Source organism: Shewanella sp. AS16 (genome assembly GCF_021412365.1).
Lineage (GTDB): Bacteria > Pseudomonadota > Gammaproteobacteria > Enterobacterales > Shewanellaceae > Shewanella > Shewanella salipaludis.
The window spans coordinates 1-91,741 of record NZ_JAKCLK010000011.1 but is presented as its reverse complement, the minus strand read 5'-3'; the positions used below and the strand labels follow the sequence as shown (position 1 = coordinate 91,741).

The 91,741-nt window shown below is 57.5% G+C and carries 80 protein-coding genes, 1 rRNA gene and 1 pseudogene; 29 read left to right on the top strand and 53 right to left on the bottom strand.

Annotation, left to right across the window (positions count from 1 at the left end):
* Positions 1 to 113 (top strand): 5S ribosomal RNA (gene rrf / locus LZP73_RS17565); the annotation flags it as partial.
* A gap of 673 nt (positions 114 to 786) precedes the next feature.
* Here rrf and LZP73_RS17560 read toward each other — a convergent pair.
* Positions 787 to 2,151 (bottom strand): ATP-binding protein, encoded by a 1,365-nt coding sequence (locus tag LZP73_RS17560; RefSeq protein WP_234236254.1) that lies wholly within the window; start codon positions 2,149 to 2,151, stop codon positions 787 to 789.
* The gene (locus tag LZP73_RS17555) at positions 2,151 to 2,837 is read right to left on the bottom strand and encodes a response regulator (RefSeq protein ID WP_234236250.1); all 687 of its coding nucleotides are present in this window, start codon (positions 2,835 to 2,837) and stop codon (positions 2,151 to 2,153) included. Before LZP73_RS17555 ends, LZP73_RS17560 begins: the two co-directional genes overlap by 1 nt.
* 263 nt (positions 2,838 to 3,100) lie before the next feature.
* On the opposite strand from LZP73_RS17555, the gene LZP73_RS17550 reads away from it, so the two are divergent.
* The 3 genes and pseudogenes from LZP73_RS17550 to LZP73_RS17540 form a co-directional block, all read left to right on the top strand.
* Positions 3,101 to 3,571, top strand: coding sequence for a Spy/CpxP family protein refolding chaperone (locus LZP73_RS17550; protein WP_234236249.1), 471 nt, complete (start codon positions 3,101 to 3,103; stop codon positions 3,569 to 3,571).
* A 47-nt stretch (positions 3,572 to 3,618) separates the two neighbouring features.
* On the top strand, positions 3,619 to 4,488 hold the full coding sequence (gene fieF / locus LZP73_RS17545) for a cation efflux pump FieF (protein WP_234236248.1): 870 nt from the start codon (positions 3,619 to 3,621) through the stop codon (positions 4,486 to 4,488).
* A gap of 184 nt (positions 4,489 to 4,672) precedes the next feature.
* Positions 4,673 to 5,170 (top strand): annotated as a pseudogene (locus LZP73_RS17540) (porin family protein); the annotation flags it as partial.
* A gap of 142 nt (positions 5,171 to 5,312) precedes the next feature.
* Here LZP73_RS17540 and glnG read toward each other — a convergent pair.
* The 11 genes from glnG to LZP73_RS17485 all read right to left on the bottom strand — a co-directional run bounded on the left by glnG (position 5,313) and on the right by LZP73_RS17485 (position 16,192).
* Positions 5,313 to 6,728, bottom strand: a complete 1,416-nt coding sequence (gene glnG, locus LZP73_RS17535; protein WP_234236246.1) for a nitrogen regulation protein NR(I) — start codon at positions 6,726 to 6,728, stop codon at positions 5,313 to 5,315.
* 39 nt (positions 6,729 to 6,767) lie between these two features.
* Complete coding sequence (gene glnL / locus LZP73_RS17530) at positions 6,768 to 7,814, bottom strand: nitrogen regulation protein NR(II) (RefSeq protein WP_234236245.1); 1,047 nt, start codon at positions 7,812 to 7,814, stop codon at positions 6,768 to 6,770.
* Between the two features lie 124 nt (positions 7,815 to 7,938).
* Positions 7,939 to 8,487, bottom strand: coding sequence for a DUF4124 domain-containing protein (locus tag LZP73_RS17525; RefSeq protein WP_234236244.1), 549 nt, complete (start codon positions 8,485 to 8,487; stop codon positions 7,939 to 7,941).
* A 112-nt stretch (positions 8,488 to 8,599) separates the two neighbouring features.
* Positions 8,600 to 9,226 (bottom strand): glutathione S-transferase family protein, encoded by a 627-nt coding sequence (locus LZP73_RS17520; protein ID WP_234236243.1) that lies wholly within the window; start codon positions 9,224 to 9,226, stop codon positions 8,600 to 8,602.
* 61 nt (positions 9,227 to 9,287) lie between these two features.
* Positions 9,288 to 9,974 carry a type 1 glutamine amidotransferase domain-containing protein gene (locus LZP73_RS17515; protein ID WP_267960232.1) on the bottom strand — a complete coding sequence of 229 codons (687 nt, stop codon included), beginning with the start codon at positions 9,972 to 9,974 and terminating at the stop codon, positions 9,288 to 9,290.
* A gap of 103 nt (positions 9,975 to 10,077) precedes the next feature.
* Positions 10,078 to 11,235, bottom strand: a complete 1,158-nt coding sequence (locus LZP73_RS17510; RefSeq protein ID WP_234236242.1) for an iron-containing alcohol dehydrogenase — start codon at positions 11,233 to 11,235, stop codon at positions 10,078 to 10,080.
* 109 nt (positions 11,236 to 11,344) lie between these two features.
* Positions 11,345 to 11,947, bottom strand: coding sequence for a TetR/AcrR family transcriptional regulator (locus LZP73_RS17505; protein WP_234236241.1), 603 nt, complete (start codon positions 11,945 to 11,947; stop codon positions 11,345 to 11,347).
* Between the two features lie 110 nt (positions 11,948 to 12,057).
* Positions 12,058 to 12,369: a pyrimidine/purine nucleoside phosphorylase gene (gene ppnP / locus LZP73_RS17500; protein ID WP_234236240.1), complete on the bottom strand. Its 312-nt coding sequence runs from the start codon at positions 12,367 to 12,369 to the stop codon at positions 12,058 to 12,060.
* Positions 12,370 to 12,443: 74 nt separating this feature from the next.
* Positions 12,444 to 14,558, bottom strand: a complete 2,115-nt coding sequence (gene ovoA / locus LZP73_RS17495; protein ID WP_234236239.1) for a 5-histidylcysteine sulfoxide synthase — start codon at positions 14,556 to 14,558, stop codon at positions 12,444 to 12,446.
* A 208-nt stretch (positions 14,559 to 14,766) separates the two neighbouring features.
* Positions 14,767 to 15,651 carry a DMT family transporter gene (locus LZP73_RS17490; RefSeq protein WP_234236238.1) on the bottom strand — a complete coding sequence of 295 codons (885 nt, stop codon included), beginning with the start codon at positions 15,649 to 15,651 and terminating at the stop codon, positions 14,767 to 14,769.
* Between the two features lie 82 nt (positions 15,652 to 15,733).
* Positions 15,734 to 16,192, bottom strand: coding sequence for an Lrp/AsnC family transcriptional regulator (locus LZP73_RS17485; RefSeq protein WP_234236237.1), 459 nt, complete (start codon positions 16,190 to 16,192; stop codon positions 15,734 to 15,736).
* A 224-nt stretch (positions 16,193 to 16,416) separates the two neighbouring features.
* Between LZP73_RS17485 and LZP73_RS17480 the strand changes: the two genes are divergently transcribed.
* Positions 16,417 to 17,595 carry a PrnB family protein gene (locus tag LZP73_RS17480; RefSeq protein WP_234236236.1) on the top strand — a complete coding sequence of 393 codons (1,179 nt, stop codon included), beginning with the start codon at positions 16,417 to 16,419 and terminating at the stop codon, positions 17,593 to 17,595.
* Positions 17,592 to 18,725, top strand: coding sequence for an aminotransferase class V-fold PLP-dependent enzyme (locus LZP73_RS17475; RefSeq protein ID WP_234236235.1), 1,134 nt, complete (start codon positions 17,592 to 17,594; stop codon positions 18,723 to 18,725). The genes LZP73_RS17480 and LZP73_RS17475 overlap by 4 nt, the downstream gene beginning before the upstream one ends.
* 52 nt (positions 18,726 to 18,777) lie before the next feature.
* On the opposite strand, the gene LZP73_RS17470 is transcribed toward LZP73_RS17475, so the two are convergent.
* Together LZP73_RS17470 and LZP73_RS17465 are read right to left on the bottom strand one after the other, a co-directional pair.
* Entirely contained in the window at positions 18,778 to 20,196 is a 1,419-nt protein-coding gene (locus LZP73_RS17470; protein WP_234236234.1) for an FAD-binding oxidoreductase, read from the bottom strand.
* Positions 20,197 to 20,267: 71 nt separating this feature from the next.
* Positions 20,268 to 21,476 carry a dicarboxylate/amino acid:cation symporter gene (locus LZP73_RS17465; RefSeq protein WP_234236233.1) on the bottom strand — a complete coding sequence of 403 codons (1,209 nt, stop codon included), beginning with the start codon at positions 21,474 to 21,476 and terminating at the stop codon, positions 20,268 to 20,270.
* A gap of 342 nt (positions 21,477 to 21,818) precedes the next feature.
* On the opposite strand from LZP73_RS17465, the gene LZP73_RS17460 reads away from it, so the two are divergent.
* Entirely contained in the window at positions 21,819 to 22,292 is a 474-nt protein-coding gene (locus tag LZP73_RS17460) for a DUF1203 domain-containing protein (protein WP_234236232.1), read from the top strand.
* Positions 22,293 to 22,380: 88 nt separating this feature from the next.
* Here the strand turns inward: LZP73_RS17460 and glnA are convergent, their stop codons facing one another.
* On the bottom strand, positions 22,381 to 23,790 hold the full coding sequence (gene glnA / locus LZP73_RS17455; protein ID WP_234236231.1) for a glutamate--ammonia ligase: 1,410 nt from the start codon (positions 23,788 to 23,790) through the stop codon (positions 22,381 to 22,383).
* Between the two features lie 746 nt (positions 23,791 to 24,536).
* On the opposite strand from glnA, the gene typA reads away from it, so the two are divergent.
* From typA to LZP73_RS17415, 8 genes are all read left to right on the top strand, one after another.
* Positions 24,537 to 26,348, top strand: coding sequence for a translational GTPase TypA (typA, locus tag LZP73_RS17450; protein WP_234236230.1), 1,812 nt, complete (start codon positions 24,537 to 24,539; stop codon positions 26,346 to 26,348).
* 1,058 nt (positions 26,349 to 27,406) lie between these two features.
* A complete protein-coding gene (locus LZP73_RS17445; protein WP_234236229.1) occupies positions 27,407 to 27,841 on the top strand; it encodes a hypothetical protein in 435 nt (144 codons plus the stop codon).
* A gap of 186 nt (positions 27,842 to 28,027) precedes the next feature.
* A complete protein-coding gene (locus LZP73_RS17440; RefSeq protein ID WP_234236228.1) occupies positions 28,028 to 29,623 on the top strand; it encodes a DUF6622 family protein in 1,596 nt (531 codons plus the stop codon).
* A 238-nt stretch (positions 29,624 to 29,861) separates the two neighbouring features.
* Positions 29,862 to 30,488, top strand: coding sequence for a hypothetical protein (locus tag LZP73_RS17435; RefSeq protein WP_234236227.1), 627 nt, complete (start codon positions 29,862 to 29,864; stop codon positions 30,486 to 30,488).
* A gap of 101 nt (positions 30,489 to 30,589) precedes the next feature.
* Positions 30,590 to 31,108, top strand: a complete 519-nt coding sequence (locus LZP73_RS17430) for a YdeI/OmpD-associated family protein (RefSeq protein WP_234236226.1) — start codon at positions 30,590 to 30,592, stop codon at positions 31,106 to 31,108.
* Positions 31,109 to 31,305: 197 nt separating this feature from the next.
* Positions 31,306 to 31,827 carry a type II secretion system protein gene (locus tag LZP73_RS21450; RefSeq protein ID WP_326490363.1) on the top strand — a complete coding sequence of 174 codons (522 nt, stop codon included), beginning with the start codon at positions 31,306 to 31,308 and terminating at the stop codon, positions 31,825 to 31,827.
* A 284-nt stretch (positions 31,828 to 32,111) separates the two neighbouring features.
* The gene (gene fusA, locus LZP73_RS17420) at positions 32,112 to 34,172 is read left to right on the top strand and encodes an elongation factor G (protein ID WP_234236225.1); all 2,061 of its coding nucleotides are present in this window, start codon (positions 32,112 to 32,114) and stop codon (positions 34,170 to 34,172) included.
* A gap of 142 nt (positions 34,173 to 34,314) precedes the next feature.
* Positions 34,315 to 35,253: a DMT family transporter gene (locus LZP73_RS17415; protein ID WP_234236224.1), complete on the top strand. Its 939-nt coding sequence runs from the start codon at positions 34,315 to 34,317 to the stop codon at positions 35,251 to 35,253.
* Positions 35,254 to 35,266: 13 nt separating this feature from the next.
* Here the strand turns inward: LZP73_RS17415 and LZP73_RS17410 are convergent, their stop codons facing one another.
* Complete coding sequence (locus LZP73_RS17410; protein WP_234236223.1) at positions 35,267 to 35,914, bottom strand: DUF2959 domain-containing protein; 648 nt, start codon at positions 35,912 to 35,914, stop codon at positions 35,267 to 35,269.
* Positions 35,915 to 35,973: 59 nt separating this feature from the next.
* A complete protein-coding gene (locus tag LZP73_RS17405; RefSeq protein WP_234236222.1) occupies positions 35,974 to 36,201 on the bottom strand; it encodes a hypothetical protein in 228 nt (75 codons plus the stop codon).
* 89 nt (positions 36,202 to 36,290) lie between these two features.
* Here LZP73_RS17405 and LZP73_RS17400 point away from each other — a divergent pair, with 89 nt between their 5' ends.
* From LZP73_RS17400 to LZP73_RS17380, 5 genes are all read left to right on the top strand, one after another.
* Positions 36,291 to 37,169, top strand: coding sequence for a virulence factor BrkB family protein (locus LZP73_RS17400; RefSeq protein WP_234236221.1), 879 nt, complete (start codon positions 36,291 to 36,293; stop codon positions 37,167 to 37,169).
* A gap of 39 nt (positions 37,170 to 37,208) precedes the next feature.
* Positions 37,209 to 38,147 carry an alpha/beta fold hydrolase gene (locus tag LZP73_RS17395; RefSeq protein ID WP_234236220.1) on the top strand — a complete coding sequence of 313 codons (939 nt, stop codon included), beginning with the start codon at positions 37,209 to 37,211 and terminating at the stop codon, positions 38,145 to 38,147.
* A gap of 22 nt (positions 38,148 to 38,169) precedes the next feature.
* On the top strand, positions 38,170 to 38,607 hold the full coding sequence (gene dtd / locus LZP73_RS17390; protein ID WP_234236219.1) for a D-aminoacyl-tRNA deacylase: 438 nt from the start codon (positions 38,170 to 38,172) through the stop codon (positions 38,605 to 38,607).
* A 36-nt stretch (positions 38,608 to 38,643) separates the two neighbouring features.
* The gene (locus LZP73_RS17385) at positions 38,644 to 39,111 is read left to right on the top strand and encodes a thioesterase domain-containing protein (RefSeq protein ID WP_442800758.1); all 468 of its coding nucleotides are present in this window, start codon (positions 38,644 to 38,646) and stop codon (positions 39,109 to 39,111) included.
* A 137-nt stretch (positions 39,112 to 39,248) separates the two neighbouring features.
* The gene (locus LZP73_RS17380; RefSeq protein ID WP_234236218.1) at positions 39,249 to 39,842 is read left to right on the top strand and encodes an FMN-dependent NADH-azoreductase; all 594 of its coding nucleotides are present in this window, start codon (positions 39,249 to 39,251) and stop codon (positions 39,840 to 39,842) included.
* Positions 39,843 to 39,909: 67 nt separating this feature from the next.
* Here LZP73_RS17380 and LZP73_RS17375 read toward each other — a convergent pair whose 3' ends face one another.
* The 23 genes from LZP73_RS17375 to LZP73_RS17265 form a co-directional block, all read right to left on the bottom strand.
* Positions 39,910 to 40,389 carry a GNAT family N-acetyltransferase gene (locus tag LZP73_RS17375; RefSeq protein WP_234236217.1) on the bottom strand — a complete coding sequence of 160 codons (480 nt, stop codon included), beginning with the start codon at positions 40,387 to 40,389 and terminating at the stop codon, positions 39,910 to 39,912.
* 274 nt (positions 40,390 to 40,663) lie between these two features.
* On the bottom strand, positions 40,664 to 41,407 hold the full coding sequence (locus LZP73_RS17370) for a hypothetical protein (protein ID WP_234236216.1): 744 nt from the start codon (positions 41,405 to 41,407) through the stop codon (positions 40,664 to 40,666).
* Between the two features lie 31 nt (positions 41,408 to 41,438).
* Positions 41,439 to 42,677: a beta-ketoacyl-ACP synthase gene (locus tag LZP73_RS17365; RefSeq protein ID WP_234236215.1), complete on the bottom strand. Its 1,239-nt coding sequence runs from the start codon at positions 42,675 to 42,677 to the stop codon at positions 41,439 to 41,441.
* 87 nt (positions 42,678 to 42,764) lie between these two features.
* Complete coding sequence (locus tag LZP73_RS17360) at positions 42,765 to 43,490, bottom strand: 3-ketoacyl-ACP reductase FabG2 (protein WP_234236214.1); 726 nt, start codon at positions 43,488 to 43,490, stop codon at positions 42,765 to 42,767.
* A 79-nt stretch (positions 43,491 to 43,569) separates the two neighbouring features.
* Positions 43,570 to 44,079 carry a hotdog family protein gene (locus LZP73_RS17355; RefSeq protein WP_234236213.1) on the bottom strand — a complete coding sequence of 170 codons (510 nt, stop codon included), beginning with the start codon at positions 44,077 to 44,079 and terminating at the stop codon, positions 43,570 to 43,572.
* Positions 44,072 to 45,265 carry a beta-ketoacyl-[acyl-carrier-protein] synthase family protein gene (locus LZP73_RS17350; RefSeq protein ID WP_234236212.1) on the bottom strand — a complete coding sequence of 398 codons (1,194 nt, stop codon included), beginning with the start codon at positions 45,263 to 45,265 and terminating at the stop codon, positions 44,072 to 44,074. The genes LZP73_RS17355 and LZP73_RS17350 overlap by 8 nt, the downstream gene beginning before the upstream one ends.
* Before the next feature lie 38 nt (positions 45,266 to 45,303).
* Positions 45,304 to 45,993 (bottom strand): DUF3261 domain-containing protein, encoded by a 690-nt coding sequence (locus LZP73_RS17345; RefSeq protein WP_234236211.1) that lies wholly within the window; start codon positions 45,991 to 45,993, stop codon positions 45,304 to 45,306.
* On the bottom strand, positions 45,990 to 47,276 hold the full coding sequence (locus LZP73_RS17340; protein ID WP_234236210.1) for an NAD(P)/FAD-dependent oxidoreductase: 1,287 nt from the start codon (positions 47,274 to 47,276) through the stop codon (positions 45,990 to 45,992). Before LZP73_RS17340 ends, LZP73_RS17345 begins: the two co-directional genes overlap by 4 nt.
* Complete coding sequence (locus LZP73_RS17335; RefSeq protein WP_234236209.1) at positions 47,264 to 49,738, bottom strand: MMPL family transporter; 2,475 nt, start codon at positions 49,736 to 49,738, stop codon at positions 47,264 to 47,266. The genes LZP73_RS17340 and LZP73_RS17335 overlap by 13 nt, the downstream gene beginning before the upstream one ends.
* Positions 49,735 to 50,541 carry an outer membrane lipoprotein carrier protein LolA gene (locus tag LZP73_RS17330; RefSeq protein WP_234236208.1) on the bottom strand — a complete coding sequence of 269 codons (807 nt, stop codon included), beginning with the start codon at positions 50,539 to 50,541 and terminating at the stop codon, positions 49,735 to 49,737. The genes LZP73_RS17335 and LZP73_RS17330 overlap by 4 nt, the downstream gene beginning before the upstream one ends.
* 10 nt (positions 50,542 to 50,551) lie before the next feature.
* On the bottom strand, positions 50,552 to 50,989 hold the full coding sequence (locus LZP73_RS17325; protein ID WP_234236207.1) for an acyl-CoA thioesterase: 438 nt from the start codon (positions 50,987 to 50,989) through the stop codon (positions 50,552 to 50,554).
* Positions 50,986 to 52,542 (bottom strand): HAL/PAL/TAL family ammonia-lyase, encoded by a 1,557-nt coding sequence (locus tag LZP73_RS17320; protein WP_234236206.1) that lies wholly within the window; start codon positions 52,540 to 52,542, stop codon positions 50,986 to 50,988. The genes LZP73_RS17325 and LZP73_RS17320 overlap by 4 nt, the downstream gene beginning before the upstream one ends.
* The gene (locus LZP73_RS17315) at positions 52,543 to 54,312 is read right to left on the bottom strand and encodes a glycosyltransferase family 2 protein (protein ID WP_234236251.1); all 1,770 of its coding nucleotides are present in this window, start codon (positions 54,310 to 54,312) and stop codon (positions 52,543 to 52,545) included. It lies immediately after the preceding gene.
* Positions 54,312 to 54,692 (bottom strand): ApeI family dehydratase, encoded by a 381-nt coding sequence (locus LZP73_RS17310; RefSeq protein WP_234236205.1) that lies wholly within the window; start codon positions 54,690 to 54,692, stop codon positions 54,312 to 54,314. The genes LZP73_RS17315 and LZP73_RS17310 overlap by 1 nt, the downstream gene beginning before the upstream one ends.
* Positions 54,685 to 56,049 (bottom strand): AMP-binding protein, encoded by a 1,365-nt coding sequence (locus LZP73_RS17305; protein ID WP_234236204.1) that lies wholly within the window; start codon positions 56,047 to 56,049, stop codon positions 54,685 to 54,687. The genes LZP73_RS17310 and LZP73_RS17305 overlap by 8 nt, the downstream gene beginning before the upstream one ends.
* On the bottom strand, positions 56,046 to 56,594 hold the full coding sequence (locus LZP73_RS17300; protein ID WP_234236203.1) for a hypothetical protein: 549 nt from the start codon (positions 56,592 to 56,594) through the stop codon (positions 56,046 to 56,048). Before LZP73_RS17300 ends, LZP73_RS17305 begins: the two co-directional genes overlap by 4 nt.
* Positions 56,594 to 56,842, bottom strand: coding sequence for an acyl carrier protein (locus LZP73_RS17295; protein WP_169565039.1), 249 nt, complete (start codon positions 56,840 to 56,842; stop codon positions 56,594 to 56,596). The genes LZP73_RS17300 and LZP73_RS17295 overlap by 1 nt, the downstream gene beginning before the upstream one ends.
* A 2-nt stretch (positions 56,843 to 56,844) precedes the next feature.
* A complete protein-coding gene (locus tag LZP73_RS17290; protein WP_169565040.1) occupies positions 56,845 to 57,105 on the bottom strand; it encodes a phosphopantetheine-binding protein in 261 nt (86 codons plus the stop codon).
* Positions 57,092 to 57,898: a lysophospholipid acyltransferase family protein gene (locus LZP73_RS17285; RefSeq protein ID WP_234236202.1), complete on the bottom strand. Its 807-nt coding sequence runs from the start codon at positions 57,896 to 57,898 to the stop codon at positions 57,092 to 57,094. The genes LZP73_RS17290 and LZP73_RS17285 overlap by 14 nt, the downstream gene beginning before the upstream one ends.
* Positions 57,891 to 58,628, bottom strand: coding sequence for a beta-ketoacyl synthase chain length factor (locus LZP73_RS17280; RefSeq protein WP_234236201.1), 738 nt, complete (start codon positions 58,626 to 58,628; stop codon positions 57,891 to 57,893). Before LZP73_RS17280 ends, LZP73_RS17285 begins: the two co-directional genes overlap by 8 nt.
* A 281-nt stretch (positions 58,629 to 58,909) precedes the next feature.
* On the bottom strand, positions 58,910 to 59,773 hold the full coding sequence (locus LZP73_RS17275) for a DUF3014 domain-containing protein (protein WP_234236200.1): 864 nt from the start codon (positions 59,771 to 59,773) through the stop codon (positions 58,910 to 58,912).
* Between the two features lie 205 nt (positions 59,774 to 59,978).
* Entirely contained in the window at positions 59,979 to 62,054 is a 2,076-nt protein-coding gene (gene recG / locus LZP73_RS17270; protein WP_234236199.1) for an ATP-dependent DNA helicase RecG, read from the bottom strand.
* A 134-nt stretch (positions 62,055 to 62,188) separates the two neighbouring features.
* A complete protein-coding gene (locus LZP73_RS17265) occupies positions 62,189 to 63,862 on the bottom strand; it encodes an AMP-binding protein (RefSeq protein WP_234236198.1) in 1,674 nt (557 codons plus the stop codon).
* A gap of 287 nt (positions 63,863 to 64,149) precedes the next feature.
* On the opposite strand from LZP73_RS17265, the gene LZP73_RS17260 reads away from it, so the two are divergent.
* Positions 64,150 to 66,579 (top strand): cadherin-like domain-containing protein, encoded by a 2,430-nt coding sequence (locus LZP73_RS17260; protein ID WP_234236197.1) that lies wholly within the window; start codon positions 64,150 to 64,152, stop codon positions 66,577 to 66,579.
* 90 nt (positions 66,580 to 66,669) lie between these two features.
* Here LZP73_RS17260 and LZP73_RS17255 read toward each other — a convergent pair whose 3' ends face one another.
* From LZP73_RS17255 to gmk, 8 genes are all read right to left on the bottom strand, one after another.
* The gene (locus tag LZP73_RS17255) at positions 66,670 to 66,780 is read right to left on the bottom strand and encodes a hypothetical protein (protein WP_442800757.1); all 111 of its coding nucleotides are present in this window, start codon (positions 66,778 to 66,780) and stop codon (positions 66,670 to 66,672) included.
* A gap of 40 nt (positions 66,781 to 66,820) precedes the next feature.
* Positions 66,821 to 66,940, bottom strand: coding sequence for a hypothetical protein (locus LZP73_RS17250; protein ID WP_442800756.1), 120 nt, complete (start codon positions 66,938 to 66,940; stop codon positions 66,821 to 66,823).
* A gap of 39 nt (positions 66,941 to 66,979) precedes the next feature.
* Positions 66,980 to 67,099 (bottom strand): hypothetical protein, encoded by a 120-nt coding sequence (locus LZP73_RS17245; RefSeq protein WP_442800755.1) that lies wholly within the window; start codon positions 67,097 to 67,099, stop codon positions 66,980 to 66,982.
* Between the two features lie 52 nt (positions 67,100 to 67,151).
* On the bottom strand, positions 67,152 to 67,847 hold the full coding sequence (gene trmH / locus LZP73_RS17240) for a tRNA (guanosine(18)-2'-O)-methyltransferase TrmH (RefSeq protein WP_234236196.1): 696 nt from the start codon (positions 67,845 to 67,847) through the stop codon (positions 67,152 to 67,154).
* A gap of 76 nt (positions 67,848 to 67,923) precedes the next feature.
* Positions 67,924 to 68,307, bottom strand: coding sequence for a RidA family protein (locus tag LZP73_RS17235; RefSeq protein WP_234236195.1), 384 nt, complete (start codon positions 68,305 to 68,307; stop codon positions 67,924 to 67,926).
* Between the two features lie 54 nt (positions 68,308 to 68,361).
* The gene (gene spoT, locus LZP73_RS17230) at positions 68,362 to 70,467 is read right to left on the bottom strand and encodes a bifunctional GTP diphosphokinase/guanosine-3',5'-bis pyrophosphate 3'-pyrophosphohydrolase (RefSeq protein ID WP_234236194.1); all 2,106 of its coding nucleotides are present in this window, start codon (positions 70,465 to 70,467) and stop codon (positions 68,362 to 68,364) included.
* Between the two features lie 30 nt (positions 70,468 to 70,497).
* Positions 70,498 to 70,776 carry a DNA-directed RNA polymerase subunit omega gene (gene rpoZ, locus LZP73_RS17225; protein ID WP_102531199.1) on the bottom strand — a complete coding sequence of 93 codons (279 nt, stop codon included), beginning with the start codon at positions 70,774 to 70,776 and terminating at the stop codon, positions 70,498 to 70,500.
* Positions 70,777 to 70,837: 61 nt separating this feature from the next.
* A complete protein-coding gene (gene gmk / locus LZP73_RS17220) occupies positions 70,838 to 71,461 on the bottom strand; it encodes a guanylate kinase (RefSeq protein WP_234236193.1) in 624 nt (207 codons plus the stop codon).
* Between the two features lie 287 nt (positions 71,462 to 71,748).
* On the opposite strand from gmk, the gene LZP73_RS17215 reads away from it, so the two are divergent.
* The 3 genes from LZP73_RS17215 to LZP73_RS17205 all read left to right on the top strand — a co-directional run bounded on the left by LZP73_RS17215 (position 71,749) and on the right by LZP73_RS17205 (position 75,919).
* Complete coding sequence (locus tag LZP73_RS17215; RefSeq protein WP_234236192.1) at positions 71,749 to 73,023, top strand: hypothetical protein; 1,275 nt, start codon at positions 71,749 to 71,751, stop codon at positions 73,021 to 73,023.
* 290 nt (positions 73,024 to 73,313) lie between these two features.
* Positions 73,314 to 74,381: a phosphotransferase enzyme family protein gene (locus tag LZP73_RS17210; protein WP_234236191.1), complete on the top strand. Its 1,068-nt coding sequence runs from the start codon at positions 73,314 to 73,316 to the stop codon at positions 74,379 to 74,381.
* 119 nt (positions 74,382 to 74,500) lie between these two features.
* Complete coding sequence (locus tag LZP73_RS17205; protein WP_234236190.1) at positions 74,501 to 75,919, top strand: MFS transporter; 1,419 nt, start codon at positions 74,501 to 74,503, stop codon at positions 75,917 to 75,919.
* 20 nt (positions 75,920 to 75,939) lie between these two features.
* Here the strand turns inward: LZP73_RS17205 and LZP73_RS17200 are convergent, their stop codons facing one another.
* The 4 genes from LZP73_RS17200 to LZP73_RS17185 form a co-directional block, all read right to left on the bottom strand.
* Positions 75,940 to 76,701: a sulfotransferase family protein gene (locus LZP73_RS17200; RefSeq protein ID WP_442800759.1), complete on the bottom strand. Its 762-nt coding sequence runs from the start codon at positions 76,699 to 76,701 to the stop codon at positions 75,940 to 75,942.
* A gap of 138 nt (positions 76,702 to 76,839) precedes the next feature.
* A complete protein-coding gene (locus LZP73_RS17195; protein WP_234236188.1) occupies positions 76,840 to 77,079 on the bottom strand; it encodes an ester cyclase in 240 nt (79 codons plus the stop codon).
* 246 nt (positions 77,080 to 77,325) lie between these two features.
* Positions 77,326 to 78,222 (bottom strand): LysR family transcriptional regulator, encoded by an 897-nt coding sequence (locus LZP73_RS17190; protein ID WP_234236187.1) that lies wholly within the window; start codon positions 78,220 to 78,222, stop codon positions 77,326 to 77,328.
* A gap of 121 nt (positions 78,223 to 78,343) precedes the next feature.
* Entirely contained in the window at positions 78,344 to 79,123 is a 780-nt protein-coding gene (locus tag LZP73_RS17185) for an HNH endonuclease (RefSeq protein WP_234236186.1), read from the bottom strand.
* Positions 79,124 to 79,371: 248 nt separating this feature from the next.
* On the opposite strand from LZP73_RS17185, the gene LZP73_RS17180 reads away from it, so the two are divergent.
* From LZP73_RS17180 to LZP73_RS17160, 5 genes are all read left to right on the top strand, one after another.
* Positions 79,372 to 82,041: a YHYH protein gene (locus tag LZP73_RS17180; RefSeq protein WP_234236185.1), complete on the top strand. Its 2,670-nt coding sequence runs from the start codon at positions 79,372 to 79,374 to the stop codon at positions 82,039 to 82,041.
* Positions 82,042 to 82,070: 29 nt separating this feature from the next.
* Positions 82,071 to 82,724: a hypothetical protein gene (locus LZP73_RS17175; RefSeq protein WP_234236184.1), complete on the top strand. Its 654-nt coding sequence runs from the start codon at positions 82,071 to 82,073 to the stop codon at positions 82,722 to 82,724.
* 246 nt (positions 82,725 to 82,970) lie between these two features.
* A complete protein-coding gene (locus LZP73_RS17170; RefSeq protein ID WP_234236183.1) occupies positions 82,971 to 83,639 on the top strand; it encodes a response regulator in 669 nt (222 codons plus the stop codon).
* 177 nt (positions 83,640 to 83,816) lie between these two features.
* Positions 83,817 to 85,163 carry a sensor histidine kinase gene (locus LZP73_RS17165; RefSeq protein WP_234236182.1) on the top strand — a complete coding sequence of 449 codons (1,347 nt, stop codon included), beginning with the start codon at positions 83,817 to 83,819 and terminating at the stop codon, positions 85,161 to 85,163.
* Between the two features lie 97 nt (positions 85,164 to 85,260).
* Positions 85,261 to 91,741 (top strand): thrombospondin type 3 repeat-containing protein (locus LZP73_RS17160; RefSeq protein WP_234236181.1); only part of this gene is annotated, 6,481 nt, incomplete at its 3' end.

Below are 91,741 nucleotides of genomic sequence, written 5' to 3'. Positions count from 1 at the left end.
GGAAACCATAGCATTGTGGCACCACCTGATCCCATCCCGAACTCAGAAGTGAAACGCAATCGCGCCGATGGTAGTGTGGGGTCTCCCCATGTGAGAGTAGGTCATTTCCAGGCGCCTAATTTTCTCGTAAGAGAAGCGATAAATCCCCAGCACACTGTGTTGGGGATTTTTTCGTTTAACGGCTTATGAAATGCCCACTCGAACATGGGGAAGATAAAAGGTCCGAACGCAGAGAGCTTGGCTCGAAGCTGGCCATGACAGGCGCCTAATTGCTCGTAAGAGCTCGTAAGAGAGTGAAGAAGCCACTTGAATAAGGTGGCTTTTTTGCGTTTGGACTCGAGTGATATTTTGGGTGTCCGGCGCGAACTTATCCGTATTGCTATGCGCATTGCTATTAAGTGACGTTGCCACTCAGGCAGGCAGGCATGAATGCCTGCTCCCTATGTAGGTCGATAAATGCTCCTTCTATATCGACACTTCCGCCATTCATGGCGGTCCCCCGGCTTCAAAGGCAAGCTTCTGCGCGCTACGAGTTAGCAATCTACTTAGTACCTTAAGCGCAACCTCTTGGCCCATTGCACTCGAGGTTTACCCCAAGCTGATTATTTCCAGGTGCATCCCTTATCCCATGACAAGAAAGCCACCCCAAAGGGGTGGCCTTCTTGTCATAACGGCTTATTGCCGGCTTTCTGCGCCTTAAGACTAGGCACTCGCTTCACAGAGCAGGTGTCTTAGGCGATATTCTCTATGAAGCATTATTAGGAGAAATTAGGGACGTGCTGTGAGCTATAAGGGCAACTCTATGCTGACCTTGAGTCCGTGAGGAGGGAGGTTTTCCGCCCAGATCTTGCCTCTGTGGGCTGTGATGGCGGCTTCGGTGATCGCCAGCCCTAGACCCCAGCCACCACTTTCTCTTTCCCTTGCCGAATCGGGTCGATAGAAAGGTTTAAAGATGGCAGCCAACTCGGTTTCATCTATTCCAGGACCATCGTCACAGATACAGATAAGCAGCTTATCCTTGAATGCCTTCGCTTCCAGTATTACCTCTGAATTGGCATAGCGGATGGCGTTACGCAGCAAGTTTTCTATCGCCCGGGAAAGGGGTTTGGGATAGTGAGCCAATTCCAGCTCTTCCGGGATGCTGATGTGTATGTGCTTAGCTTGTTGCTCGGCCTCAAATTCGGCATCGTCCAATACTTGGCTGAGCGACTCGGCCAAGCCAAGCTGTACTTTGGCCTCGCGACTGTTGAGTGTGACCCTGGACAGTTCCAGCAGCTCACCGATCAGCTTATCCAGTTGTTCGGCCTCATAGCCGATGCGTTCGTTTTCCGCCGTCTGTTGCCCCTTCTTGCGCGCCAGTGCCAGGGAGAGTTGCAAGCGTGTGAGTGGGGTCCTGAGTTCATGGGAGATATCGCCCATCAGTCTCTGCTGGCTGAGTACCATGGCCTGGATGGACTCTGCCATGCTGTTGAATGCATTGGCGAGCTGGCCTATTTCGTCGTTGCGGCCCGTGGTTTTCGAGTCGACTCTGCTATTGAGCTCACCCCGAGCCAGTGCGTCGGCGGTATTTTTCAGCGATGCCAATGGCTTACCTAAATGCCAGGCGAGCAGGCCGCAGAGGAAACCCGAGAGTAAGATGGCCATGCCAAGGGTTAACAGTTTGTTTTCAATGAAGAAGAAGAACCACGGCCGCGGATGGTGATCGGGCAGTCTTCCATAGAGCGCATAGGGGGTATCGTTAACTTTGAAATTGTAGGGGCCGAAGATGAGTTCATCGCGGAATTGATGGCTGATGGGGCGACTGGCCTCATCGGCCATCAAGAGGAAACTGCGCAGGCCCCGGGAGACTCTGTGGGTGTTCAGCACCTGGCCACGTTCATCGACCAAATACAAGCGCAGCGGCTTACCCTCAGCCGCTCTCTGGTGTTCCCAGCGGCGGAGAAATCCCGAGTCTATGAGGTTGGGCTCCTGCTGCAAACGTTCGGCTATATTGGCGAGCAGCCCTGCCAGTTGTGGCGGCAGTGGCGCCCTGTCATGGCTCTGTTGCAGCAAAGGCAATAGCCCAATCGAGGCGATGATCAAGGAACTGCATAGCCAGAAACCGAGTAACAGTTTGATGAAGAGTTTGTTTGGGGCTTTGATCGCACGCATCATGGGATCCAGATGTAGCCTTTACCACGTATGGTCTTGACCCTTGGGCGACCGTCGCTGCGCTCGGGGAGCTTCTTGCGGAGGTTGGAGAGGTGCATGTCCAGGCTGCGGTCGAAGGGCATAAGCTTCTTGCCAAGCACTTTCTCGCTGAGCAGATCTTTGGTGAGCAACTCGCCGGCCTGTGCCACCAAGGTGTACAGCAGGCTGAATTCGGTTCCCGTCAGCATGATCAGCTGTTCCTTGCAGTAGGCTTCTTGGCGGGCAGGATCCAGGCGTAGGTCACCGAATTGTTGCACTTGGTGTTGATGATTATCCTGCGTGGTCAGGGCGGCTCTGCGCAGGATGGCGCGAATGCGGGCGATAAGCTCCCTGTCGTTGAAGGGTTTGGGGAGGTAATCATCTGCGCCTATCTCCAGGCCGACGACCCTGTCTATCTCATCACCCCTGGCGGTTAACATGAGCACTGGGGTCTGTTTGTGTTGCCTGAGTGCTCTAAGCACTTCGAAGCCATTGAGCTTGGGCAGCATGACATCCAGGAGTATCAGATCCACATCCTGGCTAAGCGCCAGCTCCAGGCCCTGTTGCCCGTCGTGGGCCAGGAATAACTCGAATCCTTCCAGCTCCAGCAACTGGCCAAGGAGCTCCGCCAGACCCAGGTCGTCATCGATGAGTAAAATTCGGCTCATATTTTTCCTCTGTACGGCAAGCTATTAGGGGCAAACGCATAGGCTAACGCTGAGTATACCCGCTTTCTTGTCAATTGCGGTTTAGCTGTGTAAGTGAGTGTAAAGAAAGGCGAACTGTCGCAGGTTTACAATGATTTACCTTAATCCAACCCTCACTGACATTGAGAGGGCTAGACTGAACTGGCTCGAGTATGGCCGAGTGCTCAAGTGCAGCGCAACGGCCCGCTTTATAGTTGAATATCAGGAATAGAGAGGTGATTGCTATGAAAACATTATCCCCACTGAAAACGGGTCTGTTCGTACTCCTGGCTGGCTCTGCAATATTGGCAACCAGTGCCCAGGCTGAGCCTTGCCCCCATGAGCATCATGAGAGGGGGGAGATGGCCCACCATGATGGCATGCATGGTATGTTACGCGGCCTGGATTTGACCGAGGCGCAGAAATCAGAGGTCAAGAAGCTCTTCGAACAACACAAGGCCGCCAGGGAAGCGGAAGGTCAGCAGGGAGATCTCAGGGCTGCCCATAGGAATGAGATGTTGGCGTTGATCACTGCAACAAGTTTCGACGAGGCGCAGGCGCGGCAGCTGATATCGGCACAAGAAGCCAAACATGAGGCGCGGGAGATAGAGAGGATGAAGATGCAGAATGAAATATATCATCTGCTGACTTCGGAACAACAGGCGAAGTACAAGGAACATTTGGCGAAACCCAGAGGTAAAGAAGGTCGCCGTTAATCCCGGAAACTGTTATAAAAGGTCATGGTTTTCCGATACTTTCATCCATGACCGACACTTCTCAATATGATTTCTGGGTCAAGCTGGCCAGCCGGGCTTCGGTTGCGACGGCTACGACCCTGATCATCATCAAGCTCCTCGCCTGGCTTTGGTCAGGCTCGGCCAGCATGCTGGCCTCCTTGACGGATTCTTTCGCCGATGTGCTGGCCTCGATAGTCAATTTCATCGCCATTCGCTATGCCATAGTGCCCGCCGATCATGAGCATAGGTATGGCCATGGCAAGGCGGAACCTCTGGCATCCCTGGCGCAATCTGCCTTCATCTTAGGTTCGGCATTTCTCTTGCTATTCCATGGTGGCGAGCGCCTCTTCAACCCTGAGCCCATGGAGCATACCATGGCGGGGATCTTGGTATCGGGAATCGCGATGCTCCTGACCCTGGCCTTAGTGTTGTTGCAGAAACGTGCCTTAGCCGTGACCAACAGCAGCCTGATCGAGGCCGATGCGCTGCACTATAGATCGGATCTCTTCCTGAATGGGGCCGTGTTGTTGGCCCTGGTATTGGCCCAGTATGGCTGGTGGTGGGCCGACGGCTTGTTTGCCCTGTTTATTGCCTTATTCATAGGTCAGCAGGCGATCGATTTGGGCTATAGATCCATGCAGTCCCTGCTCGACAGAGAATTGGATGACAGTACCAGACAAGAGATAGTTACCTTGGCCAGGGAGGATGCCAGAGTGAGGGGATTACACGATCTGCGTACCCGCCAGTCGGGCAAGACCATCTTCATTCAATGTCACCTTGAGTTGGATGGTCGGCTCAGCCTGAACGAGGCCCACGCCATAGCCGAACAGACAGGCTTGAGGATCCAGGGGGCATTCGAACATGCCGAGGTCATCATCCACCAGGACCCTGTCTAGCCAAGGCGCCGCAGGGCTCGACGGAATACAAGCATTTCTCCATGTGGCGGCTTAGAGTTATGGTTCTTATTTTGCTAACTGAATCAAAACTGTACAGTCGAATTATATTCTGAAGTGGTCATTTACATCTCGACGGGAACCGAATAGGCTGCTCTGGGCATTATTCTATTACAAGGGACTGATAATGAAATGTTTAAGTATTGCTTCGTCGATATTGATTTTGACTTGTGGGATGGCTGCGGCTCACGCGGAAACAGACAAAACCGGCTTCTATGTCGGTGGTTCGCTTGGCCAGATGCAAGTGGAGTTGAATCATGGTGACTTCGATGAATCTGGCGTGGGTTTTGGGGTGTATGGTGGGTATCACTTCAATGAATGGTTCGGCTTGGAGAGTCATTTATTTGTGTCGGGTGATTTAGACGTGGGTAATGTTGGCGTCGCTGCCGCTTCCTGGACCTTTGCCCCTAAGCTCAGTTACCAGATTAACGATACTTTGTCAGTTTATGCCAAAGCTGGTGCCGCCCTTATGGCGGTTGTGTTTGATTCGGCTTTCTCAGATCAAGATTTCAGTGGTCAGGGCTGGACCTATGGTGTGGGCATCAATGCTGCCGTAACCGAGCACCTGAACCTACGCTTGGGTTACGATATCATCAAGGGTGATATGGATTCGAAGAAGGGGTGGAGAGTGAAAGATCTTGATACTGAGATATCCGCTGTCACCGCCGGTTTGCATTACCAGTTCTAAGGTATTGTATTACAGCTTGGATGAGTGCGGGGATAGCCGGGTTTGATACACCAAGACTATCCCTTTTCCTAGCTTGAATTCAGTCCATAGACAGCTCTTTCAGCTTACGGGTCAGGGTATTGCGGCCCCACCCCAAGCGTTTGGCGGCTTCCTGTTTATGTCCCTGGGTATGACGCAGCGCGGTTTCCAACAAGATACGCTCGAATGCAGGTTGCACTTGGGTCAGGAGATCGCTCTCACCTGCGGCCAGGCGTCTGTCTATCCAATCCTTTAGCGCACTCTGCCAGTCGTTATGGCTCAGGCCGTCGGCCGGGTGGCTTTCCAGGGGGGCCTTGAGCAGTTCGGGCGGCAGGTCCTGAGGCAAGATCTCCTGTCCCGAGGCCATCACGGTCAACCAACGGCAGGTGTTCTCCAGCTGACGCACGTTGCCGGGCCAGGGCAGCTGCGACAGCTTAAGCGCAGTTTCCTTGGTGAGTATCTTGGTTTCGACGCCAATTTCCTTGGCGGCACTGGCGAGGAAATGGGTCGCCAACTGGGGTATGTCTTCCCGGCGCTGGGATAGCGGCGGCAGGTGCACCCGGATCACATTGAGGCGATGAAAGAGATCTTCCCTGAATCCCCCTTTCTGCACCAGCAGCTCCAGATCCTGGTGGGTCGCGGCTATGATGCGCACATCGACCTGCACCGGGGAGTGGCCACCTATGCGATAGAACTGGCCATCGGCCAACACCCTCAGCAAGCGGGTTTGGACATCCAGGGGCATATCGCCGATTTCGTCGAGAAACAGAGTGCCGCCGTTGGCCTGCTCGAAGCGGCCCTGACGCACACTGGCGGCGCCGGTGAAGGCGCCTTTCTCGTGGCCGAAGAGCTCCGATTCTATGAGGTCCTTGGGAATGGCCGCCATGTTGAGGGCGATGAAGGGCTTGTCCTTGCGGGGGCTATGCTTATGCAGGGCCCCGGCGACCAGCTCCTTGCCCGTACCGGATTGACCGTTGATCAACACGCTGATGGAGGAGCGTGACAGGCGGCCTATGGCGCGGAACACTTCCTGCATCGCCGGGGCCTCGCCTATGATCTCCGGGGTCTTGACCTGAGTCTCGCTGATGGTGACCTGGGTCTGTTCCGTGGCATGGCTGAGGGCGCGCTCGACCAGGGCTATGGCTTCGTCTATGTCGAAGGGCTTGGGCAGGTATTCGAAGGCGCCGGCCTGATAGGCGCTGACGGCGCTGTCCAGATCCGAGTGGGCCGTCATTATGATGACGGGGATCTGGGGGTAATGCAGCTGCAGCCGCTCCAGCAGGCTCAGGCCATCTGTCCCCGGCATGCGTATATCCGAGATGATGACCTGGGGTCTGGAGAGCTCCAGCGCCTGCCAGAGGGACTCGGCGGCGGCGAAGCTGGCGGTGCTCAGTTTGGCGCCGTGTAGGGCCTTTTCCAGCACCCAGCGGATGGAGCTGTCGTCGTCGAGGATCCAGACTTGTTCACTGATACTCATGGTTTTTCCTCATCTTGATCTTGGCCGTCGGCGCTGAACTCATCTGGCGCTGTGAATAGGCAATGAAATAATAAATTCCGTGTGCCCAGGAGTGGAGACACAATCTATGCGGCCATTGTGTAACCTGGCGATGTTGTGGGCGATGGACAGCCCCAGACCCGATCCCTGTTCCTTGCTGGTGACCATGGGGTAAAACAGGGTATCTATGAGCTCAGGCGGGATCCCTGGGCCGTTATCTATGATGGACAATTCCAGCACCAGCTTATGCCTCTGGCTGCCTATGGTGACTTGGTGTTGGGTGCGGGTCTTGATCACTATTTCGCCGCCAGTGGGGCCGAGCGCCTGAATGGCATTCTGCACTATGTTGAGCAGCGCCTGCTGCAGCTGATCCGCATCCATCTCTATATCCGGGATCGAGGGGTCGTAATCCCGTCTGAGACGTATGTTGGTCGGCAAGGCCATTTCCACCAACTTGAGCACCTTCTGCACCACCTGATGTATGTTGTGCAGGCTATGTTGGGTCGGTCTCTGGGGGCCAAGCAGGCGATCCACCAAACTGCGCAGGCGATCCGCCTGTTCTATGATGAGGCTGGTAAATTCTTTCAGGCCAGGGTCGGTCAACTCCCTCGCCAGCAGCTGGGCGGCGCCGCGCAGACCGCCGAGCGGGTTCTTGATCTCATGGGCCAGATTACGCACCAGGAATTGTGCCGCCTGTTGCTGGGCATCCTGACTCAATTGCTGGTGGATCCTGCGCTGCTGATCGACCTGGCGCAACTCCAGCAGACTCAGGGTCTGCTCCTGTTCCAGGGGGATCAGGGTGAGATCGACCGTATGATGCTGGCCATCCAGGGTGATGAGCGTCGTGGTATTGACCGTCAGCCCCTGACCTGTCTGCACTGCGTCCATCAGGAGTTTAGCTTCGACCCCCAGCAGCTGATAGTGTTCCGCCAGGCTCTGTTCCGTGAGTTTATGGCTGCCCAGGCCCAGCAATTGCTCGGCAGCGGCGTTGACGAAACAAGGCCTGAGTTCCTTGTCTATGACAAGTACCGCGGTAACTAAGTGGTTGAGCAGGTTGTTTGTGTCCATCGGCCATTCCCGGAATAGAGTTGCACCAATATGGTGCACCAAAATGGTGCGTGCTGCAACTTAACTTCACCCGGGAGCGCATAGATACAAATAATTCTAGTAGACTGTATTTAAAGAATTAATATCAATTTTTCTTGATGCTGGGTAGCGCTCCTGGCTTGGCAAATTGTGCCGCCTGGTGAAGAAATATCTTTCTTGGGGAACTTGATGCAAGGACTTTGCCGTTTTGAGTCACTACTCTAACCTGCAACGAATGCGCGCCCCGATCTATATGCTTGAGGCTGAAGAGCGACTGCCGCTGCGGCTCGCCCTGCAGCTTGCCATCCATGAATAAGGCGAGCAGGTGCTGGCCGGCCAACTCGGGCGTGACCTCGACCCTGAGTTCGAAATCGCCATTGTTATTCCTTATGGTGGCCTCTTCGGCGGGAGAGGCTATGTTCAGTTGGTAATGGACTTCGTCTGGCATTGCCGTTGCGGATCGCCGACCCGTATCCTGGGCCCGAGGGGGCAGGGTTATGGCATTTTGCGTGTTTTCCTTCAATTCGAGCACCTGGGCGTTCGCCTTGGGCTCATCTGAATAATGTACCTTGCCATCCTTATCGACCCACTTATACACGGTCGCCTGCGCCAGGCAGGCGACTAACATCAAACCAAGGAATATCCGGGTGCGCATGCTAACTCTCTATCAGTCATGGAAGAATCTAACCAAGATTAGCCCCTTTGAAGATAAAAATCATGAGCTTTCTGTCCGGTTCGCGCGAGTGCGGCCACGGCGCGGTGGCCGCTTACAGGCTATTATCCAGCTCGGCTTCGAGCCGACTGGCCCTGATGAAGCCGGCATGCTGCTGCAGACGCTCGGCATAGGCCTGAATGTGGCTGAACTTACCCAGCTCCCCCTGGTTTGCCAATATCTCTACTATGAAAGACATCATGATGTCGGCACCGCTGAGGCGTTCCCCCACAAGATAGGTCTTACCTGCCAACATCTCGTTGAGATACCCCATGACCTTGGCGATTTCCATGGCGGCATAGCCTTCGAGGAAGTGGGTCTTGCAGCCATCCTTCTGCACAAACATTTGCAGCAGCAGGGGCAGTATCGCCGAGCTTTCGGCAAAGTGGATCCATTGCAGGTAACTGGCATAGTCGCTGCTGTCAGGGGCCGGAGCCAGCTTGTTGGCGGCATATTTGGCGATCAGGTATTCGGTAATGGCGCCGGATTCGGCAATCACGCGCCCCTCTATCTCTATCACGGGTGATTTACCCAGGGGATGTATCTGTTGCAGTTCCGGTGGCGCGAGAAAGGTCTGGCTGTCACGCTGGTAGCTTTTAATCTCATAGGCTTGCCCCAGCTCTTCCAGCAACCAGATGATGCGTTGCGAGCGGGATTTATTCAGATGGTGCAGGGTGATCATATCGGCTTCCTTGAAAAGTGCGCCGCCCATGGACGGCGCAGGCTTGAGTCTGTTGCTTGAGTTAGGGCTGGTCGGTGAGCTGAGCCATCATGGCCTCGGCCACCGCAGCCGATGAGGCCGGATTCTGACCCGTGATCAAATTGCCATCCTGAGCTATGAAGGGGCTCCAGTCATCACCTTTGAGATAGTTGCCGCCCTGCTCCTGCAGCATGTCTTCGACCAGGAAGGGGACTATGTCGGTCAGTTGCACGGCCGCTTCTTCCGAGTTGCTAAAGCCGGTGACCTTTCTGCCGCCGACCAGTGGCCGGCCATCGGCAGCCTGGGTGTGGCGCAACGCCGCCGGTGCGTGGCATACCAGGCCGACAGGTTTGCCCGCCAGGTGGAAGGCTTCGATCAGGGCGATGGAATCCGCGTCTTCGGCCAGATCCCAGAGGGGACCATGGCCGCCGGGATAAAACACTGCATCATAGTCCTTGGCCCGGACATGGCGCAACGTGAGGGTGTTGGCTAAGGCGGCCTGGGCTTGAGCATCCTCGGCAAAACGCCGGGTGGCAGAGGTTTGGAAATCCGGCTCGTCGCTCTTGGGATCCAGTGGCGGTTGGCCACCCAGTGGCGAGGCCAGGGTCACCTCATACCCCAGATCTTTGAATGCATAGTAGGGGGCGGCGAACTCTTCCAGCCAGAAACCGGTCTTAAGGCCGGTGTCGCCTAATTTATCGTGTGAAGTCAGTACCATGAGAATATTCATCTTGATTCCTTACTTGTGATTCATAGCCGTAGGCAGGTGCTTTAGCCGCTCGGCAAGCCGTTGGCTGCGGCTCGCCTAGCTCTCTGTTTCTAGGGCGAAAGCCTTACAGTGCCAGGGTCAGGATGTCGCGACTCATGGCGAGATCGACATCCTGATGTTCACCCAATGCCACCATGCCGTGGGCTTGCAGTTGCGCTATGACGGCATCCACAGCCTCGGCCCCTAAATTGTAGGCGGATAAATGTGTGGCTATGCCCATGGCTTCGAAGAAGTTACGGGTGTTATCGATCGCCGTAGCTATCTTGTCATCGTCGCTGCCGTCAGTGATATGCCAGACACGGCTGGCGTATTGCAGCAGTTTCTCGCGTTTCCTCGCCTTAGTGACCGTCAGCAGCGCAGGTAACACCAGGGCCAGGGTGCGCGCATGATCTATGTCGTAGAGTGCGGTCAGTTCATGGCCTATCATGTGGGTCGCCCAATCGTGGGGCACCCCTGTGCCCAGGGTGCCGTTGAGCGCCGTGGTCGCGACCCACATCAAGTTGGCGCGTATGTCGTAATCGCCAGGATTGCTCAATACCTGGGGGCCGAGCTCGATCAAGGTCTGCAGCAAACCTTCGGCAAACCTGTCCTGTACCGCGGCATTCACCGGGTAGGTGAGATACTGCTCTGTGATATGCACGAAGGCGTCGACCACCCCATTGGCCACTTGGCGCTCGGGCAGGGTGAAGGTCTTGGTCGGATCCAAAATGGAAAATTGCGGATAGACCAAGTCGTTACGAAATGGCAGTTTGGCCTTGAGCGCTTTGCGGGTGACGACGCTGGCATTGTTCATTTCACTGCCAGTGGCTGGCAGGGTCAGCACTGAGCCGAAGGGCATGGCCTGAGTGACGTTGGCGCCCCAGTTGAGCAAAATATCCCAGGGTTCGCCGTCGAACATGGCGGCGGCGGCAACGAATTTGGTGCCGTCGATGACGGAACCGCCGCCCACAGCCAGCAGGAAGTCGATCTGTTGCGCCTTGACCAGGGCAACCGCCTGCATCAGGGTCTCATAGCTTGGATTGGGCTCGATACCGCTAAACTCCAGCGATTCGCGTTGCCCCAGCGCCCGCTTGACTTCATCCAGGGTGCCCGTCTTCCGGGCGCTGCTGCCCCCGAGCAACACCAGGACCTTGGCGTCTTGCGGCACCAGTTTGTCGAGATCCTGGATCTTGCCTGCGCCGAAGCTGATGCGGGTGGGGTTGTAATAGTCAAAATTAAACATGTATGTACCTTCTCAATGCGTTGTACGGTCTAGTTAGTAGACCAGTCGTCTAGTTGTCGGTCGCGAAAATGCCGCGTCCGCTTGGGGGAGCCGGCGATGGATCTAAGGGTTAAGGCAGAGCGTTAAATTGCAACAGGGACCGAGTCGTGATGAGGGCGCGTTCCATCGCGGCAGGGCTATGGCCCAACTTATTCATCAGACTGGCACCCAACCACATGTGGTAGAGCATTTCGGCGCTCGATTGTGGCTCCTGAGCGGCGACCGAGCCGTCGCTTATGCCGGTTTCTATGCAGGCAGACAGGCGGCCGATGACGGCGGCGGACCCTTTCAACAGCGCCATCCGCATGGCTTCGGACAGGTCGGCGACTTCGGCACTGAGCTTTACCACCAAACATTTCTGCTCGACACAGGCGTCGGCTTGAATGCTCAACCAGTTCTGCCAGTAGCTCATCAACCTGTCATAACCGCTGAGCCGGCTATTGGCGAACAGGGCATCCAAATTCTCTTGGTATTGCTCGAAATAAGCCGTGATCAGGGCCTCGCCGAACTGTTCTTTCGACTTGAAGTAATGATAGAAGGATCCCTTGGGCACATCGGCCGCTTTCAGCAGTTGTGCTAATCCCATGCAGGTAAATCCCTTGGCAATGATAAGCTTATAGCCTATGTCCAGGATATGCTGACGGGTTGAGTGGGTCTGGGTCGCAGTTTTCATGTCGCTGAGTCTAATGTTAATTAGACCGGTCGTCTAGTGATTTGTTTGAAGGCGTTTTTGCTTGGTGCCTAGCTGACGTCAGGCGCTGGTATCAGCGCCTGACGCCTGAGTTACAGATAGCTACAGCAGTATTCGGCCACTGCGGCATTGCGGAGCTTGAAGCTCACGCCGGCAGCCAACTCAAATTGACTGCCGGCGGCAAACACCTGCCAATCCTGGGCATGAGGCAATAACACCTCGAAGCTGCCACTCATTACCTGCATTATCTCACCCTGGGAGGTGGCAAACTCATACTCACCCGGTAACACCACTCCCAGGGTCTGTTTGCTGCCATCGGCAAAGAAAATGTTGCGACTCGACACCTTGCCATCGAAATACAGATTGGCGCGCTTCGCCACCGATACCTGTTCAAATATATCCATGGTCACCTCAGTAAACAAAAAAGATGCAATGAATATATAGGCATATTTATTAGATATCTATGCTTTTCGTCAGGCTAACGTTTGCGCCAGATGCTCATCTCGGACACTGTGTGCTGGAACTTGCGTTTGGTCTCGCGGATCACGAAGGGGATCTCTTTCACCGCCACCAATTCAAACTGGCCTATCAGGCTCTCGGTCAGGCCGTCGAGGCTGGTGAAGTTCTCTCCCTTGCGCTTGACGCCGCCGAGCCACTTGTCTTTCGGGGTATATTCCTCCAGCCAGGTATAGGGCGAGGCTATGACCAGATAACCGCCGCGGTTGATCCTCCTGTGTATGTCGGTGAGAAACTCCAGGGGATCGGCCAGGCGGTCGATAAGATTAGAGGCATACACGAGATCGTAACCCGTATATTGCGGCTTGAGATTACAGGCGTCACCCTGGACGAAGTTCAGCTTATCGACCAAATGAGCGTAGCCCAAGGCCTCGAGACTGACGCTCTTGAATTCCTGCAAGTCACCTTCGGTGCGTATGGTGTAGCGCTTCTCGCCTTGCTCCGTCAGGGCGTAAGCCTGTTGGATGAAGCGGGCGGAAAAGTCTATGGCATCGACCCGGTCGAACACCTTGGCCAGCTCGAAGCTGGCGCGGCCGACCGAACAGCCTATGTCCAGCGCCTTGGCCGTGTGGCCGAGTTGAATTTCGTTCAGCGCCTGGGTGACGCCATTGACACAGAAATTGCCGACCCCGAAATATTCGGCGCCATAATGAAATTCCAGGTATTGGGAGATGAGTTCATCGGTTTCGTACACGTTTACCTCGGCCATTTGGGCAGGATCTTGTGGGGATTGCACATATCTGAAACCTGCATGTTGGTAGAAATGCCGTCTGAAGGCATAGCGTGAGGCGGCTATGGCCTCGTTCCCCGTAGAGATCCATGAACCTCCCTTGATGAGATTGTGTTTGCCATCGAAGGTGGGGGTGGAGAAATCATCATATAAGGGATGGACGGCGAAGCCGTTGAAGCCGTCTATTTGGCTCTCGGTCCATTGCCACACATTGCCGATCAGGTCGCAGAATTCCTGGTGCGCGAAGCGATTCACAGGGCAGGGGGAGGCGTAGTAGGCCAGGCAGATGTTGCCAGGTACTTCGCGCCAGCTGGGGGCATCGTCGGCAATCTTTTCCCGCAGCAGATACCATTCGGCTTCGGTGAGCAGGCGTATGGGGGCCTGGGCCTGTTCGGCCTTCCAGTTGCAAAAGGCCTTGGCTTCCAGTTGATTGACTTCCACCGGCCAGTTCAGTGGCAGGGGGATCTCTTGGGTCAGGTTGCGTTGCAGCCAGCGGCCATCCTGTCGGCGCCAGAATCTGGGCATGCTGGCTTGGGTGTAGGCCAGCCAGGCCAGGCCTTCCTCATTCCAGAAGCGCGGCTCTGCATAGCCACCCGCCTCGACGAAATTCAGGTATTCCTGGTTGGATACCAGGTATTTGGCCGCCTTGAAATCGGCCACCTTGAAGCGTTTATGGCCGTATTCGTTGTCCCAGCCATAGGTGTGATCGTCGGCGGACTTACCCAGGGTCATAGTCTTGCCCGGCACCGACAACAGGACATTGGCAGCGGCCGGACCTGTGTCTTGGCAGGCTTGCCACCCGGGATGCGGGCTCACATCCGCCAGAGGTAGCTGACGTATGATCACCGATGAGGTCTCAAGGTGAATGCGCTCGTGCTCTATCCCCATGAGTATCACCCAGGCAGGGCTGTGCTGGCTTATGGGCAGGGTCAGTGGCATCTGCTCTATGACGTCATTGACCAGGGCCCTGACCTGGCTGCGATATGTTCGGGTGGCGGCGACGCTTGGCCATTGGTAGTTGTTGGCATCGAGATCGTCCCAGGACATCTCGTCGACGCCTATGGCGAACATGGATTCGAAATTGTCGTCGATACGCTCGTCTATGTATTTGGCCAGTTTTAACTTGTTGATATAGAAGGTCGCTGTGTGGCCGAAATAGAAGATCAGCGGGTGACGCAGGGGTTCGGCCTTGAGGTAATAGGCGGCGTCATTGTTGATCAGCTCGAACAGTGACTCATACAGCTCCCAGGTTTGATTGAAATAGTCTTTCAATTCCTGGCGTTTAGCCGCTTCACTCTCCCCGGTAAGCAACAGAGTCTGGGTGACTGGGGTAGTTCCGGTATTCATCAGCAGGCTCCTTATCGACTGTCTTCAACTGGGCTGTCTCTCTCTTGCCGGGGACCCATGACAGGCGGCCGACCCGACTCCCTGTCTCGCCCCGGATAGCCTTAAAGTATCAGAATGCCGGGCAAATTAACAACAGGCAGCCCAGGGCACCGATGGCAAGAGCACTCCGAAATAACCCGGCGGCGGATCTGTTGGCTGTGCTGGTGATCTAGGCGCCGCTATCCCCCTTGGCAAGGGAAGTGCGCTTGGCTGTCAGGGCGTTGAACCAACGGCGGACCGGCAGTTTCATCAACAGCAAGGCGCTCAAGATCAAGGCTATGCCTGTCCATTGCTGCAGATCCAGGGACTCGCCCACCAGTATGACGCCGAGGGAGACGGCCACCATGGGGTTGGTCAGCGCCAACATGCCCATGATCTGTGGTCCCAGGCGCCGCAGTGACCAGAGCCAGGCCCAGTAGGCCACGGCCGTGTTGGCTATCGCCAGCCAGGCGATGGCGGGAAAGGCCGTGGCGGGCGGCAGTTGTGGCGGACCGGCCATGAACCAGGCCAGGGGGATCAACATGAGCCCGCCGAGGAATAGCTGCCAGGCCGTCAACGTCAGCAGGTCCCCCACGTCCCAGCGCTGCATCCAGCGGGAGGATTGGGCTATCAGCAAGGTGGCGAGCAGCACACAGGCAACGCCGAGGGGATCCAGGTTGGCCGAAGGATTGAGCAGCATGAGCACGCCGCTCAGTCCCAGCAGGCCGAGGGCCAGCCATTTGAGCCCGGGTCTTTGCCTGTCCAGCACCCAGGCCAGCAGGATGAACATCAGCGGCAGGGTGGCACCCAGGGTGCCGGCGACGGCCCCCGGCAGTCTGTAGGCGGCGATGAACAGCAGCGCGAAGAAGGCGCCTATGTTGCAAAATGCCAGCAGGACGATTTTGCGCCAAGGCAGGTGGGGCAGTTTCGGCCGCAACAACAGCAGCAGGATACCCGCAGGCAGCGCCCGCCAGACGGCGACCCAGAAGGGCGACATGTCCTTGAGGTAGAGGCTCACGAGTGCATAGGTGGTACCCCAGAATACCGGCGCTATCAGGGCGATCAGAAATGGCATAATATCTCTTAACTAAGTATCTTGATATGAAGATATATTAGAAGCCAACGGCGCCGATTGCAAGCCTGAATGTCAGCCAGGCTCAGATTTCCAGCGGCAAGGCGGTGCGGGAGAAGGTTTGTTTCAACACCACGGTCGATTCTATGCCGGCGATGCACTTGAGGCTGCCGAGGGATTTCTTGACGAAACTTTCATAGTCGAGCAGATCCCTGGCGACTATCTTCAGCAGATAGTCGTGGGCGCCGGTGATCACCGAGCATTCCATCACCTGCTCCAGTCCGTCCATGGCGCGCTCGAACAGCTCGGCCGAGCTGTCTGAATTCTCCGTCAGGCGAATGAAGGCATAGACTATGACATTGAGCCCCAACTTCTGTGGATCCAGCTGGGCGCTGTAGCCTGTGATCACCTTGTCCTGCTCCAGTTTTTTGACCCGCCTGAGACAGGGGGTATCGGACATATTCATGCCGCTGGCCAGCTCGGCCATGGTCATGCGGCCCCTGCGCTGCAACAGCGCCAATATGTTGAGATCTTTCTTATCCATGGTCTGCCCGCCCTTTGAGTTCTCCTTGGATCATACGCAATATTTTGGTGGTATCCGACATTAAAGTTTAATTTTGTGGTGATATGTTGCGTTTGATGGCTTTTGTGTGACGGATTTTGGTGAGATGCGTCTCCGGCGGCATGCTAGGCTAGAGGCATGGAAGCTCTGAGAGCCAGGCAAGCCTGAACCAGAGTGGCAGCAGAAACCTATCTAGGATAGAGAGCATGAAACCCGTAACCCAAAATACCCAAGCCTTCGATGACTGGCTGCGTGGCCGGTTCGTCGAACTCAACTCACGCCTGGAGAGCCTCTACCGGCAACAGGCGGATCGCGCCAACGTGGCCGGAATAGGCGAAACCGAGAAACAACAACTGGAAGAAGAGGGCAGGGTGCTGATCAAGGCCTTGCTGGAGGAGGGCAACACAGATCAGGGCTTCGACAGTGCCTTCGATCTGCTGGGCAATGTCGGCCTCTACATGGCTGCCTGTCGCCGTCACGAGATCACCGAGCCCTCGCGGGAAACCCGCTCGCCACTGGTGGAGGCCTCGGCGCTGGCGATGCACATAGGCGCTTCCATAGGCGTCACCCCGCGCTTCGCCACCGCCCATCTCACCACCCATAACCGGGCCCATAATGGCCTCTACAAGCGCTTCACCGACCTGCCGGCCGAGAAGCTGTTCGTGGATTACAACACCAAGGGCATACTGGCCTACAAGCGCGCCGCCGATGCCTTGCTCAAGATAGAACCTCTGGGGATTTCCCATCCCATCAGCCATGACCTGCTGCGGGTGGCCAAGCAGGCGCTGCAGGAGGTGATAGACTCCAACACCTATCTGTTCAACGCCCTGGATGCCGATGATTTCTTCTATTGTGTGCGGCCCTACTACAAGCCTTATCGAGTCGGCTCCGTGGTGTATCGCGGTGCCAACGCCGGCGACTTCGCAGGTATCAATGTGATAGATCTGCTGTTGGGGCTATGTGCCGCCAACGAACCTTCCTATTCGCAGATGCTGGTGGACAAGTTCCTCTACATGATGCCGGAAGATCAGCTGATCCTGCGCGACTGCATGCGCAGAACCAGCCTGATGGACGACTTCCTCGCCGCCGGCGAACAACGGGACCAGGACTGGTATAGACATAACCTGGCCCTGTTCCTCGAGGTGTGTGAACTCCATGGGCAGACGGCGATCCAGCATCATAATCAGCTGGTGGAGAAGTATATCGCCGAGCCGGCACAGAAGATGGAGCAGCAGCACCTGGACAAGGTCACCGCCAGCGGCCCGCCGCTGCAACTGCTGCTCGACAGCCTGGAGAAACTCAAGGACAGGCGGGCGGCGCTGCCGCGCAGCGACATACACACCCGCTATCATGATCTGCAGCAATTGAAGGCGACACTGGAATGAAGATGCTACAGCCACAGGAGCTCAAACAGGACTTCCACCTGGTCGAGGCCACTTACCTGCTGAACCATTCCGTGGGGCGGCCGCTTAAATCGACCCAGGAAGCCTTGCAACAGAGCTTCTTTGCCCCCTGGCAGGAATCGGGGCGCGAGCCTTGGGGGGCCTGGCTCGGCATCATAGATGATTTCCGCAACGCCCTGGCGCGCCTGTTCAATGGCCGCAGGGATGACTTCTGTCCGCAGGTCAACCTGTCGAGCGCCCTGACCAAGCTGGTGATGTCGCTGGAGCGTTTGCAGGGCGAGCACTGCGTGGTGCTGATGAGTGAGATCGACTTTCCCAGCATGGGATTCGCCCTCAAGAAGGCCCTGGCTGCCGGGTGTGAGCTGAGGTTCATTCCCAAGGCGCTGGACATCACGGATGTTAACGTCTGGGATGCGCACCTGAGTGCCGATGTGGATCTGGTGTTTATCAGCCACGCCTATTCCAATACCGGCCAACAGGCGCCGCTGGCTGAGATAGTGCCGCTGGCCAAGTCCCGCGGTTGTCTGACGCTGATAGATGTGGCCCAGTCGGCGGGCATAGTGCCGCTGGATCTCGCCGCCCTGGCGCCCGACTTCATGATAGGCTCCAGCGTCAAGTGGCTCTGTTCGGGTCCGGGGGCGGCTTACCTCTGGGTCAATCCCGGGCGTCTGGACGAGTGTCGTCCCAGAGATGTCGGCTGGTTCAGCCATGAAAACCCGTTCGAGTTCGATATCCACGGTTTTCGTTATCATCCCAGTGCCCTGAGGTTCTGGGGCGGCACCCCCTCTATCTTGCCCTATGCCATAGCGGCCAACGCCATAGGCTACTTTGCCGAGCTGGGTTCGCTCTCGCTGCGGGCCCACAATCAGGCGCTGATCGACCTGGTCGCGGCCGAACTGGATGAAGAGTTTGTCTCGCCGCGGGAGTCAGCGAGGCGCAGCGGCACCCTGATACTCGACCTGGGTGAACGCCAGGATAAGCTGCTGCAGGCGCTGCAGCAGGCCAACATCAGCGTCGATGCCCGCAGTCAGGGGATCAGGGTTTCACCCCATATCTATAACGACGAGGCGGATATGCGTGCCTTGCTGCGGGTGATCGCCGCCTGCCGCTAGCCCATGGACCATGCGCCTTGGCAGTATGCCGCCGCGGCGCATGGCCTGGAGGCTATTGGGGGGCGATATTCTGGTTCAGGCGGAAAAAGTTGTCCGGATCATACTTGGCTTTCACCGTCGCCAGTCGGGCCAAATTGCTGCCATAGGCGCCTTGTACCCTGTCTTCGTCTTCGCTGATGAAGTTGACGTACACCCCGCCGGTGGCGAAGGGCTTGGTGGCCTGATAAAACTCACGCGCCCATTCGACACAGACATCGTCCTGTTCTGTGTCATCCCAGCGGGTATGCACATTCATGATGAACTCCACGTCCCTGTGCGGATAGGCACATGCATCGGCGGCCACCCTGTTGGTGGCGCCGCCCATCTGGGCGAGGAAGATTTCCGACTGAGGGCTGGGCAACCTGGCGGCGTAATCCACCAGGGCGTCTATCAGGCCGTCCTCCAGTGAGGTGAAGTTGTGGGATTTCCAATAGTTGCGGGCCCCTGGGGTCAGCAGGGGATCGAAGGCCTGTTGAAACGCGCCGAAGGGATGTGGGGCAAATCCGTCGGCTATGGGAGTGCCGAATTTGCGCAGCTGCGCCAGCCACTTGTCGCCTTCCTTGAGATCGCCATTGTACAGTGCCGCCAGGATCAATACCTTGGTGCCATGGACCGCTTTGGGCAGGAAGGGCAAGGGCGGGGCATCGCGAAACACGGCCCAGACAGAGAGCGCATCCGGACAATTCCGGCAGAATTGCCGATAAGCCTGGAGTACGAATTTGGCCTGATCGAAGGGGTAGACAATCGCCCCGGACATGACTTCGGGACCGACCGGGTGCAGCTTGAACTTGAATGAGGTCACTATGCCGAAGTTGCCGCCGCCCCCCCGTATGGCCCAGAAGAGATCCGCATAGTGGTGGGCGCTGCAGCTCAGCCTTTCGCCGGCGGCGGTGACCACCTCGGCCGCCAGCAAGTTGTCTGCGGTTAAGCCCAGACTGCGACTGAGCCAGCCGAAGCCGCCGCCCAGGGTCAGGCCGGCGACGCCCGTGGTGGAGTTGATCCCCATGGGGACGGCCAGGCCATAGGCCTGGGTCTCGTGATCTACATCCCCCAGGGTGGCACCTGCGCCGGCGGTCACCTCCAATGCATCGGGATCCACCTGCACCGCCGTCATCAGACTGAGATCTATCAGCATGGCACCGTCGAACAGGGATTTGCCGGCGATATTGTGGCCCGCGCCCCTCACACTGGTGAGCAGCTTATGCTTCCTGGCGAATCTGACCGCCTGTATGACATCGGCCGTGCCCCGGCAGCGCACTATGACGGCGGGATGGCGATCGAACATGGCGTTCCAGATTTTCCGTACCTGGTGATAATCGTCTTCGCCCGGCAAGATCACCTGGCCGCGTATCCCCTGGCGCAGCGCATCCAACTCCGTCTTGTCGAGTTTCTTGGGTTTGTCGTCTAAGGTGTAAATCTGGAATTTTTCCATCGTCTGGCCCCTTCATCATTCTGGTTAGCATCTTTAAAGCTAGCCCATGGCAATGATAAAGCGAGCCGGGCTCACTTGGCCGCCCGCCCGTTCCAACCCTGCAGCCGGTCGATGATCTGGCTGGCGGTGAGATCGTGCACCACGTTGATCACGGTCGAGACCCCGTCCGTGATGGCGCCGAGCACCACCAATATGGGGATGGTTTCCAGCGGCAGCCCCAGAGTAGTGACGATGAAAATCTCCCCCAGGAAGGCGCCGCCCGGTACCCCGCCGATGACGAAGGCCGACAGCACAGAGATGAGCAGGGTGACCATGAACACATCGACGCCGAAGTCGAGCCCCAGCAAGGAATAGATGAAGACTATCTTCAGCGCAGTGATCATGGATGCGCCGCCCTTGTTGAGGTTGACCAGCAGCGGCAGGCTGATGTCGGCTATCTCTTCCTTGACTCCCATCTTGAGTGCTGTGCTCAGGGTCACAGGCAGGGTCGCCAGCGATGAACTCGTGCCCAATGCCGTGACCGCCGGCGCCAGCGCATGGCGCCAGAATACCCTGACCCCGGGATAGCCGCCGCCGAGCCAGGCATAGCAGGTCGACCCCAGGGTGAGGTACAGCAGGCTGGTGGCGAAGAATAAGCCTATGGCACGGGCGAAGGTGACCACGAGTTCAGGGTCCTGGCTGGCCATGGTCGAGGCGAAGTAGGCGCCCAGGCCCAGCGGGGCGACGAACATTATGATGGACACTATCTTCATGATGACAGTGTTGAGGCTGTCGAGCAGGGCCGAGACCTTTCTGCCGTCCTCACCCGACTGACCTATGGCGATACCACTGACGACGGACATGATGATCAGCGCCAGGATGTTGGATTTGGACAAGAGGCCGGAGAAGTCATTGGTGGTGAGCAGACCGACGAAGTCCATGTGGGCGGATCCCGTGTCCAGGGTCTGCTGGAGATCCAGGGTCACCCCCTGGGCAGGATCGAACACCAGTGCCAGGCCCACTATGGCAACGGCGGGAATGATGGCCATGCAGATGGAGACCGCCATGATGGACACCAGGATGGCGCCCAGCTTCTTCAGATCCGTCATCCGGGCGATGGAGGAGGTCACGCTCACCGCCACCAGAGGCACTATGATCATGAACAGCAGATTGAGGAAGATCTGTCCCACTGGCTTGAGCCAGAGCCCAGTCTCGGGTGACAGGCTGCCGATGAGGCCACCCAACAAGAGCGCGGTCAAGAGTATGAGTGAGTCTTTATAGGGTTGCAGTGTTTGCCACATAGGTAAGCGCCTATTGTTATTTTAATAAACCAAGATACCCAAATGACGGGTATTCATCATGCTGCATGGACCTCACCAAGCTAGCGAGTCGCGTGTAATAGCGCAAGAACTGGTTGGAAATAAAGAGTTTTAATCTATTAAATGATGCTGAGACGCTGATTGGTGCCGCCATGCCAACAGGCAGCGCCTTCATCGTCTCCGGCGAGTCCCAGGGTGGCTGGCTTGGAAAGTCTGCACATGGTCACAGAGGCAAGAATGTCTTTTGAGGTTAGAGTTCCGAAAGCGGCGAGTCGTGAGTTGTTGAATGACTATCATGGTATTTTTAGCCGATAGGGAATCAATATGAATACAAACTTTAGAATGAAGGCAATTGAGAAAAGGGCTTTTTCTGAGCTGATGAACCTGAGCGCTCAAGAGCTGGAGAAGCTCAATGCAAGCTGGGTGATTGCCGATGCCAAACCAGGCTTTCCTTGCAGGGTCTCTTTGCAAGAAGCTGAAATAGGGGAAAGAGTGTTATTGGTGCCTTTCAGGCATCATGATGTCAATTCGCCTTATCGAGCATCCGGTCCCATTTATGTTCGAGAACATGCCGAACAAGCCGAATTGGACGTGAATGAGATTCCCGAGATATTGACTGCAAGATTGCTGTCCATCAGGGCTTACAATCACCAGCACTCTATGGTGCACGCCGAGATTTTACAGGGGGCAGAATTAGCAAGCGGCATTCGTCAGCAGTTTTTAAAGGCTGAAGTCAGCTATATCCAAATCCACAATGCCAATCGTGGCTGCTTCAATTGCAGCGTGTATCGAGCTTAATACTTAGATGGACGGCAAGTGAGTGAGTCGCCAGTGTGGCATAAAAAAGCCCCGACGAGTCGGGGCTTAATCAAGCTGCGGCTAAAGATTACAGGCTGTAGTACATCTCAAACTCAAGCGGGTGAGTGGTGCGGGCCACGCGTTCGGCTTCGGCTGTTTTCAGCGCTATGTAAGACTCGATGAAGTCTTTGCTGAATACGCCGCCTTTCATCAGGAACTCATGGTCGGCCTGCAGGTTTTCCAGGGCGTTTTCCAGTGAGGTGGCAACCTGTGGGATCTCGGCCGCTTCTTCGGCCGGCAGATCATACAAGTCTTTGTCCATGGCTTCGCCCGGATGGATCTTGTTCTGGATACCGTCCAGACCCGCCATCAACAGCGCCGCGAAACCCAGGTATGGGTTGGCGTGCGGATCCGGGAAACGGGCTTCGATGCGACGACCCTTAGGGCTGGGTACCACAGGGATACGGATGGAAGCCGAGCGGTTACGGGCAGAGTAGGCCAGCATCACAGGGGCTTCGAAGTGTGGCACCAGACGCTTGTACGAGTTGGTGCTAGGGTTGGTGAAGGCGTTCAGTGCACGGGCGTGCTTGATGATACCGCCTATGTAGTACAGGGCGGTTTCACTCAGGCCGGCATACTTGTCACCGGCGAACAGGTTAACCCCGTCTTTGGACAGAGACTGATGCACGTGCATACCGCTGCCGTTGTCGCCAACGATAGGCTTGGGCATGAAGGTCGCCGTCTTGCCGTAGGCGTGGGCCATGTTATGCACCACGTACTTGAGAATTTGGATTTCGTCCGCTTTCTTGGTCAGGGTATTGAAGCGGGTGGCGATTTCGTTTTGACCCGCGGTGGCGACTTCATGGTGATGAGCTTCAACAACCTGACCCATTTCTTCCAGTACCAGACACATGGCGCTGCGCAGATCCTGTGAAGAGTCGACAGGCGCTACCGGGAAGTAACCGCCTTTGACCATGGGTCTGTGACCCGTGTTGCCGTCTTCATAGCTGGTGCCCGAATTCCAAGAGGCTTCCTTGGCATCCACTTTGACGAAACAGCCTGACATGTCGGCGCCGAAACGCACGTCGTCAAACAGGAAGAATTCAGGCTCGGGGCCGATCAGCACAGTGTCGGCGATGCCGGTGGAACGCAGGTATTCCTCGGCCTTCTTGGCGATGGAGCGGGGGTCACGATCGTAACCTGTCATGGTGCCTGGCTCGAGAATGTCGCAACGGATCAGCGCCGTGGTTTCTTCGGTGAAAGGATCCAGCACGAAGGTCGTTGGATCCGGCATCAGCACCATGTCTGATTCGTTGATGCCTTTCCAGCCTGTGATAGAAGAGCCGTCGAACATCTTGCCGTCTTCAAAGAAATCAGCATCCACCTGATGAGAAGGAATAGATACATGCTGCTCTTTACCTTTGGTATCGGTAAAGCGTAAATCAACAAACTTAACTTCTAATTCTTCGAGTTGCTGTAAAACTGATTCAACTGACATTCTCAAGCCTCCGGTAGGGTAAAGGGATGTCCCTTCTATATTCTGTTATCCGCACTCGGGTGAGCGGGTGCAAATTTGCTATACTTAAAGCGATAACTATGCCAACTATTTAATGCCTTGATTTTAAAGCAAGTAAAAAATACCAGCTCTTACACTCATAGGCTAATGCACCAGCATGGTGCATGTCTTGATTGTTTTTGGTGCAAGCGTCCAACTTGGGGCATCGGCTTCCGGGTCGGCGATTATCCCTGCCTGAAACCAGGACACTCATGCCGGCGCGTGCAGTATTACGCTAGCATAAGTCGCGGTTCCTGTAAGGTAGATTTATGCGGCATTTATTAGTGTCATATTAAGCGGCTATATTGGCTTGGGTGCCTCCACAGCTTGCTTGCCGACAAGCGAGCCGTTTACTGACATGCAGGTGCGCTTCTTGTGTCCGGCGATGTGCTCCGGCTGGGGATTTTCAGCTTAATGCCATGGCGGCGCCGGGTCTGTGAAACGGATGAGGGCAACATCTTGCCGTTTATCAAGGGACTCGGGTGGAGCGGGTGCGGCTTGCCCCCGTCGTTTAGGGCACCTTCCATGGTCGTGGGATGCAGCTTTTGGGCCCATGTTTTACAAGTGCTCAAAAATAATCCTGTGAGATATGCCGCCGCTGGAGTAGAATGGCACGCTTTTTATTATGGCAAAGGCCTCATGCCTGGCCTAATAACCCCTATTTTTGTTTGATGGTAAGAGGTTTATCCGTGCTAGAGAATTTACGTAACATCGCTATTATTGCACACGTCGACCATGGCAAGACGACCCTGGTAGATAAGTTGCTGGCGCAGTCAGGAACCCTTGCGACCCGAGGAGAAGCTACTGAGCGGGTGATGGATTCCAACGATCTTGAAAAGGAGCGTGGGATCACGATTCTGGCAAAGAACACTGCCATCAAGTGGAACGATTACCGTATCAACATAGTTGATACCCCAGGCCACGCCGACTTCGGTGGTGAAGTAGAGCGCGTTCTGTCTATGGTTGACTCAGTATTGTTGCTGGTCGATGCCGTTGACGGTCCAATGCCACAGACCCGCTTCGTGACCAAGAAAGCCTTCGCCCAGGGCCTGAAGCCAATCGTTGTCATCAACAAGATTGACCGTCCGGGTGCACGTCCTGATTGGGTTATCGACCAGGTATTCGATCTGTTCGACAACTTGGGTGCCACCGACGAACAGTTGGACTTCCCTATCGTTTATGCTTCGGCATTGAACGGTTTCGCGACGCTGGATCCTGAAGTCGTCAGCGAAGACATGACTCCTCTGTTCCAGACTATCGTCGAGAAAGTCTCTTCACCCGATGCCGACGCAGAGGGTGCTTTCCAGATGCAAGTTTCGCAGCTGGATTACAACTCCTATGTGGGTGTTATCGGTATAGGTCGCATCAAGCGCGGCAGCATCAAGACCAACCAACAAGTTACCGTCATAGGTGCCGATGGCAAGACGCGTAACGGCAAGATGGGCCAGGTCTTGGGCTACATGGGTCTGGAACGTCACGAAGTCGACGTCGCCAACGCCGGTGACATAGTCGCGATCACAGGTCTGGGCGAGCTGAAAATTTCCGACACCATCTGTGCCGTAGGTGCCGTCGAAGCCCTGCCTGCACTGTCTGTCGATGAGCCAACCCTGACCATGACCTTCCAGGTCAACACTTCTCCGTTCGCGGGTAAAGAAGGCAAGTATGTGACTTCACGTAACATACTTGAGCGTCTGCAACAGGAATTGGTCCACAACGTGGCCCTGCGTGTCGAAGAAACCGACAGCCCGGATCGTTTCCGCGTATCAGGCCGTGGTGAATTGCACTTGTCTATCCTGATCGAAAACATGCGTCGTGAAGGTTACGAACTGGCGGTATCCCGTCCTGAAGTTATCATCAAGACCATAGATGGCGAGAAGTGTGAGCCATTCGAAACTCTGACTGTCGATGTTGAAGAAGATCACCAAGGTACAGTTATCGAGAAGCTGGGTACCCGTAAGGCCGAAATGAAAGACATGCAGCTCGACGGCAAGGGCCGTGTGCGCATCGACTTCGTTATCCCAAGCCGTGGCTTGATCGGTTTCCAAACCGAGTTCCTGACGGCCACTTCAGGCACGGGTCTGCTGTACCACACATTCGATCACTACGGTCCGCACAAGGGTGGCGATATCGGTCAGCGTGCCAACGGCGTGTTGATCTCCAACGCCACAGGCAAGGCATTGACCTTCGCCCTGTTCGGTCTGCAGGATCGCGGTCGTCTGATGATCGGCCACGCAGCCGAAGTCTATGAAGGCCAGGTCATAGGTATCCACGCTCGCTCGAACGATCTGACAGTAAACTGTCTGAAAGGCAAACAGCTGACCAACATGCGCGCCTCAGGTACAGACGAAGCTCAGGTACTGACACCGCCAATCAACATGTCACTGGAGCAAGCGCTCGAGTTCATCGATGATGACGAGTTGGTTGAAGTGACGCCTAAGAACATCCGTGTTCGTAAGCGTCACCTGACCGAAAACGATCGTAAGCGTCATAACCGCGGTTAATGGCAGTTGCGACTGCTGCGACTGACCCGTCAGTCGCTCGGTCCCGGATCTAAGATTCGAACCTAAGCTTCGAATCTAGGTTCGAATAAGAAAGCCCCATACAGGCAACTGTGTGGGGCTTTTTGTTTGTCCGCCTTTGATGGCGCTGATGTTTGGCTATCATGCCAGAGGGTTGTGTAGCGAGCTTGGATATTTTCTGGGTGCTTCATTGGCGCTAATCTTTCCCGGCATAGCTGCAATGTTTGTGCTGCTCATTGCCTGCCGCAGGTGACGTGCAGGATGCACTCATGTCGCAATGACAGGGATGTCATGGAGCGACCTTTTGCATTGCTACACTAAATGATTGATCTTAATTATGCCCATCGCATGGTATCGCACGTAGGCACGCCATAAACTCATCCCTGAGGGCTCCACCGCGCCATCCCTGGCGCAGAGGGCCTGCTTAGCGATACCCTGCTCGCCCTATCAAGTGATCTACAGTTTGGCACAGCCATTTAGTGAGACGCAGGCTCTTGATCTCACAAGAAGCATCCGTGTAGGCTCGACGGCGACATCCGCTGACCAAGGAGGGTCGAATGTCACGCCATGGAGCGACCCTGTCGCATTGTTCTTATTACAGGGCAGTAGTGAAATGCCGGCTCTTGATCTCAAATGTCGTCATATACTCAAGCAGGGTTACGAGCTGCATTTTATGTTAAAGAGCAGAAACCCGGAGTCATGACAAGCCATCGCCTCCCGCGGGGGATGTGCAAGCACAGCTGTGACACGCCGCGAGCACATCCCTGTGGGCTCTGCGAAAACATCCCTGTTTTCGAAGGTCACAGCCATGCTTGCACTCGGGTTATATCCCTCTTCGATTTGACAATAGTGTTACAGAGGACATGCAGCAACAGGGCATTATCAACGGCGGCATTTGCAAGAATGCATGCGTGTTTAGCCTGAACGTATGGCACTAAACCGAACTTAATGCTTCCCACAACAGCAGCTTGTGATAACTTGGTTTGCATCGGACATAATGTGTATATGCGCACTATATAAAATATTAGGTGTATGAAGCTATGAGGTTCATAAGAAAACTTTTCGGTTTTAAAGAACGCAAACCCAAGCCAAGGCTTTTCCATGATTATTTTGGGTTGATCCAGTACAACGACGACTCTAAAGATTGGGAAACTGTAGAAAATGAAATTTACTATGGGGGAATCTCAGGGGGTGAAACAGGGCCATTAGATAAATCAGTAAAAGCCATTAGACATAAAATAGAAAATATCGATAAATATTGGGGTGTGTGTGAAAAAGACTTGCGCTTTATAGCTGAATCATATGATTCCATACCTAAAGGGATGCAAATAAATGAACTCTATAAAATTGCAGCCTTATGCCTATATAGCGATTACTGGGAAATTTGTTTCGAAACTTACGATAAGTATAAGTGGTTATATGTAGGAATGCAGTTCGAGGGAGATACGCTTGTATCAAATACAATTGACACCTAACTAATAATTGTAGCCGCCCGCAAGCTGACCGGGACCTCTGCTGCTACGCAGCTTCGGCCCTGAATTTGGCGTTAGCTATCACATGAAGCGAGCGTCGAGGGTCTTGGGCTCATATGTAACAAGGCCGCGTCGGCAAGGCGTGGCAATAGTCTGCTCGTGTTGGTGCTGTTGTATTAAGGACGATGAATGAAAAAAATGCTCTCGCTGCTGCTATTGAACCTGCTGCTGACTCCCCTGGTGTCGATTGCCGATGATTTTCCGGTTCATATGGAGGCGATGGATATGGGAGTGCTGACGACCGGTCGCCCGGGGAAAATCAACCTCTGGTATCCGCAGGGTCTAGAGCGCAGCAATAATTGTCTCGAACGCAAAACGCCCCTGTGCCTGGCCGATTCGGCCGTTACCCGTAAGGTGGTGGTGTTTTCCCATGGCGCCATGGGGTCGGCCCAGGAATATTCCTGGCTGGGCGAGAGTCTGGCGGCGGCCGGATATATTGTGGTTGGGGTGAATCATTACGGCGAGTCGCCAGTTTACGGGAAGGAGACTCAGGACTCGCGCAGTAGCGCGCTCACCTGGCAGCGACCCCAGGATATTTCGGCGCTGTTGGATCGCTTGGCGAACGCAAATATTTTCCAGAAGCCGGTGGATTGGAACAGGGTCATCGCCATAGGCCATTCTGCCGGTGGTCAGACGGTGGCCCTGCTGGCGGGGGCCAGATTTGATCTGCACCGACTCACCGAATACTGCAATTCAGCCAAGGCTCAGGCGGATCTTTCCTGCCATTACGGCCGCGACCGCGCCAGTGCGCCCGAAGCATTCATTGCTTTGTTCAATGCTGACTATCAGGACGCCCGCATAAGAAAACTCATTCTGTTAGACCCGGCGCTGGGTTCTGCCTTGCAACAGGATTCCCTGCGCGGCATGGCGCTGCCCAGTCTGATTGTGGGGGCAAGTCACAACGATTTCCTGCCTTGGGCGGCGCACGGTCAGCGCTATGCCGCTGCTATCCCCAACAGTCACACCATGTTACTCCAAGGTCAGGAGGGGCATTTCATTTTCCTGGACTCCTGCGAGCATAAAGTGAAGGTGATGGGGGTGGCGCTGTGTGCAGACAAACCCGGCGTAAACCGCAAGGCGGTGCAACAGAAGCTGATTCGGAAAATAGTGGATTTTGTACGCCTGGATAACGAGCCAGTCTCTGTGATGCAACATGCAAATGTTCTGCGGCACAGCCAAGCCACCTTCAGTCATGACAGCAGCTTGTCGCAAATTTTGCTCTACACCCCGCGCTGGGTTTTTGCTTTGTTGGCCATCCTCTGCGTGTTTGGATGGATGCAGACGCGTACCCGCCGCGTCTCGGTGGCGCTGGCGCTGTTTTTGCCCGCCGCCATGCTGGTGCTGTCCCTGACAGGTGTGTTGCGCTATTTTGGCTGGCATTGGCCTGCGCTGGCATGCTGGCTGTTGGGCATGAGTCTCCTGGCTGCACTGTGTCTTAAGTGGATGGGGGCGGGCATCGCCAGCTATGAGGCCGGCAGCCGTAGTTTGCTTATCAATGGCAGCTGGATGCCCATGCTGGTTATTCTGGCCATTTTCATAACGCGCTACGCCGTGGGTGTGGCCAACGCCATGTCGCTTGAAATAGCGCAGGCAGGGTATTTCCCCTGGGGAGTGAGCCTTCTTCTAGGCGCGTGGAGTGGATTCTTTTTGGCTCGTGGAGCTATTTTCTGGCGCACGAAGCAATTGGGCGAATCACCCCGCCGGCCTCTGCCAAGTGATATCTAACAACCAAGGATAGGCTGCTTCGATTTGGCACTAGTGTCACTGAGAAAATGCAGCAACAGGCATTAGCAACGTCGGCATCCGCAAATGCACATACACATGCGCGTTTAGCCGGAAGGTATGATGTTTGATTCGAATCTAATGCTTTACACAACAGCAGCTTGTGATAACTTGGTTTGCATTTGACAAAGGTACATCTGCGCCTGCGCGCGATTGAAATGTTAGCAGTACAAGGAAAATTATGAGTACGGTTGATTATTCTAAATACTCTGTCGAGGAGTTGCTTGACGTACAAGCCCACATATCTTCAGATTCGCCAAACTATCAGGCGCTAATGGCAGAGCTTGATGCTAGAAAAGAGAAAGTTGATGAGTTTGCTCAGCAACAAGAGCGGCAGGTATTTTCGATAGCAGAAAATAGAGTGAAAATTATCGGCTATTTCCAGCTGGCAGCTGCGGCAGTAATGCTAATCATGTTCATTCTGATAGTGATTGATGGTTCAGTGACCTATTTAAGCGCTTCAATAGCTATTGTTGCGATAGCATTGAACACAGTTGCCGGTTATACAGCAATAAAGGAAATGTATGACAAATATTGGATTTCGATACTAAATCAATTGATTCAAATTCCTGGATTGGCTATTGGCTCGGTTAAGGCTGTTTATTCAGGGTTAGGTGGCTTCTATCTTTACATAAACTGGACTCATGAAATTCAGCTTGGTTTTTCCGCATATTTTTCACCTGGATTTTCATTTTTTAAATACATGGGTAATTCACCAGATCAATATATCAGAATAGATATACTTGCCTTGGTTTTTTTAGGCGCACTATTAACTGTGAGTCAGGTTAAAGGTGCAGCTAACAAGTAAATGCATCCGGCGCCAAACGGCGGTACGGCCGATTAGGGCTTTAGTCGCACTTAGAACGGAGGGAACTGGATATGGTGCAACAAGAGACAAGATCGCAATTCATGGCTCGGCTGCTTCGCCCCAAGGCGGCAGACGGCAGCGGCTGGGCCTTCATAGTTCTGCCCCATGAGGCGAGTGCCAAATTGCCGCGGCGCGGGCGCATGACGGTATCGGCGGCGATTAACGGCCACAGCTTCGAGGCCTTGCTCGAGCCTGATGGACAGAAGAGTCACTGGCTGCGCATCGATGCCGCCCTGCTTGAAGTCTCAGCCGCCAGGATGGGGCATGAGGCAGAGTTCGAGATTGCGGCCTTGGCGCAGGAGCCTGAGCCGCAAGTGCCAGGCGATCTTGCCCTGGCGCTGCAGGCTGCACCCGAGTCCAGGGCGACCTGGGATGCCACCACGACCCTTGCCCGGGTCGATTGGATCCATTGGATCACGTCCGCCAAGCAGGCGAAGACGCGCACCAAGAGGATCCTGGATGCGTGCGACATGCTGGCCTCGGGCAAGAAGAGGGTTTGCTGTTTCGATCCTTCGGGTTTCTACAGCAAGGCTTTCTGTACGCCCGAAACCGCGGATTAGCAGAAGCAGAGGCACTGGCAGCGGCGGCCTTAGGCTATAGCCGCCTTCCCCAGATACAGCTGCCTGGCCATGAGTCGGGTGCCCGCTGAATTGCCATGGCCGGGATTTTTCAGTAGACTCGCGCCCGAACGGGTGGCAGAGACCTTTATCGCGTTTTTTTCACTGTAAGCAGCATAATCTAAGGCAAAGGAGCCAAGATGGAGGCAAGGTTCAACAAGGGCTTTACCCTGATCGAACTTGTGGTTGTCATCATAATACTGGGGATCCTGGCCGTGGTTGCCGTGCCCAAGTTTGTCAATCTCAGAGACGATGCCACCAGACAGGTGTTCGAAGCCGAGTTTGCCGCCTTCGAGAGTGGCGTCAAACTCTACCACACAGGCTGGTTGGTCAAGGGCCACAGCGAGGCGATCGATAACTTGAGCAGTTTTGGGGACGGCGATGTCGATTCTAGCGCCACCGGCTGGCCCTATGCCACCGAAGGCAAGGATACAGTGCTGTTCGATGCCTGTCGCCAGCTCTGGCATGGGGTCACCAACACAGATCTCAGCATAGATTATGTGGCGGATGCCGATCTGCTAAGCACGAAAGTCGATATCGCCTACACCTACTACAGCTCTCCGCGCACCTGTATCTACCGTGTCGTGGATTTCATCCAGAGGGCCCAACCCAGGCTCACCATGAAATACCAGGTCGATACCGGCTCGGTGCAGATAGATTAGCAAGCCAGGGCCCGGCCCTGCCGCATGGTGTCCGGCCCAAGGGCCGCGCCGCCGTTTCTTGGGTTGCTTATCCCCCCAGCGACTGGCACTTTGATTCCAGGCCATATTTTCTGTTACCCCCCGCGGGTTTATGACTAAGCTTTATGTGTCATGAACATCAAACACCAAATACCAAACATCTACGCCAGTGATAGTCTCAAGCAGGCATGAAACCAACATGGGCCTGACGCTGGCCGGCATGGGCTATGGCTGAGCCATGCATTTAGCTAAGGGGGAGGGCGGCTATGGCCGATTTTACCACAGAGCAGATACGCAACCTGGCGGTGCTGGGGCACACGGGGGCGGGGAAGTCGTCGTTGCTGGAGGCGCTGCTGTTCCAGGCCCATGAGATACCCCAAATGGGCAGTGTGGATAAGGGCACCAATCATGCGGATTTCACCGCCCAGGAACAAGAGCATAAGCATAGCCTGGAACCCGCCTTCCTCAGCCTGAATATCGATGAGCATCAGATCAATCTGATAGATACCCCGGGATTGCCGGATTTCTTCGGCCGCGCCTTATTGCCCCTGCCAGGGGTCGAGTCCGTGCTCTTGGTGATCAATGCCAATACCGGCATAGAGCCCATCACCCAGAGAAGCTTCGAGGCGGCCAGGGCCCAGGGCAAGGTAGTGCTGATAGTGATCAATCACATAGATGGCAATGGCGACAAGCTGCCGGCCCTGGTCGCGGATATCCAGCGGCGTTTCGGCAACCGCTGTCTGCCGGTGAACTTGCCCAGGCGCGATCTGGAACGAGTGATAGATTGCTACCTGCATCCGCCACAGGAGGCCGCCGGCGAGCCGCTGTTTCACAGCCTGAGCGCGGCCCGAGATGAATTGGTCGATACCGTGCTGGAAGAAGACGAAGCCCTGATGGATCTGTATCTGGAACAGGACGAGTCCCTGGATGCCGAGCAGCTGCATACGCCCCTGGAAACCGCGCTGAGGCTGGGGCATCTGGTTCCTGTGTGCTTCACCAGCGCCGGGACTCAGGTGGGCGTCGCCGCCTTGCTCGAGCTCATCATGGCGCTATGCCCGAATCCCTTGGAGGCCAATCCGCCGCAGTTCATGCGCGGCTCGGGTGCCGATGCCAAGCCTGTGACTGTGAGCCGCTCGCCGGACGATCATGTGCTGGCCCATGTGTTTCGGGTGGCGATAGATCCCTTCTTCGGCCGCATGGGGGTGTTCAGGGTGCATCAGGGCACGATTCAGCTCGGGATGAAGTTGCTGATAGGCGATAGCCGCAAGCCCTTCAAGGTGACGGGCCTGTTCAAGCTGCAGGGGGATAAACAGTTGCCCGTGACCCGCGCCGTGGCGGGCGACATCTGCGCCCTGTCCAAGATAGACGAGCTGCAGCCGGGAGCCGTGCTGCACGATTGCCACGAGGAAGACGAGTTTCATCTGCCCGATCCCATGCTGCCGCAACCCATCTTCGGCCTGGCGGTGTCGGCCAAGCGGCGCGGCGACGAGCAGAAACTGGCCGAAGTGCTCAACAAGTTGGTGGTGGAAGATCCCAGTCTGAACGTCACGCGCAGCGAGGCCGAGGGACAGACGATATTGCAGGGCCAGGGGGATCTGCATCTGCAGATAGCGCTGGAGAAGGCGCACTCTGTCTATAACCTGGATCTGGACACCGCCGTGCCTGCGGTCGCTTACCGCGAGACCATTACCCAACTTGCCAGGGCGCGTTACCGCCACAAGAAACAATCTGGTGGTGCGGGCCAGTTCGGCGAGGTGGAATTGCAGCTCGAACCTTTGCCGCGCGGGGCCGGCTTCGAGTTCGTCAACAAGGTGGTTGGCGGCTCGGTGCCGGGGCAGTACATACCCGCGGTAGAGAAAGGGGTGAAGGAGGCCATGAATGCCGGGGTGTTGGCCGGCTATCCCATGCAGGATATCCGGGTGTCCCTGCTCGATGGCAAGCACCACAGCGTCGATTCTAAGGAGATCGCCTTCGTGATGGCGGGCAAGAAGGCCTTCATGGATGCGGCCAGGCTGGCATCTGCCGTGATCCTCGAGCCCATAGTGCAGCTGCAGGTCTGTGTGTCACAGGATCATGTCGGCGATATCACAGGGGATATCAGCGCCAATCGTGGCATCATCTGTGGGACCCAGGCCCTGACGACGGGCAAGGTCGAAGTGGCTGCCGAGGCGCCGTTGGCGACGGTGGAGGACTACTCGACCCGGCTCAAGTCGATGACGGGCGGCGACGGTCAGTTTGTCATGGCATTCAGACGTTACGAGGCTGTGCCTGACTATGTGCAGAAGACCCTGATAGCCGAGGCCAGCGCCAAGGCAAGCGCGTCATAGCAGAACGGCTCATAGCAAGCCATCTTATGGTAGATGGACTCCTCTGCTTCACTCCGTTAGCGGCTTGGATGACCAGGCCAATAGCGTGAATTAGAGTGGGATACAGCATCCCTATGGGTAACCATCTTTGCGAGTGAAGACCATGACAGCCTCAATGCAGAGCCGCTTCAAACTCTTTGGCCTGACCTTGGTGACCCTGCTGGCCTTTGCCGGTAATTCGCTCTTATGCCGGCAGGCGCTCGCCCATACCGGCATGGACGCCGCCAGCTTCACCTCGGTTCGCCTCCTGTCCGGTACCCTGGCCTTGCTGCTCATCTGCCGGGTCACCTCTCGTCCCTACAGAGGGCAGGGCAACTGGATCTCGGCGGCGGCCCTGTTTGGCTATGCCGCCGGCTTCTCATTCGCCTATCTGGCCTTGCCGGCCGGTGTCGGTGCCCTGTTGCTGTTCGGTGCCGTGCAGACCAGCATGATAGGCTACGGCTGCTGGCGTGGCGAGCGGCTGGCGGCGGTGCAGTGGTTGGGGTTGTTGCTGGCGTTCGCCGGCCTGTTGGGACTCTTGTTGCCCGGCGCCGCGGCGGCACCATTACCGGCCTCCCTGCTGATGTTGTTTGCCGGGGCGTCCTGGGGCCTGTATTCCCTGCGTGGCCACAGCGCGGCTAACCCTGCAACCGGAGCCGCGAATGGCAGCGGCAAGGCCATCTCGCTGACCGCAGGCAATTTTCTGCGCACCTTGCCCTTTACCTTGGTCTTGAGCGCCTCGGTCCTGCTCGCGAGTGCCTTCGACATGGGCCGGCTCTCGATGCCCCCGGCCGGGCTGGCCTATGCCGTTGCCTCCGGCGCCCTGGCATCGGGTGTGGGCTACGCCATCTGGTACAGCGTCCTGCCCTATTTGAAGGCGGCCCAGGCGGCCACAGTGCAATTGAGTGTGCCCGTGCTGGCGGCCTTCGGCGGCGTGCTGCTGCTCGATGAGCACGTTTCCCTGCGTTTGCTGCTGGCGTCCGTTGCCATCCTTGGCGGTGTGGCCCTGGTGCTGCTGGAAGCCAAGCCTAAACCTGAACCCAAAGCCGGTCCAGGGAGCTAGGCCCGGGCGCCGGCTATTCGCCTTCCAATGAGGCGATGAACTTGTTGGACTCGGCGATGGACTTGTTCATCTCCTTGATGAGCCCTGAGATATCGGTTTTCAGGCTGGCGAACTCGCCCTTGATGGCACCTATGGCCTGGGCGTTGAGGTTATGCTTCAGGTACAGCATGTTGTCTTTCATGGCCGTCAGGATCGGCGGCATCTTGGCTTCGGCGCGGCGCATGCTGCCCAGGAGCTTCTGGTAGGATCTACGGGTGGCCTTGAGCTTGGTTTCGCTGCTGCGGCGCAGGCTGGCCTTGCTGATCTCGCCGATTTCGGTTTGCCATTCCTCGAATAAGGCCTCGGCAACGTCTTCGACCTTGTCTATGCGTTTGCTGACCTCGTCGGCCGCATCCTGGGCCGATTCGTACTCGTCCTTGGCCTTGTTGTAGGCTTGTTCCAGGTCGCCGCCATCATGACTGAGCAGGGCCTGCATTTCCGCCAGCGCCGAGCTGAATTGTTCCTGCGCCTCCTGTTGGGATTCCTTGGCGTCTTTTACCCTGTCGACCATGATGTCGCGCTTGTGGTAGCCGACCTTTTCCATGGCGCCATAGTAGGCGCTCTGGCAACCGCCGAGCAGCAGGCTGGCCGTGACCAGCATCAGGGAGAGTGTATTTTTCATGAGTGAGTCCGTGTTAAGTAATGTTTGCTGTGATAGCCGAAGGCGCGTGCGCCAGGCTGTCAGTCGGCCTTGAAGGTGGCCGCATCTATAATGCTCCACAGGTGGACTATGCCGGCTATGATGGCCGGGACTACCAACCACCACAGTGCATAACCGACGACAGTGATGACGAAGAACAGCAGTGCGGCCAGGATACGCCCCTGCACCAACTGGCCTAACCCGGGGAAGAAAAAACTCGCGATGGCGGCAATCACGTTGCCGGTCGATCCTTGTCCTTGTTGAGACATCAATTCACTCCTGAGACTTGTACATTTTAGCCGATAGGCTTTATTGTACGAAGATACCCATGCAGCAGCCATTCAATCAAGAGAAACCCGTGATAAAAAAGATAGATATAACGCATTTCCGTTCCTTCTCCCTGGGTGTCTGGTCGTTTCTGCTGCACCTGAAACAACGCCTGCATCAGGATCAGATCAACATTCGCGCCGGTCACCTGGCCTATGTGACTCTGTTGTCCCTGGTGCCCATGGTGGCCGTGACCATGTCCATGTTGTCTGTCTTTCCCGTGTTCAAGGGGATCCGCGGTCAGATAGAAGCCTTCGTCTACAATAATTTTCTGCCAGCCGCCGGCGACACTGTGCATCTCTACCTCAATGAATTCGTCCACAACGCCTCCAAGGGCACGGCGGTGGGGATAGGCTTTCTGGTGGTGGTGGCTATCATGCTGATTTCCGCCATCGACAAGTCGCTCAACAATATCTGGCGTACCAAGGAAAAACGCCAGGCCGTGGTGTCTTTCTCCATGTATTGGATGGTGCTCACCCTGGGGCCCGTGCTGGTGGGCGCCAGCCTGGTGGCGACCTCCTATCTGGTATCGCTCAAGTTATTCGACCAGGAGGCGCTGTCGGGGCTGATGCCGCTGCTGGTGGCGCGACTGCCACTGTTGTTTTCGGTCGCGGCCTTCCTGCTGCTCTACATGGTGGTGCCGAATCAGAAAGTCAGATTTCTGCATGCCCTGCTCGGGGCCCTGGTGGCGGCGCTCCTGTTCGAGGCCGGCAAGCGGGCCTTTGCCCTGTATGTGACCCAGTTTCCCAGTTATGAGGCCATCTATGGCGCGTTGGCGACCATTCCCATCCTCTTCGTCTGGGTCTATCTGTCGTGGATCATAGTGCTGCTGGGGGCGGAAATTACCGCCGCCTTGCCCGAATATCTGGATGGCGCGCCGGCCGCCGCGGCCCCCTCAGATGAGGTCTGATTCCGGACTCCGCCGGCATCTGCGCCTGGGGCCGAGCGCATGACGGCGAGCCTGATACGGCGCGACTGGTTGGCCGTGGGTGAGGGCCATGAGCTGCATCTGGCTCAGTATGGTAATCCCAAAGGGGTGCCCTTGCTCTACCTCCATGGCGGCCCGGGGGCGGGCTGCTCTGTGGACGAGCTGAGCCTGTTCGATGGCCGCCGCTTTCGTATCCTTTTGCTGGATCAGCGTGGCGCCGGCTTGTCCCGCCCCGGTGGCGAGTTGGCCCACAACGACCTGGAGGCGTTGTTGGCCGACATCGAGAAGGTGCGTCTCTGGCTGGGGTTGCGGCGTTTATGCCTGGTTGGCGGCTCATTCGGGGCGACGCTGGGGCTGATCTACAGTGGCCGTTACCCGGACAGGGTGCAGGCCCAGGTTTACTGGGGACTGTTTCTGCCATCACAGGCCGGCCTGGAGTGGCTCTATGGCCATGAAGGCGCCGCGGCCCGCTTCCCCCAGGCCTACGGGGCGCTGCTGGGAGAGTCGGATTGTGACTCGGCCGCGGCCCTGATTGCCCATTACTATGCCGGCGTGACGCGAGCCGCCGCCGACACGCGCCTGGCCTATGCCAGGCGCTGGCTCGAGTGGGAGTTGGCGCTGGCGCTGCCCGGCGCGGTCGTGCCGCGTTCTCTGCTCACCCAGGCTCGAGCCCAGGCACTGGCGCGTATCGAGCTGCACTTCGCCCATCAGGGGTATTTTGCCGCCAACGAGCACTTGTTTGAGGTCTGGGCCGGGATAAGGGCCCAGACCCAGATACTGCAGGCCAACCAAGACTGGGTATGCCCCCAGCACCTGGCGCGGCAGTTTCAGCGGCTGATGCCGCAGCCGCGGATAAGCTACCGTGAGGTGGCGGGGCATCACCTGCTGGCAGACAACTTGACTCAGCTGCAGGTGCGGGCGGCGATAGCCGCCATGGAACTGGACAATTTTGTGCCTTAGGCAACCGAGAGGAGAAACGAGTTTGATAGCCTTGATACAGAGAGTCAGCCGCGCCAGGGTCACGGTCGATGATGAAGTTACCGGCGCCATTGATAGGGGACTGCTGGTGCTCCTGGGCGTCGAGCGTGACGACAATCTGGAGAAGATGGAAAAGCTGGCGACCAAGGTCATGAGCTACCGGGTGTTCGCCGACGCCGGCGGCAAGATGAATCTCAATCTGCAGCAAGTGGGTGGCCAGCTGTTAGTGGTGTCGCAGTTTACCCTGGCGGCCGACACGGGCCGTGGATTGAGACCGAGTTTTTCCGGCGCGGGCACGCCGGAGCAGGCATTGCACTTGTATGAAGCCTTCGTGGCTTATTGCCGCCGCCAGGGCATAAGCACAGAGACGGGGCGCTTCGGTGCCGACATGCAGGTCGAGCTGGTCAACGATGGCCCTGTGACCTTCCAACTGCAGGTCTGAGTGGATGAGCACGCGTCCAATGGCCATTAACAAGAGATGAGCAAGCATATGGATCCCCAAGATTATCCCGAGCTGCTGGAACGACTGCGCCGCACCTGGCATGACACCATTCCCGTGAGTGAATTCATGGCGATACGCCCCTCGGCGTTCGATGGCAGGTCGTTGATGGTCGAGGCACCGCTGGCGCCCAACATCAACCTGCATCAGACCATGTTTGCCGGCAGCATCTATACCCTGATGACGCTCAGTGGCTGGGGCATGCTGTGGTTGCAACAGCAGCTGGCGGGGGTCAGCGGCGATATCGTCCTGGCCGATGCCCATATACGTTATCTCGCGCCGGTCACGGGCAATCCCCTGGCCAAGGTGGCCTGGCCAGAGACAGGACAGGCGCCCTTGAGCCAGGGCCGCAAGGCCAAGGTCAAGCTGGAGGTCGAACTCTTCAGCGCCGACACCCTGTGCGCCCGCTTCAGCGGCCTGTACGTCAGCCTGCCGCCCAAGGTGTGAACTCATCCTTTCTATTTAATCGAAGCTAATAACAGATTTTATCCGCTATATTTCTTTTTTATAGGCTAATAAACTGGCGCCATCGAGTTGGGAATAGGCTTTCAACTCACTTGGATTTACATGCGGAGTTATTGATTATGTCTAAAGTATTAGTGTTGAAATCCAGTATCCTGGGTGATTATTCACAGTCTGCCCAGCTGGTGGAGCATCTGATCCAACATTGGCAGCAGCAGGGTGCCGAGATCACCACCCGGGATCTGGCAGCCGATCCCTTGCCGGTACTGGATGGGGAAATTGCCACCGGCTTGCGTGGCGGCGAAAATCTGACCCAGCGCCAGCTGAGTGCCCTCGCCTTGTCCGATACCCTGATAGGCGAACTCAAGGCACACGATACCTTAGTGATCACTGCGCCCATGTATAACTTCAGCATCCCGACTCAGCTGAAAAACTGGATAGATCTGATCGCCCGTGCCGGTGTGACCTTCAGCTACACTGAGAAGGGTCCCAAGGGGCTGTTGGAAGGCAAGCGCGCGGTCGTTATCACCACCCGCGGCGGCATGCATAAGGATGGCGCCTCGGACCACGTGGTGCCTTACCTGAAGACGGTACTGGGTTTCGTCGGCATCACAGAAGTGGAAACCGTTTACGGGGAAGCCCTGGCCATGGGCCCGGAAGCCAGCGAGAAAGCCCTGGCCGCCGCCAAGCAAGATTTAGAGCAAGTGCCTGCGTAACCAAAGCCCAATGGGCTCCTCGGGAGCCGAAAATAGACGCCTCATCCCAGCGGATCGAGGCGTTTTTTTATGTCTGGTCCGGGTGCATGGGTAGCAGCTGCCTGCTCATGAACAGGCTGTTGGGGTCAGGGCGATAGTCGCCGAAGGGCGGGCAGAACGCGAAGCCGTGTTTGGCATACAAGCTGCGCGCCGGCGCGAAAAACGCCATGCTGCCGGTCTCCAGGCTCAGGCGCTGTACGCCGCAGTTGCCGGCATCCGCTATCAGGTGCGCCAGCAAGCCGGAGGCCACGCCCCGGCGTTGGAAACGGCTCGCTGTGCGCATGGATTTGACTTCTGCATGCCCGGCGTCGAGCCGCTTGAGGGCAGCGCAGCCGGCCAGTTCGCCCCCTAACCATAGGGTCCAGAAACGTATTTCGGGACGGCGCAGCCCCTCGAGATCCAGGGCATGGACGCTTTCCGGGGGCGAGGTTGCGCGCATGTCGTCGAGATGCTCCTGCAAGAGGGCGGCGACTTCCGGGCCAGACAGATCGTCGAGTACAATTTTCATCTTTACCTCCCATGAAATAGCTCGGTATCAGAACCAGGACCAGAGCCCGGCACTGAGACTGAATGTTGCCAGGTGTCAGCAAGAGTCATGCCTGGTTGAGCCGCCGCGGCGGCGGGGGATTTCCAGGCGAGCCCAACCTAGGTTGCACCCTGAAGGTGCAAATGGGAGCCGGCATGCGCGCTTGTCGTGCGTTCGCTAGCGCCGAGATGCAGAGGTGTTGAGGGGGGAGGGAGTGGCTGTCGGGTTGGCGCCGGACCCGGGTCCGGCGCCTATATCAGTAATAGCTTTTCATGTATTTGGCGGCGTAGTTGCGCAGTTTCTTCTGTGGGGCGTTGGCGGCGATATCGGCAATCACGGGTCTGTATTTGATATTGCCCGAGCTGGCGAGGGCCTTGGCCATATGAGCGTAAGTGTCTATGGCGAGCTTGTCGTTGCTCAGCAGACGTTGGGCCTGCAGCTCTGAGCTCAGTTGCGAGAGCATGAAATCATCATACTTGCCTTCCTCCATGAGGCGTTTGGCGGCCATGCGCATGAGTTCCAGCTCGTTACTGTGCAGCGCATTGGCATACAGGTTATTGCTTTGGCTCTGGCCGGCATCATAGTGACTCTTGTCGGTCAGAATGGCGTTCCACACCTTGTACTGAGACAGGTTAGCGCGCGCCTGCTTGGCGTACTTCCGCAGTTTCTTGGGGTAGCTGCCGTGGATAATGCTGTTGATGGTACCGAGATACTTGTCGTTACCCGAATAGGCCAGCCCCTTGACCAACCAGGCGCTGTAGTCGACGGCATTCTTGTCTGTCGCCTCCGGCAGTGAGGCTATCAACCTGGTTTCCAGGGCATCGAAGATGGCGGGATCCGACAAGCCAGCCATCGCCAGGGCTTCGATCGCTTGTTTCTGTCTGAATTGGCTGTCGCCCTGAAACACGGCGCGATAACTCTCGGGGGTGAATTCGCCGGCCGAGGCTTGAGGGCCGAACAGGCTGGCTGCCAGTAAGAGACTGGCGACGAATGACTTCATGTGAATGTCCTTATTATGAATGAAAGCTGTGTTAAGCGCTCCAGCGCTTGAATATCAGCGAAGTGTTGATACCGCCGAAGGCAAAATTATTGCTCATCACATGGTCAGTGTCCAGCCGGCGTATGCCACCGCGAATATAGTCCAACTCGGCACACTGGGGGTCCAGGTTATCCAGGTTCAGCGTGGGGGCGAACCAGCCCGCATGCATCATCTCTATGCTGAGCCAGGCTTCCAGTGCGCCACAGGCGCCCAGGGTATGGCCGGTATAACTCTTGAGCGAGGATATCGGCATATGGGCACCGAACACTGAATGGGTGGCCTGACTCTCGGCTATGTCGCCGCGTTCCGTGGCCGTGCCATGGGCGTTGACATAGCCTATGGCATCCGGCGACAGGTCGGCATCCGTCAGCGCCTGGCGGATGGCGATTTCCATGGTCTGGGCATTGGGTTGAGTGACATGCAAGCCATCCGAGTTGGTGCCGAAGCCGACGATCTCGGCGTAAATTCTGGCGCCGCGGGCCTTGGCGTGCTCCAGCTCTTCCAGCACCAGGGTGCAGGCACCTTCGCCTATCACCAAACCATCCCTGTCGCGGTCGAACGGACGCGGCGTCAGGCTGGGGGTGTCATTTTTGGTGCTGGTGGCAAACAGGGTATCGAACACCACTGCCTCTGTGGGGCAGAGTTCTTCGCCGCCACCGGCCAGCATCAGCATTTGACGCCCGTACTTGATCGCCTCGAAGGCGTAGCCTATGCCTTGGCTGCCCGAGGTGCATGCGCTGCTGGTGGTATGCACCCGTCCCTTGAGGCCGAAAAATACCCCGACATTGACTGCCGTGGTGTGGGGCATCATGCGTATATAGCTGGTGGCGGTAACGCCGGACATGTCGCCGTCCTTGAGCATGTTGCCGAAGGCGGTGATGGCGTCCGTGCTGCCGGTGGAGGAGCCGTAGGCTATGCCCATGGCACCCGAGGCGACGACAGGGTCGTCGAGCAGCCCAGCGTCGAGCAGCGCCAGCTCGCTGGCGCGGGTTGCCATGATAGAAACACGTCCCATGGAGCGGATCTTCTTGCGTGAGTAGTGTGCCGGCACCTCGAAATCCGTGATGGGCGCCGCCAGACGGGTATTCAGCCCCTGGTACATATCCCATTCCGGCATGCTGACCACGCAGTTGTGTTGGGCCTGTAGCCGCTTGGCTATGCTGGGCCAGTCATGGCCCAGGGCGCTGATGCCGGCCATGCCGGTGATCACTACACGTTTTGTTGCGCCCATGTCAGATCATGCCCCCGTTGACCGAGAATAATCGTTGCCGGGTGATGTGTGTAACAGGCATTGGCATGGAAAAAGGTGTGTTGAGTGTCATAGCATGCCTCCGTTGACCGAGATCACCTGGCGGGTAATATAGGCCGCATCCTCTGACATCAAAAAGCCTGCCAGGGCGGCTATTTCATTCGGCTTACCCATGCGGCGCATGGGCACCAGTTGTTCGACCATCTCCTTTGGGAACTCGGATACCATGTCGGTCTCGATAAGCCCAGGGGCGATGCAGTTGACTGTGATCTTGCGTTTCGCCAGCTCCAGCGACAGGGCCTTGGTGGCGCCTATGATGCCTGCCTTGGAGGCGCTGTAATTGACCTGGCCGCGGTTGCCCGCTATGCCTGAGACAGAGGCCAGGGTGATGATGCGTCCCCCCTTGCGCCCCTGGATCATAGGCATGACACAGGGCTGGATCACATTGTAGAAGCCGTCCAGGTTGGTATGGATCACGCTGTCCCACTCGCCTTCGGTCATCGCCGGAAAGGCGGTGTCGCGATTGATGCCGGCGTTGAGTATCACCCCATAATAGGCGCCGTTGGCGGCTATGTCGGCCTCGATGGCGGCCCGGACTGCGCCGCGGTCGGCGATATCGAACTGCAACAGGCTGACCTTGACCCCGATGGCGGTCAGCTCGGCGGCACAGGCATCTGCAGCCTGGCTATTGCTGTGGAAATGCAGCGCTATGTCCCAGCCGGCTTCGGCGAGCCTGAGGGCGATGGCTTTGCCTATGCCGCGGCTCGAGCCCGTGATTAATACCCTGTTTGTCATTATTATTCTCCGTAAATGTGGTTCTGGGGGGCGCACATGGGGCGCTAAACCCGTTAAAGCTTGTCTCGGCAGCGGGCCCTCATTGGGATGAAGGGGCTTGTTGTTCTGCCTGAGCCTCCTGAACGAAGGCCTGGGTGTCCTGGGGTTGGAATACGTTCACCTGGGCCGCCGCTACCCGGGTCTCGCCATGGTAGATCTCACAGTCGAATACCGCCAGCCCCGAGTCTTCCTGATACAGGCGGGTCACCCTGGTGTTGTAACTCTGCCCCAGTCGATAGGTGCGGGTAGCGAAGCTGAGCTTACGGCTGCCGAGCAGGAAGCCGACGCGCACAGTGTCGCCCCTGAGTTTGGCTTCTATGCCGGCCAGGGCGGCTATGCTCTGGGCCATATATTCTATGCCGACATAGTTGGGCACGCCCTGCAGCTGGTCATCGAAATAGGCGCTGTCCTTGCTTATCCGGGTTTCGGTGATCAGGGAATCCGGGCTGTGGGACACCAGGGCGTCGATCAGCACCATGGGTTGCCTATGGGGCACAAGTTCGGTGATCTGAAGCTGGCTCAGCTCCAGGGAGGTGAGGGGGCTAGGCATTGTTGACTCCGCGACAGAAGATCAGGCTGGCATTGCTGCCACCGAAGGCGAATGAATTACTCATCACATACTCGAGAGGGCCATGTTGGCCGGGCTGCACCAGTGGCAGGGCAGGATCCCGGCTGTCCTGTTGGCCATCCCACAGCTGAGGCGGCAAAGCATTCTGGCTGTTATGGGCCGACAGCAACAGGCAGCAGAAGGCGGCTTCTATCGCCCCGGCGGCGCCCAGTGCATGCCCCGTCAGCGGCTTGGTCGAGCTGCATGGCGGCAGGGTGTCGCCGAACACGGCCAGCAGGGCACGGCTTTCCATGGCATCGTTCTTTGGCGTGGCCGTGCCATGCAGGTTCACATAGCTGATGTCGGCCTGGGTCAGCCCTGCGTCCTGCAATGCCGCCGTCATGGCGGCAATGGCCCCCAATCCCTCTGGATGGGGGGCAGAAATATGGTAGGCATCGGCCGACTCGCCGACCCCCGCCAGCAGCAGGCTGCCGCTGCCGCGCTCCAGGGTGAACAGTGCCGCACCTTCGCCTATGTTGATGCCATCACGGTTGGCGCTGAAGGGTTGGCAATGGCCGCTGGAAACCGACTCCAGAGCCTGGAAGCCATTGAGTGTCAGCTGACATAGGCTATCGACACCGCCGACTATCACAAGATCGCATAAGTCGGCATTGAGCAGGCGGCGGGCGGCGGCAAAGACCTTGGCACTGGAAGAACAGGCTGTCGACAGGGTATAACTCGGGCCCGTCAGGCCAAAGTGCCGGCTGAGGAACTCACTGGCGCCGCCGAGTTCCTGCTGGTGATAATGATACGCCCCGGGAAAGACCCCATGTTGTTGGCGGTATTTCAATGCCGCCTCGCCACTGGCGATGCCCGAGGTGCTGGTGCCTATGACGACGCCGATCCGCTCGCCGCCGTACCTGCTCTTGGCATCCAAAACGGCCTGGGTGAGCTGTCCGGCCGCGCTCAGCAACATCTGGTTGTTGCGACAGTCGTATTGGGCCAGGGCTGCGGGGATCAGGGGTAAGGGGCAATCCACCTGGCCGACCAAAGCCGGGCCATCGAATAATAGATCCTCGCGCCAGCACATGGCGCTGTCATCGCCCTGGAGCAACCGGGCCAAAATTTGCTGCGGTTCCTGCCCCAAAGGGGTACACAATCCCATGTGGGTGATGGCTATCTGGGTCATAGTCTCATGTCCGTCGGCAAGCAGCCGCTATCTAACAATTAAAGGGGTTTGATATTCAGCGAAAACCCTGTCTCTGGCATCTGTAACTGCACCTGGGCCAGCCAGGGATCCCGGCGGTCGTAGCGTATGCTGAGCACTGGGGTGGCATTCGCTGCCGTCAGCGGCCCAGGATAGAGGTTGCGACACCAATCTGCGCCACAAGGGGCCGCGACCAGCACTCCGCCTTCGAGTCGCGGCGCCAGGCTCAGTTCGGGCCAATAGATGAGCTGCATCATGGCCAGCAGGTATTCGGCCTTGAATTGCTCCCCCAGCAGCAGGCTCTGACGGCTGCTTAGTGTAGTACCATCGTATTCCAAGGTAAACAGCGCCTGTCCCAGGGGGGCCAGCCCCACGACTGTCATCCTGGCCTCATCCAGCTCTATCTGGCTCAGCAACTCATGGGAGGCATCCTTGATGGCTATGGCGACCTTATAGGTGGCCGAGAAGGGGAGCGGCAGCTGTGAGACCTGCTGCTCGCCGCCGCTCCCGGGCGCCGCCTTGGTCTCGGGTGCCTGACGGTGTTTGGGCGCCGGCGGCTGCAGCTCTATGGGGGCCAGACAGTAATGAATGTCATGGCTCAGGCCGACACAGGTCTGGCGCAGCAGCAACTGGCTGCAGCCGCTCAACAGGAGTGCCGGCAACAGGGCCAGCAGGCACAGGAGTGTCTTGCGAGGCTGGGCAGGCATCATGAAGCCTCGGCCGCCTCTGCCTGACTCTGGCGGCAGATCTCTATCACAGTGTTGAGTCGGCGGCTGGACTCGCTGACGAAGGGATTGTTGGTGTCCCAGGCATAACCCGCCAGGATAGAGCAGATCATCTGCTTGATCTTGGGGTTGGGATCCGGGTGGAAGATCACCTCCTGGAAACTGCCGTCGTACCAGGCCTGGACATAGGTGCGGAAGGTATCGACTCCCTGCATCAAGGGCGCTGCATATTCGGCCTGCCAGTCGACAGCCTGTCCATCGAGTTGTTTGAGCACACACTTGACGGCCATGGAGGCCGACTGCATGGCTATGGTGACGCCTGAGGAGAAGACGGGATCGAGAAACTCGCCGGCGTTGCCCAGCAGGGCAAACTTATCCGTGGCGAGCTGGGTCACGTTGACCGAATAGCCCTGTAGGGTGCCGCACTCCTGTACCGGGCTGGCATTGGCGAGCAAGGCCCTGAGTTCGGGATCTTCCTTGACTATCGCCAGGAGTTTTTCCTCCAGGCTGCCTTCCAGGTGCGCCAGCAGCTGCGGCTCGGCGACCACCCCCAGGGAGCAGCGGCCGTTGCTGAAAGGGATCAACCAGTACCAGATGTCTTTCTGTTGCGGATGGACGCTGATCAATATCTTGTTGCGATCGAAGTCGGCGGCGTCGATCTTGTCCTCTATATGGGTAAAGATCGCCATGCGTGGCGGCAAGTTCGACGGTCGCTCCAGCCCCAGGAGCTTGGGCAGCACGCGGCCAAAACCACTGGCGTCCAGCACATATTGGGCCTCGAGCCGGTAACTCTGACCCTGTTCGTTGCGCACAGTCAGGGTCGGAGTGCCATCCAAGTCTATCTGCTCGACGGTCTCGCCATAGCGGATCTCAACCCCCTGGCTCTGGGCCGTGTCGGCGAGCAACTTGTCGAAGCCGGCACGCTGTACCTGGAAGGTGGTTCCCGGGCCCGGGGTGAACTTGTCCGTGAAGTTGAACTGGGTCGTCTGGCCGTCACGGCGGAAGGCGGCGCCATTCTTGAACTGGAAACCTGCGCCATTGACGGCCTCGAGCATGCCGGCTTCTTCGAGAAACTGCATGCAGCAGGGCAGCAGGCTCTCGCCTATGGAGAAGCGGGGGAAGTGTTGCTTCTCCAGCACCCTGACGCTCCTGCCCTGGCGCTGCAACAGGCTGGCGGCTATGGCACCGGCCGGCCCTGCGCCTATGATGGCGACTTCGACAGTTTCTGGGGTATGGCTCGATGCCTGGCTGGCCGTTAGTTTGGACATGAATTCACATTCCTGGTGACAGTGTTGATTAAAGGGGCTTGGATTAAGGGCGCTAATAGTAAAGTGCAGGCGATCCCCAGCGACAGGGTCAGGCCGAAGAAATGGATCGCCAGGGTCTGGCTGAAGGCCAGCAGTCCGAAGGCCAGCAGGGTCGAGCAGGCCGACATGAAGACAGCCATCATAACGGCGGCGCCCCGGTCGCGGTTTTCGGCGAAAAACAGGCTGTAGTCTACCCCTATGCCGAACACCAAGATGAGCGCCAGCGCATGGAATAGACTCAGAGGCGACCCCATGAGCCCGAGTGCGGCCAGGGTCAACAGGGCCGCGAGTGCCGGCACAGCCACCACCACACAGGCCAGCTTGAAACCGAACCTCAGGCTGAAGATCAGCGCCGCCATGAGCAGTGCCAGCCCAAGCCAGCCCAGCGTCAGGCGGCGGTACTGCCCCATGACGGCAGAAATTTGCGCCACCTTATCCACCAGTTGTACCTTGTCGTCATAGGCCAGTCTCTGTGTCAGCCCAGGCAGATCTGCTATGCCGCCGAGCATTATGATGGCGCCATATTCGCTGGTTTGCCCGGTCGCTGCGCTTGCCGGTGCCAGCCAGAGATCGGCGAGATCCTGGGCCAAGGGTCCATGCAGCAAGTCCAGGGGATGAATTTCCAGTCCGGCGGCATCCAGATACGCCTGGCGCAATGTCGGCAGCAGCGCGTCGGTCAATCCCAGGGCGTCGCCAATTTGCGGCAGATGTTGCAGGTAGATCTGCGCCTGCAGGGCGTAATTTTCCGCTTGTCTGGCGGTGCTCGGCAGGTAGGGGCTCAGGCTGACGAAATTGCCCAGTTCACCCGCGGCCAGCGCTTGTTCCAGCACTGGGGTCAGGTGCTCTAGTCTTTGCAGCAGCGCCTGTTCGCTGTCGGCCCTGGCGAGGATGAATTGATTGTCCGTGCCGCCACTGAGCAGGGTTCGCAGCCTGTCCTCCTCGGCGCCGAGTTCGGCCGGGCTCTGTTGCAGGTTGCGGATATTGTCGTCGCTGGCGAGGCGCGCCAGTCCAGAGCCGAGCAGCACCAGCAGCAGCAGGGCGGCGAGCCTTCTGGCTTTGGGCGCGGCACTTCCAGGAGTTGTCGTCCCGGATTGGAATAAGCCGAGGTAAGACTGCAGGTATCTTTGGGCCATCGCCAGCGGCTTATCCCCGGGCGGCAGGCGGCTGCCTGCCAGCAGGGGGTAGGCCAGCAAGAGGCAGAGGTAGGCACCGACCAGACCGCTGGCGCAGAAGATCGCCACCTGCTGCATGCCGGGGAAAGGCGTCAGGCCGATCCCCAGATAGGCCAGGACGCTGGTGAGCAGCGCCAAGCTCATGGCCGGGAAGATATGTCTGACGGTTGCCGCCGCACTCTTGTGCTGGTGTTGCAGGCGCTCGCAATAGTAGTGAAAGCTGTAATCTATGGCTATGCCTATGAGGCTGGTACCAAATACCAGGGTCAACAGGTGCAGTTCCTTGAATACCGCCAGGGTGCTGACGATGGCGAACAGGAGCCCTGAGCCTATGGTGAGCAGTGCCAGCAGCAGTGGCATCACGGAGCGAAATGCCAGCCACACCAGGAGTATCACCCCGACGAGCGATGCCATGCCTATGATGGAGATCTCCGCCTTGGCGCTCTGGGTCGCGGCCAAGGCATGGAATAGACCGCCGGCCTTGAGCACTTGTACATCCGGATAGGCGCCCTGCAGCCGGGTCAATGCTTGTTGCAGCGCGGCATTCTGTGCCTGCTGGGCATTGGGATTGAATACGCTCTGGCGTCCCTTGGCCATGATGATGGCGATGGAGTGCGCTTCCTTATGGGTCAGCAAGATCCCCTGTGACACCCCCAACTTGAGCCTGGGAGCCAATGCCTGCAGGTTTGCCGGGTAAAGCAACAGGGGGTCCTGTGCCAGCAAACCGCTGCCGGCATAACCGAAGGCACTGTAGGTCTGTTGCAATGCCTGTTGGAGCAGCTGCTCGAGTCCTTCGCCCCCGGCGCTTTGCAGCAGCTGTGTCTGCTCCCGGGTCAGCAGTTTGAATCTGTGGGGAAAATAGAAGCGGCTCAGGGCATCGCCGCTGTCGCTTGCGCCGCTGCGGATCTCGCTGAAAGGGTTGCTGGCACCCTGGGGGCTTTGTAACTCGCTCTGCAGCAGCTTGGCGGCGGCGATCGCCCGGGCATCATCCTTTGCCACCAGTGCCAGATAGAGGCGGTCGCTGAGCTTGCCCTCGACCCTGGCCAGGGCGCGTTCTGTCAGTGGGTCCTGCTGCAGCTTGGGCAACATGGCCAGTATGTCGCTCTGGATCTTGGCGCCATGGCTCCATAGCTGCCCGCCATAGGCAGCCATGAGCAAGAGCAGGCCGAGCCAGATGCCGAAACGCACTCTGGGGGAGATAGCGGCCAATTTGGTGCCGCAGGCCTCGATTGGGGAAGGGGAGCCGGTCATTGTGTCGGTTCTGCGAGCCTGTAGAGCGCAGTTTCATCCTCGGCCAGAGGTCCGGCACGCTGGGCACTGAATTCGATGCGGCTGAGGTCGCCGTTGTCACTCAGGAGCGTCAGGGCGTCGAGTTGCTTGTCGCCTTCGAGCACCATGGCGGCTATCGCCTTGGCGACCAGGGGATCTCTGGGGATGAGCCCGAGGCGCCAACCCGGGCTTGGCTCTGCTTCTGTCTCAGACGCGGTTGCCGCTTCCGGATGTTGCAGGTAGAGGGAGAAATGGCCGCTCAATGCCTGGATATCCCCGCTCAAGATCGCCAGCATCAGCTGCGGCAGCAACTGGCTGATGGCACCTGCGCCTTGGGCCTGGGTCGCATCTGACACCTGGAGTTTGCCCTGGCTATCCCTCTGTATCAGTTGTTTGTCCTTCAAGATCAACAGGGTGTCGAAGGGACGGGTTTGTTGCCAGACCAGGCCCTGGGTGCGATCGAAAATAAATTCCCCCCGGCTGAGCAAGGGTCGCTTCAATACCTTGAGGTGGCGGGCCTGGCTGAATTCACCGCGGACTGTATCCGGTAATTGCAGTCTTTGGCTCAGCCCCAGCAGGTCCGCGTCAGAGGCGGGCCGGGCAAACAGGGCGCGATAATCCGGGCCCGCGTCCGGGATTGAGGCCGGCGCCTCGGCCGTTGCCTGGGGGGCGGCATGCACCAGAGCCACAGGCGCCAGGCAGACGGCCATGCATGCCGGCGCCAAGTATCGCCTGGCGGTAACGGCTAAGCGGCATAGATAGAGAGGCTTAAACCACTGCAACATGGAGCATACCTTATTGTTTGTCAGAGGAGGCAGCGAGCCAGGGAGCCAGACACAGACGAAACACCTCAGGGGTGACGAAGCATAGCTCCTGGGTTTCCATGTTGACGGCGGCCTGAATTGTGTAGCCCTTGGTCAGGCGCTCGCCGCTGAGGGCATCGAGGATCTGGTAATTGATCCTCAGACGGTTTTCCCATTCCACCAGTGAGGCTATGACCTTGATTTTCTGATCGAAGCTGCTGGCCTTAACATATTTCAGCTGCAGATCCACTATCGGCCAGGCGTAGCCCGAAGACAGCATCTGCCGGTAGTTGTAGCCCAGGGTATCGAGCAGCTGACAGCGGGCTATCTCGAAGTAGCGCAGATAATTGCCATGCCAGGTGATGCCCATGGAGTCGACATCATGGAAGGGGATGACCATCTCCATCTCAGTGGTCAGCAGGGCCGTCATTGGCAGACCTCCCAGGCGCCGGCCTGGATCTTGGCGACTGTGTTACGCAGCACGGCTTCCAGTGGCCTGTCTTCGGTCAACAGGCTGAAGTCGGCCTCGACCTGGGCCAGGGTGGTCGCCAGCGATGGCGTCAAGCTGGTCTCTGCCAGCTCTTGCTGCATTATCCTCAGACGTACTCCCTGGCTCATGGCCAGCAGCGCCGCGGCCGCCACCTGCTCCGTCAGTTGCAACACCCGCATGCAGTCGCGCGCGGCTATGGTGCCCATGCTGACCTTGTCCTGGTTATGGCATTCGGTCGAGCGGGAGAAGACGCTGGCCGGCATTGTATGTTTGAGCGCCTCGGCGGTCCAGGCGGAGACCCCTATCTGCACCGCCTTGAAGCCATGGTTGATGGCGCGGCGGTTGCCGGTTGCCGCCGAGAGGTTGGCGGGCAGGCCATTGTTGAACTTGGGATCCATCACCAGTGCCATCTGACGGTCGATGAGATCGGCCAGGTTGGCGACAGCATTCTTCATCCCGTCCATGGCGAAGGCGATATGGCCGCCATAGAAGTGACCGCCATGGAGTATATGTTCGCCTTCGGCATCGACTATCGGGTTGTCGTTGGCGCTGTTGAGTTCAGTCTCGATAAATTGGCGCATGAAGGGCAGGGCGTCCTGCAATACCCCTATGATGTGCGGCGCGCAGCGGATCGAATATCTGTCCTGCAATCTGTCTGAGTTGCGCGGATGCTCGAAGTGATTCAAGTCTTCCCGTATCCAGGTGGCTATCTGGTTTTGGCCAGGATGGGGTTTGGCGGCGAAGAGTATCTCATCGAAGTGATGGGAGTTGCCCTTGAGCGTCAGAGAGGCCATGGCGGTGAGGCGGCTGCAGAGGCGTGCCAGATACTGGGCCTTGTCATAGGCCAGGCAGGCCAGTGCCGTCATCACGGCAGTGCCGTTCATCAGTGCCAGGCCTTCCTTGGGTCTGAGCCTGAGGGGGGCGATATTCAGTTCGGCATAGACTTCTTGGGTTGGCCGGCGCCGGCCGTCATATATGACCTCGCGCTCACCCACGAGTACCGCCGCCAGGTAAGACAAAGGCGTCAGATCGCCGCTGGCACCGACAGAACCTTCTTCGGGGATCACTGGCACCAGGTTGAGGTTGAGCAAGGTTTCAATCCGCTGCAACAGCTCATAGCTGACGCCCGACTTGCCTATGGCGAGTGAGTTGAGGCGGCAGGCCATCACGGCCCTGGCTTGCATAGGACTGAGGGTGTCGCCAAGGCCGCAGCCATGGAAGCGCGACAGATGCAGGGGCAGCTCGTGGACCAGATCCAGACCTACGGCCACAGTGCAGGAATCGCCGTAGCCTGTGGTGACCCCATAGACCACGCCTTCCTCGTGCAGCAGGCTGTCGATGAAGCGCGCGCCCTTCTGTATGCTTTCTATGTAATCACTGTCGGCGCATAGCTCGACCTTGGCGCCTTTGGCGACGGCAACCACTTGTTCCAGGCTGAGCAATTGGCGGCCAAATACTACTGTCTGTGCTGTTGTTTGAGTCGTTTGGCTCATTTATGTGTTAGTCCTGTCTTGAGCTTGAGTCGTTGCGCCTGAGTCTGAGTCAGACTGGCGCCAAAAATCAAAAAAGTTAAACCATTGCAATGGGTTGCGTCTGGCGTGATATTCGAGTCGCTGGCTGTAGCGCTCGACCGCGGCCTGCAGGCGCGCCATGCGGCCTTCCCGCGGGCCCTTGAGCGTCTGGGCGAAGGGTTCCAGATAGACACGGTAACAGTCGGCTTCGCGCACGCAGAACATCTGAAAGACGGGGCAGTCGAGCAAGCCGGCCAGGACGAAGGGGCCCTGGGGAAACGCGGCTATGCGGCCCATGAAAGGCGCCAACAGCACACGTCCGCGCTGGCTGGCCGGGGTGCGGTCGGCGGCGATGACGACCAGTTCACCCGCATCTATCTTCTGTTGCAGCAAGATGGCGGTGGCGGGATTGAGCTCGGTCACCTGGATCAGATTCAAGTCGCTGTCGGGGTTGAGCTGTTTCAGCACCCGATTGAAATTTTCGGCATGTTGGGTCAGCACCATGACGTTGACCTTGACCCTCTGCTGGTGGATGGAGATGGCGCGGCAGAGCTCTAGGTTACCCAGGTGCGAGGCCAGCAGCACGGCACCGCGGCCGGAGGCTATCTGTTCCGCCAGCAATTGGCGATTGGGAAAATCCACCTGTTGGATAGTGATGCGATTACACCAGGCATCGATGCGGTCGAGGGCGGCGTTACCGAAACTGAGGAAATGCCGCAGGCTGTCGCGCCAACCGGGAACCCGGCTCAGCACAGGGTCGAGTTCGGCATTATCCGGCTCGAGCGCCCTGACCCGGCGGAGAAAATCGGCGGATGCGGCCCTGGCGTCTGTGCCCGTGAGAAAGAAATAACAGATCACCGGATACATGATGGCGCGGCATAGCCAGTGGCCGCCGAATTTATAACTGGCCGCCAGCAGGCGGATGCCGAGGTAACTGCCGCGCTCGGCCATCCGTGACCAATGTCGCTCGTCGCTGGCGCCATCTGCAGCCTGGGGCGCCGGCTGGTGGTTCACGGCTTTGCTGCCGAGACGCTTGCCCAGTAGCTTGGGCAGGCGTCTGAGCATGCCGAAAAACAGCTTGGTATGCAGCTTGCTGATACGGACATTGTCCCTGAAGCCCTGGAAGTGGCTGATGCCGTCATCCGGGTAGATCACCCTGGTGGGCAGGTGCACTATGGGCACTCCTTGCCAGTAGAGCTTCACCAGCACTTCTATGTCGAAGTCCATCCGCTCCCCCAAAGCGGTTTGCCGGAACAGGGCCTCGGTCGCCGCCAGTGGATAGATGCGAAAACCACACATGGCATCTCGAATATCCAGGCTCAGGGTCTCGACCCAGACCCAGAAGTGGGTCAGGTAGCGGCCATAGAGGCGGCCCTTGGGGATAGAGTCATCGTATTGTGGCAGGCCGGAAATCACCGCCTCGGGTCGGCTTTCTGCCTTGGCTATCATGGCCGGGATGTCGTTCAGATCGTGTTGGCCGTCGGCGTCCACCTGCAGCGCATGACTGAAGCCATCCCGGTAGGCGGCCCTCAGGCCCGTCATCACGGCCGCGCCCTTGCCCCTGTTATAGGGGTGTTGCAGCAGCGTCACCCAGGGATACTGCTTGGCCAGGCTTTGCAGCAGGTAGCGGGTCTCATCCCGGCTGCCATCGTCCACCAGATAACAGCTGAGCTCATATTGCGCCAGGGTCGCCAGGGTGTCGGCTATGGCGGCACTGTGATTATAGTTGGGGATCACCAACGCCAGTCGCATCATGCCTCCGTCGAGCCCAGGGCGATCCTGCCGGAAGCGTAGCGCTGCTCGCCCTGGCTATAGCCGAAGGTGAGTTTGCGTTTGGCCTGGTCATGGCTCAGCGTCAGCTTGACCTGGGTATCAGGCAGCAGCAATTGCTGAAACTTGAGCACCTCCAGGGTGGCAACATCGAGCGGGTAACCGAAGTGGCGGCAGCCGAAGCGTATGGCCCAGTCGAGCTGGGTCACCCCAGGCAGCACGGCTTGCTCTGGGAAGTGGCCCTCGAAATAGCCTAAGCTGGCGTCGATGAACAGCTGCAACTCCAGGGTCGTGGCTGTCGCTTCTTGGCTTAAAACGGGTGGCAACTGCGAGCGTTGACCCTGGGGAGCATGGTTAGTCATGGGAAAATAATCCAATAATGTCGGCCTGCAGGCGCTTGCCCTGGGGGCTTTGGGGCAGCTCATTCGGATAGCGCCAGCGTCTGGGCAGGGTGACACGCTCAAACTGAGTCAAGAGGTGGGCCTTGAGGCTATTGTTGATGTTGAGCTTGCCGGCGGCTGCCAGCAGGGCCAGGCCTTCGTCCGATAGGGTGACGGCGGCGCCCAGCTGCTGCTTGGGTTGAGTCAGGAGCACCAGAGCGGCATCTTTGACCAAGGGATGTTGGCGCAGCAGGGCCTCCATCTGTGCCAGAGACACCCGCTTCTCTTCTATCTTGACTATCCGATCCAAACGACCGAGCAAACGGAAATGATGCTCGCCGATCATTTCTATCTGATCGTCACACCTGTACCAGTCGGTATCTGCCAGGTAGGGCGACTGCAGCAACAGGGCACCGTCCTCCTGGGCCTGGCGGATCTTGACCTTGTCGAAGGTCTGCCAGGTGTCGGCCGCGCTGTTCTGCCGTCGATAGCCTATGCCACCGGTTTCCGTGCTGCCGAAAATTTCTATCGGGGGCTGGCCGTAACAGCCGGCTATGCCCTGCGCCGCTTCCAGGCTCAGAGGCCCGCCCGAGCTGAAGATCAGGCTGGGGGCACGTGCCTGCCGCTCATGTTCCAGGGCGCTCGGCAGACGCGACAACTGTGCCGGACTGCTGATGAGGCAGAGGTTGGGCAGCAGGCTGGTGTAATAGCTTAAGGTCTCAGGGTATTCGACCAGATCGCTCAGGAAAGGGCGACTGGCGGCCAAGGGCCACAGAATCTTAAACAAGAGACCATAGATATGCTGGTGCGAGACTGTGGCAATCACGCTGCAATGGGGCAAATGCCCGGCGAAGGTGTGCTCCAGTTGCGAGACTTCCTCATCCAATTGCCTCAGGCTCTTGTGTATCGCCTTGGGGCTGCCGCTGCTGCCTGAGGTAAACAGGACCAGCTCGCCCAGGTCTTGACTCTGGGGCCAGTGGCTGTCCGGCAGGCTGAGCTCACGTTTCAGTTCCAGGGCCGGCTTGTCTTCACACAGTCTGGCATCGGCAAGTACGGCATCGAACTTGTCCGCCAGTTGGGCCAGGGTGCCAGGCTGGGTATTGGTCGGCAGTATGACTTGTTTGCCGGCGAGGAGCGCGGCACACAGGCCGACGGCGAATTGGTCGCTGCTGTCGCAGGCGAGCAGCCAGCGCGTGATCTTGGATTCGCGCAGCAGCCGACAATAGTGGGCTACCTGATTGGTAAACAAGGCGCCCGTGACTATGTCGTGATGATTAAAGCTGATCAATTGCTGGCTCGAAGGCCCCAGGGTTAACCAGTTTTTCAGTAGCTGTGTCATGATTTTTTCAACCAAATGCTGCGATATAGCCATTCCCCGCCCAGGAGCAGGCCCATTAACAGGTAGGAGATCAGTCCGTTATATAAGGTCCAGGTGGCTAAGCTGCTAAAAGCCGCGGTATAGGCCGCCATGATGCCGTTGACAACGAATAGGCCACACCAGAGACGGGTGACCCGTTGCAGGTAAGGGATGGCCTCGGCCGGCAATGTTGGCTCCTTCAATCTGGCGAACCTTTCTATCATGCTCGGGCCTTGCCTGAGCGAATAGCCGAACAGGGCCAGCATGCTCAGGTTGATCACCACAGGGTAATACAAGAGCAAATCATGACGCCGGGCGAAGTAGCTGCCCGCCGTCAGGCCTATGCCCAGCAACAGGGGCAACAACATGAGTTTAATCTGTTGCCGCTGCACCACCAAGCGTAGAACCAAGAGAGCGCATAGCACCAGGGCTATGCTGCCGACGGGCAAATAGGTGAGACCAAAATAGACCGCCAGCGGGTAGGCCAGCAGCATTAAGGTCGTCAGCAGGTGCAACAGGGGGCGCATCAGGCTTGAACTAGGCCTTCGATGGCATTGACCACGTCATCGACGGTGCGCACTGCCTTAAATTCGTCGGGTTGGATCTTCTTGCCCGTCATCTGTTGCAGTTTGATCACCAGATCGACGGCATCTATGCTGTCCAGATCCAGTTCCTGGTAGAGCGATGCCTCGGGCGTTATCGCCGCCGCATCTATCTCAAATTCATTGACCAGGATTTCGGTTAACATTGCTAAAATTTGTTCACGACTCTGCATACTTAGGCCCCGACACGCTGAGATTCGATAAAGTTTGCCAGGCTGGCAACGCTATGAAAGTGGGCCTTGGTGGCCTCTGAGTTGGCTTCGATCTTGACATCGAATTGCTTCTTGATGGCCAATCCCAGTTCCAGTGCGTCTATGGAGTCCAGCCCCAGGCCGTCACCAAACAGGGGCGCCTCAGAGTCTATGTCGGCTATGCTGACATCTTCGAGATCCAGACTGTCTATGATGAGTTGTTTTATTTTATCAGTTAAGTTCATAAGTATTATCGAGTTGTTGTCTATAAAAGTGTTCTAGGTCCCGGGTCAATTGACGGGCAATCTTGGCATCACCAAGCCGGGCATCATACCCGAAATGAGGAATTGTTGCGCCAATTTCTACGCGCATCTCAATGGTTTGCCTTGGGATCTCATACCAAGGTTCCTGTTTGGTCAGCCCAGGATATCTGGTGTGCAAGACGACGGTCAGTATGTCTGCCCGGGTTCTGAGGGCGATATTGGCGGCACCGCGGGCAAAGTCGTTGACCCTGTGGCCTATCAGGGTGCGGGTGCCTTCGGGGAAAATGATGAGATTCGTGTCCCTGTCCAGCACCTGGCGGCAATCTTTGAGCATCAACTCGGCGCCGCGGTTGGGAATATAGCCGGCACAGGAGACCACGCCGCGCATGAAAGGATTGCGCCATAGGCCTTGCTTGACTATACAGCCGGCATTGGGCATCAGGCTGATCAGCACCACCACGTCTATGAGGGTGGGATGATTGGCTATGACTATCATGCCTTTGGCATTTGCCAACTTGTGAATGTCGTTTGTGCTGAGGCGGATCACGCCGGCCCAGGTCAGCATGTATACGAACACTTTGAACATCAGGTGCACTGCGTGTTGCACCCTCTGGATGCGGCGCTCGGGCGTGCCGGGCCAGAACCTGAGCACAGGCAGTATGGTCAGCGAGCTGAGCAGGCCGCCCAGGCCGAAGGCGACATAGCAGGCGATGCCGCCGCACCAGCGGGGCAAGTAGGCCAGGCCTGTGAGTCTGGGATTAGCCGGATTAGTCATAGCTGAGCTGCCAATGGTGGTTGGCGAGCAGGCCATCCAGGGGACGGCCATGGGCCAGGGCGTGAATGAAGGCGCCATAACTCAGGTATTGGGCATCGGTTGCGGCGGTTTTGGAACTTAGTTTCAATTTGGCGATTCCCCGAACGTCGGCGGGCGCCAGCTGCAGTCCCAGGGCGAGTGGCAGCTCTGTCTCGGCGGTAAATTCATCGTATACCGGCGGCACGGGATCGTCGCCGAAGACCAGCAGCAGGGGCGTTGCGTTTTCATGCAGCTGGCCGTAGGCCTCGATCATGGCCTGGGATAGGGTTTGGTCACCGGCGGCGACCGAGGTGGATGCCGCCGTGTTACCCGTGATTATGCTCAATATGCCGCTGGCGGTGTTATGTACCGATTGACTGAAGGCAGTGGGGGACAGCGGCTGTTTGGCGATGATGTCTTCGAGTATGCCTATGGTGCGGTGCAGTTCACCATGACGGGAAGCAAAAATGGTGCGGCATTGCGCTTCTGGCTCGGCCTGGAAGGCCACCTCCAACATCATCTTGGTGAGTCGGCTGAAGCGCCGGCGCTGCATGGCCGGCACCTGGGGTAGCTTGGGAGCACAAGAAAGGGGGGCACAGGCAAGCTCCGCCTCAGACGGCGCCCGGGATTTTTTCCAGCCCAGCCAGTCGCTCTGGCATTGATATTCGGGTGACCAGGCTCCCCATGAAAGAATGCTGAATTCTATTTGCACCTTATTGCCTCTGACGCAGATTTAGCTGCCTTGGTTATCCCTAACTACGAAGAAATATGAGCCATGCTGAAAGTGGCTGAGCGCCATGGTTGGCGTCGGCCATAAAGGACCATTACCGAGTGGCATTGCTCATAGGAGGGGTATTCTACACCAGAAAACCGCGGGGGCAGAAGGGCTATGCGCGCTTCTTGTTAGTAATTTGTAGCAATAGATTAAAAAGTTGGAGGCGGGCCGCTGGCCCGCCTCCTTCACTGCAGATAATGACAGCAGGTCATTGTCTGCTACTCAAGTGCAGCCTGCAACTTCCTGACGGCGGCCTTGATCTTGCGGGTATTTTCAGGACCCATGCGGATCAGCAATTTCTGCGCGCTGGGCAGGGCTTCCAGCTTGGGATCGACGAACTTATAGTTGACGCTGATGCTGGTCAGTTCGATAGGATCTTCTATTACTGGGGCGGCCAGCACTGTCTTGAAGGCCTGTTGCATCCGTTCCTCGAAGCTCAGCTCACCATAGCCCAGCTCATCGAAGGCGGTCTCGAACAGGGGGGACAGCTCACGATAGGTCTGCAGCAACTGCTGCTCATCCAGGCCGGCGACGAAGTCGGCATACATATCGTATCTGTGATAGCTGTCCGGGTTCAGATAGGTCTTGTTGGTGATGTCTGTGACGCTAAAGGCTTGTTGCGGTCCTTTCATGGGACTGGCCTTGCGCGCCAATTCCCCTTGCGCCAGGTTGTCGACAAATACCACCCACTGGCGGGCGAGGTTTTGTTTGATCAGCAAGGGTGCTATCGCCATGCCGTCCGCCAGGGTGATGATTTTCTGCTGGACAAAATCATCGCTTTCGGCCAGTGGCGGCAAAGGTTCGGGAGCCTGAACTTGCGGCTCCGGCGGCATTTCGGCTTGGGTCGTGACTATTTCCGGCTCAGGCACGGGCGCCTCGGTCGGCAATGGCTCTTCCGGTGTGGTCGCCGGCAGAGGAATCGGCTCCAGCTCTGTGGGCTGGGGCTCGTTACTGTCGGTGCTTATGTAGTAATAGGCGCCGCCCAGCAACAGGGCCAACAGGGCAACAGCCAGGATGGCGATGCCGTTGGCACCCGCCTTCTTCTGCTGAGGCGTAATTCTATCATCTTGATTCACTTGCATCTTACTTCCTTTGCTTGGGTGCTGATGATCTTGGAGCTATCGACTCCTCGGCCAGCATAGACGTAAAACATCCTGCTGAGGTTACACATCCGGTTGTGTTGTTATATCCATTCTGCAAAAAATGCTTGGCTTGTCCATAGCGGGGAGCTGAACACTGACACTTTATTTTTAGTCGGCGCCCGAACCATGGTTAATTATAGTCTAATCAGGCCTGTACGTATTGCTGGCGATTGCCCAGCCAGCGCTGGATGATGGCGTCGACATTGTCAGGCACCTGTTGCATCACATGCCCGGCCAGCCGCTGGACCTGGGGTATGAGTGCCTGATCCCGCACCAGATCGGCAATCTTGAGATCGGCAATCCCAGTCTGCTTGGTGCCCAGCACTTCACCCGGGCCGCGGATCTCGAGATCTTTCTGGGCGATGACGAAGCCGTCGTTGCTCTGGCGCAGCACCCCAAGGCGTTGGGTGGCCGTGTGTGACAGCGGCGCCTTATAGAGCAAGACGCAATGGCTGGCGATGGCGCCGCGACCGACCCGGCCGCGCAGTTGATGCAGTTGGGCCAGGCCGAGCCGCTCAGGGTTTTCGATGATCATCAGGCTGGCATTGGGCACATCTACCCCGACCTCTATGACTGTGGTGGCGACCAGCAGATGCAGCTCGCCGGCCTTGAACTGAGCCATGATGCGCTGTTTATCCGCCGACTTCATCCGCCCATGTACCAGGCCTATCTTGAGTTCGGGCAGCGCCAGCGCCAGCTCGGCGGCGGTATCTTCGGCGGCCTGGCATTCGAGCACTTCGGATTCCTCTATCAGGGTGCAGACCCAGTAGGCCTGGCGTTTATCCGTCATCGCCGCCTGGCGCACCCTGTCGATCACTTGCTGGCGGCGCAGATCCGACATGGCGACTGTGGTCACCGGAGTGCGTCCCGGTGGCAGCTCATCTATCACAGAAGTGTCCAGATCCGCATAGGCTGTCATCGCCAGGGTCCTGGGAATGGGGGTCGCCGTCATGATCAGCTGGTGTGGATGAAAGCCCTGATTGATGCCTTTTTCCCTCAGCCCCAACCGCTGGTGCACCCCGAATCTGTGTTGCTCGTCTATGATGATCAGCGCCAACTCATGGAACACGACCTGCTGCTGGAAGATGGCGTGGGTGCCTATCACCATCTGGGCCGCGCCGGATTGAATATCAGCCAGGGACTGCGCCCTTGCCTTGCCCTTGAGCTTGCCGGCCAGCCAGCCGACCTTGAGCCCGAGCGGTTCGAACCAGGCGGCGAAGTTGGCCGCATGCTGCTCGGCCAACAATTCGGTCGGTGCCATCATGGCCACCTGGTAGCCATTCTCTATGGCCTGCAGGGCGGCGAGCGCCGCCACCAATGTCTTGCCCGAGCCGACGTCACCCTGTACCAGGCGCATCATGGGTACGGCCCGCTCCAGATCCCTGCTTATCTCGGCGACGACTCTCTGCTGTGCCCCCGTGGGTTTGAACGCCAGACTCTTGAGGAAAGGATTCAGCAGTTGCCCCGAGGCCGCCATGGTGACTGCGCTGTCGCGATCGCTGCGTTGCCGCAGGCGCAGCATGCTCAGGTTATGTGCCAGCAGCTCTTCCTGTACCAGGCGTTGCTGGGCCGGGTGCTGTCCGGCTTCCAGCTCGAACAGGGCGACATCCACGGGCGGCCTATGCAGCAGCTGCAAGGCCTGCACCAGGCTCAGGCTGTTGGGTTGCAGTTGAGCGGGCAAGAGTTCGCTCAGGCCGCCTTCCTGCAACATGGCCAGCGCCTGCTCTGTGAGCTTGAGCCAGCTGGCCTGTTTCAGTCCCTCTGTGGTGGGGTAGACGGGCGTGAGGGTCTCGCTGAGGTTGGCTTCGTCGCCGGCTTGGAGCAGCTTGTATTCGGGATGTATGATTTCGAGCTGGTGCATGCCGCGGCGAATTTCGCCATAGGCGCGGATCCGGCTGCCATTTTGCAAGGCATTGCGCTGGGCGACGGAAAAGTTGAAGAATCTCAGGGTCAGGCTGCCGCTGGCGTCCCGTACCTTGCAGGTGAGCATGCGTCTGCGGCCCTGGACTATCTGGCTCGATTGGATCTCGGCTTCTAGGGTGCCATAGCTGCCGGGGAATAGCTCGGCGATAGGGTAGATTCGGGTGCGATCTTCGTAGCGCAGTGGCAGATGAAACAGCAGATCCTGCACCGTCGCTATCCCGAGTTTAGCCAGCTTCTGTGCGACCTTGTTGGCGACGCCCTTGAGGTCGGTTATCGGAACCAGATCCAGTCTCTGCACGCCATTCGCACCAAATCACTGTGAATTTATACATATATTAACAGAGAATTCGTTTAAGGCAATCCTGGCGCTGGGCGGGCCAATAAGCACGCAGGTGCAGATGACACTTGCGTGCTTATGAGCCGCCATCCGGGCTAAGCCGTCTGCGATGGACTAATTTCATCTTCCCAGACGACCTTGCCGCCGCGAATGCCCTCGACCCTGGCGCTGAATCTCTGCTCCAGCACGTGGCGCTTGATCTTGAGTGTCGGCGTCAACACATCGTTTTCTATGCTCCAGGGCTCGCCGACCACTATGATGGCGTCGACGGTTTCATGGGACTCGAGATGTGGATTGATGGAGTCCAGCGTCGCCTTGAGCGAGGCACGCACCTCTTCCCGCGGCTGCAGTGTTGCGCCTTCCGACAGTTGTACCAGGGCCACAGGGTGAGGCAGACCCGAGCCTATGACGCAGATGAGCTCCACATGGGCGTCTTGCGCCAGTTTGCGCTCTATGGGCACAGGCGCCACATACTTGCCCTTGGCCGTCTTGAAGTTGTCTTTGACCCGGCCCGTGATGCTGACACAGCCATCCGCATCTATCTCGCATAGATCGCCTGTGTGGAAGAAACCATCGGCATCGAAGGCCGCTGCCGTGGCCTCGGGTTGCAGGTAATAAGCGCTCATCAGTCCGGGACTCTTGACCAGCAGCTCACCGTCTGCGCCTCTGCGAACCTGGCTGCCCTCTATGGGGCGGCCGACCGTGCCTATCTTGGCCGCGTCGAAGGGATAGTTGATGATGGAGTAGGCGGAGTTTTCCGTCATGCCCCAGGCCTCACAGATATCCAGTCCTACGCTGTGATACCAGTGGATCAGTGATGGCGGGATAGGCGCCGAACCCGAGCCAAGCAGGCGCGCGTCCTGCAGTCCCAGGCCCTTGTGGATCTTGCGTTTTATCAGGCTCTTGATGACAGGCAGCTTGAGCAGGAAGTTGAGCTTGTCCATGCCTATCTTGTCTATTATGTTCTGTTGGAATAGGCTCCACAGCCGCGGCACTGAGAAGAATACCGTCGGATGGGCGCGCTTGATGTCGGTGACGAAGGAGTCCAGACTCTCGACAAAATACACTTGGCTGGCGGAATAGAAGGAAGAACCTTCGATGGCGACCCGCTCTGTGATGTGTGCCAGCGGCAGGTAAGACAAGAGCCTGTCGGCCGTATTGGTCTGCAGATCCCGCACCACAGCCTGGCAGGTCCAGCCATAGCTGCCGAAGGTCTGGATCGCGCCCTTGGGTTTGCCGGTCGAGCCTGAGGTATAGATGAGGGTCATAGTCTGCTCGGCGGTCGGCAGTGGCGCTTCTATGAGCGGCTCACCCAGGTTCAGCAACTGCTGCCATTGATACTGTGCCGGCATGGTATCGTAGGGCAATGCCAGCCTGAGAATATCCCCGCCGATGGCGGCTTCCTGCTCGGCCCAGTGATCCAGCTTGCCGACCAGTATCGCCTTGGCGCCGCTGTGTTCCAGCACATAACTTATGGTCTCGGCATTGGCCGTGGGGTAGATGGGCACGCTGATATAGCCGCCGTGCATCAAGGCCAGATCGCAGATAAACCATTCGGCGCAGTTCTTGGATAACAGGGCGACCTTGTCACCGGGCACCAGGCCCAGGTGCCTCAGGGCCCCGGCGAGTTGCTGCACCTGGGCCTGCACCTGGCGCCAGCTGAAATCCTTGCATTGGCCGTCTATGGGTTGGCGCAGATAAACCTCATCGCCTCGGGTCTCTACCCAGTGTGCCAGCATTTCTATCGGAGATTTGATCTGAGTATCCATAGGCAATTCCCTGTCTTTATTGTTATTTTTCAACTTCAACCAGTATGGCGATAATTACCGTGCGGCGCAATTGCTTTGCTCGGCAGGTTCATGCGTGAACAGGGGCTCCAACTGACCGAGGCCGTACCTTGAGGCCAAATGACTGTTTAAGGAGATGCCATTCTGTTAATGCTTGGTTGGAAATGTAAAAAGGTTTCGATATTCTAGGGCCGGTTTTGTACGGGTCCTACCAGATGCAGGCCCAGGAGTACAACGCCTTTCTGAATCGATTCCAAGGATGATATTACATGATTTCCAAACAAAGCATTATCAGTAAAACACTGTTGGCGACGCTGATTTCGACTGCGCTGGCCGGTTGTGGCGGCGGCGAAGACAAAGCCGTCGAGAACAAGGTGCCGACAGTGTCCGTCAGTGACATAAGTGCTGTTGAGATGACCTCTGCGAGTCTGACCGCAACAGCCAGTGATGCAGACGGCAGTATCGCCAGCTATGCCTGGACGCAGAAGTCCGGCATTGCGGTGGCCCTGACGGGGGCCGACAGTGCGACCGCCTCCTTCACAGCCCCTGCGGTGGCTGCCGATACTGCATTGGTCTTCAGTGTCACAGTCACTGATAACCAGGGCGCCAGTGTTTCCAAAGATGTCACTGTGACAGTGACAGCCAACATGGTCAGCTTCAGCCTGCAAGGCAAAGTCACAGATGCGCCCATAGCCAATGCCAGAGTTGTAGTGTCTGTTGGCGGACAGGACTTCAGCGCCGTTGCCGATGTAAATGGTGACTACAGCGCCGAGGTGAGTGTGGACGATTCCTTCGCCACCAGCCTGGTCAAGATCACCGCCATGGGGCCTGCAGAAGACAGCCAGGTGAAGCTGGTCTCTTTGCTGGGCAGTGTCAATGCCGTGGTGGAGCAAGCAGGTGCAGACGGTGTCGCCACCAAGGATGAGTTGTTTGGGGTCAATGTAACCAATGTGACCACGGCCGTAGATGCCCTGATGCAAGCCGCCAACCAAGGCGAGGAAATCGCGACCCAGGAAGCATTCGACAGTGCGGTCCAGGCTTATGACACATCTCTGTTATTGCCATTGGCGACCGCCATCAAGCTGGTGATAGATTATGCCGGGGCAAATCCAGATCTGGCACTGCCTGAAGGGGTTGCCGACACCCAGGCGCTGGTGGCACAGTTGGAAACAGTGCAGACCTATCTGCAGCAGGCGCAGCAGACTGCGGCAGAAACCTATAGTGAGGCCCAGGCCGCCATAGTCGCAGATGAAGAAGTGATTGCCAGTGGCACAGGCAGCGCCGAGCTTCCGATCGCCGACACTTATTATTTCACGAGTACCGAAGGCATGCAGTCCGGTGACAGGTTAGTTCTGACTGCCGATGGTAAGGGGACCTTGTACAGCTGGGACACCTCTATATCTCTGACCTGGAGTACCAATGACGCCGGCATTCTGCTGAGCTATGCGGGTGAAGGTTTGGTGAGTGTTGAGGGTAAATTTATCGATGGGAAATACTTTGACGTCGAGCGTCACCGCACTCAGACACAGATAAAATGGCTGGCCCGTGGCGAGAAGGCCGATCAGCTGCTGTTGCAGCACACCAGTTACATCCATTATCCCAATGCCGAATATCCTGACTCTGAGCCTGGGCTTTCCGATGCCTTTGCCTTCCAAGTGGTCAAGAATGCCGGGGTGATCGCGGCCAACTCGGTACTGGCAACCGGTGTACCCTATTCCATTCCGACGCCACAAGTGGTTCAGGGCATGGAAAACAAACATGAGCGGGCCGATCATTTCTATCGCAGCGCCTTCAGCCTTACCCTCAAGGAAGATGATACTGCCACCCTGGGCGTACCTGTGATGCAGGGCGATGGCAGTCTGACGCAATTCGACGTGGAGGCGACCTACAGCTACAGCGATGCGGGTCATTTGTTGCTGAGTGCCAGGGGAGAGCAAGGGGCACTGTCGTTGGATTATGCCTTCCTTGGGCAGGGTGCTCCCTTAAAGGTCAATGTGTTGGTCGATGATGGTACGACGCCCCATATAGTCGCCGCCGGTGGGCAGTTTTTGGCTAAAGAGGTCGACAAGTGGACGCCGCAGACCGTGGTTGGCATTTACAACTTAGGCGGGGATTTCTTTACCCCGGAGCAGTATTTCTGGGTTGAAGTCAACGCCGATGGTACGGCACTGACGGTCGATATTTATGATTATGATAAAGATGGCGAGATAGGCGAAAATGAGATCAGACTTGAGCCCGGGCTGTGGCAGATAAACGACAGTGGCAACTTGAGTATTCGCCGTTATCGTAACAATCGTACCGTCACCAACTCCATTGGCTATTGCACACCGCAGAGTTATGATCCTGCATTGACCGACGCCTGTGTGCTCTACCATGAGCGCGAGTGGAACCTGCACCAGGTCGTGGGTGATGAATATCATATGCAACACGTGCATCGTTACTATCTGGACATGTATGCTGAAGATCTCGGTGATGCCTACCAGCTGGGCCAACATGTGCTGGACCGTGGTTTATTCGATAACAGAATCTGGCATAAACTAGATGCCCGCCCCTATCCGTTGCCAGCCAGTCTCTCGGTCACCGGCGAGGCCAAGCCGCAGCCTGTCTCCGGGCCGACCTCGGTGTTTACCTTGAAAGAGTTGGATCTCAGACAGAAAAGCGCCGAAGTTGCGCGGGAAGCACGTTTAGCTCGACACTGATAGGCTTACAGACTCAAGCCGTTTTGAGGCTATAGCCTGACTTGCGATTAAGCCCCTGGACTGCTCTTCGGAGTGGGACCAGGGGCTTTTTTATATCATTGGGGCGCGCATCCTGTCCCACCAATCCTTATCGGCAAGTATCTGTCCATTTTGGTCTATGTGTGGATAGGGGATGCCCTTGCGCCGACAGGCCTTGGCCATAAGGGTTGGGGTGGCCCTCGTTCTGGCCGCCGTTGCCGGCTCAGGTGGTTTCCGGCATTGGGGCGCGCATCCTGTCCCACCAATCCTTATCGGCAAGTATCTGTCCCTGGTCGTCTATGTGTGGATAGGGGATGCCCTTGCGCCGACAGGCCTTGGCCATAGGAGTTGGGGTGGCCTTGTTCTGGCCGCCGTTGCCGGCTCAGGTGGTTTCCGGCATTGGGGCACGCATCCTGTCCCACCAATCCTTATCGGCAAGTATCTGTCCATTTTGGTCTATGTGTGGATAGGGGATGCCCTTGCGCCGACAGGCCTTGGCCATAGGAGTTGGGGTGGCCCTTTCTCGAAACTTTGCTCTAAGTTCTGTGCTCAGCTCAGGCAATTTCCGGCATTGGGGCGCGCATCCTGTCCCACCAATCCTTATCGGCAAGTATCTGTCCCTGGTCGTCGATGCGTGGATAGGGAATGCCTTTGCGCCGACAGGCCTTGGCGTAGATGGGGTGACCCTGTTCGAACAGCAGTTTCTGGCAATAGGCCTCATCCAGCTTGCGTGTGCCATACAGGCCGGCGGCGCGGCGCTGGCGCTCGGCCTCGAACAACAGCAGGCCGGCGGCGACCGAGACGTTGAGTGACTGCACCATGCCGACCATGGGGATGATGACCTGTTTGTCGGCCAGGGCTATCGCCTCCGGGCTGACGCCGTCTTTCTCGTGCCCCAGTATGATGGCCGTCGGGCGGGTATAGTCTATGTCACGAAAGTCCACCGCCTCATCGGAGAAGTTGGTGGCAATGATTTGCATGCCCTCGGCTTTGAAGCCGGCTGCGGCCTCATCGATATGATAATGCTTGATGGTCTTGACCCATTGCTGGCTGCCCGAGGCCGTGTTGCCCGAGACCCGCATCTCTATGTCGGGCCAGACGGCGTGGATCTGGTGGACGCCGACGGCATCGGCGCTGCGGATCACAGCGGCTATGTTGTTGGTCTTATGGACCTGATCCAGGCAGAGGGTGAGATCAGGCTGGCGGTTATCCAGCATCTGGTTGATGCGGGCGAAACGTTCCGGGCTCATATTCAAGATACTATTCAGGGTGATTGCTAGACAAAAACAAAAGGGCGCCGCGGCGCCCTCAGTGAAGTTGGATGGATTAGAGTTCCATCACGCCATCCATCTCGACCAGTGAGCCTTTTGGCAGTTCTTTCACGCCTATGGCGGCGCGTGCAGGGTAGGGCTGACTGAAGTAGCGGCTCATGATCTCGTTGACTGTGGCGAAATGCGACAGATCTGTGAGGAAGATGTTCAACTTGACTATGTCGCTCATGCTGCCGCCGGCGGCTGCGCACACGGCTGTCAGGTTGTCGAATACCTGGACCACCTGGGCGGAGAAGTCTTCGCTGACAATTTGCATGCTTTGTGGATCCAGTGGGATCTGGCCGGACAGGTAGACAGTGTTGCCGACCTTGACCGCTTGGGAATAGGTGCCTATGGCCGCTGGGGCCTTGTCTGTCGCTATGATGATCTTTTCAGCCATGAGGTGCTCTCTTTCCTTGTTAGGGTATTGAAGTTAAGGGCTAAGGTTGAAGGCTTAGCGGTTACGTGAGGTGCGCAATACTTCGGGAAGCACCCGGATACGACGCATCACGTTAGCCAAATGGACACGGTCATGGACAGATATCCTCAGATTGATCAGATATACCCGGCCGTCGCGTTCTTCGGTACTGAGATTATGAATATTTGAGCCTGCGGAGGCAATGATAGAAGTGATCTTCGCCAGCGCGCCCTGATGATTGACGATTTCCACCCTCAGATTAGCCTGGTATTCGACTCCATCGACATTGTCCCACTGCACAGGAATATACTTGTCCGGTTCGCCCTGATAACCGCGGATGTTGGCGCAGTTTTCCATGTGCACCACCAAGCCTTTGCCCGGGCTCACATGGGCTATGACCGCATCCCCAGGGATGGGGCGACAGCAATTGGCGAAGGTGACCAGCATGCCTTCGGCGCCGCGGATCGGCATGAGGTGGGCGTCTTTGTTTTCCTGGCTCTCAACCTTATCGCCCATGAGGCGCTGGGCTATGACTATGCTCATGGCATTGCCCAGGCCTATGTCGGACAGCAAAGAATTCAGTGAAGCGTGTTTGGTTTCGCGGATCACCTTTTCCAGTTGCTCCGCCGGTATGCTTTCGAGCTTGGTCTTGCCCAATGCATGGTTGAGCAGGCGCTTACCCAGGGCCACAGCGTCATCGCCCTTGAGGCTCTTGAGCACCTGACGTATCTTGGCGCGGGCCTTGCCCGTGACCACGAAGTTGAGCCAGGCGGCATTGGGGCGGGCGCCCTTGGCTGTGATGATTTCCACCGTCTGGCCCGAGATCAGCGGCTGACTCAGGGGATAGGCCTGGCGATTGACCTTGGCGCCGACACAGGTGTTGCCCACGTCGGTATGCACTTCGTAGGCGAAATCCACTGCGGTGGCGTTGACCGGCAACTCGAGGATCCGCCCCTCTGGGGTGAAGACGTAAATCTCTTCCGGAAACAGCTCTGTCTTGACGTTCTCGACAAACTCGAACGAGCTGCTGGCGCTCTGCTGCAGCTCCAACAGGCTCTGCATCCACTTGCGGGCGCGCACCTGGGTGGTGGTGCCTTGGGTGGGGTGAGTGCCGCCCTTATACATCCAGTGGGCCGCAACCCCCTTGTCGGCCATCTGATCCATGTCTTCGGTGCGGATCTGGATCTCGACCGGCACCCCATGGGGGCCGAAGAGCGAAGTATGCAGGGATTGGTAACCGTTGGCCTTGGGGATGGCGATGTAATCTTTGAAGCGCCCGGGTCTGGGTTTATACAGGCCATGCATGGCACCCAGCACCCGATAACTGGTATCTATGCTGTCGACTATGACCCTGAAGGCATAGATATCCATGACTTCCTGGAACTGCAATTCCTTATTGCGCATCTTGTTGTAGATGGAATAGAGGTTTTTTTCCCTGCCCTTGACCTTGCCCTTGATGCCGGCATCTTCGAGGCGGGTGTCTATGGCGGCTTCTATGCTCTGGATCAGTTCCTTGCGATTGCCCCTGGCAGCCTTGACCACTTCCTGCAATACCCGGTAGCGCATGGGGTAATAGGCTTGAAAGCCCAGATCTTCCAGCTCAGTCTTGATATTGTGAATACCCAGGCGGTTGGCGATAGGGGCGTAGATTTCCAGGGTCTCGCGGGCGATGCGGCGGCGCTTGTCGGGTCGCAATGCGCCCAGGGTGCGCATGTTGTGGGTGCGATCTGCGAGTTTGATCAGTATGACCCGGATATCCTGGGTCATGGCCATCATCATCTTGCGGAAGTTTTCTGCCTGGGCTTCTTTCTTGTCGCGAAACTTGAGCTTGTCGAGTTTGGAGACACCTTCGACCAATTCGGCGACCGCGGTGCCGAACAGTCCGGCGAGATCTTCCTTGGTGACCTGGGTATCTTCTATGGTGTCGTGCAGCAGGGCGGCCATCAGGGTCTCGTGATCGAGACGCATGTCCGCCAGGATGCGGGCGACCGCAACCGGATGGGTAATATAAGGTTCGCCACTCGTGCGCATCTGCCCTTCATGGGCATCACGCGCCACCTGATAGGCCTGCTTGAGTAATTCTACTTGTTCTGGTTCTAAATAACCCGATGCAGACTCTTTGAGACCTTCAAACAGATACAAGTGGCAGTTCCCCTCTTACAACTATGGGTCTTACAGTGAACGGCCTTCGGCAATGGCTGCCACTGCTGCGATCTCGGCAGCTTCGCGTTCACGTACGGTTTGGCGCTCATCCGCGTCCAGGGTGTTTGAAGTCACTAAACCAAGCTCGATTTCACGCAGGGCGATAACCGTTGGTTTATCGTTCATTTCTTCAACCATAGGGTCTTTACCCTGCACGGCGATTTGGCGAGCACGACGCGCCGCAACCAGGATCATATCAAAACGGTTGCCGATTTGTTCTACGGCGTCTTCTACAGTTACGCGAGCCATGTGTTGAAACTCCAGTGTTATCTATTGGGAAAAAATGACGCAAAATTGTACACGAAGACAGTTAGTCTGCCAACAGATCGTTAAGCATATCATTGTGTGTATGACATTGACTAGCGCGGGTTAAGCGCTGGCTGCCTATGATAACCCTTAAATCCGCTAACGCCTGCTCAAATTCATCGTTCACTATGATGAAATCATACTCGTCATAGTGGGACATTTCGGAAACCGCCTGGGCCATGCGGGCGGCGATCACTTCGCTGCTGTCCTGGCCACGGCCCGTGAGGCGGCGTTCGAGTTCGGCTTTCGACGGCGGCAGGATAAACACCCCAATTGCCTCGGGCATCAGGGCCTTCACCTGTTGCGCGCCCTGCCAGTCTATGTCGAGGAACACGTCTATGCCCTTGGCCAAGGTGTCTTCTATCACCCGGCGTGAAGTGCCATAAAAATTGCCGAACACCTCGGCCCATTCGAAGAAGGCCTCGTCGGCTATCAGTGCCTTGAACTGCTCGACGCTGACGAAATGATAGTGTTGGCCGTCGACTTCGCCGGGACGCGGGCTACGTGTGGTGTGAGAGACAGACACCTGCATATCGGCAGGGGCATCTTTGAGCAACGCCGAGAGGAGTGATGACTTTCCGGCGCCACTTGGGGCTGACACTATAAACAGGTTTCCGCGTGCGGCCATGTGCTGAATATCCAATTAAGTTAACGCAAACAAGGGCTGAGAGAGGAGTCGTCGGCTCTACTTGAACTGAAACTCGCTCCCGGCGCTCGATTCCGGCCCTGAGGGACGCGAGTCGAGGCTTAGGAGCCCATTATACAGATCCAGGCCCCATCCGCGCCAGCCCAGGGCCAAATTGTGCCGGAAAATGGCACTGTCACTGACATTCACGGCCAAATTGGTTACTCTCTTGGGCTGGGCGCCGTGGCTGAATGCTCGGCGTCAATTCGTTCATAACCTGAGGAAGAGTCGTGCTGTTAAAATCTCTTTTGTGTTTTCGTGGCCGCGATACCGGAGCCAGACTGGCCGCCGTCGGTAGCGCCGTTTATGGCGCGATTTCCATTACAGCCCTGTTGTTTGGCGCTAACTTCTTATTGGTCCTGCTGGGACTGGCGACCATGCCTGTGTTGGGGCTGGCCGGCTATCGGCGCCTGCGGGATGCCGACAAGCCCGCCTGGCTGAGCCTGATGCTGTTGTTGCCCCTGTTCGCCTATGTGTTGGTGCTGCTGTTGGGAGCCGGTCTGGCGGCTATCCTCTTGTGCCTGCTGCCGGCCGTCGCCGCGCTCGCCTGGCTGGCTTGGCTGCCACCCAGGTTATCCCTGACCTATGTGCAGGGCTATTGCGGTCCCGTGTTGACCCAGGCGGACTTAAGCCCCAAGCATAGGCGCAGGGTGGAACCTACCCTGGCGGGGCAGCAAGGCGCCGGGCCTGAGATGGCATTTCAGGACCCGAGCACTGCAGATCTTGGGGGCGGCTTGGCGGAGGACACAGGTTCGACGGCAAACGCCGCAGTGATTCATGGCTTTGCCGCTGGGCCGCAGGAGCCGACGCCCCATGCCTGGCAGGAAAGCCACCCGCAGGGGAATGCCGGGGAAAATGATGACGGCTATTGGGCCGACAAGCTGTGGCACGACAGCCAGGATAAGCAGGGCGACGCCGAGGCCTACGGGTCCGGCTCACTGACGGCGCTGTTGCGGCAGGGCATGCAAGGGGCTGCGGCGCTGGCACTGAGGTGCCGCCCCTATGGGAAATACCTGGGCGCCGGCCTGTTGGCCTTGGGCCTGTCTGGGCTGGTGTGGGCGCTGTGGCCGGATGCTGCCGCGCCAAGCGACACGCCGACGGCTGCCGGGGCCGTCACTCCCGAGACGGCACAGAGGCAGGTGCGCCGGGAAGTGAAGTTTGCCGATGGTTTCAGCCTGCAGTTGGAGGGGGAGGTGTTGCTGCTGCGCTGGCTGGGGGATAGCGGCGAGCCGCAGACCCTCTGGTCATTGGCGGATGCCAAGGGAGACAGACGTTGTGCCAGACTTGAGTTCAACAACGGCACCGTCTATCGCCCCATGCGGGTGACACTGGGAGCGGATACCGCCACCGAGGCCAGATTCTCGCCTCTGGACACCCGCGACATCATAGTGGATATCGCCAGACGCGGTAGCATCAGCCTCTGTGGTTATCGTTTCGACCTCAAGGGCAGCCAGAACACCCTGGAGCAGAGCAGGTATTTCGCCGACTACCTGAACCAGGGCTAGGCTATTAAGGCTGGTCAGGTCGGGGGCGTTTGCTTTACACTTTCGCCCCTGCCTGCGCCGCGTTTGGCAAGTCCGCATTGTCTGTATCTTTCGCTTGATGACTCGAGTCTTAGCTGAAACAGTCGGTCCTGCGCCGCAGGTCGCCCGCAGTCTGGTCATATGGGCGACTGCCAGGGGAGCGGCTGCCGATGTCATCCCGGGGCAAGCGCCTGTTGGCCAAGGTTATCTGCCGCCCTCGGGCATCCGGAGGAAGTCACTTGAGTACAACCAAAATTGATGGAGTTACTGGCTTGATAACATTGGTCCGGCAGTCCGTGCTGCCTCATTTCGGCATAGTGGCGGCAGACGCCAGAGTCGCACCGCTGGGCAATGGCCATATCAACGATACCCTGTTGGTGCGCTGGCCAGGTGGCGAGTTAGTGCTGCAACGCATCAATACCCAGGTCTTCAAGCAGCCTATGGCGCTGGTGGGCAATGCCGGCATGATAAGCCGGCATCTGGCCGTTAAGGCGGCGGCGGGGCAGTATGATCTCAAGATCATCAGCCCGCACCCGACCCTCGAGGGGCAGTTGGCCATAGATCTCGGCGAAGACGGCTTCTGGCGGGCGATAGCCTATCTGCCCCACAGCCACAGCATAGAAGTAGTGCAATCGGCGCAAGAGGCCGAGCTGGCCGCCAAGGCCTTCGGTCATTTCGCCAGGGCACTGAGCGATTTCGATGCCACTCGGCTCGAGGATGTGATCCCCCAATTTCACCATTTGCCCGGGCGCATCGCCGCGCTCGAACAGGCGGTCGCCGCCGACAGCCGGCACAGGCTGGCTCAATGTCGCACTTGGGTGGATTTTGTCCGTGCGCAGCAGGGGCTTTTGAGCGAGCTGGCCCTAGTCTCGCCGCAGCTGCCACTGCGAATTTGTCATAACGACACCAAGATCAATAACATGCTCTTCGATAAACGCGACATGTCCGGCATGGCCGTCATAGATCTCGACACCTGCATGAAGGGTCACCTCATGTATGATTTCGGTGACATGGTGCGGACCTTCTGCTCGCCGGAGGCGGAAGACTCGACGGCCCTGACGCGGGTGCGGGTGCGGCCGGAGATCTTCGCCGCCATCTGTCGTGGTTATTTGGCCGAACTCGGCGAAGTGCTGACGCCCTTGGAGAAACAGAGCCTGTGGCTGGGCGCCAGGGTGATATGCCTCATGATAGGGGTGCGTTTTCTGACCGACCATCTCAACGGCGATGTCTATTTCCATATCCAGCGCGAGGGCCATAATCTGGACCGCGCCGCCAACCAATTCACCCTGTATCAGAGCCTTCTGGAGCAAGAAGCGCCGCTCAGGGCCTGCCTGGCCTGAGATTTTTTCGGGCCGGCCGGCCCGGCGATTTCCCCTCTGCACTCTGGCTTTGGCGGCCGGGATCATCCATAATCGCGCAATTAACAACCTCTTGATTTCACGCGGACTCATCCCCGATTATGGCAATTCCAGCGCCATCTGGCCCAGGCTATGTTAACTGCCGCAGCGACCGCACCGCCTGGCTGCGGGGAACCCTGAAGCGCTCGCAGCAGGAGGCGCTGGCTTCCTCCACCATGACGGCCGCCAGCGACAACTTCTTCAACGCCTATGCCATCTTTCTCGGCGCCTCGCTGTCGCAGATGGGCTGGGTCACAGGCCTGCCGCAGCTGTTCGGCGCCCTTGCTCAGCTGCTGTCGGTCTGGCTCGCCAGCCACTTCTCCCGCCGCCAGTTCATCGTCTGCTGCGCCGTGCTGCAGGCGCTGACCGTGCTGGCGGTCGGTGCCCTGGCGGCCTGGTCGCCCGAACATCCAGTGTGGTACTTCATCGTCCTGGCCGTGCTGTATCAGGGGTTCATCAACCTGATCCAGCCCCACTGGCGCGCCTGGATGGGCAGCATAGTGCCGGAGAAGCGCCGCGGTGCCTTCTTCGCCGCCCGCACCCGCCTCACCATGGGCGCCTCGCTGAGCGTGTTCTTCGTCGGCGGCGGCATACTCAGCCTCACAGACTCGCGCGGCATGGCCTGGCTCGGCTTCAGCCTGCTGTTTGCCATCGCCGCCATGGGGCGGTTGGTGTCGGCCTGGTTGCTGCTGCAGATGCACGATCCCGACATCAGGACGGCCCGTGAGCCTGGGGTGTTTGTCCGCAGCCTGCAGAATTTTCGCGCTGCCTGGCAAGATCAGACCTTTCGCCACTACAGCCTGTTCGTCGCCGGCATGCAGGCCATGGTGGCGATCTCTGCGCCTTTCTTCGCCGTCTACATGTTGCAAGATCTCGGCTTCAGCTACCTGGAATTCGTGCTCGCCAGTGTCGCCTCCATCTCGACCCAGTTCATCAGCCTGAGTTTCTGGGGCCGTTTCAGCGACAGGTTCGGCAACCGGTTGGTGATGATCATCACCAGTTGCCTGATCCCCAGCTTGCCACTGTTGTGGCTGTTTGACGACCATTATGGCTACATATTGCTGCTGCAGGCCTTCTCCGGCTTCGCCTGGAGCGGCTTCACCCTCAGCACAGCCAATTACCTCTATGACATCAGGCCGTTCCGCTCTGACTTTGCCAGCTACGCCGCGCTGCAGGCGGCCCTGAGCGCTGCGCTGGTGTTCCTCGGTGCCATGGCGGGCGGCGCCATCGCCTCCCACGCCGCCGACTTCCTGGCTTGGTCCGGCTGGGGGGCTTGGCTGTCCAGCCCTATATTCCTGGTGTTCATGGTCTCCAGCCTGCTCAGGACCCTGGTCACCCTCTGGTTCATTCCGCGCTCGGTCGAGCCCAAGGTACGGCCCAGGCCCAAGCTGCTCGGGTTGGTGTTTCGCATTCGCGGCTTCAACGCCATCTCGGGCGTTGGCCTGGACTGGTTGACAGTGGTGAAGCGGCGCAAGGAGTGACAGGCGACAAGAGCTGAGCCCTAGGCGCTTCGCTCCTCCAGCTTATAGTCGAAAAATTTGCGGCTCTGCGGCCCGGCGCTGTTGGCATTGATCTTATTGGGATGTTTATACTCGCCCCAGCCGGCGACATCTCTGCCGACGTTCAATTTGGGAAAGTTCAGTTCCTGCACGCCATCCGTAGACTCATTGGCCTCGGCCGCTAGCCCTAAAAATTGCAGCAAAGTGCCGAGGCTGCCTTGCCGGCTTATGTCCAGTCTCAGGAAATCCTGCCGCCCATCGAAGTAAGCCAGCACCTCCTGTCTATGTATCTGATAACAGTTGGTTAGATGCTCGCTGTCTCTGGGATCTGCCACCCGGCCAACGCCGAAGGTGTGGCGAAAACTGCGTTTCAGCACTGGGTGAAAATAGCCCGTCTTCTCATCCAGGTGGGGCAGCATCTTGCCCAGCAGCATCTGCATAGACGCCAGCCAGCCGCTTATCTCCCGCTCCAGATAGACAAACCTGGCGCCGGGAAACAGCGCATCCAATTGGCGATAGTCGCTGAAACAGGGGGTATCGGCCACGGCATCGGCCAGCTCGAAGGCGCGCTTGGTGAAGGCCATGTGCGCCACCTTAAATCCGGCCTCCAGCAGTGCCACGCTGATGCTGGTGGTGCCGGTACGCGGCAGGCCCAGGATGAAGATTTTGCCGCCCTGGGCTTGGGGCTCGGGTTGCGATGGGGTGTTGGACATAGATGGGTTACTGTCTGTATCTGCCTGACGGGACGCGGGAGTATATCCCAGCCGCCAGGGCTTGTCGGCAGAAGTTGCACCGGCCCTGGCGGCTACGCCACCGCGCTTGAGCCGGAGCCGGGCCGTAACTTGGTTAACCCTGTGCAGGGCGGCGGTTTGCCTGAGTGTTGTTCTGACCCTGGATCAGCTTCATGTTTGGGTTCCCGCAGCGAGCTGTGCAAACAGGGTCTGATAATCTTCGAGGTGCCAGTTATCCGTGATCAGGCCACCTTGCACCCGATACAGGTCGACGGCGCGAAAGTCTATCTGCTGTCCCTGGCCCTGTTGCTCGCCAAATACCCAGCTAAAGTGGCCCTTGAAACGCAAACGGACAATGGCGCGATCGCCAACCACAAGTAAGTGTTCGACAGTCACAGACAGATCCGGCACCGCCGTCCTGAATGCCTTGGAGGCACGAGTGGGCCGGCAATTCCCTGTGCCCGGCCTTGGGCCAAGATGCAACAATTTTCGCAGGACAACCCCTTTCCTTAGGGCTTCAGGCTCGGGGCTTCGCCATATGCCGCCGCGTTCATGCGGCTCTTCCCGTGCGCGCTGCCCTGGTCTCCCAACATGCCCTTTTGATGCTGCGCTTCACCATGAATGCTTGGTCCGGACCTTAGCACTCAGCATACCGGGTTACGCCATGCTGCCATCGCCCAGTTTTTCCGCCAGAAAGGCCACCAGGGCGCTGACCTTGGCCGGCAGATGCTTACGCTTGGGGTAGACGCAGTAGATGCCATGGGGCGGCAGGGCATAACCGGACAGTAGCGGGACGAGTCGGCCGCTGCGCAGGTCGTCGCCGACGATGAATTCCGGCATGTTGGCTATGCCCAGGCCGTCCAGCAGCACGCTGTGGATGGCGTCGCTGTTGTTGACTTCGAAGTTGCCCTTGGGCTCGATACGCACTTCCCCCTCAGGGCCGAGAAAGCGCCATTCGCTGCCGCCGCGAAACAGGGAATAGAAGAGGCAGTTATGCTTGGCGAGATCGGCCGGGGTGCTTGGGGTGCCGTGTTCGGCCAGGTAGCTTGGGGCGGCGCAGAGCCGACTCAGGCAGGGGGCCAGACGCTTGGCCACCAGGCTGGAGTCCTCGAGTTCGCCGATGCGGACCGCCAGATCCAGGCCCTCGGCGATGAGATCCGTCTGGCCATCGTCCATGGCCAGTTGCAGGCGAATGCCCGGGTAGCGGCGCAAGAACTCGGGGATGACGGGGGCTATGTGGCGCCTGCCGAAGACCATGGGCACAGTGACCCTGAGCAGGCCTTTGGGGGCCTGTTGCAGCTCGCTGATGGCATCTTCGCCTTCTCTGGCGAAACGCACCGCCTGACGGGCGCTGTCATAGTAACGCTCGCCGGCTTCGGTCAGGCTCAGACTGCGGGTGGTGCGATACAGGAGCTGCGCTCCCAGGCCGATTTCCAGCTGGCTGATGCGTTTGCTCACCGCCGACTTGCTGATCCCAAGTTTTGATCCGGCCGCCGAAAAGCTGCCGCATTCCACCACGGTAACGAACAGGGGTAATGCCGAGAAATGTTCCAATTTGGGCCTTCGCTCTTGTCCGGGTCGAGTCAATTTTTACTCAACACTGCCACTATGTTTAGTGGGATTGTAGAATATTTGGAGGCAATATGGATCATCCAGCCTGTGCGCTAGCTTGAGCCTAGCGCTGCTTATGAAAGATTTCGCTCCTGTGGTGCTGAAGAAAAATGGGATTGGGTAGATGTTTACTCGGGTTGGTAATAGGTTTTCCTTCATAGGGCTCGAAGCTGCTAGCAAGGTAGTCGTTGTTACTGTTCAAAAGTTTTGGTGACAGCATGAGCTCCAGATGCTCGTTTAAGCTGATGAGTCCCTTGTCAAAGGCGGCGTCGTGTAGTCTCGAGAGACACAGGCCGTTGCTTGGGTTTAGTCTTTGCTGCGGATCTCGGCTCCAGGGCACTATATGACTGGCGATCAGCAGTTCTGGAATATCTATGCCCGTGATGCAACAACGAAAGTCGTAGGCGCTAAGGACGACAGCACGAAACTGCTGCTGACCGACGCGGGTTTTGATTATCGCTAGCTTTTCTGGGCCATGAAAGTCGTCAAGCTCAAGGCTCGGGTCGGGGTTGACGGCCTCTGGGGACTGAAGCTTGCTGATTTTATTGAACGCCTCGCTGGCATTGAAGTAAAAGTTCTCCCAATCCCGAGTCATCTCCTGCCACATTTCCCTATCGGCCTTAGCTGCGCCGGAGAGGCCCGAGCGTCCGCTCGCCGTAATGCTGGGATCGCAACTGGCTATGTTCGCCATCTTCATGGATAAGGAGGAAGGCGTTCGGCCCATCAGTTTGGCGGTATTGATAATCTCGGGATTGCGATGGCTGATTTTACCAAAGGGAGTTTGGTTATAGAGGTGGAAAGCAACCAACAACTCGTCCCGCGTCCAGCTGCGTCTCTCTGTCATGTTCTTTCCTTGAATTACCCGAGTGTAAGTGCCGATTATCTTGTTAACTTAAAAGGAAATTCAACTGCTAATTTGAATCGAGTGATTCGCTTTCGGCAAAGTCGTGGTTGGACTAGCAGGCTGACGTGTAAAATTTGCCGCCAAATCCGCAACTGCATATTTCCTGCACATTAGCCCTCTAGAGTGTGCCTAATGCATGAGCGCCATGCTCATTCTCTTTCCCTTGCATTCGATTATAGAGGTGGTCAATGTCCAGAAAATTACTCTTCCCCCTGCTGGTGGCGGCGGTACTGACCGCCTGTGGCGGCGGTGACGGTGCCGGTGACAGCACTCAGGATAACGGCAGCGGCGCAGGTACAGGTGGCACTGGCACAGGAGGCACTGGCGGCACAGGAGGCACTGGTGGCGGTACGGGCACGGGCAGCAGCGACAGCCCAACCCTGACCCAGGGGCCGGCCAGTGTGGAACAAGCCAACCTGTTTTCTGCCGGCAGCCGGGTGGCCGCGCTGGGGCGCAGCTTCGACGGCGATGGCGGCTCCTGGCTGGTACCGGCCGAGGTGCGTTATCAGGACAGCACTGTGCCCATGGCGAGCGATCTCTACAATGCTTACGTTTCCGGCCACAGCTATGCCGATTCGGCGGCCGCCATCGCGGCCCTGGATGCCAATGGCAGCGACATAGTGGAGATTGATGCCGATGGTGAGGTGATAAGCGCCTTTATCTTCGCCGACAACTACTTCGAGCTGTATGTGAACGGCGTCGCCGTCGCCAAAGATCCCGTGCCCTTTACCGAGTTCAACTCCAACATAGTGCGCTTTCGGGTCAAGCAGCCCTTTACCGTGGCCATGCATCTTGTGGATTGGGAAGAAAACCTGGGCACAGGCACAGAAAACAACCAGGGCAGCAGCTTCCATCCCGGCGATGGCGGCATGGTGGCCCTGTTCAAGGATGCCAGTGGCAACATCATAGGCAAGACCGACAGCAGCTGGAAGGCACAAACCTTCTATACCGCGCCCATCACGGACACGACCTGTCTGAGCCAGAGCGCCGGGCTGCGCGCCAGCAGCAGCTGTGCCACCACGGCCCCCTCGGACATAGCCACTGTATACGCCGCCCACTGGGCGGTGCCGGAAAACTGGGCCGCGAGCGACTTTGACGATTCGCTCTGGCCGAACGCCTACAGCTACAGCAACACCACGGTTGGGGTCGACAACAAACCTGCCTACACCCAATTTACCGATCTGTTCGATAACAGCGTGAGCGATGCCCAGTTTATCTGGAGCAGCAACCTGGTGCTGGATAACGAGGTGCTGGTGCGGGCCACCATAGGCAGCTCGGGCACAGGTACGGGCAGCGGCTCCTCAGGTGACTTTTTCCTGACCAGTCCGGCGCTGAAATCCAAGCTGATATTGCCTCTCAGTGCCACCTGCGAGGGTGCGGACAATGGCAAGATGCTGCCCCTGTCCTGGGACAATGCCCCTGAGGGCACCCAGTCGTTTGCCCTGGTCATGTACACCTTCCCCAATCCTGCGGACACAGACTTTGCCGGTGCCCACTTTTATCAGATCCAGTACGACATACCCGCCGCCACCACGGCCCTGAGCGAGGGGGATCAGGGCACAGGGGTGTACGGCATCAACTCGGTGAACGGCCAGCAGCTGTATTCCGCCCCCTGCTCCCAGGGAGCGGCTGAACACACCTATATCCTCAGCCTCTATGCCCTGTCGGCCCAGGTGGGCAGCCTGGGCTTAACCGCCGCCAGCACGGATCTGGTTGCCCTGGAAAACGCCATCGAAGGCAAGGTGCTGGGCAGCGCCAGCCTGCATATGACCCGGGTACGCTATAACCCCAATAACGACGAGCATGTACCGACCAGCACCCCAAGCGACTGCGCCACCAAGTCAGCGGCCTTCGAAGACTATGCAGGTCTGGTGTCTGTCAGCTGCGACAGCAGCACCATGACGGTCAATACCCTGGTGGGCCTGCCGGATCGCTCGCAATTGGATGTCGACAAGGCCAACGTCGGCACCCATTCCTGGATAGGCCGGGTACCGCTGCCGCAACAGCCCAGCTGGTCCGTGCCCCTGGTGCCCCAATACCTGGCAAGCACCGGCAGCAACCTCAACATTCACTACCCCATAGGCATAGCTGTCGATGGTGTGCCTATTCTGCACTATGCCAAGGAGAACAGTGCGGACGAGGTCGCGCAGTTGGGCCAGGACTACAGCAGCCGAGATACAGTGCTGCTGGGCGAACTGGATCAGTGTGGCGCCCATGCGGGCAACGGTGAGGACTACCACTACCATTATGCCCCCCTGTGTTTGATGGACACCCAGGATCCTTCCAAACCGCTGGCCTACATGTTTGACGGCATACCCCTGTACTTCGGCACCGGCGGCGGCCAGCTGACCAGCGGTGGGGTCGATTACGGCGGCGGTCGCTACACATCACTGGATTACAGACCGCAGAAGGTGAAAACCGGTGAGCGGCCGCTGGATGAGTGCAACGGCTACGATCTGCACGGCGACGGCAGCGAGTATGTGTATTACTCCACTAAAACCGCGCCCTACACCATAGGCTGCTATCGCGCCGAGGCCAGCCAGTCAACGGCCATGCAGACGGTCGCGGCCCACTGGGAAAACGAGCGTCTGCAGGATTTCACCTTCGGCACAGAGGTGGAACTGACGGACTACGACAGCCTCAGCCTGAATGGCGCCACCTGGACCTATATAGAGGTGACCCCGAGCGCGGACAACAGCCATATTCCCGCCGGTAATGTCGCCATGATCCTCTATCGGCCTCTGGTCGCGGGCGAGTCGGGTTACCAGGCCGGCAAGGATTGCTACCGCTTCCGCTATCGGCTGGACAAGAACGACACCACGGGCAGCAATGACCTGGTGACGGCGCATTGCCGATAACCTTGGCCCATAAACGTAAGGAGAAATGAATGATGAAGAAACGGATATTGCCGCTGCTCGCCCTCTGCGCCGGCCTGATCTCCATGACAGGCGCCAGTGCTCATGGGCTCAACATGACCTCGGCCAACATTAGCCTGAGGCAACACAACCACCTGTCGCTGACTGTGGCCACCTCACTGACGGCCCTGTTTCACCGACTGGAGTGGCAGGGCAAGCCGGCGTCGATCGCCCATCTGGTGGCCGATGAGGCCAAACTGGCAGAGTTTCACCGCCAGCTGGTGCAGGTCTTTGCCGAGCGGCTGACCATCTCCATAGACGGTCAGCCCCTGGCCAGCCGCCAGACCCGGGCCCCCAGCCTGGCACAGCTGAAGCAGCGCCTGGAGGAGGAAATTGCCGAGGCCCTGCTGCCCCCCCATAAGGCACAAGGGCAGGCTCATGACCATGGGGCACACGAGGCCATGCCACACGAAGCTCTTTCTCACGAGCCGCTCTCTCATGAGAAATATCAGACCCTGGTGATCCATATCGATGGCTTCATGCCACGCGCCGTCAAGGCCGAAATGCTCAATGTGCACTTTCCACCAGCCCTCGGGCCAGTGCTGACCAACTACAGCGAGCCGCGCAGCCAAACCTTGACCCCGGGGGCCGATGGCAGCAGCCTGCAGATAGGGCTCAGGCACTGATAGCGGCAGGCGCAGCCAACCCGGGCAAGCGCAAGGCGGCAGATCCGTCCGGCCCAGGGCGCAGCCTCTGTGGCATGATAGAGGCTGCGCCTCGCCTTTGGGCCGATTATCCATTAGCATCCTGTTACCCCGTCCGGTGTTACCGCTGGATGATGACAGTGAGCCTGTTGAGGCTCCCGAACCGGCACAAGAGTCAAGCCAACACTGACTTTGCCAACTTAGTTTCTATAAGAATAAGACGAGCCGATGACACACAAGGTTTTTATCGTAGAGGATGAGAAAAGCATCGCCGAGGTGATGCAGCTCTACCTGCAGGCCGAGGGACTCGAGACCCGGGTCTTTCACGACGGCAATGCCGTGGTGGAGGCGGTGCGCTGCGACGCCCCCAGCCTGATGCTGCTGGACCTGATGCTGCCGGGCAAGGACGGGCTGAGCATCTGCCGCGAAGTGCGGGCCTTTTCCGAAGTGCACATCATAATGACCACGGCCAAGGTCGAGGAAGTCGATCGCTTGCTGGGACTGGATACAGGCGCCGACGACTATGTCTGCAAGCCCTACAGTGCCCGAGAGGTGGTCGCCAGGGTGCGGGCCGTGCTGCGTCGCCTCGACGGTCGCCTGACCTCGGCTGGCCCGCAATTGTCTGTGGACGAATCCAGCCTGACGCTCGGCTATGGCGGTCACAAGGTGATCCTGACGGCGCTGGAATTCAGGTTGTTCCATCTGCTCTACAGCCATCCCAACCGCATCTATTCCCGGGGGCAAATTCTCGACCTGCTCTACAGCGACTTTCGGGTGCTGTCGGAACGCACTGTGGACAGCCATATTCGCAACCTGCGCAGGAAGCTGGCACAGTTGGAGTCGCCCGATGAGATGATCCGCTCCATCTATGGTCTGGGCTATCGCTTTGAGACCTGAGCTTGAGGCTTGAGTTGCGAGGCTTGAGTTTTGAGAGCGGGGTTCGGGGGAGGGGGGCAAAACAGGCGTAAAATCACAGGCTACTGCACATTCGCTGCATATTGCTGTGTTTTACTCTGTACCATCAACAGCTTTATTGCACTCTCAGTGGTGTTTTTGCATCAGCAAGGAAAAGGGATGTTCGATTTTTTACGTACCAGCCATATTTTAGGTCAGCCCCTTGCCGAGGATGATATTGACCTCAGACGCAAGCGGGTGGTGCTCCATGGCCTGCTGCTGGCCATTATCCTGCTGCTGCTGGTGTTCACCTTCTACAACCAGCTGCGGGGCATGTGGCCCATAGCTCTGCTGGACGCCGTGGCCCTGCTGGTCTGCACCCTGGCCTATTTTCGCCTGCGCCGCAGCCAGGGCCAGTCCGCGGAGCGGCAGGCAAGCGTGCTGCAATCGACGGCGCTGCAGATAAGTCTGATTTTGATAGTGTTTCTCTGGGCCCTGGCCTGGCAGGGCCGGGCGGAAAACTTCATCCTGATCTGGACCTTATTCCTGCCTGTGTTCGTGTTCATGCTCAATGGCCGGGCCTTGGGGGCCGCCCTGGTGGCTGTGTTTTACCTGGTGCTGTTTGCCATGGCTTTTACCCATCTGGGGCAGTGGCAGGAGGGCGCCTGGAATCAGGTCAGCCTGATTCGTTTCGTGCTGGCTTCCCTGGTCATGGTCTTTACCTGCTATTTCAGCGAGTTGACTCTCAATCGTGCCCATCTTGAGCTGCAAAGATCCCATGGGGAGGCCCAAAAATTGATGCTGGAACGCAATGCCCTGATGCTCGACACCCTGGCCAAACAGGAAAAGCTGCTCACAGATGTGTCCCATGAACTGAGAACCCCGCTCAGTGTGTTGAGAATGAAGCTGGAAGCCATGCAGGATGGGGTCATGGCGCCCAGCAGCGCCAATATCGAGGGGCTGCTGAAACACATGCAGCAGCTGGATGCCTTCATCTCGGACCTGTCCCAGGCCAGCAAGCTGGGCCAGACCCGGCTCGATGGCAACTCGGTGCGGGTGGAATTGCAAGATTTCCTGCCGCGCTGGCTCACCCGCTTTCAGGGCAGCGCCGCAGAGAGGGGCTTGCAGTTGACCCGGGATCTTCCCTTAAGCGATAACTGCCCGGCATTGCTGGATGAAGCCAGCTTTGCGCTGGCGCTCGGCAAGCTGATGGAAAACAGCCTGCGTTATACCCGGGCGCCCGGCAGCATAAGGTTGGGTCTGCAGCGCCACAGCGACACCATAGTTATCAGTCTGGAGGACAGCGCCCCCGGCGTGGCTGCTGACCGGCTTGAGCGCCTGTTCGAGCCCCTGTATCGGCTGGAGGATTCCCGCAACCGCGACACGGGTGGCGCGGGTCTGGGCTTATCCGTGGCCAAGTCCATCATCCAGGCGCACCGGGGTCAAATCCAGGCCACCCAGTCGCCACTTGGCGGCCTGCGCATGGTGATCACCCTGCCGGTACTGACTGAGCCCGTGACGCTTTAGTACAATTTTTTCCCGACGCTTTCCCGCCTTTTGCATTTTTCCTGCACTTTTGCCTGTTTTAATGTGGGGTAGAAGATTCTATGCGGGGAAATACAGCATGATGCGTTTGTTAATTTGGATTCTGTTAATCGGCTTGTGCCCGGCACAGAGCCTGATGGCCGCCAGTTTGCAAAAGCAATCGGTCACGGTCGATGGTGTTGCCAAAGATGTGACCTATGTTAATGACGCCGATAATCTGGTGTTTTTTCAGGCGATAAATCCGTCCAAGCCGGGCTTTGCTACCGAAGCCGATGGCAAATGGATGTACGCTACCAGTGATGGCTCAACCCCGCCCAATACCACAGCAGTAGGTATGCAGTTTAACGGCGCACCGGCGCTGTTGGGTATTCCGGCGGAAACGGGCACTTTAACTATTGGCGCTAATAACCAGATCGCCGACCTGTGGACCAACCGTATTTTCCAGCGCCCTGTGGTATTTGTCAGCCTCGAAGACCCTAATCTAAACCCCGGGGTGAGCATAGTGCCCACGGCACCCATTACCGCCGGCAATCAGTTTTTATTTGATGTGCGTCAGGCAACAGGCTTTGCCGCCGATTTAACCGGCGCCAAAGTGCACTATATGGTGGCCGAAGAAGGCTGGCACCGACTGGTTGACGGTCGTATGTTGTTGATTTCCACTGCCGAGGTTAAGCACACCGGTTTTAGCGGCCAAAGTATTGCGCTCGGTGCTAGCTTTACCGATGCAGTGACGGTGGCTCAGCTGCAGCGCCCTATGTTGTATAAAAACAGCCTGGGGTTTCGTCAGCTGGACGACGTTACCCTTTACCAGGGGGCAACCGTCACCAGTGGTACGGGTAATTTAGATAGTATTACGCTGCGCCTGATGCAGCAAACCAGTGTCGAACAGGCCAACAGCGAGACGGTTTACGCCGGTCGTGTTGGCTTTATGGTGCTGGGTGACATCAGCAGTATCGCCAATACCTTTAAAGTGGTCAGAGATACCAATACCAATATCCGCGGCGGCAGCTATTTAACGGTACCGCAAGCAAACTTTCAGTTCTTCCCGCACAGTGCCGCCACCTCTCCCTTATTAAATCGGGCAGCCTGTGCTGAGGATGATGATGTGCAAAACTTTTGCGCTTATGTCTCGATGCCGGTCGATGCCATGAGCCGGGGTGTGTTTAATACACCGCGCCTGCCGTATGTAAACAGCGAGTATGAGCCGCTGGAAATGGAGCGTACCTTTTACTCTGAAGTGGAGTGGGATTGGGAGAGTGTCACTGAGCCGGAAATGCTGAATCCGGTGACCGACACTGACCAGCAGCCTATTGTCGGTACGCTGGCCAAAATGTTCCCGAATTTTGTCGCGGACCGCGGCTGGGATGAGGTGATATTTGGCAATGACAATACCTGGCACTGGTTAGCGACGTATCACTACAATACCTGTGTGTTCGACAATGTGCACACCGCCTGTGTCGATTATGCACCGGGCAATAGGATTGTTGAAGACAACGATATTCAGTGGGTTGGCAGTGCCAATTGGGACAATTCGGATTCTCAGGTCAACTTTAAAGGCGGTGGCCACCCCGCTGCGACGCCGGCCCAGAATTTATTAGCCGTATACGAATATAACCGCAGAAGTTATACCTATTTTAAAGAACGCCTGACGCCACCGGATTGGGCGGCCAGTCAAACCCTTAGTTATTTGAATATCGACCGGACAACACCGGTTCATCGCACGCAGCTCTCCTATCAGAGAGCCAGTTACGATGAAACCATCGATTTGTTATCCAAATATGCCGATACCTGGCAATTTATTGGCGTGAATGTAGAGGCTGCTTCAACCGAGTGGTATTGCGGTACCTGCGATGGCCCGCTGCCAGGCATCGACACCGGCGATTATAAGACTCAAGAATACTTACATATTCAAGTGCCGTATAACAGTAGTACCGACGGTTTAGGGAAGTCGCCCTGGTACACACCTGGCAGCGTCCGGCCTCATGTCGATAAAGTAGGGCAAAAAATGCGCGTTGGCGACTATCTGTTTGCCAATATTGCGTATTCTGTTGATGCAACAAATTTTGTCTGGTTACGCTCGGCGACCGGGCAAGTCAGTGATGCAACCGTGGTTGCCACCAATGTGTTTGGTTATCAGGCGACGGTGGATGATGGCAATGCCTTTGTCACCATGTGTATGACCTTTCAAAGCAGCCAGCGTTGCGGTGACTGGATACAGGTTGGGCAACTACCGCTGGCCTCTGAGGTAAAAATCACTGCAGAGATGGACCAGCCTATCGCCGGTTTTGGCTTGATTGGTCAGTACACTTATACCGCGCCTGACGCAGGCAACTACAGCCTGGAGTCACAAAGCCTGTACCTGTGGCAGCAACTGCAAAATGCTAGCTGGACCACTATGGCCGGACAAACTGAGCGCACTTTTGCTGTGAATGTTGCTGCCGGTACGCAGATACGTTTCTGTGTGACGCCGCGCACGGTCGGTGGCGTGCTCGGAGAGCAGGTTTGTTCTGCCAGTGTAACTATGCAGCTGGATACCGACAGCGACGGCATCGCAGATGACAGAGATAGTGATGATGACAATGATGGCAAACCTGACTGGGCAGACGCCTTCCCTACAGATGCCACCGAATGGCTGGATACCGATCGTGACGGCATTGGTAACAACTCGGATACCGATGATGACAATGATGGTTTAAGCGATGCCGATGAAATTACTGCGGGCTCAGATCCGTTAAATCCGGACTCTGACGACGACGGCGTGCTCGATGGCGCAGATCCGAGCCCGACGGTGGCGGGTGATTTAGCCGATTTTGACAATGACGGCATCGCCGATATTGTTGATGAAGACCGCGACAACGATGGCGTGGTGGATTTTGTCTATCAGATAGAGGGCACTGTAGAATTACAAACCCTGGCAGATGAAAATGACGTGGTACTTAACTGGGCGCGTATCGATGACAACCCTTACCATGCATGTACTGCCAGCCAAATCACGGTTAGCAGCAATGCCGACAGTGGCCCGGGGACATTACGTCAGGCGATAGCGGATTTATGTGCCAGTGCACTTGGAGCAGATCTTAACACCATTACGTTTACCGGCCCGATGACGATCATGCTGCAGTCGCCTTTGGTGATCAGCAAGGGCATGAAGATTGATGGCAACAAAGAGGTTGTGCTCGATGGTCAAAACGCCACGGCCATTTTTAACGTAGCATTGGTCGATAGGTTGACCAGTAGCCAGTTTCCGCATCTGGTGGGGCTAACGCTGCAAAACGGTGTGAATGATGACGAGGGCTATGGCAGCGCTATCCATATGTACTCATCGTCTTATTTACTGCTGGATTACAGCCTGATCGACAATATGGCAGCGCCGGCCATCGCAGGTGATAACTTCAAGCTTTATACCGATAATAGTTTGCTGAGCAACATTAGCGGTGAGTATGCGGCTATTGCGGCAGAGCAGGGCCATGTTGCGCTGTTCTCCAGCACCCTTTACAACAGCGAAGGTGGCGCGATAACTATTAAGGACAGCGGCACGGCGCAGCTGCGCAACAGCTTACTGCTAAAAGGCCCAAGCGGCTCTACGGTGTGTAATGTTGACACCTGGGAGCAACAAACCGCCAGTTGGGTTGAAGACAGCGAGTGTGGTATCACATCTTCTGGCTATGTTGAGCTGGCCGATCCGGACAATGGCGACTACCGGCCGGTGCCGGGCAGTGCCAATATCGATGCCGGTGAAGCCGGTGAGTTAGATAGCGGGAAAGTCGACATATTGGGGCAGCCGCGCGTATCTGGCCTGTATGATGAAGCCGCGCCCGGCGGCCCTGTGTATCCCAAAATGGATATCGGCGCTATCGAATATGTGTTTGCCGGCGACTTCGACAATGACGGTGTAGCAGATGGTCAGGATGCATTCCCAAATGATCCGACTGAAACGCTTGATAGCGACAGCGATGGTGTCGGCGATAACGCCGATGCCTTCCCCAATGATCCAGACGAGACATTGGATACCGACCAAGATGGTATAGGCAACAACGCCGATTTGGATGATGACGGTGATAACGTCGCCGACACGGACGACGCCTTCCCGCTGGATGCTAGCGAGTGGCTGGATACAGATGCCGATGGCATTGGCAACAACGCCGATACCGATGACGACAACGACAATGTCCCGGACAGCTCCGATGCCTTCCCCTTGGATGCCACCGAATCCATGGATACCGATGCCGATGGCATAGGCAACAATACCGATAGCGACGATGACGGCGATGGCGTGTTGGATACCGGCGATCTGTTCCCGTTAGACGCGTCTGAATGGCTGGATGCCGACTTGGACGGTACCGGCAACAACGCGGATCTTGATGATGACAACGACGGTGTTGCGGATCTGGCCGATGCCTTCCCCTTTAACGCCGCCGAATGGCTGGATACGGATCTCGATGGTATAGGCAACAATGCCGATTTGGATGATGACAACGATAATGTGCCGGACAGCGCCGATGCCTTCCCTCTGGATGCCGGCGAGTCTGTTGATACGGATCTGGATGGCATAGGCAATAACGCCGATCCCGACGATGATAACGACAATGTGCCGGACAGCTCTGATGCCTTCCCTCTGGATGCCAGCGAGTGGTTGGACTCGGATCTCGACGGCATAGGCAACAACTTGGATACCGACGATGACAACGATGGCGTGTTGGATATAGTCGATGCCTTCCCCTTCAATGCCGGTGAATACCTGGATAGCGACTCGGACGGCATAGGCAACAACGCCGATACCGATGATGACAATGACGGCGTTGTGGACAGCGACGATGCCTTCCCGCTGGATGCGACCGAGTCTGTCGACACCGATGTTGACGGCATAGGCAACAATGCCGATACCGATGATGACAACGACGGCGTGCTGGACAGCGACGATGCCTTCCCGTTGGATGCGACCGAGTCTGCCGATACCGACCTCGACGGCATTGGCAACAATGCGGATTTGGACGACGACAACGACGGCGTAGTGGACGGCGAGGATGCCTTCCCGCTGGATGCAACCGAGTCTGTCGATACCGACCTCGACGGCATAGGCAACAATGCCGATACCGACGATGACAACGACGGGGTAGTGGACACAGAGGACGCCTTCCCACTGGATGCAACCGAGTCTGTCGACACCGACAAGGACGGCATAGGCAACAATGCCGATACCGACGATGACAACGACGGTGTAGTGGACAGCGAGGATGCCTTCCCGCTGGATGCAACCGAGTCTGCCGATACCGACCTCGACGGCATAGGCAACAATGCCGATCCCGATGACGACAATGACGGTGTAGTGGACAGCGAGGATGCCTTCCCGCTGGATGCCAGCGAATCTGTCGATACAGACGGAGACGGCATAGGCAACAATGCCGACAGCGATGACGACAACGACGGCGTAGTGGACACAGAAGATGCCTTCCCGCTGGATGCGACCGAGTCTGTCGATACCGACCTCGATGGCATAGGCAACAATGCCGACACGGATGACGACAACGACGGTGTAGTGGATACAGAGGATGCCTTCCCGTTGGATGCGGCAGAATCTGTCGATACCGATGCCGACGGCATAGGCAACAATGCCGATACGGATGACGACAACGACGGCGTAGTGGACAGCGAGGATGCCTTCCCACTGGATGCAACCGAGTCTGTCGACACCGACAAGGACGGCATAGGCAACAATGCCGATACCGACGATGACAACGACGGCGTAGCGGACAGCGAAGATGCCTTCCCACTGGATGCCAGCGAATCTGTCGATACCGACAAGGATGGCATAGGCAACAACTTGGATACTGACGATGACAACGACGGCGTAGTGGATACAGAGGATACCTTCCCGTTAGATGCGGCAGAATCGCTCGATACCGACAAGGATGGCATAGGCAACAACTTGGACGCTGACGATGACAACGACGGCGTAGTGGACAGCGAGGACGCTTTCCCACTGGATGCCAGCGAGTCTGTCGACACAGACAATGACGGCATAGGCAACAATGCCGATCCGGACGATGACAATGACGGTATCAGTGATGAAGATGACGCCGCGCCGCTGGACCCGAGCATTGGCGATACCCAAAAGCCGGTGTTTGCCGAACTGGTGCCACTGACCTTTGAAGCCACGGGGCCGACCACGGCAGTGACCCTGCCAGAGCCTGTGGTAACAGACAATATCAGCACCATACTGACGCTAAGCTCGGATCTGGCGCCGGAGCTGGCCCTGGGCGAGCACCTCATTACCTGGACGGCGACCGACGGGGCCGGTAATCAGGCCATTGCCGAGCAGTTGGTAACCATCGTCGATACTACGGCGCCTGAGTTTGATGTGCTGGATACCTTGGTTATTAACGCTACTGGCCGCCTGACCGATATCAGCGCGCTGTTGAATATCAGCGCCTTTGATCTGGTGGACGGTGATGTGACAGCAACCCTGGTTGGCAGCAGTGAGCTGGCAAGTGGCGCCCATGAGCTTGAGCTTGGCGCGACCGACAGCTCTGGCAATACCGCCACCACGATGTTAACAGTGC

What these genes read in the sequence shown, in the direction of transcription:
- LZP73_RS17560 (WP_234236254.1), bottom strand. Translation starts at nt 2,151, where the DNA reads ATGCGTGCGATCAAAGCCCCAAACAAACTCTTCATCAAACTGTTACTC.
- LZP73_RS17385 (WP_442800758.1), top strand. Translation starts at nt 38,644, where the DNA reads ATGAGCAAGCATATGGATCCCCAAGATTATCCCGAGCTGCTGGAACGA.
- LZP73_RS17405 (WP_234236222.1), bottom strand. Translation starts at nt 36,201, where the DNA reads ATGTCTCAACAAGGACAAGGATCGACCGGCAACGTGATTGCCGCCATC.
- LZP73_RS17235 (WP_234236195.1), bottom strand. Translation starts at nt 68,307, where the DNA reads ATGGCTGAAAAGATCATCATAGCGACAGACAAGGCCCCAGCGGCCATA.
- glnG (WP_234236246.1), bottom strand. Translation starts at nt 6,728, where the DNA reads ATGAGTATCAGTGAACAAGTCTGGATCCTCGACGACGACAGCTCCATC.
- LZP73_RS17265 (WP_234236198.1), bottom strand. Translation starts at nt 63,862, where the DNA reads ATGGATACTCAGATCAAATCTCCGATAGAAATGCTGGCACACTGGGTA.
- LZP73_RS17415 (WP_234236224.1), top strand. Translation starts at nt 34,315, where the DNA reads ATGACAGCCTCAATGCAGAGCCGCTTCAAACTCTTTGGCCTGACCTTG.
- LZP73_RS17370 (WP_234236216.1), bottom strand. Translation starts at nt 41,407, where the DNA reads ATGAAGTCATTCGTCGCCAGTCTCTTACTGGCAGCCAGCCTGTTCGGC.
- LZP73_RS17515 (WP_267960232.1), bottom strand. Translation starts at nt 9,974, where the DNA reads ATGAATATTCTCATGGTACTGACTTCACACGATAAATTAGGCGACACC.
- LZP73_RS17175 (WP_234236184.1), top strand. Translation starts at nt 82,071, where the DNA reads ATGATGAAGAAACGGATATTGCCGCTGCTCGCCCTCTGCGCCGGCCTG.
- LZP73_RS17310 (WP_234236205.1), bottom strand. Translation starts at nt 54,692, where the DNA reads ATGACTAACCATGCTCCCCAGGGTCAACGCTCGCAGTTGCCACCCGTT.
- LZP73_RS17205 (WP_234236190.1), top strand. Translation starts at nt 74,501, where the DNA reads ATGGCAATTCCAGCGCCATCTGGCCCAGGCTATGTTAACTGCCGCAGC.
- LZP73_RS17325 (WP_234236207.1), bottom strand. Translation starts at nt 50,989, where the DNA reads ATGACGGCCCTGCTGACCACTGAGATGGAGATGGTCATCCCCTTCCAT.
- LZP73_RS17180 (WP_234236185.1), top strand. Translation starts at nt 79,372, where the DNA reads ATGTCCAGAAAATTACTCTTCCCCCTGCTGGTGGCGGCGGTACTGACC.
- LZP73_RS17350 (WP_234236212.1), bottom strand. Translation starts at nt 45,265, where the DNA reads ATGACCCAGATAGCCATCACCCACATGGGATTGTGTACCCCTTTGGGG.
- LZP73_RS17445 (WP_234236229.1), top strand. Translation starts at nt 27,407, where the DNA reads ATGAGGTTCATAAGAAAACTTTTCGGTTTTAAAGAACGCAAACCCAAG.
- LZP73_RS17555 (WP_234236250.1), bottom strand. Translation starts at nt 2,837, where the DNA reads ATGAGCCGAATTTTACTCATCGATGACGACCTGGGTCTGGCGGAGCTC.
- LZP73_RS17185 (WP_234236186.1), bottom strand. Translation starts at nt 79,123, where the DNA reads ATGACAGAGAGACGCAGCTGGACGCGGGACGAGTTGTTGGTTGCTTTC.
- LZP73_RS21450 (WP_326490363.1), top strand. Translation starts at nt 31,306, where the DNA reads ATGGAGGCAAGGTTCAACAAGGGCTTTACCCTGATCGAACTTGTGGTT.
- LZP73_RS17505 (WP_234236241.1), bottom strand. Translation starts at nt 11,947, where the DNA reads ATGAAAACTGCGACCCAGACCCACTCAACCCGTCAGCATATCCTGGAC.
- LZP73_RS17305 (WP_234236204.1), bottom strand. Translation starts at nt 56,049, where the DNA reads ATGACACAGCTACTGAAAAACTGGTTAACCCTGGGGCCTTCGAGCCAG.
- ovoA (WP_234236239.1), bottom strand. Translation starts at nt 14,558, where the DNA reads ATGAATACCGGAACTACCCCAGTCACCCAGACTCTGTTGCTTACCGGG.
- LZP73_RS17355 (WP_234236213.1), bottom strand. Translation starts at nt 44,079, where the DNA reads ATGCCTAGCCCCCTCACCTCCCTGGAGCTGAGCCAGCTTCAGATCACC.
- LZP73_RS17260 (WP_234236197.1), top strand. Translation starts at nt 64,150, where the DNA reads ATGATTTCCAAACAAAGCATTATCAGTAAAACACTGTTGGCGACGCTG.
- LZP73_RS17475 (WP_234236235.1), top strand. Translation starts at nt 17,592, where the DNA reads ATGAAGATGCTACAGCCACAGGAGCTCAAACAGGACTTCCACCTGGTC.
- LZP73_RS17525 (WP_234236244.1), bottom strand. Translation starts at nt 8,487, where the DNA reads ATGCGCACCCGGATATTCCTTGGTTTGATGTTAGTCGCCTGCCTGGCG.
- LZP73_RS17290 (WP_169565040.1), bottom strand. Translation starts at nt 57,105, where the DNA reads ATGAACTTAACTGATAAAATAAAACAACTCATCATAGACAGTCTGGAT.
- ppnP (WP_234236240.1), bottom strand. Translation starts at nt 12,369, where the DNA reads ATGGATATATTTGAACAGGTATCGGTGGCGAAGCGCGCCAATCTGTAT.
- LZP73_RS17430 (WP_234236226.1), top strand. Translation starts at nt 30,590, where the DNA reads ATGGCTCGGCTGCTTCGCCCCAAGGCGGCAGACGGCAGCGGCTGGGCC.
- LZP73_RS17165 (WP_234236182.1), top strand. Translation starts at nt 83,817, where the DNA reads ATGTTCGATTTTTTACGTACCAGCCATATTTTAGGTCAGCCCCTTGCC.
- LZP73_RS17410 (WP_234236223.1), bottom strand. Translation starts at nt 35,914, where the DNA reads ATGAAAAATACACTCTCCCTGATGCTGGTCACGGCCAGCCTGCTGCTC.
- LZP73_RS17435 (WP_234236227.1), top strand. Translation starts at nt 29,862, where the DNA reads ATGAGTACGGTTGATTATTCTAAATACTCTGTCGAGGAGTTGCTTGAC.
- LZP73_RS17375 (WP_234236217.1), bottom strand. Translation starts at nt 40,389, where the DNA reads ATGAAAATTGTACTCGACGATCTGTCTGGCCCGGAAGTCGCCGCCCTC.
- LZP73_RS17255 (WP_442800757.1), bottom strand. Translation starts at nt 66,780, where the DNA reads ATGGCCAAGGCCTGTCGGCGCAAGGGCATCCCCTATCCACACATAGAC.
- LZP73_RS17510 (WP_234236242.1), bottom strand. Translation starts at nt 11,235, where the DNA reads ATGTTTAATTTTGACTATTACAACCCCACCCGCATCAGCTTCGGCGCA.
- LZP73_RS17550 (WP_234236249.1), top strand. Translation starts at nt 3,101, where the DNA reads ATGAAAACATTATCCCCACTGAAAACGGGTCTGTTCGTACTCCTGGCT.
- LZP73_RS17380 (WP_234236218.1), top strand. Translation starts at nt 39,249, where the DNA reads ATGTCTAAAGTATTAGTGTTGAAATCCAGTATCCTGGGTGATTATTCA.
- LZP73_RS17335 (WP_234236209.1), bottom strand. Translation starts at nt 49,738, where the DNA reads ATGACCGGCTCCCCTTCCCCAATCGAGGCCTGCGGCACCAAATTGGCC.
- rpoZ (WP_102531199.1), bottom strand. Translation starts at nt 70,776, where the DNA reads ATGGCTCGCGTAACTGTAGAAGACGCCGTAGAACAAATCGGCAACCGT.
- fusA (WP_234236225.1), top strand. Translation starts at nt 32,112, where the DNA reads ATGGCCGATTTTACCACAGAGCAGATACGCAACCTGGCGGTGCTGGGG.
- LZP73_RS17460 (WP_234236232.1), top strand. Translation starts at nt 21,819, where the DNA reads ATGAATACAAACTTTAGAATGAAGGCAATTGAGAAAAGGGCTTTTTCT.
- fieF (WP_234236248.1), top strand. Translation starts at nt 3,619, where the DNA reads ATGACCGACACTTCTCAATATGATTTCTGGGTCAAGCTGGCCAGCCGG.
- glnL (WP_234236245.1), bottom strand. Translation starts at nt 7,814, where the DNA reads ATGGACACAAACAACCTGCTCAACCACTTAGTTACCGCGGTACTTGTC.
- LZP73_RS17275 (WP_234236200.1), bottom strand. Translation starts at nt 59,773, where the DNA reads ATGCAAGTGAATCAAGATGATAGAATTACGCCTCAGCAGAAGAAGGCG.
- LZP73_RS17345 (WP_234236211.1), bottom strand. Translation starts at nt 45,993, where the DNA reads ATGATGCCTGCCCAGCCTCGCAAGACACTCCTGTGCCTGCTGGCCCTG.
- LZP73_RS17250 (WP_442800756.1), bottom strand. Translation starts at nt 66,940, where the DNA reads ATGGCCAAGGCCTGTCGGCGCAAGGGCATCCCCTATCCACACATAGAC.
- LZP73_RS17490 (WP_234236238.1), bottom strand. Translation starts at nt 15,651, where the DNA reads ATGCCATTTCTGATCGCCCTGATAGCGCCGGTATTCTGGGGTACCACC.
- LZP73_RS17330 (WP_234236208.1), bottom strand. Translation starts at nt 50,541, where the DNA reads ATGTTGCAGTGGTTTAAGCCTCTCTATCTATGCCGCTTAGCCGTTACC.
- LZP73_RS17480 (WP_234236236.1), top strand. Translation starts at nt 16,417, where the DNA reads ATGAAACCCGTAACCCAAAATACCCAAGCCTTCGATGACTGGCTGCGT.
- LZP73_RS17465 (WP_234236233.1), bottom strand. Translation starts at nt 21,476, where the DNA reads ATGTGGCAAACACTGCAACCCTATAAAGACTCACTCATACTCTTGACC.
- LZP73_RS17395 (WP_234236220.1), top strand. Translation starts at nt 37,209, where the DNA reads ATGACGGCGAGCCTGATACGGCGCGACTGGTTGGCCGTGGGTGAGGGC.
- LZP73_RS17520 (WP_234236243.1), bottom strand. Translation starts at nt 9,226, where the DNA reads ATGATCACCCTGCACCATCTGAATAAATCCCGCTCGCAACGCATCATC.
- LZP73_RS17320 (WP_234236206.1), bottom strand. Translation starts at nt 52,542, where the DNA reads ATGAGCCAAACGACTCAAACAACAGCACAGACAGTAGTATTTGGCCGC.
- LZP73_RS17285 (WP_234236202.1), bottom strand. Translation starts at nt 57,898, where the DNA reads ATGACTAATCCGGCTAATCCCAGACTCACAGGCCTGGCCTACTTGCCC.
- LZP73_RS17360 (WP_234236214.1), bottom strand. Translation starts at nt 43,490, where the DNA reads ATGACAAACAGGGTATTAATCACGGGCTCGAGCCGCGGCATAGGCAAA.
- LZP73_RS17315 (WP_234236251.1), bottom strand. Translation starts at nt 54,312, where the DNA reads ATGCGACTGGCGTTGGTGATCCCCAACTATAATCACAGTGCCGCCATA.
- LZP73_RS17485 (WP_234236237.1), bottom strand. Translation starts at nt 16,192, where the DNA reads ATGGATAAGAAAGATCTCAACATATTGGCGCTGTTGCAGCGCAGGGGC.
- LZP73_RS17365 (WP_234236215.1), bottom strand. Translation starts at nt 42,677, where the DNA reads ATGGGCGCAACAAAACGTGTAGTGATCACCGGCATGGCCGGCATCAGC.
- LZP73_RS17470 (WP_234236234.1), bottom strand. Translation starts at nt 20,196, where the DNA reads ATGGAAAAATTCCAGATTTACACCTTAGACGACAAACCCAAGAAACTC.
- trmH (WP_234236196.1), bottom strand. Translation starts at nt 67,847, where the DNA reads ATGAGCCCGGAACGTTTCGCCCGCATCAACCAGATGCTGGATAACCGC.
- LZP73_RS17340 (WP_234236210.1), bottom strand. Translation starts at nt 47,276, where the DNA reads ATGTCCAAACTAACGGCCAGCCAGGCATCGAGCCATACCCCAGAAACT.
- LZP73_RS17440 (WP_234236228.1), top strand. Translation starts at nt 28,028, where the DNA reads ATGAAAAAAATGCTCTCGCTGCTGCTATTGAACCTGCTGCTGACTCCC.
- gmk (WP_234236193.1), bottom strand. Translation starts at nt 71,461, where the DNA reads ATGGCCGCACGCGGAAACCTGTTTATAGTGTCAGCCCCAAGTGGCGCC.
- LZP73_RS17300 (WP_234236203.1), bottom strand. Translation starts at nt 56,594, where the DNA reads ATGCGCCCCCTGTTGCACCTGCTGACGACCTTAATGCTGCTGGCCTAC.
- LZP73_RS17170 (WP_234236183.1), top strand. Translation starts at nt 82,971, where the DNA reads ATGACACACAAGGTTTTTATCGTAGAGGATGAGAAAAGCATCGCCGAG.
- glnA (WP_234236231.1), bottom strand. Translation starts at nt 23,790, where the DNA reads ATGTCAGTTGAATCAGTTTTACAGCAACTCGAAGAATTAGAAGTTAAG.
- LZP73_RS17245 (WP_442800755.1), bottom strand. Translation starts at nt 67,099, where the DNA reads ATGGCCAAGGCCTGTCGGCGCAAGGGCATCCCCTATCCACACATAGAC.
- LZP73_RS17295 (WP_169565039.1), bottom strand. Translation starts at nt 56,842, where the DNA reads ATGCAGAGTCGTGAACAAATTTTAGCAATGTTAACCGAAATCCTGGTC.